This is a genomic window from Prosthecobacter sp., from assembly GCF_044222345.1.
Taxonomy (GTDB): Bacteria; Verrucomicrobiota; Verrucomicrobiia; order Verrucomicrobiales; family Verrucomicrobiaceae; genus Prosthecobacter.
This window is the reverse complement of record NZ_JBGANL010000003.1, coordinates 57,672-170,703: the sequence shown is the minus strand read 5'-3', so window position 1 is coordinate 170,703 and position 113,032 is coordinate 57,672. Positions and strand designations below refer to the sequence as shown.

Here is a 113,032-nt window from a genome sequence, read left to right as displayed (position 1 = left end):
AAGGCGCGAGGCGAGACGCTCCGCCGCGACGCGCAGCATGCGATCAGCCTGACCGGCTTCGAGTTCGGCACCCTCATGCTTGATGGCGCTGATGCGTGCGCCGACGGTGAGCAAGTTCATGAGAAAGTCCTCAGCCTCGACCGGATCGTCCGTGCGATGAGTGTCCAGACGATGGTTGTGCTGTGGATGGATGACGTATTCGATGTCAAATTTAGCAATCATGGCGGTGGTGGGTTGATGGTTGAATTGAACTTACGGCCTTATGATGACATGCGGCATGCCGGCCTGCACAGCCTGAGGTGGTGTTTTTGGTTCCGTTTTTGTGCGGTGAAGGACGGGAAGGAAGCGGCTCAAGTGGCAACGGGGGGCCTGACGACGAGCAGCGAGCAAGGCAGCCGTGTCAGCAAACGTTCTGCCGTCGATCCCATGAGCATGTAGCGCAGATTGGTGCGGCCGATGCCGCCGACGATGATCAAGTCTGCCTTTACCTCCTCGGCATGGGCGGCGATGCCGTTGCCGTAATTCAATGATTCTCGAAGCACCTCACTGGCATTGATGCCCTGAGCGGCTTCACTGACAAATTCATGGAGCTCCCGGCGCAGGCCCTGCATGAGGGTCTGGCGTTCCGCAGGAGTGAATGTGACGGTGGGATGGCCGATGCCCACCAATGCATCTCCGGTGGCGCCATAAGGGGTGGCGATCAGGGGCTCCTGCCACACATGGAGGAAATCCACGCTGGCCGAGTCTTTGATGGCGATGCGGCGAGCGGCCGCCATCACCTCTTTCGCTGTGTCTGAGAAGTCAATGCAGGCAACGACTCTCTGAAAGGCATGCGGGTGAGTCGAGCGCACCAGCAGCACACGAGAAGGAGACTTGCGGGCAAGCTTGCAGGACACGGAGCCTGCGCCGGCGGGAGTCTGGCCGGCACCTTCGATCCCGGCGACCAGCAGGTCCACGTTCAAAGTGCGGACGTGCTCAAGGATTTCATGCAGCGGGGTGCCGATGGCAATGGTGACCTCCACAGCGGCGGGCACCTCCGACTGGGCCAGCCAGGCATGGAGCGCAGTCCGGGCGCCTTCCGTTGCCGAAGCGGCCTGGCTCTCATAGGCGGATTCACGGCTGGCGGCCAAGGTGGCGACGGATGAGGAGTCAACCACATGCAGCACGTGCAATCTGGCCCCCTGCAGACGGGCGATCCGTGACGCCTGCTCAAGTGCGGCGCGAGATCCTGTGGAAAAATCGATGGCGACGAGGATGGTTTTAAGCGTGCTCATGGTGTGGGCGGGATGAATGTGTCATGCATGTAAACGCAATGTGCCGGGCTGATAAACGGGCTCTTTACGTCATATCATTGCGAATTCTGTGCGGATATTGATCTTACGTTTCATTTCTTAGAAGCCTTCATGGAGCCATGGATGCCAACCTGCGATGAAATGATAAGGATCGCAATCATCCATTGCAGGCGTCAGGTTCCGGGGATCATTTACACCTTCAACCCATGAGTGAAAAAATCGACACCCTGCTCGACAAGATGCGAGCGCTGGAATCGGAAATCCTGCGCGAGCTGCAAAAGAAGGAGCTGGAATTTTTCTACGAGGTGCGCCAGGGCCGGATCCGCTTTACAGAGGAGGCGCACGCGCGGCACAAGCTGCTGGTGAAGCGGTTCGCGGCGTATGTGCGGGACTCACGCTTCATGATCATTCTCACGACGCCGGTGATCTGGGCCTGCTTCATTCCCATCGCCCTGATGGACGTGTGCATGATCGTGTACCAGGCCATCTGCTTTCCAATCTATGGCATCCCGAAGGTGAAGCGCAGCGACTACATCAAGCTGGACCGCAAGCATCTGGCCTACCTGAACTGGGCGGAGAAATTCAACTGCGAGTACTGCGGCTATGCCAACGGGGTGCTGGCCTGCGCCACGGAGATCGCCGCGCGCACGGAGCAGTACTGGTGCCCGATCAAGCACGCGCTGCGCATGAAGTCCATGCACAGCCGCTACCGGCATTTCTTCGACTACGGCGATGCCGAGCACTACCGGCAGCACATAGAAACGGTGCGGCGTTCCTTTGAGGACATTCCCAAGAGTGATGAGCCGGAGACGCCCCCACCGCCAGCGCATGATCCGCCCGGCAATGACCAAACCGCGAGCAGCCGCCCATACGTAACCATGATAGAATAAGCACACTGCCATGAAAACGAAACCAACAGCCACACCCGCAACCACAGAAGCCAAGGCCAAGCCCCTCCCACGCAAGCTGGGGGCCAACCACAGCGAGACCGCCAGCCGGCCCCGCAAGCATGACAACAACTTCAAACAATCCAAGGATCTGCGCGAAGACCGTGGCGTCCGCCAGTTGAAGGCCAGCCCGAAGGCACAGTCCGCACGTGGCGGACGCTGAGGTGCAGCAAGCATTTTTCACGGATGACTCAGCCGCCGTGTGGGGAGGCGTGAAGGATGCGTGCCATGAATGCGCTGAGCCTCGAAGGAGGGACGGTGACCTGTGGCGGGATTCACATGGGTGACATCCTGGCCCTGCCGCATGGCGATCTCCGGAACGGAGCACCGCCTCTGCTCCATGGCCAATCTCACCCGCAGGAATGGGAATGGCGATGAATTCTCCACTTGCTCGCGGCAAGCATTCCTGTGCGGATGAGGCGGCAAAGCTTTCCGCCGGAGGCCGCCAACGAAGACCGGTCCTGCCACGCGCGGGCGACCTCAGCGGGGCTGCCGTGCTGGCGCCATGAACCAAGAATCCGCATGAACTCCGATGCCACACAACGTCTGCTGGATTTTCTATCCAACGCCGGTTCCTACCCGCACCGCCCGCCGCAGGTCACGCGGGTGCAGACGCATGCTTCATGGGTCTTCATCGCGCCGCCCTTCGTTTACAAAATCAAGAAGCCGGTGAACCTGGGCTTTCTCGATTTTTCCACGCTCGAACTTCGGCATGCCGACTGCCTGCGTGAGGTGGCGCTGAACCGGCGCCTCGCTGAGGATGTTTATCTGGGGATCGAGCCCATCTGCGAGCATGCAGGCAACCTGCATTTCGGCGGATCTGGAGTCATCGTCGAGTGGGCAGTGAAGATGCGGCAGATGGACCCGCGCTATTTTTTGCCGGAGCTCATGAAGACTCAGAAAGTGGGGAGTGGTGAAATGGACCGCATCGTGGCAAAGCTCCAGCGCTTTTACGCCACGCAGCCACCGCTGCCGCCGGGCGAGGTGAATGCGGCCACTGAGCGTCTGCGGCAGTGCACCGAGGACAACTTCAAGACTTGCGCGTCATTCGTCGGCCAAAGCCTCTCGCAGTGCGCGCTGGATGCGATCGTGCATTATACCCGCGGGTTCTTCGCAAGGCATGGCGCCCTGCTCGATTCACGCCTGCACGACGGCTGGATCCGCGACTGCCACGGCGACCTGCATCTTGAGCACATCCATCTCTCTCCGGAGTCAGTGTGCATCTATGACTGCATTGAGTTCAATACTGACCTCCGCTGCATCGACGTGGCCTGTGACATCGCGTTTCTCGCCATGGATCTTGATTTCAATGGCCGCCCCGATCTGGCGCGCCACATTGCAGAGCGATTCGCGCTCTTGCTGGATGACCACGGAATGAAACCGCTGATGGACTTTTACAAGTGCTACCGTGCCTGTGTGCGTGGCAAGGTGGAGAGCCTGCATGCCCATGCTGAGACCGTGGAGGAAGGTGAGAAGGAATCGAGCCTGCAACTGGCGCGGCGCTATTTTCGGCTCGCGCTGCAGTACGCGCTGGGCGGCTCCAAGCCATGCGTCTTTGTCTTTATGGGCAAGGTGGCCTCAGGCAAGTCGGCGCTGGCCGAAGCTCTGGGGCGGGAGACAGGCTGGCCGGTGCTGTCTTCCGACCGTGAGCGCAAGAGACTGGCGGGCAAGCCATTGAATCATCGCGGCAGCGAGGAGGAGCGTGCCGCGCTGTATGCGCCCGCCATGACGAGTGAAACCTATTTGCTGCTGTTTGAGCAGGCGCTCGCCACCCTGCGTGAAGGGCGCAGCGTGATCCTCGATGCGACGTTTTCCAAACGCGAGCACCGCGCTGCGCTGCAGGAACGCATGGCTGCGGAGGGCTGTGACGTGCGATGGATCGAAGCCCATGCCAGCGAGGCGGTGGTGCGCAAGCGGCTGCTGCAGCGTGATGGGGACCCTGAAGTGGTGTCCGATGCACGGCTGGAAGACTGGAAGCGGCTGAGCGCCGGCTACGAGCCGCCTGATGAACTGCCGCCGGAGGGGAGGCGGTACATTTTGACCGATGGCAAAACTGGACAGGTATTTGGCAAGCTGCTGAAGGGACTGGTGGATCTGGAGCCACACAAGAACGGGAGATTTTAATGCATCGCCGTCCGTGGATGTGCATACCAGGTGAGGCTGGGATGTATTACCAAGCCTTATAAAGGCTTATCGGTGATGGTGGCAGATCTTGATGCCCTGAGGGTAGATGTAGCCGATGCGGTCCGGCAGGCAGGGCGGCCCTGCCGCGTTTTTCACACCGGCCATCCGAAGGAGGACACAAGTCATCAGCCCTGTTATTAAAAATCAAATTCCATCTAAAAATTTCATGCTTCTTTATACCACATCAAGCAGCTTCAGGGAGGTGCTAACGCTCGCGGCACAGAAGAATAGCCAGTGGTCACTAAATCCATAATTAGTCATTTAATTTAACTTATTATGAACATCCACCAATTGACACTCACTATTTTTCATCTTCTTTGACATAATTGTAAGCCTTACACCTAACATAGGAGACCATTATGCGAAATTTGATCGAAGGCCCTGTTCTGGCGGTCCGAGCCATTGGCGGGCTGCATGTCGTAACTTTGGCGTGGGACTTTGTCGAAGGCCAAGATGCCAAAAAAAACAGACTGCTGGGCTTTGCCATTGAGCGCTCTGAAATCGCCAAAGGTGAGGTGATCGAGCGCTATTTCCTACGGGGGATCAAACGCTTCAAGTTTAAGGACGAAGGTGCGCCTGCAGCTTCGCCCATGCCTACCTCCGAGCACCCCATCCAGTCGTTCCAGTGGGGCGACTATACTGCGAAACCGGCAACGACCTACCGCTACCGGGTCATCCCTGCGTATGGCGTGCCCAAGCTGCTGGAGCTAGACGAAGCCTCGGCAACCACGGTCGAAATCAACACAGAGGCGGAAGAGGGGCCTAGAGGAGGACAAGGAAATGCCCGGCATGACGTCTATTTCAACCGTGGAGTCGCCGGCTCCCAGGCATACGCCCGCAAGTTCGGGAAAAACAAGCCCGACGAAAACGACCCAAAATCCGAACAAATGAAATGGCTTTCGCGCGGTCTTTTTGAAGCGCTCACCGGTTTCATCAAAATCGCCGCAGGCGAGGATGCTGCCGACTACAAGCTCAGGGCCATGCTTTATGAGTTCCGCTATCTGCCGGTGGGGCAGGCGTTCGCAGCGGCCAAAAAGCAAGGGGCGGACGTGGCGATTCGCTATGAAGCTCAGAGCTATCTTGAGGAGAATGAGGCGATGATCGCCGAGGCGAGGATCAAAGGCATCTGCAAGCCGCAGAAATCAAGGGCCGGCATCCGGCACAACAAGTTCATTGTGCTGATCCACAAGGACAAGCCCGTGGCGGTTTGGACAGGCTCCACCAACATCTCCGCTGGAGGTATTTTCGGACATTCGAATGTCGGGCATATTGTATGGGATGACGACATCGCCAGACTCTACCTCGAATACTGGCAACGGCTAGCTGAGCCTGATGTGACGCGCGGCCGGCTGGTAGCCGCAAACCTCAAAGCAGAGGCCACTCCTGCGCCAGAGTCTGCGCCGCCTGCCGGACGCATGCTGACGCTCTTCAGTCCGCGCGATGACAAAGAGGAGGTGCCTACCCTGCACTGGTATGCAGATGTGATGCGCTCGGCCAAACGGATGATGTGCATGACCTTTGCCTTCAATCTGGACGAGATCTTCGAAGAGATCCTGGAGAGCAAAGATGAGACGCTTCGCTACGCCGTTTTCGACAAGACGCTCGACGAAGGCATTGTGGCCCAGATTGACGCGGCGGAAAACAATGTGATCGCCTCAGGAGAAAAGCTGGAAAAAGGCGACATGGTGAATTTCCTTGGAGAGCCGCTGACTGGTTTTAACAAAAACCGTTACATTCACGACAAGTTCATCCTCGTGGACCCTCTCGGAGAGGATCCCATCGTCGTGACCGGTTCTGCCAATTTTAGCAAACCTTCTCAGGCGACCAATGACGAGAACATGCTGGTCATTCGTGGGAATGAACGGGTCGCAGACATCTACTTTGGTGAATTCATGCGCATCTTTGACCACTTGTATACCCGCTACATCGTCGCACGAATGAAGGCCGCAGGAACAAACAATCCTGATGCCGGATACCTCAAAGAGAAGACGAACGAATGGCTCCCCCCCCATTTCACGAACATCCGCAAATCCCTGCGTCGAAACTACTTCATGGGACGATAAACCCGCCCCGTGCCCTCCCGGGTGTTCTGCCGACGGAACATGCCGAGGGCTTCGAAGGGCACGGAGACGCCTTGGCGGAGGACGAGGCAGCTGAGTTTGGCGGCATTTTTGAGGACGCTTTTTGCGACTCCGATCAAGCCGAGCGGGGCCACCTTGATGTCGTCAAACGGGCCCTGCACCTGCATCTCCATGAAGGCGACGCTGATGGGCGCGATGATGACCCCGACAACGCCGCGCACGTTGGCGCGGCCATGGCCTTCCACGGTGCGCTTGTTCAGATTCACGGTGCCACGGGCGGTGACGACGATGGACTGCCCGAGCACCTTCATGGACTCCACCATGGCGACGCCCTTCGTCATGATGAACCGGGCGCGCACCTCCTCGGTGCCATGCAGGCGCTCGTGATGGAGGATTTTGGGGAAGATCTGATAAGCCTGATCCAGCAGGGGGACGTGGACGATGGGCGCATCGATGAGATCCAGCGTGCCGTTGCCGGTGGAGTTGCTGGGGTCATCGCCAATGACGCCGCGACAGGTGAGCGTCATCTGCGCATTCTCCAGCTTGGCGTTGAGCTTTCCCACCCAGGGCGAGAGGGTGTCCAGGTGCAGGGACTGCAGCGCGACATCGGCATCGCTGAGTTTTTTGCCATCGTAGATGGCGGTGAGCGCGAAGCTGCCGCCGAGCATGCGCCCCTTCAAATCATGGAAATGCCAGGCGCGGTGATCGTACGAGACTCCGCCCTGAAGGTGCTCAATGACCAGCGGATGCTCGCGCACGGTGACCACGAGGTCTGCGGCGCTGCGGATGCGCATGGAGCCCAGCGTCCACTACGGCGGATGGGCCCCGGATTTGAAAACAAAATCCTCGGCGATGATGTCTGGAAAGGCGGGGACCTTCACGTCCTTCGGCAGGCCTGCTGCGAGCACGGGGATGTTGAGCGCGAGCTCCAGCAGATTGGCATCGCCGCTGAGGCGGGAGATGGTCAGCGCTCGGTCTTGCCCACGCGCTGGCCTTTGAAGGTGTCTTTGCGCCCGGCGGTGTCGATGAGCGTGCCGGAGAGCAGCAGCGGCTGGTCCTGCCAGCCTGCGAGGGTGGCGTCCACGGCGGCAGTGCCTTTCTCGAAGGCGATCTGGGAGGAGAGCTTTAAGTCTGATTGGGAGATCCGGGCATCCTCCTCCGCCTTCTTCATGGGCACGCCGTGCAGCTCCAGCTTGGGGCCGCTGCCGTGCAGGGTGGCGGTCCACTGCGCAGCGTCGGGGCGGAGATCGACTGTGAAGCCGCCGGTGATGGCGAAGGTGCCGCCGCCGGGCTTGAAGCCCAGCATGTTCATCACGGCGCGCACGGGTTTCAGCCGCAGCTTGATGGCCTCCGTCTGGCGCGGTTTGTCGGGGCTGGCTTTGGCAGTGAGGATCTCCCCGGTCACGGCGATGGACACCGATCCATTGCGGGTGTCGAGCTGCGCGATCTCGATCTTGTCATTATGCACGGAGAGATCCGTGGTCACGTGCTCAAACTTCACCGGCCCGTCCACATCATGCAGGGTGAGGGTGCCGTCCGTGATGTGCCAGCGCGTGACAGCTTTGCGCGTCTGCCACACCTCGCGCCACAGGATGTCCACATGCAGGGCGCTGATTTCGATCAAAGGCTCATTGTCCGGCAGGCCGCGCAGCGCCGCGTTGTTCAGGGTGATCCCGCCGAAGAGGGACCATGACTCGCTGCTGCTGGTGAGGTTCAGCCCCCGCTCCGTCAAACGCTGCCGCAGGGTGGACTGCGCAGTGCTGACCAGCCAGTGGTAAGCGCCGAACAAGACCACCCCGAGAACCGCCGTGACGATGAGCGCCATGCGGAGCCTGCGGTGGGAGGAAAGGACTTTGGCTTGAGACATCGGATGGGGGTGAAGGGCTGCCGCTGGAGGCGTTGCGGCCCGGATTGAGGCAGGAGGTTCAGTGCGGCGTATCTCGTCACAGCTATCGTTGCGGATGGCGGCGGCGGTTCTGTCATTTGTAGGCGCTGCGCTGTGGCCATGCCATGCTGTGGGGTGTGGCCACGAAGTAACAGCGAATCATTAGGAAACGTGACAGCAGGCAGGGAGTTTAATCCTTGCGTGGATCTGGGAGATCCCCATAATAGCCAGATGAGAATGATCGTTATCTTGCTGGCGCTGGGCATGTGGGCCGTCCCTTCGGCGTGGGCAGCAGAGCCAAAGCCAAAGATTCAAGTGGGCCCGATCTCCAAGGGCAGGACTTTGCCTGAGACGAGGCGCATCAACGGAGTGTTTGCCCCGTCGAAACCAACCATCGAATTCAGCGTGACGCTCACGGAGAGCATGCCGATGAAGAACATTATGGGCATGATTTACTTTTTCGATGCCAACAACAATCTGGTCCACCAAACGGGTGAGACCCCGGAGATGGACCGAACCAAGATCGATGAGGAGTCCGCCAAAAAGCTGGAACGCATGAAGCGTGAAAACCCAAAGGCCACGAGCTTTGTGGTCGTAGTTGAGGGACCGACCACGGCGAAGGCAGGAAAGAAATACTACTACCGTCATGTGATACAGGAGCAAGATCCCAAGTGGACCCACGTCGTGGTCGTGGTCGGCGGCAGTAGCGGTGACTGCACCGCGCGAGTCTTTCCGAAGTTTGACCCCAAGCTTTTGAATTTTCCCGGCAAAGCCAAGATCACTCGTTGGTTTGAGTCCTAGTTCAGAGACGCAGCAGCGCAGCGACAAGTCTCATCAGTCCCTGCGCGGCGTTGCCCAAGACTGAGTCCGGCGGCCCGTCAGGCCACGATGTCAGAGGTGAATGGCGGATGGCGCGCTGTAGCCATGCTCATGCAGAGCATGCGGGTGGCCGCTCATTGCGCCTCCACTTATCCCCCGCGTTTCTTCCGCCCCCCGATCTTCGTGCCGCTGGCGATGATCTGCTCATGCAGGCGCTGCAGGCAGGCTTTCCAGGTGGCTTTGTCGAGGGGGATGTAGCGCTCCGTGCCATCGGGGAAGACCTTGGTTTCGAAGATGTTGCTCGGCTGCTGGATGATCTCGTCGTAGAGGCCGTGGATGAAGAAGGTGCGGGTGTCCGCGCCGTCTGGCCAGGGACTGGGCTGGCCCTCCGCCTCCTGGATGGCAGCCGCAATCGCGGAGAGAATTTCCACGGGATTCAAAACGATGCCGATGGTCTTGCCGCCTTCGAGGTAGTCGGCCATGACGATGCTGATCCGCCCGAGGACCGCTGCCGCCTGAGTGGTGTCTGCTTTGCCTTTTCCCGCAATGAGCTTCTTCAGTTCGCCCTCGGTAAGAATAGGGCGCGCAGATGCAGGCGCACGCGCAGATGCAGGCGCACGCGCAGATGCAGGCGCACGCGCAGATGCAGGCGCACGCGCAGACGAGGAAGCGAACGCCGCGGGTGCTTCCGCAGGGTGGGTGTTCTGGATCTCGCGTCGAGGGGCACGCATGGGGAAAGTTTATAGCATGCTTAGAACTTCATGGCGAAAAAGGACGGCCTCTCATTTTTTTGGCAGATCGCCATGATTGGCGGAGGGTATCCTCTTGTCCTGCGGGTGTGGATGGAGCGAGTGCGCTGGGCGCGGCGGGAGCGTGAGAGATCAGGCCGATCGTTTCCAAATCCGATTTCGCCAGACGTGCTGGCCAAAGTTCAGGGAAGCCCCCTTGAAACCGATGCACTCTCTTGGACTTCAAGAAAGTGGAGGCGAGGGGAGTTGAACCCCTGTCCGAATCACCGTTGCCCGTAGCGTCTCCATGCTCAGTCTCATCTTTGGTCTCGGTGGGAGGCGGCTTGAGACAGCCTACTCTTCACCCAGCGTCCTGTTTGATCTCGTTTGTGACCCGGTCGCCCGGCCAACAAACCAGCCTGGTAGTGGCATCGTTCAGGCTACCAGACATTGCCTGAAGGATGTCGCAGTGCTTAAGCTGCGAGTGCTAGCTCGTTAGAGTTTGCATTTGTGTTTTTGATCCGGTGTTTAACGAGGCCAACGAATCATCCTCGGCATGCAGCTCCGAACTAAGACGACCCGTCGAAACCAGTACGCCCCCGTTTTGGAGAGGACTTAGAATACCCCATGCCGGGGCGGGGTCAAGCTCGATACTGGATGCTAGATCCTAGATCATGGGACGCTCTCAAGGTACCGAATTCGACTTCGCTTGTAAAACACCGCCAATCCAGCATCCAGATTCCCGCGCTCGACATTCCGCATTCACCATTCATTTTCCCCGCCCCCATGCCCGCCCTGAAGATCCACGACACCCTGACCCGCACTGATCGCGAAACCACGCCGCTGGATGGCAAGACGCTGCGCTTTTACTGCTGCGGTCCCACGGTCTACGGTCCGGCGCACATCGGCAACTTCCGCACCTTCGTGGCGCAGGATGTGATGCGCCGCGTGGTGGAGGCCTCCGGCACGCCCACCCTGCACGTGCGCAATATCACGGATGTGGACGACAAAACGATTCGCGACTCCCAAAAGGCGGGGCAGACGCTCATCGACTTCACTCAGGGTTGGACGCAGAAGTTTCACGCCGACTGCGCCGCGCTGAACCTCCTGCCCCCGCACATTGAGCCCAGCGCCGTGGCGCACATCCCGCAGCAGGTGGCGATGATCGAGAAGCTCGTCTCCGGCGGGCATGCCTACGCCGCCGCCGATGGCAGCGTGTACTTCCGCGTGTCCTCCTTCAAAGACTACGGCAGACTCAGCCACCTGGAAGATCGCGAGCTGCGCCTGGGTGCCAGCGAGGCCGCCAGCGCCACCGACAGCGACGAGTACACGAAGGATTCCCTCACCGACTTTGCCCTCTGGAAGGCGCGCAAGCCGGAGGACGGCGAGAACTTCTGGCCCAGCCCCTGGGGCGAAGGCCGCCCCGGCTGGCACCTGGAATGCAGCGCCATGATTCTGGAATACCTCGGCGAGGATTTCGATCTGCACAGCGGCGGCGTGGATTTGATCTTCCCGCATCACGAAAATGAGATCGCCCAGAGCTGCTGCAGCACGCACGGGCACTTCGCGCATCACTGGATGCACGTGGCCCACCTGATGGTGGACGGCGGCAAGATGAGCAAGAGCATCGGTAATCTCTACACGCTGGCGGATCTGGCCGCGCGTGGCTACACGCCTGCGGAGGTGCGCTACGTGTTGATCTCCGGACACTACCGCGCGCCGCTGAATTTCACCATGCACAGCCTGGACTCCGCACGCCAGGCGCTGCAAAAACTGGCGAAGGCGGACAAGGCACTGGCCGCCCTCTCCCCTGCCCTGCCCGAGGCGAAATCGGCAGGTCCTTTCGAAGACGCCTGGACCACGCTGCTCAATGACCTCAACGTCCCCGGAGCCATGGGCGGCATCTTTGGCGTGCTCAACAAGCTCAAGCCCGCCGCGCTGTCTGCGGAGGAAGCGGCAGCGGCGCGCAACGGCCTGCACTTTATGCTCAGCGCGATGGGCATCGTGCTGCCCCCCGTGGCCGAAGACGCCGTGGCCGATGTGCCCGCCGACATTCAGGCCAAGGCGCAGCAGCGCTGGGACGCCAAGCAGGCGAAGGATTGGGCCGCCGCAGACACGCTGAGAAAAGAACTCGAAGCCGCCGGCTGGCTGATCAAGGACAGCAAGGAAGGCTTTACGGTGGTGCCGAAGTGATGGGAGGAGAGGGATCATCCTGATCCCTCAACGCTCACGCATAGACCAGAGACTACGCATCTCTGCAAACCCGGGTCTCGTGTGGGCATCAAGTTGAAGCCGCCGCAGCGCCCCCGGAGCGCGGACTTCAGTCCGCAGCAGTTCGTCTGCACACAGCCGGGTGGAGCTGGGTTTGGCGCTGCGAAAGCACCTGTACGCTTGGCACGAATGAGCAAAGATCTTCGGTTTGGAGCGGGTGTGGCGTGGGATAAGAACCCCGCGTGTCAGCAGAGTGCTGCGGACTGAAGTCCGCGCTCCCTTCCGGAGGCATCCGCAAACCCGCGTTTCGTGTGGGGATCAAGATGATCCCCCTCCGCCCCCCTTTCTCTAACTCGTTTTGTTTTGCTTTTTTCGGCAGGGCCGGGGAAAAAGCTGCGTTTATCTGCTCTCTCATTCCATCCTCCCTCCCAACCATGAAACGCACCGCCGCCCTGCTCCTCGCCGCACTCTCGCTCTCCACCCTGCATGCGGAGGACTGGCAGCCGGAGGCGGGCTTCACCTCCCTCTTCAATGGCAAGGACCTCACCGGCTGGTGCTTCCGCGAAAAGACCAAGAAGGACGATCCGAATCCCGGCGCCATCACCGCAAAGCACGACGGCAAGACCGAGGCGAAGGATGCGGGCCAGTACTTCGTGAAGGACGGCATCTTCACCGTGAACTTCCCCACCGAGATGGACAAGCTCACGGGGCAGATCTACACCGTGGCGGAGTTTCCGACGAACTTCGTGCTCAAGCTCGAATTCCGCGCCGGGGTGAATGCGGACAGCGGCATCTTTGTGCGCAAGCCGCAGCTCCAGTGCCGCGACTACCTCGTCGCCGGTCCCTTCACCGACCTGAAGGCCTACAAGCCGCAGGAGTGGAACCAGATCGAAGTGACCGTGAAAGACGGCGTCACGGTCTGCACCTGCAACGGCGAAGTCCTCCCCGCCGTGATGCCCATGCCCCCGACAGGCCCCATCGGTCTCGAAGGTGACCGCGGCGTGATGGAGTACCGGCATATCCAGCTCAAGGAGCTGAAGTAGGAGGTTTGAACTGCGCGGGGATTCCCAGTCATTGTGAAATCGTCAGAAAGCGAATCCCCTCTCCCCGCCCACCGCATCAGTGCTCCACGATTCCTTCGGGGAGAGGTCGGGTGAGGGGCGGGGTAAAGGTAGGTGTTCGCTGCTGGAAATAAGTTCCCGAGCCGGGTGTCATCACACATATTGGTTCATGAGCTTGCCATTTCCCGAATTGAAGTTTCTCGACTCCGGCAGCCAGGCTTCGGCGGAAGAACTGGGAAGCCTCATTGCCTCCAGCACTCAGGGCATGGCTGGCGCAACATAGCGGCGCGATGCTGGACAGAGACAATTACTTCCTGCCCATGGAGAACATGGATGGCCTGCCCTGCAGCGTAGGAGTGGAGTATATGATGTCCTTGGTAGAGATGGGGGAAACGCTGGACATCCTCGAACCTGCCTTTCCTCCAAAATTCGTGCCTTTTGCAAACGATGGCGATGGCAACTATCTGCTGATGTCCCCAGACGGAGGCATTCATTTCTGGGACTACGACTGCCGCGTCGATCCTGCCCACACAGGGGCTGTGGATGAATGCACGCTCAAGATTGCCGACTCTCTGCCAGCCTTTCTCTCCATGCTCGGCCCGGGCCCGTTGACAGAGGAGGAGTGATGCAGCCGTGCCTGAAGCGCAGGCGTTTCCCCTTTGGCTGTCTGCGCTCGCCACCCGCATTCCGCTTGAGTTTCGCCACCGTGCCGCCATCAGGTGGGCGCAAGATGCGCGCCTGCGTGGCGTAGCTTTCATACCCCCCCTTTTGCTTCCAGAATGAAAAACCTCTATCGCCGCCAATTCCTCCGCGATCTCGGCATCTCCGCCAGTGCGCTGCCGTTCCTTGCCGGGCTGCCCAGCCTGACCGGTGCGCCAACGCCGCAGCGCAAGCAGAGGCTCATCATCATGTTCTCGCCAAATGGCACGCTGCCGAATGAGTTCTGGCCGGACCAGGAGGGGGCGGATTTCAGCTTCAAATCCATCCTCAAGCCGCTGGAGCCCTTCAAAAAGCAGATGCTCGTGCTGCACGGCATCGCCAACAAGGTGAAGGGCGATGGCGACAGCCACATGCGCGGCATGAGCTGCCTGCTCACCTGCGACGAACTGCTCAAAGGCAACATCATGGGCGGCGGTGGCAATCCCGCAGGCTGGGCCAGCAATATCTCCATCGACCAGGAGCTGAAAAACTTCCTGCAAAGCCGCGCGGAAACGAAGACGCGCTTTGGCTCGCTGGAGTTTGGCGTGGCCGTGCCGGAGCGCGCGGACCCCTGGACTTTGAAAAAGGTGTCCTCCAAGCTAAGCGCACGCGACAAGGCGCTGCTGGACCAGCACATGACGCTGGTGCGCAGCATGGAGCAGGATCTGGCCGATGCCGACAAGCAGGGCAAGCTGATCCACCCCGTGCCGCAGGTGGACCCCAGCATCGAGCTGGTGAACGACAACACCCCTCAAATCAGCCGCATCCAGATCGACCTGCTGGTCAACTCCCTGGCCAATGACATGGCGCGCATCGGCACGCTGCAGTACATGCGCAGCGTGGGCATGGCGCAGATGCGCTGGCTCGGCATCCAGGAGGGCCACCACTCGCTCTCGCACGATCCGGATGACAAGAAGGACAGCTACGAAAAGCTGATGAAGATCAACACGTGGTTTGCCGGTGAGTTTGCCTACCTGGCCAAGCGGCTGCGGGAAACACCCGAAGCCACCGGCGGCGGCAGCATGCTGGACAACACCCTGCTCGTCTGGACCAATGAACTCGGCAAGGGCAACAGCCACACGCTCGACAACATCCCTTACATCATGATCGGCGGCGGCTGCGGGTTCAAAATGGGCCGCAGCCTGAAGTTTGACAAAGCCGCCCACAACCGTCTCTGGATGTCCGTGGCCCAGGGCATGGGGCACAACCTGCAGACCTTTGGCAAGAAGGAGCTCTGCGAAGGCGGCGCGCTGGCGCTGAGCTAAGGCCGTGTGTCTTGCAGAAGAGGGATCATCTTGATCCCTCACGCTCACGCAACGTCCTGCCCCCCCCCAGCGCCCTCGGCACATCCCAGCGCCTAGGAGCGCGGACTTCAGTCCGCAGCACACCGCTCCGCGCAGACCTCTTGTCCAACCCTGCGCACCTCCACATCCAGCGCCGCCGTCCTTTCGCCTCCGCCAACACTTCCCAGCGCCACCGTGTTTGCGGAACTCAAGACCCAGCTCCACCTGCCACGAGTCCGCAACCTTCTGCGGACTAAAGTCCGCGCTCCACAAGCGCTTTGGCCTGCCATCGTGGCGAGTTTTGCGATTGGTCATCCCAGAAAGCACGGTTTACACTCGCTCTCGCCGCCTCAGCGGAGAGCGTAGACCCGCCAGAATCCCCCTTCCCCGCCCGTCCGGCGTGCCATGGGCCTCGAACCGGCGCTTGCAAAGCACGCCAAACTCGCCAAGGAAACACGCTCTTATGCCAGCCACCCCAGTTATCAATCTCCGCAAGGGACACGCCGTCCGTTACAACAACGACGTTTGCGTCGTCACCGACACCGAACTCAAGACGCCACCGCGCATGGCCTCGTTCGTGCAGATGTCCGTCCGCAGCATCACCATCGGCAAGATGTACAACCTGCGCATGACTTCCAATGAGTCGCTCGAGTCCGTGAACCTCGTCAAAGACAACCACGAATTCAGCTACAAGGACGGCGACGGCTACCACTTCATCCACCCTGAAACGTTTGAAGACGTGCTCATCGGTGAAGACAAGCTGGACGCCAAGACCCGCGGCTACCTCATCGAAGGCCAGAAGTACCTCGTCGTCTTCGCGGATGACGTCGTCGCCGGCATCGAACTTCCTGCGAACATCATCATGACCATCACCGACAGCCCTGCCGGTGTGAAGGGCGACTCCGCCAACAACGTGTACAAGGAAGCCACCACGGAGTCCGGCATGCGCGTGCAGGTCCCCCTCTTCATCGGCCCTGGCGACAAGATCAGCGTGAAGACCGAAGACGGCACCTACCTGGGCCGCTCGAACTGAGTTTGAGCTGAGTTCATTGAATTGCAAAACGCCTGAGTGTGAAAACGCTCAGGCGTTTTTGTTTTTTGGGAATATAGGCCGGGTGTTTGGCGAATATCGCCACCTCAACCACGCGTAGAACTTTGCGCCGAACCGCTCGACTGCGAGAACGCCCCTACGCCACAGAGCTCGCGACACGCTCACAGACGGGAGGGCTGTCGCCACACTCGTCCTACGATTCAGCCTCCAGCGTCGGGCTTGAGGCTCTGTCCGGGAGCAGGGCTAATCGCGCTTGAGCTTGCCATCGATTTTATCCCTGCTGCCTCCGATGTAACCTTCATCTTTGTCGAGGAATTTGAAAAACCAGGTCTCGACAACACCGGAGTCGTTCTTCTGACCGCTGGCCTCCACCAAATCAGGTCCGGCCACCTTCCAGAGACGATGGCTTTTTTGTCAGAGCCCAGCTGCCGGGAGCCTGATCCGTCCTTTTTGAACTCAAACACGGTGCCGAGGGACGTGCGCCATGATTTGCCGACAAAGAGCTTTTCCAGAGGCGGCCTGCCAGGCTGCGCAGGCGTACCCGAGGTGTCCTTGATGGCCCTGCCGGTGATACGCTCGATCTCCTCCTTCACCTCGATGGCTTCCGCAAGCTGACCAGCCTTGGTGCGCTGCTCCAAAAGCTTCAGCAACTCCTTTTCATACGTGGCATTGAGCGGTGCCAGGGCGCGGCTGGTGGCTTCCTGGTACGATTGCTTCAAGCGTTCAAGATCCGCATCGGCAGCAGTGACCATCGCGCCGTGCGTCAGGAACAGCATTCCCAGAAAAACCGTTTTGTGGTGCATATTCCTTTTGATTACAACAGAGCCATTCTTTACCACAAGGCAAAATTTGTAGCGCATGCCTGACAAAATTCTGTCCGTGAGCGGGCTGAGACGGGCACCTCGAAATCTGAGGAATCAGGATGATCCCTCTCCGCCATCAAACGCCAGCGCGGCCATCTCGCGGTAATACGAGGACGTTTGCAGCAGCTCCTCATGTGTGCCGCGGGCGAGGATGCGGCCGAGGTGCAGGACGTAGATGAGGTCTGCCTCCACGATGGTGCTGAGGCGGTGGGCGATGATGAGGCTGGTGCGATTGGCGCGGAGTTTGGCGAGCGCGGCCTGGATGAGCTGCTCGGATTTCACATCGACGGCGGAGGTTGCTTCATCGAGGAGGAGGATGGGGGCGTCTTTGAGGAAGGCGCGGGCGAGGGCGAGGCGCTGGCGCTCGCCGCCGCTGAGGAGGACGCCGCGCTCGCCGACTTCGGCATCGAGGCCTTCGGGGATGCGCTGCACGAAGTCTTCGGCGCAGGCGTCGCGCAGGGCGGCCCAGAGTTCGTCATCGGTGGCACCGGGTTTGCCGATGAGGAGGTTGTCACGTACGGTGCCTGCGAAGAGGAAGGCCTCCTGCGTGACGTAGGCGAGGGACTGGCGCAGGAAACGCTTGCTGAGGTTTTGGATGGGCACGCCGTCGAGCGTGATGGCACCGCTCTGCGGATCGTAGAAGCGGGTGAGAAGTTGGAAGAGCGTGCTTTTGCCGGAACCGGTGGCGCCGACGATGGCGATGGTTTGATGTCGCGCGGCGCGCAGCGAGATCTCATGCAGCACGGGCTTGTCGGCGCGGTAGCTGAAGGTGACGGCGCTGAATTCGACCTCCCCACGGATGGAGTCGAGCGACCGCCCGGCATCGAGGTCTTCCTCGGTTTCATTGTCGAGGATGGCAAAGACTCGCTTGGCGGCGGAGAGGCCGTTGAGCAGGGTTTGATTCACGCCGTGCAGCCGGGCGATGGGTTCGTAGAGGAAGCCGACGAGCAGCAGAAAATCCATCAACTGGCCGGGTGTCATGCTGCCCTGCACGCACCACCAGGACCCGGCCATGAGCAGAAGAACGAGTCCGCCGTTTCCAAGCAGCGTCATGGAGGGCGCGTAGAAGGCCCAAGCGGCCATGAGGCGTGTCTGCTTGTCTTTGAGGCGATGGCTGGCGGTGAGAAACTTTCCCTGCCGCATCTCCTCCGCAGTGAAGCTCTTGATCTGGCGGATGCCGGTGATGGTGTCGTGCAGCGTGGCATTGAGCGCGCTGGTGGCCTCACGTGCGGCGGTGGCGCGCGGGGAGACCCAGTGCGAGTAGATCCACCCCCCAGCGGCAATGAACGGCGTGGGGGCCAGGACAATGAGCGCGAGCTTCGCATCCGCCACCAGCATGACGATGGCGGTGATAAGGATCTGCAGAACCGCAGTGCTGCCCTGCTCGATGCCTTCGAGGATGACGCGCTGCGTGGCCGGCACGTCGTCGGCCAGCTTGGTGAGGATATCGCCGGTGCTTTGATGATCAAACCAGTGCAGCGGCAGCAGCTCGATCTTGCGGTGCAACTGGCTGCGCAGATCGGTGATCATGCGCTGCTCAAAGGTGCAGTTCACCCGGGTGCGGAAGTAGAAGAGGCCCTCCCGCAGCGCAAAGGCCAGCAGCGCCAGTCCGCCGGCACGCCAGATGAGATCGCTGCGCTTCTGCGGGATGATTTCATCCATGAACCAGCGCACCACGCCGGGAAACACAAAGATGAGCGAGGTGCCCGCCACGGCCAGCGCGAACTGCCACGCGGCGATGCGCCAGTGCCCGCGTGCAAACACGAGCAGGCGGCGCAGCGCGGCGCTGTTGGTCATCGGCTCGGGCTTGTCGTCCATGGGTGTGTGGCTAGACGAGCGAGCACGGCGCCAGATTCAAACCGAATGTGGGAGGGCCTTGCGCTTGCGAACGCTGCATGGCACTGCCCTACGCCCAGCGCTCAGGAGCGCGGACTTCAGTCCGCAGCTCTCCGCCGCGCACAGAGCGCTTCTCCCCCACAATGCGCCCCCACACCCAGCCTTATCTCGCTTTCGCTATCACCATCGCACCCCCAACGCCACGGTGCTTGCGTCGCTCAAGACCCAGTGCCATCCGCTTCGTGCAAAGACCTTCTGCGGACTAAAGTCCGCGCTCCAAAGCCTTCTTCGCGGCGCAGCACTGGCCTCGCTCCACGGTCCTTGGGCAGGCAGACACAAAAAAGCTCCGGCCCTTGCGGCACCGGAGCTGATTTGAAAAGCTCGAAGCGCAACTCACCCCACCAGATGCACCTGCGGCATTGGCACCACAAACTTGCCACCGCGTGCCAGGAAGTCGGTCTCACGCTTGAGGAACTCAGGCATGAAGTGCCATGGCAGCACGAGGTAGTAGTCGGGCTTGGCGGCGCGGGATTCCTCTTCGGAGATGATCTTGATCTGGGTGCCGATGGTGTAGCTGCCCCACTTGACCGGATTGCGGTCGGCGATGGCAGTCACGAGGTCATTCGTCACATTGCAGAACTGCAGCGTGGTGCTGCCCTTGGTGGAGGCGCCGTAGCCGTGCACCACTTTGCCCTCGGCCTTGGCCTTCTGCAGGAAGGCGGTGAGGTCGGTGCGGATGCGCTCGATGTTGTCGCGGAAGAGGGCGTAGGGGGCGTCGGAATCCAGCGCCATTTCGAACTCGCGGACGCGCAGATCCTGCACGCGGGCGGCGGCTTCAGCGGAAGGCTTGACCTGTCCGGCATTGGCCACCACAAGGCGGAAGCTGCCACCGTTCACATCGTTGAGATGCACGTCGATGACTTCGAGGCCGTGATCACCGAAGAGGCGCTCCAGCACGGCGAGGGAGTAGTATTCCAAGTGCTCATGGCAGATGGTGTCGAAGCTGTTAATGTCCAGCATCGCAGGCAGGTAGCTCTGCTCCAGAATCCAGATGCCGTCCGTGGCGAGCACATCGGCGATGTCCTGCACAAAAGCGTGCGGGTTTTCCAAATCATAGAACATGGAGATGCTGGTCACCACGCGGGCTTTCTCCGTGGCATGCACGCTCTTGAAAGCGCGGGCGGAGAAGAAATCATTCACCACCGTGAAGCCCTTGGCGCGGGCCTTGAGGGCCACGTCCGATGGGTCAATGCCGATGTGGCGCAGCCCCTGGGTTTTGTAGCTGGAAAGGAGGGTGCCGTCGTTGCAGCCGATGTCGAGCACGATGTCCTTGGCCTTCAGCGTGACGGTCTGCTCGACGAGCTGGGTGATGCCCGAGAGGTTGTCGATCATGGACTGGTTGATGCCAGACTCATAGTAATAGCGATGATACAGAACCTTCGGCGGCACCGAGTGGCGCATCTGCACCAGACCGCAGGCGTTTTCATCCTGCGAAGGATCGCAGCGCACGAGATCAAGAGGCACTTTGCGCTTGATGAGCGCACTGCCATCCGCGCTGGCAAGCACACCGCCAATGAATTGATCCCCAAGGCTGACGACCGGAGTGAGGCTGCGGGAGCCGCAAATACGGCAGGTGTTGCGGGTGATGAGGACGGGGCGGAAAGCTTGGATGGCCATGGGTTCAATTGGCATTGTTGTGCTGGTGTGTCCAGCTAGACTTGATGGGCAGGTTCAGACGCGGGCGGTGGCGCGGTTTTCAAGAAACCACTGGTAGGTGCGGGCCACGCCTTCGCGGAAGTCGGTGCTGGCCTTCCAGCCGAGTTTTGCCATGCGGCTGACATCCAGCAGGCGGCGCGGATTGCCGTCCGGCTGCGTGGTGTCCCACAGGATCTCGCCGGTGTAGCCGATGATGGTTTTGATGGCTTCTGCGGCATCGCGGATGCTGATCTCGGCACCGGTGCCGATGTTGATGATCTCAGGGCTGCTGTAGTTCTCCAGCAGGAAGGCGCAGGCGGAGGCCAGATCGTCCACAAAGAGGAACTCGCGCGTCGGCTTGCCACTGCCCCAGAGGGTGACGGTGGGCTTGTTGTGCAGCTTGGCCTCGTGAAAACGGCGGATCAGCGAGGGCAGCACGTGCGAGTGTTCGGGGTCAAAGTTGTCAAAGGGGCCGTACAGATTCGCCGGCATGCCGCAGATAAAATCACGGCCATACTGGTGCCGGTAGCCCTGGCAGAGCTTGATGCCCGCGATCTTGGCGACGCCGTATGGCGCATTGGTCTCCTCCATGGGGCCGGTCATGAGGCTGTCTTCACGGATGGGCATCTCCACGACCTTCGGGTAAATGCAGGTGCTGCCAAGGAAGAGCAGCTTCTTCGTGTCAAAGCGGTGCGCCGCAGAGAGCACGCTGTTTTGGATCTGCAGATTGTTGAGCAGGAAATCCACCGGCTGGGTGTAGCTGGCCTTGATGCCGCCCACGGTGGCCGCCGCGAGGATGACCTGGTCCGGCCGCTCTGCCGCAAAGAAGGCGTCCGTGGCATGCGGATCGCGCAGATCCAGCTCGGCCTTGGTGCGGGTGATGATCTGCCATTCGGGCTTGCCGGCGTAATGGCGCAGCAGCGCGCGTCCGACGAGACCCTGATGACCGGTGATGAAAAGTTTGCCGCCTGAGGAAGACATGCCTGCATGCCTAGCGGATGCGCCTGCGGTGTCCAGCAAAGCTTCATTTCCCAGCGACAATGACGGAGCGGCCTGATCTCCGACCGGCGCTACCATGGCATGACATATGGCACCATTGTGAAGCAGTTTTGCCGGTGGTCAGTCGTGGCTGATTTTCCTCGGCCGCCACTCTCTTGAAGAGAGTGGCGACCCCTACGAGAATCGAACTCGTGTCGCATCCGTGAAAGGGATGTGTCCTAACCGCTAGACGAAGGGGTCGTTTGCTCGGATTGAGCGGGCCGGGATATTGCTTTCAAAGCAGAATTGCGCAAGAGAAAATTCATCATTCGTGAAATTCATTTTTCCGTCCCCCCTCATTCACCTCTCCGCAGGTCGCCAATCACTCATCGTTGTTCGCTCTTATCCGCGTAAACAAACACCGATGGCCCCGCCCGAAAGAGCGCCGTTGAGTGAGGTCTGCGGTTGCAGCGCAATTTCCATTCGGCGACAGGATTGATCGAGTCCGCCGCGAACGGATGGAGAGATGGTCGCCATGCCCTGTGAACAACGGTTCAGTCCGGCGAAAACGGTGAAAAAGTCTTGAACTCCAAGGCAAAATACTTAACCTCAATTAAATAACGCAAATGCTGAGGTATTTGTTTATAATTACTAGATTTTTCACACAGGCTTGCTATTCTTTCACCTGAATCAGGTCGCTTCATCCGCCGATGAGTTTTTCGTTACGAGGTTTGTTCCAGCGCGGAGTCGGTTCTAAAGAACCGGCTCAAGGCGCTGAGCACTCCGTGGCGGAAACACCTCTTCAGAGAGTGACTGGCTCGGGCACAAACAGCCTCTCATCCATGCAAGCGTCTCCCCCTTTACAGTTTTCATCAGGTGCTTCCCCTTTTCAGGTCGGGGGCAGTCCCCTTTTTAAAACAGCTGGTAACGAACCTATTGCAGCCCCGCACATCAATTCAGCCACAGGGATGTCACCGTTCAGCGTCATTGGAGCAACTCCCACGAATTCACCTCTGACCGTAGGGGATGTGATCAATCAGCTTCCCGCCGAAGTCGTGCGCATGGGGGCGCTGCCTGCGGAGCAGCCGCTTTCCCTGCCACCTGCCCTGCTGGAAAACGCATTGCGCAGCGGTCAGGCCGCACTGCCAGTCTTTGAATTGTATCGCGTCTGCCCGGCGCTTTTCCAGGTGCCCATCTCCCCTCAAGATCCACGTCTTGTAGCACTGCCTGCGGCAAAGCTGCCGGGGCTGATCGCGCAGGCCCGCGAAGGACACGGGGCGGCCCCGGCTGCTGCCGCCGCCGCGCCAGCACCGTTTTCTTTCGGCCAGCCTGCATCGTCCGTCGGCTCCCCATTCCCGATGAGCCAACCGGCCGCAGAGCCGGCGCAGCAGCCACCGGGGTCTCCTTTGTCATTTGGCGCGAGTACCCATGGCTCCCCTTTCGGCATGCCGCAGCAGCCCGCAGCACCGGCGCCCGCCGCCAGCAGCGGATCTCCTTTCTCGATGGGTGGTGGCACGAATGGCTCGCCCTTCGGAATGCCGCAGCAATCCACAGCAGCGGAGCACTCCCCACTGCCGGGATCTCCCTTCTCGATGGGGACCAGCACGAACGGTTCCCCCTTCGGCACATCGCAACAACCTGCGGCACCTGCCCCCGCCCCATCATCAGGATCTCCTTTCTCGATGGGGGCCAGCTCGAATAGCTCGCCCTTCGGCACATCGCAACCACATGCGGCACCTGCCCCGGCTACACCACCGGGGTCTCCCTTCTCGATGGGAGCCAGCACGAACGGTTCCCCTTTCGGCACATCGCAACCACATGCGGCACCTGCCCCCACCCCATCATCAGGATCTCCCTTCTCGATGGGGGCCAGCTCGAACGGTTCCCCTTTCGGCACGTCGCAACCACATGCGGCACCTGCCCCGGCCTCATCAGGATCACCCTTTTTGTTAGGGGGCAGCCTGAATGGTTCGCCCTTCGGCAGTCCGCAGCAGCCTGCTCCATCCTCCTCAGCTTTCGCTCCGGCACCGGCGGAAAGTTGGTCAGCTGCGACTCCTGCCGGAGCAAATTCCGGGGCATCCATTTCCACTTTGTTCACACCAGCAGCGCAGCAACGTGCCGCCGTGCCTTCGGATGTGGCCCCTGCTCCTGCAATGCCCTTTGGCTCCTCTTTCCTCTCTGCGATGAAGGATGCATCACCAGCGGCAGAATCACCTGCGCCGAGCGTCTTCGCTTCTCAGCCGCAATCACCCGCGCCCAACGCCTTTGCTTCGCAGCCACCCTCAGCAGCACCCGGCCATGCCCCTGGCTCATCAGGCATGGTGAAATTAGGATTCGCTGCCGTTCTTAGCGGTTACAGTGTTGAAGAACTGGGATTCAATCCGACCACACTACCGGCGTGGATCAGCACCAGCGTTCAGGGCAGCGTGCTGCATGAACAGATCTCCTCCGGCAACGTTGTTGTGGAACTCGGCCTGCTCATTGATGGCATTTCCGATCTCGGTTTCCGCAACACCCTCACCAACGCGAAGCGTGATTTCAAGATCAAGCTGCCGCAGAACGAGGTGTTTCATTCGCTCACCAACATGTCGGCGGCACCTGCGGCACCCACCTCCTTTGGTAGTTCCAGCCCGGCAACGCCCCCCACCCGACTTTCGGTGCAGCCGAATCCTGCGCAGCAGCCAGTTCAGAATTTGCAGCCCATGTTCGGGGCTTCTTCCATACCTGGCCCCGCAGAACAGAAGCCGCCAACACCGATGTTCGCCGCGGCATTGGCTCCATTTACCCAAAGCCAGCCTGCGGCAGGTACTGCGCCGGTGTCAGCCTTTGGCTCTCCTCAGCCATCCGGTGGTCCAGCGCCATTTGGATTTTCTTCTCCCTCAGCATCCGCCGAATCTGCGCCGCCTCCAGTTCCAGCAGCATTCGCCCCCGCCCCGGCACAGCCAACGGCATCTTTTTCCCCGCAACCTCAGCAACCCCTTGCCGGAGCGTTTCACACACTCGGTGCATCCCCCTCGTCACCTGGGGCTCAATCAGCGGCTCCGCCGAATGCACCTCTGCTCGGAACGGCGAAACCGTTCGATCCTTTCGCCTCTTCCTCCACAGGTCCGCTGTCAGGCAAAGGGCCTGCGGAATCAGGGTTTAGCAGCGCCCAGTTGCTGGGTCAGGCTCCCGCGCCACAACATTCCGCCTCTGCTTTTGCACCCGCGCCCGAGGTCAAGCCAGTTCCCAGCTTGTTTGCCGCCCCGGCCCCTGCTCTCTTCCAGCCCACACCTTCCTTCGCTCCAGCCTTGGAAGAAATTCCTTCTTTCTCCACGCCTGCGTCTCCTGCGCCACAGCCTGCCCCACGTGGATTGTTCAGCACCTCATCGCTGAATGTACCGCTGTTTTCAGAGACAGCGGCACCGCAGTCCAAGCCAGAGTCTAAATTCGCTCCGGCCACACCCGCAGCGTTCAAACCACCTGCAGCGCAGGCCACGCCGTCCGCTGCACCTCCGGCTAAAATGGCCGAGGTCAAGCATTCCTTCCTCGGTCTTTCCCCGCTCGATACCCAGACGGATCAGCTCCTGCTACGCGCGCTGCTGGGCACCGAGGAGAAACTGACCGCGCCACGAGTCGTCGAACTGCTGGCCCTGCAGCCGGGTCTGAGCGCCTGCGTCTGCCTGCACGGCTCCCAGGTGCTCAGCCATGCGGATTTATCCAAGATTGATGCCGTGGAATTCCAGCGCCAGGCGCCGGACATCGCCCGTCAGTTGCGCGGTCTTGCTCCGCTCATTGGCATTGAAGGTGCTGAAACCTTCACGCTCAATGCGGGCGGTCGTTTGCTCACGTTCTGCTTTCCAGGAGACTCCATCATCGGCGTGCTGCATGATGACGAACCCTCCACCGGCATGCGCGACAAGATCACTCTCATCGCCCGCGAACTCGCCCGCATGCTGGACTAAAAGCCCGGCATTCAGCGACAGGCTGCGGCATTCATTCCATTCCATTCGTCATTCCCCTCTGCCATGCCCAGCATCAATCACGACGACCGCACCGTCAGCTTCAAGATCGTCTATTGCGGCACTCCGCTCAGCGGAAAAACGTCCAATCTCCAGCAGATCCACGCCAAGCTGGACCCGAATGGCTGCAGCGACCTAGTCTCGCTGTCGACCGCCCAGGACCGGACCCTCTTCTTCGACTTCCTCGCAGTGGAGGCGGATGCCCTTCCCGGTTACAAGACCACCTTTCATCTCTACACTGTCCCCGGGCAGATCACCTACAATGCCACGCTGCAGCTCGTGCTGAGGCAGGCCGACGGTGTGGTCTTTGTGGCGGATTCCCAGATGGACCGCCAGCGTGACAACCTGCACTCTCTGCAAAGCCTGGAAGCCAACCTGCGCATGAACGGCAGCGCGCTGGATCGGCTGCCCATCGTCATTCAATACAACAAGCGTGACCTGCCCAATGCTGCGCCGGTGGAGTACCTGGAATACCTCTTCAACAACCGGCCCACGCCTTTTCTCAGCTTCGAGTCGGACGCCCGCAGCGGTCGCAACGTGCTGGCCACGCTGAATGCCATCTCCCAGGCCGTGCTGCATCAGTTCCGCCTGCGCACTGCACCTGAGGACAGCACCTCGACCACGCCGCATGAGCTTCCCACCCATGCCCTCGCCGCGTAAAACCGCCTTGTGATTTGACCATGGAACTCACCGCCCTTGCCTCCATTCCTGAAGTCATTCAGATCGCCATTGCTGATGACGCCGGGCGTTTGCTCGATTGCGCGGGTGATGGCGAGCCACCCACGACCGCCATCCTGGTGCTGGCGCATGCCACCTTGTCTGCGGCCTCCGAACTGGGCCGCCGCTCTGGCAGCGGCGACTGTCTGGAAATCGTCCAGCAGCACGACGGCGGCGTGATTTACCTCCACGGCCTGCCGCAGCGCCGCATGCTGCTCGCCCGCTGTCAAAGCACTGACATCATCCCTCTCATCCGCACCGCCTGTGAGAGGCTGGCAAAGCCCATCACGACCCGCATCCGGCCCGTTTCTGCGCCTGCATTGAATCTGGCGGATGCGTTGCATGCAGAGCCTGACTGGTAACAAGGAATTGGCGGCTCCCGTCTCGGCCCGGACTTTCCAAGGCCGGATTTTTCGTCGATACGATCCTCCTGCCGTGAGTTCCGTGTATTCCATCCTCGCCCTTTGCCTGCTTCTCTGTGCCATCCCCGCGCAGGCCTTGGAGCGCTTCGATTTCTCCGCGCCGCTGATGTTCACCACCTTCCGCATCTCCGTGCATGCGGATACGAAAGCAGAAGCAGAAGCGGCCGCCGACGCCGCCTTTAAGCGCATCGCCGCGCTCAACGCCGTCTTCTCCGACTACGAGCCCAACAGCGAGCTCATGCAGCTCTGCAACACCGGCCCCAGCAAGCCCTTCAAAGCCAGCGCCGATCTCTTAGACGTCGTCTCACGCGCCCTTGAACTTTCCCGCCTCACGGAAGGGGCCTTCGACATCACCTGCGGCAATCTCTCCCACCTCTGGCGCCGCACCAAACGCACCCACAAACTCCCGCCCGCCGACCGGCTGCAGCAGGCGCTCGCCGCCACCGACTGGCGTGCCGTGCAGCTGGATGCCAAAGCGCAAACCCTCACGCTCCTGAAGTCCGGCATGCTGCTCGATCTCGGCGGCATCGCCAAGGGTTACGCCGCGGATGCCGGACTGAAGGTGCTGCGTGAGCGCGGCCTCACGCGCGCCCTCGTCATGGCAGGGGGAGACATCGCCATCGGCGATCCGCCACCCGGGGAGGATGCGTGGGACATCAAGCTGCGGCAGTTCACCCATGCCACGCCTGAAGAAGACTTGGTGACGGTGCACCTCCACAACTGCGGCGTCTCGACCTCCGGGGATCTCTACCAGTTCACCGAGATCGACGGCAAACGCTACTCCCACATCGTTTCCCCCAAAACCGGCATGGGGCTCAGGGAGCGCATCGCCTGCTCAGTCATTGCACCCGACTGCACCACCAGCGATGCGCTGGCCACGGCCATGTGCGTGCTGGGCCGGGAGCGTGGAGAGAAAGCGGCGGCGCAGGTGAAGGGTGTGACCACGCGGTTTGCGGAGCAGGCACGCTGAGATGAACCGCTGAGGCCACAATAAGGGTGCTTTCCCATTGCCGCGCCCCGGCATCCGAACATCCTCCAGCATGACCTCCTCCGGCCTGCGCAAAAGTCTCGATGTGGTGGCTGCCATCGAAGCGGCCAAAGGAACGATCGTGCTGCTGGCGGGTTTTGGGCTGCTGGGCCTGCTGCACCGGGATCTGCACGTTTGGAGCAGCGAGATCGTGGAACATCTGCATCTCAATCCAGCCCGGAAGTATCCCCACATCTTCATTGATCTGATGTCCTCCCTCAATGACCGCCGCCTGTGGCTGATGGCCGGCATGGCGCTGCTCTATTCCACCATTCGTTTTGCGGAGGCCTACGGGCTGTGGAAGCAAAAAATCTGGGCCGAATGGCTGGCCCTGGTGGGCGGCTGCATCTACCTGCCTCCCGAGGCTTATGCGATCTATCAGAAAGCCACCGTCATCCATGTGTCCGCTCTGGTGGTCAATCTGGTGATCGTGCTGCTGGTGGCCAAGGTCCTGCTGCAAAAGCGTAAAACAAAGCAGACACAATAAGCGGGCAGCCCTCCTTATTATTGAAGGAAAGCCGTCTTTCTTGCGAATGTTTTACATCGTTCTGACACATCTTCTTCAAGATGTGGGAATCTCACACCAGACAACGAGAGCGGAGCAAGACCGCCAGTCTCAATTTTCAGATAGTGGTTCCTGCATGGCTGTTGGTACGCACTTCAAAGAACCGGGGTGGATCGAGTGATCCACCCCGTTTTTTTGCGCTTTCTCACTCAAATTCAAAAAGATAAGGGATTCCGCTTGCTAGCAAATCACCAGCACACACCTGTGCAGCCTGTCGCGCCGTGCGCCACATTCCAACCCATGAAAAACACCCTCATCGCCGCCATCCTCTTGCTCACCCTTTTCCCTGCCCTGGCTCCTGCCGGCACGGTCAAACTTCCGGAGGACAAGCCGGCGATGACTGTGAGCATTCCTGACTCCTGGGAGCCTGAGGAATCGGATGACGGCATCCTCGCTGAATCCCCTGACAATGTGGCCACGATCTACCTCGAAGTGGTGGCCGACGAGAAGCAGATGGACAGCGTGATCGAAGAAAGCCTCAAATGGCTGACCGAAGATCATGAAGTGAAGGTGGCCGCCGACACCAAGGAAACGAAAGATTTTGAAGACTCCGGCCGCAAGTGGAGCCGAATCTCCTGGAGTGGCGAAAGCAAGGAGTGGGGCCCGGCCGTGATCGGCTTCCTCTTCACCGAAGTGGGAGACGGCAAGGTGCTGACCATCACCTACTGGATCTCCAAGAAAGACAGCGAGAAGAGCCTGGAAACCCTGGGCAAGATCTTCTCCAGCGTGAAGTCCGTTCCTTAACCCGGCACTGAATTCCTCAAGGCGCGTCCGATCCTTCGGGCGCGCCTTTTTTCTTGCCCTCGCAACCCGCGTTCTGATAAGCAGGCCTTCTCTCATGAGCAAAGAATTTGGCAATACATGGAAGGAAGTCCGGGGCGCGCTGATCGCCGGTCTGATCATTGGGCTGGTGATCGCTGCGGCGGTGGGCGGCATGAACTACCATCAGGGCAGGCCGCTGGATCTGAAAATGCTGATGGTGCTCTTTCTGAGCATCGCTCTGGTGATTCCCCTGTTTGTGCTGCCAACCCTGCTCTTTTCCATTCGCATCGAAGACGGCATCATCTCCCACTGGCTCTGCCGCCGCAGGAAGCTCGCTGAAGGCCGCGTGGAAGATCTGACGAAAGTGGAAATTGCCGTGGGCAGCGGTGCGAAGTTTTACTTTGCCAGCCAGAAACCCATCTCCTTCATGGGGGCTGATCTGATGATCCTGCAGGCGATGTGCCTGCACATCATGGAACTGCGTCCGGACTTTGATCACTTCGTCTTCGGCCCCCGTGCCGCGATGATTCTCAAGACCGTGAAGCTGTTTCAGGCGAAGCAACAAGGCTCATAAGTACTTTGCACCTCACACAGCGCGCTGCCGACGAAACTCTCCCGGCGTCATGCCCGCGCGCTTCCGAAAGGCCTCGGCCATGTACTGCGGATGCGTGAAGCCGCAACGGACGGCGATGGCATCGAGCGTGAGATCGGTCTGGGTGAGCAGTTTCTCCACCGCTCCAAAGCGGATGCGGTTGATCTCCTCCCCGGGACTTCGACCAATAAGCGCCTTCATGCGGCGTTCCAGCACACTGCGTGAGAGCGCCGTCTCACGTGCAACCCGAGTCACATCAATCTGCTCCGTGGCATGCTGGCGGATGAAGCGCAGCGCGGCGGAGATGCGCGGATCTTCCACGGCGACGATGTCGCTGGACTGGCGCACGACGATGTCTCCCGGAGCCAGCAAATGCTTTTCAGCGGGCTTGGGGACGCGCTCTTTGGACATCCACTCATCGAGAATGCGTGCGGCTTCATACCCCACGGCCTGCCCGCGCAGGCGCACGCTGGAAAGCGGTGGGGATGCGGTGTCGCAGAGCATGTTGTCATTTTCCGCTCCGACCACCGCCACCTCCTCCGGGACGGCGATGCCTGCCCGCCGCGCGGCATCCAGCAGCCAGAAGCCGAGCTGGTCGTTCACGGCAAAGACGCCCACGGGCTTCTCCAAAGACGTGAGCCATTCGGACAAAGCGCGCTGGTGCTCGTCCCAGCGCAGGCGGCGGCTGGATTTGAACACGGCGCAGTCGAAGCCATGAGCACGCAGCGTTTGCACAAAGAACTCGCAGCGCTCCTCGAAGAAGGCCTCGGCGGTGTCCAGGTAGCAGGCGAAGCGCTGGAAACCTCGATTGCGCAGATGCTCAGCCACCCGCGTGCCGACGATGCGGTTGTCCATTCCCACGAAGGGAAACGAATGCGGCAGCACCGTGGTGCGGAGCTCGATCACGGGCAGCTTCGTGGCCTTGAGCTGGCGCAGCATCGCGGCATCGACGGTACGGGAGAGAATGCCGTCTCCGGGCCAGTCTTTGAGCCAGTCAGGGAAACGGCTGTGCAGATCGCGCGGCTCCAGATACAGCGACCAGGGGCCGTGCTCCGCCACATAACGCCGGATGCCGCGCACGATGTCACGCCCATAGGACCGCGAGGTATCGACGAGAACGGCGACCTGCGGGATGCGGGCGGGGTTGGAACGAGGAGCCTTTGGCATGACAGGATGCAAACCGGAATCCGTGGCAGGACGCAAGCGGGAATCGAGAGAACCCGTGGCAGATTATTTTTGTAACGAAACCGCGCCTGTGAGGTTATCTCCCCAACATGAGATTTTCCCGCCTCTCAGCCTCTCCTGCCATGCTGATCAAAGTGATCAGCACCGTAGTTGTGACCGCCAGCCTCGCAGCTTCATCAAAGCTGCCGCCGAACGAGGTGAAAATCACCACGGATGACAACTATCGCCGCATCCAGGCCAATGGCATTCCCGATCACACGCCTGGCCAGTTCCCCAACCGGCACAATCCGAATGTGATCGCGCCGCAGAGCTACGACTACAAGGTGCCGCTGCATCCGAAGCTCGCGGAAAAGCCGGTGCCTTTTCACATGCAGCCCTTCGGCATCGCGGTGAACGGCGTCGTGTTTGATCCCTTTGCCGCTGAGTGGTGGCAGGGCAATCCGGCGAGCGGCTGGCAATACGAGCCTCATGGCGGAGCGATTGATCTCGGGCTTGATTCCAGCAATGCGCATGTGCAGCCCAACGGGGCCTATCACTACCATGGCATCCCCAATGGCATGATCGAAAAGATCGCAGGCGACAAGCCGCAGGTGGTGCTCGTCGGCTGGGCGGCGGATGGTTTCCCCATTTATGGCCCCTGGGGCTACAGCACGGCGCAGGATGGCGACAGCGCTTTGAAGAAGCTTGATTCCAGCTATGCCATCAAGGCAGGCACCCGCCCCGCAGGCTCTCCCGGCGGCAAGTATGACGGAGCCTTTGTGCAGGACTATGAATACATCGAAGGCAGCGGCGACCTGGATGCCAGCAACGGCCGCTTTGGAGTGACTCCCGAATTTCCCAAGGGCACCTACTATTACGTGCTCACGAATGAGTATCCCTACGTGCCACGCCAGTTTGCCGGCACGCCGGATGCCAGTTTCGCACGGCGTGGCCCACCCGGCGGCGGTTTCGGTCCGCCCGGACGCGGCAGGCGTGGTGGCCCGGGAGGCCGCCCCGGCATGCGCCCACCTCCCGGTTTCGGCCCGCCCCCGTTTTGATCTCGTCAGGCGGTTGCATGCGTGAGGGTCACAGGCGATGTGCAAGAAATGACCGACCACCCGCTGCTGCGCCGACTGCCCAAATCCACCGACTGCTCCAATGACGAGTTGCTGGCGGGATTTCTCGACTATGTGGCGGAGAAAAAGCTGGAACTCTACCCCGCGCAGGAGGAGGCGATTCTGGAGTTGTTTGATGATCGCAATGTGATCCTCAACACCCCCACCGGCTCGGGCAAATCGCTGGTGGCACTGGCCATGCACTTCCGCTCCCTGGCCAAGGGGCGGCGCTCCGTTTACACCTGCCCGATCAAGGCGCTGGTGAATGAGAAATTTCTGGCGCTGTGCCGAGACTTTGGCCCTGACAACGTGGGCATGGCGACGGGTGATGCCACGGTGAACCGCAGCGCGCCCATCCTCTGCTGCACAGCGGAGATCCTGTCCAACTACGCGCTGCGAGATGGCGGCAAGGCTCCCTTCCGCGAGGTGATCATGGACGAGTTTCACTACTACTCGGACCGTGAGCGCGGCGTGGCCTGGCAGGTGCCGCTTCTGACGATGAGCGACTCGCGCTTTCTGCTGATGTCCGCCACGATGGGTGGCTCCGACTTTTTCAAAGAGAAGCTCACCAACCTGACCAAGGCGGAGACTACCGTGGTGGCCGCCTATGAGCGCCCCGTGCCGCTGGAGTTCAGCTACGCGCAGACGTCCGTGGATGTGACGCTGCAGGATCTCGTGGCGGCCAACAAAGCGCCGGTCTATCTGGTGCACTTCACGCAGAACGAAGCCGCGCAGGCAGCGCAGGATTTGATGAGCCTGAACTTCAGCACCACGGCAGAAAAGGCAGCGATCAAGGAGGCGCTGCAAGGCGCGAAGTTCACCAGTCCCTATGGCAAGGAAGTGAAGAAGTATCTCAGCCATGGCATCGGCATTCATCATGCCGGCCTGCTGCCCAAGTATCGTGTGCTGGTGGAGAAGCTGGCGCAGCGCGGATTGCTGAAGGTCATCAGCGGCACTGACACTCTGGGCGTCGGCGTGAATGTACCCATCCGCACCGTGCTGCTAACGCGCCTGAGCAAGTATGGCGGCGAGAAGGTGGCGACGCTGAGCGCGCGCGATTTCCACCAGATCACCGGGCGTGCCGGACGTCGTGGGTATGACGACGTGGGCTACGTCGTCTGCCAGGCTCCGGAGCACGTGGTGGAGAATGCGAAGATGGAGGCCAAGGCCGCCGGCGATGTGAAGAAGATGCGCAAGATGGTGAAGAAGAAGCCCCCCGAGGGTTTTGTAGGCTGGAATGAAGACACCTTCAAAAAGCTGCAAACCGCCGCGCCCGAGCCGCTGGCCTCGCGTTTTCAAGTTTCGCATGGCATGCTGCTGCAGGTGCTCAGCCGCAAGGGCGATGCCTGTGCCGCAATGCGCCAGCTCATTGCCGACTCGCATGAAACCACCAATGCCAAGAAGCAGCACGAGAAGCGCGCGTGGCAGTTGTTCCGCGCGCTCGTGCAGCGCAAGATCATCGAGATCATCCCCACCGCGCAGCGACCCGAGGACGGCACCAAGCTGCGGCTCAATGTGGAGCTGCAGGAGGATTTCTCGCTGAACTACACGCTCTCGCTCTACCTCATCGACACGCTCGCGCTCATTGATCCCGCCTCGCCCACGTATGCGGCGGATGTCATGACGCTGTGCGAATCCATCCTCGAAAATCCGGACATCATCCTGCGCCGTCAGCTCGATCAGGTGAAGGACGAGGCCATGGTGGCGATGAAGAACGAAGGCGTGCCGTTTGAAGAACGCATCGCCAAGCTCGAAGAACTCGAATACCCGAAACCCTGCCGCGACTTCATCTACAGCACCTTCAACGCCTTCAGCGACGCGCATCCATGGATTGGCCAGGAGAACATCCGCCCCAAGAGCATCGCCCGCGAGATGTTCGAGAACTTCCGCACCTTCAGCGACTACATCAACGACTACGACCTGCACCGCGCCGAAGGCGTGCTGCTGCGGCATCTCTCCGGCGTGCACAAGGTGCTGGCACAGACCGTGCCTGAGAACTTCAAAACCGAGCCCGTGCAGGAAATGGAGGCATGGATCGCCGGGGTACTGCGCGGCACGGATTCCAGCCTGCTGGATGAATGGGAGCGCATGCGCGACCCTAACTTCAAGCCTGATGAACAGGAGGAAAAGCCCGCCGAAGCCCCGGACATCACGCGCAACAAACGCGAATTCACCGCGCTCATTCGCACCGAGATCTTCCGCTTCCTGCGCCCTCTTTCCGTGGAAAACTACGCCGCGGCAGTCAGCACCGTCAGCGGAGCATGGACCGCTGATTCATTGGCCGCCCTCATGGAACCGTATTACACCGAGCATGAGCGCATCCGCCTCGACAATGAAGCCCGCAACGGCCGCCACACCTACGTGGAACCGAGTGAGGACAATGCCTCCTGGCGCGTCTGCCAGGTGCTGATTGATCCGGAAGAACTCAACGACTGGCAGGCAGAGTTTACTGTCGATCTGGCGCAGGCACGGGAGAACGGAAAGCCTGCGTTGGTGCTGACGAAGATCAGAAAGATTGAGTGATAAGTGATGTGGGCACTCTTGCCCGCAATTCGAGCAACCTAGGACGTTCGTTGCAGGCAAGAGTGCCCGCATCACTTGGGACTACTTTTCCACCCGCACCGCCGAGTGCTTGTAACTCGGCTGGCGGCTATGCGGATCAAACGAAGCATGCGTGAGCTGATTCACCCGGTTGTCATGCATGGGCAGAAACACCTCACCAGGGGAGACACAGTTCGTCAGGCGTGCCTTGGCGGTGAGTTCAGCGCGCTTCGAAATCACACGCACGTGCATGCCATCACGGATGCCGAGCCGGGTCGCATCCAGCGGATTCAGATCCAGCATGAGCTCTTCAGGAATCATCTTCGCCAGCACGGCAGACTTCCCGGTGCGTGTCTCCGTATGCCACTGCGCGCTGGTGCCGCGCCCGGTGATGAGAATCAACGGATACTCGTTGCTGCGCTGTTCCGACGCGGCCTCCGGCGCATCAAAGACAAACTTCGCCCTCTTGTCCGGGTTGAAAAACTGGCCGTCCTCAAACAACCGCCTCTCCTTCCAGCTTGAAGCTTCAAACTTGGAGCTTTGAGCTCTGGGAAGCGGCCACTGCACACCGCCGGATTTACGCAGCATCTCATGCCCATTGATGCCCGTGATGTCACAGGGCTGGTCTTCCGTGCAGCGCTGCAGCACGCGAAAGACCGCCTCCGGGCTGCTCCAGCCACGAAACAAATCATCACAGCCCCAATAATGGGCGATGAGGCGAAAGATGTGGAAATCCGCCAGCGCCTGCCCCGGCGCACGATAGACTTTGGGACTGTAGCCGATGCGGCGCTCACTGTTGATGAAGCAGCCCTCTTTTTCCCCCCAGCCTGCGGCTGGCAGCACCAGATGCGCACGCTTCGCCGTTTCAGTCGTGCAGTACATGTCCTGCACCACCACGAAGTCCAGCTTGTCGAGAATGCGGTTGATCTCGTTTTGATCAATCCACGAGTGGCTGGGATTGGTGGCCACAAACCACAGCGCCTTCACCTTGCCTTCGTCAGCCGCCTTGAGGATCTGATCATACGCCAGGCTTGGCCGGTCAGGAATGCGCTCCAAGGGAATGCCAGCAGCCGCGGCGACTTTCTCGCGATGCCGTGGATTGCGAAAATCATGCCCTCCCAGCAGGCTTGTGGTGTTGGAGAACAGGCGTGAGCCCATGGCATTGCACTGGCCCGTGATCGAATTGGCCCCGGTGCCGGGCTTGCCTATGTTCCCCGTCATCAAGGCCAGATTGATGATCGCCTGCGCAGTGCGAGTGGCTTGATGCCCTTGGTTCACTCCCATCGTCCACCAGAATGAAACACGCGGTGTTCCGGAGATGATGGTCTGGGCAAAATGAACGAGGCGATGCACGCTAATGCCCGTCTCCTGCGAGACGCGCGCCGGATGGAAGTCCGAGAGAAAGCTCTGGAAGTCCTCGAATCTGCTGGTGTGCTGCTCCACGAAGGAAGTGTCCACGCCGCCGTCGCGGATGATGAGATGGGCGAGTCCGTAGAGCAGCGTGAGATCGCTTTTGGGTTTGATGGCATAATGCTGAGTGGCGGCCATGGCTGTCTCCGTGGTGCGGGGATCAACGACGATGATCTCCGGCTGGCGTTTGTTCCGCAGCACGCGCTGCCACATGATGGGATGCGCGATGCACGGGTTTGCCCCGATGAAGACGAGCACATCGCTTTCTTCAAAGTCGGCATACGTGAACGGCGGCGCATCAAAGCCAAAGCTCTCCTTGTAGGCGGTAACAGCAGTGGCCATGCACTGGCGCGTGTTGCCATCTCCATGGATCATGCCCATGCCAAACTTTGCCAGAGCGCCGAGAAAGGCCATCTCCTCAAACATGATCTGACCGGTGCTGAGAAACGCAGCCGCTTCGGGCCCATGCTGATCGAGAATCCCGCGCATCTTGTCGCAGAAGTAGCGAAGAGCCGTGTCCCAATCGACCTCCTTGCCATGCAGCAGAGGCATTTTGGCACGATCCGGCGAGTCCAGCACACTCAGCGCCTCCCAGCCCTTGGGACAGGCGGCACCGAGGTTGACCGGATAGTCGGGGTCCGGTGTGAGATTGACCGCTGCACCGTCCTTCAGGTGGACTTTAAGCCCGCAGCCGGTGGAGCAAAAGCCACAGATCGCGGTTGTCGTCGCATCCGGCAGCAGATGGGATGGCACCTGCCCCAGACCAAATCTGGCGGGCTCACGCACAAGATCGGCCGTGAGCGGACCGTCCCATTCGCGCAGAGTCATGGCAGGCAGTTTTTTCATGGTCAGTTCCCCGGCATTTTAGAGCCTGCCGCAGCGGTAAAAAAATAAAGGCGTTCGATCAACTGGCTGCCAAAGGTCAGCAGCAGCGACAAGCTCAACATCCAAAGCGCCGAGGCCCCGGCGGCGATCATGACAGGGATCAGCAAACCGGTGGCGATAAGCAGCAGCCCCCGTGCCTCGATTTGCTTCGAGAGATGTTTCTGCAACACGCGCGCTGATTTGTGCCAGGCGCAGTTCTCATCAGCCAATGCCCGCCGGTATCCCGAAATTTCCCAGAGCGACAAAACCCACCGACACAGCAGAGTGGACGCTATGGCCCATCCGGCATGAGTCATGCCGCACCAGCTCCAAATGACAGCGCACATGGAGGAACCCAGCAGCAGCATGGTGCCGAGGAACTTGACCGTCACATTCGTCAGAGACCAGAACGGCCTGCGCGTGTCCACATAGACCATCACCGAGCACCACACGGCGACCGCGGCCGCCGCCGCAGTCCCCGCCACCGCCAGCCGCATCCACTCCATGCTGCCCAGCCACCAAGTTGCAAAGATGGCCTGACCGCCCACGGGCAATGCTCCGAAGGCCATGATCTCGCGTGAGAGCCAGGATTTGCGCCAGCCAAGAAAGGCTCTCCAGGCCTTCAGTGGCTGCCCGAGGTGCAGCGTGCTCAAAGCCACCCCCGCCAAACCCACACCGAGGGCTGCTCCGCTGGTCAAGGCGGCCTGTTGCAAGGTCATCAAATTCATCCACATGGCGATGGCGCAGCCTATGAAACCACCGGCACTCATTTGTGTGAGCACGAGCATCCATGAGAGCGGATCATGCCCATGATCCAGATCCAGCCGCCCGGCATCCGCAGGTCTGGCGGTTGCGGGCACAGGCTGGGAGGAAACGTAGGTCGTCGTGGGCCGCGTGTAGCTGGAATCAAACGCACCCGTGATGATGCTGCCACGATCTGGCACGGCATCGAGTTTCACGACCTTGATTTGAATGGCTTCATTGGGGCAGGACTGGACGCAGGCAGGTGCCTCACCTTCCGCGAGGCGGCCCTGGCACATGTCGCATTTCCGCACGATGCCGCGCTTCAGATTGAACTTTGGCACCTCATACGGGCACTTCAAAATGCAATAGCTGCAGCCGATGCACTGGTCATCCAGATGCCTCACGATGCCTGTGACGGCGTCCTTGTCATAGGCCAGCACCGGGCAGCCTTCCGCACAGGCGGGCTCCGCGCAGTGATGGCAGGCGGTGGTGACGGTTTGCAGATACGGCTGCTTCCGTGTGCCAACGAGCAGGCCCATGTCGCGCCAGCTTTCGCCGTCATCAAGTCCGTTCAGGGAATGACAGGCCGCCACGCAGGCTTTGCAGCCGGTGCAGGCGTCCAGGTTGACCTCAAACGCATACTGCTCCCCGGGATTCGGTTTGCTCAGAGGAATGAGATGCGTGAAGCGCTCGCGCACTGATCTGGCATCGTATTCGTCGGAGAAGAGAGCGACAGGCGTGCGCAGCGTCTGCTGATCGCGGAGCGCCGCGTCGATGATGCTGACGGCAGAGCCGCCAGCTGAGATCGAACGCTCCAGGTCGCAAATCATGACTCAGAGCTGAACACCTCCTGCAGCTGACCCACCGTGTGCCGATTGCAGAAGGCATGAAAAGTTTCTTCAGCGGCACGCTTGTCCAGATAGCCTTTGAGCATCGCCTCCAGGGTGGAGCCGAGAGATTCAAAAGCCACGCCGCTGAAGATCTGACGGCCAATCTTGCGATTCTCACCAAACCCACCGCCCACGGTGATGTGGTACCCCTCCCCGCTTTCGGATTTCACCTTGGTGCCGAGCAGGCCGATGTCCCCCATGAAATGCTGGGCGCAGGAGTGGGCGCAGCCGGTGAAGTGAATGTTCACGGGCTTGTCGAGCTTCACGCGCTTGTCGAGATACTCCATCATCGCAATGGCGTGCCCCTTGGTGTCGCTGGCAGCGAACTTGCAGTACTTGTTGCCGGTGCAGGCCACAAAGCCGCTCTTGAGATTCGACTGCTCACTTGGAAAGCCCAGCTTCTTCAAGGACTTTGCCACAGTGGCGGCATAGGCCGTCTGCACGTTCGGAATGATGAAGTTCTGCCAGACGGTGAGCCGGATTTCTCCTGAGCCATAGCTGTCCGCCAGATCCGCAATGCGATCGAGCTGCTTCGCAGTCATTTGACCGACAGGAACGCTGGCACCGATGTAAACCAGGCCGTCCTGCTTCTGTGGAAACGTGCCGACATGTGAATGGCCCTGCTGGGAAAACTCCCGCTTCGCCTGGCACGGCGCCGTGGGCGCAAGACGGGTGAGTTTGAACTTCAGAAGTTTCTCAGCTTCGACCAGCACACCATCCAATCCTTTGTCCTCAATGACATACTTGAAGCGTGCCTTCTTGCGGTTCGTCCGATCACCGAACTGGATGAAGACCCGCAGCAGCGCGACCATGACGTCATTGAGCTGCTCGGGCTTTACGATGACACCCCAGTCACTGGCAAAAGTCTGATGCCCGGTGACACCGCCGAGAGCGATGCGGAAATACACACCGGGCTCGATGCCTTCACTGTTCTCACCGATCTTCACCGCGCTGGCACCGATGTCGTTGGTGTCTTCCACCGCCGAGATGAGTCCACCGCCGTCATAGGCGATGTTGAACTTGCGCGGCAGATCGTAAAACTCCTTGGAGGCGATGATGAGAGTGGCGAGTTCATTGACCAGCGGACGCACATCGATGAGCTCATACGGATCATAGCCCGCGCATGGGTTCATGGTGATGTTGCGGATGTTGTCCGCACCCGCACCTTTGGAGTGCAGGCCGCAGCCCTGGATGCGGCGCAGCACTTCGGGACAGTTTTTCGGCTCGATGAGGCGAATCTGAAAATTGTTCCGCGTGGTGATCTGAATGTACCCTGTGGTGAGCTCCCGGGCGATGGCGGCCAGTTCGCGCAATTGGTAGCTCTTCACGATGCCGCCGGGAATGCGCAGCCGGCACATGTAGCCGTCCTTCACGGGATTGAGCCAGAAGAGACCATTCCACTTGTAGCGAAATACCGACTCCGGCTCGGGCTTGGAATTCCACCGGGCATCCATGACGAGCTGCTCGATGGCATCAAAGGGATGCAGTTCCCGCTTGATGCGCTCCTCCTTGGTCAGGTCGTCCAAGGCTGCTCCGGAAGACGCAGCTGCGGGCGCAGGTGCGAGGTCGCCAAAGGAGACTCCGCCCGCGGCAATGCCGGCAAAAAATCCTTCGAGGTAGCGCTTCTGCTCGCTGGAAAAATCGGTGTTCACCGGCAGTGCGGCTGGAGGTGGTTCAATAGACATCGCGCGCATAGCGTTTCTCCTTTTTCATTTGGTTGACGTAGGCGGCGGCCTCCTCGGCCGTTTTGCCACCAGCGGTTTGGATGATGCTGTGCAGCGCATCATCGACATCTTTGGCCATGCGTTTGGCATCACCACACACATAGAAGTGAGCGCCCTCCTCCAGCCATTGCCAGAGTTCCGCGGCGGCCTGCAGCATGCGGGTCTGCACGTAGATCTTTTCTTCCTGATCGCGGCTGAATGCGGTGTCCAGCCGTGTGAGGTGCCCTCTTTGCACCCAGTCAATGATCTGGTCGTGGTAGAGGAAGTCGCTGGCGCGCTTTTGATCGCCAAAGAACAGCCAGTTTTTTCCCGAAGCCTGCGTTGCCTCGCGCTCTTCGAGGAAGGCACGGAATGGCGCGATGCCGGTGCCCGGCCCGACCATGATGACGGGTCTCGTGAGATCTGCCGGCAGACGGAAATGATTGGCCGCGTGGAAGTAGATGCCCGTGGTCTCCTCGAGTGGCAGACGATCCGCAAGGAAGGTGGAAGCCACGCCTTTGTGAGCCACGCCATCGGTGCTGTAGCGGACCGCCGCGATGCAGAGATGGACTTCATTCTCATGCTTCTTAATGCTGGATGCGATGGAGTAGAGGCGAGGCTGCAGCTTGCGCAGATTTTCCACGAACACCGCGAGCGACAGACTGGCTTCCTCGCTCTTTCCATAGAGGCTTCTCACTTCGTAGTGCTTGATGAGCGCCTCCCTCAGCGGAGCACTGCCGCCGTCAGGAAGCGCCACCACCGCCTGCGGATCAAAGGCGTGCGCAGCGATGACCGCATCAACCACTTCCGGGCAGTTTTGCACAAATACGCCCAGCGCATCTCCGACCTCATAGGTCAGGTCGCTGCCCGCGAGCGAGAATGCAATGTGCCGGGTGTCTTTGCTGCTGCCTCGACTATTCAGAGGCACGTTGGCAATGAGCTTGGCTGGGAACGGCCTCTTTTTGCTGTAGCCTGCGTCCGCCTCCTCTGCGTCCGCCTCCTCTGCGTCCGCCTCCTCTGCGGGCGCAACGAATGCGGCCGATGCCGCTGCCGAATCTCCGCTCAAGACCGTGAAAGCATTGGTGCTCCATTTCTTCGCCAGCTCGTCAAACTCCACATCACAATCGACGCGGTCCACAATGCGCTTCGCTCCCAGTTCGGCGAGGCGTGTGTCGAGCTTCTTGCCAGCCAGGCAGAAAGTATCCCCGTAATTTTTATCCCCCAGAGCGAGAATGCTGTATTGCACGCCATCCAGCTTCGGGCTGCTGCCATTTTGATTGAGGCTGTCCCAGAAAGACACGGCGTTGTCTGGCATGTCCCCCTCCCCCCAGGTGCTGGTGATGAGAAGGACGTTTTGCTCTTTGATGAGATCGGCGGGTTGCAGCGAGTCGAGGCCCGCAGCGCGCGCTGCGAAGCCCCGACCCGATGCTTCCCTGGCCAGCCGCTTGGCCAAACTTTCCGCATTGCCGCTCTGGCTGCCGAAGGCGATGAGGAGCGGGGTGGCCGCCTTTTGCGGCGAAGACACGGCGGCTGCGGAGCCGCGATTGAGAACACCGGCGAGGAAGCCATTGAGCCAGGCTCGCTGCTCGGTGGAGAAGGGTGCGTTGTCAGGAATGACGGGGACTGAGTTCATGTTAGCGGCGGTGGGGGGAATTGAAGGGCGTCACTTCTGGGACAGGAGCCTGAAAGCCAGCCAGATCGTGGTGAGCAAAAAGACAAAAAAGCCGGTCTTGTAGAAGGCGACGGGGTTGCGCTCGATCAGCGGTGTGTCCGCTTCATAGAAAGGCTGCACGCGATCAGGATGACTGAGGTCATGCGCCAGCTCGGAGTAGTGCTGGTAGCGACGCGCGGGCTTGATGGCGATGGCACGGTGAATGACGGCCTCCAGCCATGATGGGATGTTCGGATTGATCTTGGACAGCCGCTTCGCCGGATGGAAAACAGGCGTCTGGAAGCGCTCGATCTGACCGTAGGGCAGCCTGCCCGTGAGCGCCTGATACAGCGTGACGCCGATGGCAAAGATCTCAGTGCGCTCGCTGATGGGGACATTTTGAAAACGCTCCGGCGCGAGGTAGCTGGCGGTGCCGGCACGTGACGAGACGGAGAAGATGGCGGCAGCGCTGCCGAGATCGACAAGCTTGAAGGTGAGACGCGTGTAATCACCGATGCAGAGGATGTTCTCCGGCTTGATGTCGCCATGGGCGAGTTCCAGGCGCAGAAGCGTCTGTGCGGCTTCCGCGAGAAACTTCCCCAGCGCGATCGCAGAGTCCACTGAGAGCATGCGCTCACGCAGCACGGCGGCAAGGCTGGGCGCATCCGCAAACTCCATGAGATAGTAGCGCATGGTCTGCCCCGGCGGCTCGTATGAGCGGACGAAGTGCGCGGACTGGGCACGGGTGGCGTTCCATGTCTCGTGCGTGAAGGCTTCGAGATGCTGCGGACTGTCAACCGCCTCCACCGGCGCAAATTTCATGACGACACGATGGCCGTCCTTTTCCGCCAGCCACACGCGGCTGGTGCCATGAAACGAGCGCATGAGTTCATACCCGTCGATCACGTCCCCCTTTTTCAAAACTGCCGGAATGGTGAGAGCGCGTGCATTCATGGCGTGAAGTCTGCCGGTTTGATGGATGTCCAGGACCAGGGCGCTCATGTCATCCAGCGTTTCATCCTTCGCCTTCTGGCGCGCAGTCTGCACGATGCCCCGGGCGGAGCTGTGGCGAGAGAGCGCCAGGGCGATTTCATCCATGGACACATGGTTGGACACACCGTCAGAACAGAGAAAAGCCACGTCACCATCCTGCAGTGTGAGCGTGAAGCAGGAGGGCTCGATCTCCGCGCTCATGCCGAGCGCACGCGTGAGAATGTGGGAGCGCGCCGTTTCCACGTGTGTGGTGGAGAGCGTGTTCAGCTTTCCCTCGCGCCAGAGACAGATCGAGGAGTCTCCTAGATTGATGCCGTGCAGCGTGTCTCCCTCGATCACCACTGCGGCCAGCGTGGCCACCATTTCTGTGCGTTCATAGCGCACCTGCGACTCCTGATACAGCGCCAGGTTGAGGATACGGGCAAAGGTGGTGAGCGCCTGCTGGGGCGACCAGGTGCGCGGACGTGCGCTGTAATGCTCAATGAGAGAGCTCACTGCGCGCTGCGCGGCCTCGCGCGCAGGTTCGCCGCTGCCCGCGCCATCGCTAAGCACGGCGATGACCGTTTGATCCCACGAGCGCACGGCAAAGGCATCGGAAGAAGGAATCCCCTCTTCTCTGGCCATGCCGTGACTGGTGGTGAGTACTTTCATCGCTTCGGAAAACAAAGTGCGGATTAAATGCGTGCCTCAGCCAGAGCGCCCCAGGTGGTGCGCCAGCGGAGCTTGACGAAATTGAGGCCAATGAGGGCCAGAATGCACAGCGCGGAAAATGCGAGCAAACCTGCGAGATAGCTGCCCGTGAGCCCTTTGGAGTAGCCCAATGAACTGGCGAGCATGAAGCCGCCCAGTCCACCACCGCAGCCCACGAGGCCGGTCATCACACCGATGTCCCTGGCAAAGCGCTGCGGGAGCAGCTGAAATACGGAACCATTGGCCATGCCGAAGGCGCAGGAAGCCAGGAAGAAACCAAAGGCGCAGAGCCCGATCGTTCCCGCACAAGCCGCCAGCACCAGGGCCAGTGCCGCCACAAGGAAAAAGACATGCAGGGCACGAATGCCACCGAGGCGGTCAGCCAGAGCCCCGCCCACCGGTCTTCCCAGAGCGCCCACCAGCGTGCATAGAGCCGCCCAGGTGCCGGCTTCGACAGGCATGAGATGAAACTCAGAGGTGAAGTAGATGATGAGCGATGCGGCCAGTCCGGAAAAACCGCCGAAGCTGATGGTGTAGAAGAAGCAGAACCAGTGCGCGTCTTTTTCCTTCAGCAGATTCACATAATCCTTGAGCGTCTTCTTCTTCACCTTCACCTGCGCCTCTTTGGAGAAGACGATGTAGATGACGAGCACCAGGACCAGCGGGATGAGCGCCAGGCCAAAAACGGTATTCCAGCCATAGATGACGGCCAGCCGAGGCGCCAGGATCGCATCAATGACCACGCCGACATTCCCCGCACCCGCGAGGCCCAGCACCAGCCCCTGCATGTGAGGCGGGTACCAGCGGCCAGCCTGAGGCAGCGCCACGGCAAAGCTGGCGCCTGCAACCCCCAGCACCACGCCCAGCATGAGCGTGTGGGAAAACTGGTGCAAGCCTGTGAGCCACGCCGTGGTCATGCCTGCGATGACGATGAGCTGCGCCATGATGCCCGTGTTCTTGGCTCCGATGCGGTCCACCAGCATGCCGAGGAAAATACGAATGAATGCGCCCGAGAGGTAGGGCACCGCCACCATCAGCCCCTTCTCCTGAGGAGTGAGGCCGAGGGAGGCCCCGATCTGCGCCCCGAGGGCGCCCAGGATGGTCCAGACCATGAAACTGACATCAAAGTACAGAAACGAGGTTAAGAGCGTGGGCCAGTGTCCGGAGGTTTTGAGGTCGGCTAGTTTCATGAAGGGGCGTGTGGAAGTTCTGCTCTCTCCATGAGCTTTCCCCGTGCCAAGTGCGCTAAAGCAATCCACCAACGTCTTGAATGTTTTTTATATAATTGATGAATTTCGTTCATGTATAAAACCCCAGACGCCTGCCGCATTTGATAGAGGAGCCGCGGCAGGCGGCGGGTCGGGCAGATCAAAAGTCGATCTGCACCTGCACGTAACCGAACTGGGCGTTGCTCGCCGCACCAGTCTGCCGCAGGTAATCACCTGCGATGAAGTAGCTGTACCCCGTCAGGAAAGCGACGTGTGGGTTGAGCTTGTAGTTAAGGGTAATGTCAAACTCCTGGCCGCGAAAGCTGCTGGCATTGTTGGCGGCGGCGCTGAGCGGCCGCACTTTGGTGCTGCCATTGGCACGATACCAGGCGTCTGCGTTGCTGGCATTCCAGTAGAGGTGGTAGTCCAGCATGACTTTCAGCTTGGGTGTTGGCATGAAGCTGAAGTTGACCTGGGGATTGTGCACGTTCATCCACGCCGTGGTGTCCATGTAGCCGTAGAACATGTGGTTCGTGGGAAAGAGGTTCTGGAAGGTGCCCACCTTGCCATCGCTTGGATCACCATCACCGCTGGCATAATTGTATTGCAGGCCAAAGCGTGGCTTCCAGGAATGCTTGAGCCAGTTGTAACCGGCGCCCCAGTGACCCGCATAGGCGGTGAGAGAGCGCCCGCCGACCTTGCCAGTCTGGAAGGCCATCTCCGTGTCATAGTCGAAGCCGTGCATCTTTTTGGGATCACCCTTCCACAGAGTGCCGAGGGTGACGAAGCTGGTCGAGCCAATGGGCGCGCCAAAGCTGGCCTGGCCATCGTCGCGATAGTGGAAGGCGTAGAAGTCGGTGGTGGTGTTGAAGGGGACGAAGAGCGTGCTGAGATACAGGCCGCTGATGAAGGCATTGCGATGATCCGCTTGATCCAGGAGGTCCGACTTGTTCCATTTGTTATTGGCGAAACCCACCGGGCTGGCGGTGAAGGCATCCAGCGACCACTTTGTGTCGGTGTAGCGGAACCGGAACGCATCAAAGGTGCGCGCCTGGTTCGCCCACTCCAGCGGACCGATCAGGCGCTGATCCCCGAAGGAGAGGAACTGGCGGCCAAGAACGGCGCTGAACCCTTTTTTGAGATTCCCGAGCTGGATGTAAGCCTTGAGCACATCGAAAACGTCATCGCCCTCGGCACCGTTCACGCCAATCTGGCGCGCCCGGCTTCCGCCGATTTCCCGCACGTCCTGCCCCTGCACGTAGAGCTTGATCCACGGGTTCAAATCATACCCGAGCCCGAGACGGAAGCGCTGGAGCAGCCAGGCGGCATCCTGCGGGCTGTTGATCGCGCTGTTGAAGTCAAAGTTGTTGTCTCTGACTTCATAGCGCATTTTTTCCTGCACATCGACAGTCAGCTTTCCCATCTTCATGGGTGCGTAGGTGGGAGGCGGAGGCGCCAGCGTAAAGCCTGGCACAGGGGCCGGTGCAGGCGAGGTGGATTTAGGAGCGGGAGTTTGGGCGAATGCCAGCGAGGTAGTCGCCAGCAAAAGCGGGAGTAGCCTTTTCATGGGGTGTGGTGGGTGGGTGTGTTGTTGATTCGGCTAAGCGGCGGCTGCAGGGAAATTGGGGGCATGGGTGGCCAGTTCGGCGGCCATGTCTGGAGAAGGAACAAACTTGGGATCACGGCTGGGGCGGATGTGTGACTTGTCGTTGAGAAAGGTGATCAGCCGCTCGCGCAGTTCATAGTAACGCGAGTCTTCCATGATCTGTTTGCGGTTGCGAGGACGCTCGAAAGGAATCTGCAAAATATCACCTACTTCGGCCTCAGGACCGTCCGTCATCATCACGACGCGATCAGAGAGAAAGATGGCTTCATCCACATCATGCGTGACCATGAGAGTGGTGATGCGGTTGCGACGCCACAGTTCGAGCAGAACCTCCTGCAGTTCATACCTCGTGAGTGAATCCAGCATGCCAAAGGGCTCGTCGAGAAGAAGCATCTTCGGCTGCAGGACAAATGCACGGGCAATACCCACGCGCTGACGCATTCCCTGGGAAAGCTCACCGGGATATTTATGCATCGCATCGCCAAGCCCTACGATGGTGAGGTAGTACTCCACCATTTGACGCCGCTCTTCCTTGCTGGCGGTATAATAGACCTGGCTTGCACCGAGCATGACGTTTTCAAAAGCCGTCATCCACGGCAGCAGGCAGGGGGATTGAAACACGATGCCACGATCCGGGCCCGGTCCACTTGCCTCACGTCCCGCAAGAATCATGTTGCCCTGGCTGAGATCACTCAAACCGGCGACCATCATGAGCACGGTGCTTTTGCCACAGCCGCTGTGGCCGATGAGTGTGGCAAACTCGCCCTCCTTCAATTTGAGATTGAAGTTTTTGACGATGGTTGCCGGCCCTTTCGGAGTGTCATATGTCTTCCACAGACGATCCAGTTCCAGCATGGGAGAAGAGGAGCTCACGCGGCCACCTCCACTTCTTCACGCTTGTTGTCAGAGCGGCGCTTCGGCCCGGTGCGGTTGAGAAACTGCAGCGAGTTCACGGTGGTGAGATCTTCAGGCAGAATGTCTGGCAGGCTGAGTTTCACGCTCGTCTTCGGCTTCATACGCCCCTTGGCGTCCAGCAGGGTATTGATGAGCTCGGTCCGCAGCCTTTTGAATTTGGGATCGTGGTTGAGCGTCTTGCGGTCACGTGGTCGATCAAGATCAACCATGATCGGTTCCCCGAGTGTGGCGGGGGCTGTGGGCAGCAGCGGGATGACACGGTCCGCAAGCAGCAGGGCCTCATCAGGATCATTCGTGATCCACAGCACCGTGGTGAGATTCTGGCGCCAGATCTCGCTGATCTCATCCTGAATCGTGGCACGAGTGAGCGCATCCAGGGCGCTCAACGGCTCGTCCAGCAGCAGCACCTTGGGATTCATGGACAGGGTGCGGGCCACAGCCACGCGCTGCCGCATGCCTCCAGAGAGTTCCTTGGGCAGCTTGTGCGCTGCAGGCTTCAGCTTCACCATTTCGATGTACTTCCACACATGCTCTTTGCGCTGCGCAGCAGTCCAGTCTTTGAAGACCTCATCCACGGCCAGCGCGATATTTTCCTCCACCGTCAGCCAGGGCAGCAGGGAGTAGTTTTGAAAGACCAGGCCCCGGTCTGGCCCCGGCCCGGTGATGGCCTCACCGGAGATCTTGGCCACGCCTGCGTCAGGCTTCACCAGACCTGAGATCAGATTGATCAGCGTGCTTTTGCCAGATCCGGAGTATCCGACGATGACGACGAACTCCCCTTCTTCCATGGCGAGATTGATGTCCTTGAGAACTTCCGTGCGACTTCCTGGAAGGCCGAAGCCTTTGGCGGCGCCTTTGATTTCGATAAGCGGCATATCTGGATCAGGGTTGAGGTTAAGCGGTTTTGAAGCGCGATTCGATGACGCTCATCAGACGGTCCAGCACATAGCCGACAACACCAATGGTGAGGATACAGAGGATGATGTGGGCGTAGCTGTTGGCGTTGTATTGCTGCCAGAGAAAGCCGCCTACACCTGGCCTGCCGGTCAGCATCTCCACAGCAACAATGACGAGCCATGCGATGCCGAGACTCAGCCGAAAGCCGGTGAACATGTAGGGCAGCGTGGCGGGCACGAGAACCTTCCACAGCGTTTTGCTCTTCGAAAGCTTGAGCACTTTGGCCACATTCAGGTAATCCTGCGGCACAGCGCGCACGCCGACAGCCGTATTCATGACCGTGGGCCACATGGCGCAGATGGCGATGGTGAAGAGCGCGGCGGCGTCTGAAGCACCGAAAGTGGTGCGGCCGTCCCCATTCACGATTTTCACACCGCTGAAGAGGATCATGCCCAAGGGCAGCCATGCCAGCGGTGAAACTGGGCGCAGCACCTGAATGATGGGGTCAAAGGCGGTGGTAAACTTCTTCGACAGACCGAGGAAGAAGCCGATGGGGGTGCCGATGAGGAGGGCGATGAAGTATCCCTCCGCCACCAGCACCAGAGACATCCACGTAAACCGCAAGATGCCCTGATCCAGCTCTCCACGCTTCGCAAAGGGCTCCGTAACGTAGAGCTTGCTCGCCGTCCACGTCTCGACCGGAGTCGGGAGATCGGCGGAGAGTCCTTCACGTTTCGTGACTTTGATTTTGTCGCCAAAATCATCCACCTTTTCAAGGGTGACGGATTTTCCGGCGATCGCATACCACAGAAGAACACAAACTAATATTGCGCTCAACGGCAGAAGGATGGAATCGAGTTTGAAGCGTTGGATCAGGTGCATAATGCGGCCATGCGGTTTGAGGGTTAGGCTTTGAGCGTTTTGACAGCGAAGGACGCAGCGTAGGCTTCGAGGTCGGCCTTGGGGTCGAAGGTGACGCCGTCGAAGAGGGTTTCGGGCTTTTCATCGACACCGCCGTGGACGTAGCCGATCTCCTTCATGGCCTCCTCGTAGATGTCTGAGCGCATGACCTGCCTGGCCACGCCTTCATAGTCGGGAGCGCCTGCGGTGAAGCCCCACCGGCGGAGCTGCGTGAGCCACCACTTGGCGTATTTAGCCTGCGGGTAGTTGCAGTTGCGATCGCTGAAGATCATGTAGTTAGGATCTTTGATCTTGCGGCCGTCGCCCATGTTGTACTTGCCTTGGAGGCGACCGAGGATGGTTTCCGGCGGGCAGTTGATGTAGGTGGCTGCGCTGACGATGCCGGCCTGCTCTTCGCGGTTTTCCATTTTGTCGAGCCAGACGCTGGCCTCATGCAGTGCTTTGAGGACGGCTTTCACAGTCTTCGGATTCTTCGCGGCGAATTCCTCGGTGAAGGCGCAGACTTTTTCGGGGTGATCTTTCCAGATGCCCTGAGTGGCGATGGAGGTGTAGCCGATTTCTTCGGCGATGGTTTTGGCGTTCCAGGGTTCGCCCACACAGAAGCCGTCCATCTTGCCGACCTTCATGTTCGCGACCATCTGCGGAGGTGGCACGGTGATGAGGGAGACATCCGCGCCCGCACCTGCGGCGTCGCCGGGATTGATGCCACCGGCAGCGAGATAATAGCGCATCCACATGGCGTGAGTTCCTGGCGGGAAGGTCATCGCAAAGGAGAGCGGATTGCCCTTGGCCTTGGCTTCATCCACGAAGGGCTTCAGCGCCTTGGGGTCATCAGCCACTTTGCCTTTGAAGGTGTTGGAAAGGGTGATGGCCTGACCATTACGGTTGATGATCCACGGCACGATCATCGGCTTCTTCGGCGCACCGCCGAGTCCCATGGTGCTGGCGATGGGCATGCCGAGGAGCATGTGGGTGGCCTGGATATCGCCATTTGTGAGGGAGTCCCGGATGGCGGCCCAACTGGCGCCTTTGCTGACGACGGAATTCACACCGTATTTTTTGAAGAGGCCTTTTTCATGAGCCACCACGATGCTGGAGCAGTCGGTCAGGGCGATCATGCCGAACTTCATGTCGGGTGATTCCGGAGAGTCATCGGCGTAGGCGGAGCCGACCCAGCCCTGAGGAAGGCCAGAGAAGAGAGCGCCGAGACCGGCAGTGGCACCGGTGCGCAAGATGGAACGACGAGTGAGTGGAGAGGTGGGATTCATGCTTGAACGAGTGTGGAGCGTTTGTTGGATTTGGCGTTTGTGTTTGCGGCGGCTTTAGCTTTGGGAAGTTGGGGTTCGGCAGTCCACGCTTCGCGCAAAGCAGTGGCGGCCTCCGTGTATTGACTGGTGGTCAGCAGACCATGGGCGATGAACTGATCGAGCAGCCAGCGACCGCGCTCACTCACGGGCGAGTTGGTGTCACGCCGGTGAAAAATGTGGAAATCCGTCACGGCCACGGATTTGTCGAAGCCGAGATCCAGAGGCCCAACCAGCGAGCGTTTTAGAATTTTCTCAGAGCCGGAAAAATAACCGCTGTCGGCAAGCACGTGGGCGACTTCAGGCCGATTTTCCCTGGCGTCGCAGAATTCGCAGGCCTCTTTCAGAGCATTGATGATGGCCTGAGACTCTCCGGCATGCGCACCGACAAAGCGCTCGGTGGTGAGCAGAACCTTTTCAGGATGCCCAGGCGCAAGCTGTTCGCTTGTGGCAGCGATCCAGCCGATGCCTTGCTCCACGGCATAAGAATTCCAAGGCTCACCGACGCAGTAACCATCAATGAGACCCGCCGCCAGACTGGAAGCCATCTGCGTCGGCGGCAGCGCCACGATGCGCACATCCTTTTCAATATCAATACCACCTGCCTGCAGCCACTGGCGCAGGAGAAAATTGTGGGAGGAGTAGCGTGACACCATGCCAAAAGTGAAGCGGCGGCTGAAGGCGCTGCGGATGAGCTTTTTCAAACTGGCGGCATCACGCACGCCGCGGTTCCACAGATCCCGGCTGAGGGTGATGGCATTACCATGCAAATTGAACACGAAGGGCGCCACCACCGGGCAGGGCGGACCGCTGATCCCCAGGCGCATCGCCAACGCCAGGCCGGCAATGGCGTGCACGGCATCGAGCTGGCCATAGAGCAGCTTCTCACGGATGGTGGCCCAGCCAACCTCACAGCTCAGCTCGACATGCACCCCGTGTTTGCGGAACAAGTCCATCTTCCTGGCCACCAACAGCGGAGCGCAGTCAACGAGAGGAATGAAGCCAATGCGGACCGGCTTGACGACCCCGGCAAGAGTGGATTTTGAAACTGTGGAAAGCTGCTTCATGCCCGGACATATCAGCATCAGACGAGCCAGCCGCGATAAATTCGCCAGAAACAATGCGCAATGTTATTCAATTGATGTATGAATGGCATTCATGGAACAAGCCATCGACACCCGACAGCTGCGCGCCTTCGTCCGCCTGGCACGCAGCGGCAGCTTCACGCAGGCCGGACGCGAACTGCACCTCACGCAGAGCGCTGTCAGCCACGCCATCAAGTCCCTGGAGACAGATCTCGGCAGCCGGCTGTTTCACCGTCAGGGCAAGCACGTGCACCTCACGCATGCAGGGCGCGAACTGCTGCCCCATGCAGAAACGATTCTACAGTCGATGAGCCACGCACGGGCGGTGCTGGGAACGCTGGACCAAATGCCGCGTGGCAAATTGAAAATCGGCTGCACCACGGCGGCAGCGCAGTTCATTCTGCCCACGGTGCTGCGCGAGTTCAAAGAGTCTTTCCCGCTGTATGAAATCAAGGTCACGTGTGGTGAAACCCCGGACACGATCGAGCGGCTGGTGAGCAATGAGATCGACCTCGCGGTCAGCCTGCGTCCGCTTGATGTTTCACGCATGAACTGCCACGCCATCTTTGATGACGAACTGGAGTTTCTCGTCTCTCCACTGCACCGCTGGGCTCAAACACGGCCCAAGCTGAAGGATGCGGCGAACGAGACCTTCATTGTGGCGAGCCGCAACAGCCTGAACTTCTCGATGATTCAGGAGTACTTTCTCAAGAACGGCGTGCGTCTGAGCTCGTTCATCGAGCTGGGAAGCTCCGAGGCCACGGTGGAACTGGCCAAGCTGGGCATCGGCGTGGCGATAGCCGCACGCTGGATTGCGCGCACCGAAATCGAAGCCGGACAGTTGATCGCGCTGCCGCTGCCGAAAGCCAAACTCAAACGCCGCTGGATTGTCTCCACCCTCAAGAACCGCCCGCTAAACCTGCCCGAGCGCACGTTCATCGGTCTTTGCGAGGAAGTGGGTCGGCGGATGAGCAACGACCATCTGTGAAAGCGCCGAGCAGACATTGAGCAATCCCCGCCTAAGCTCCACAGCCTGCGCCGCCAGTTCACGCTGCTCACGCTCATATTGAACACGGCCTTCCGCCGTTTCGATTTTTACCGGTTCGTAGCCGAGAGAGCTCAGGTCATAAGGGCTTGCGCGCATGTCGAGATCGCGCCCCTTGAGCGCCAGTTCAAAACACTCGCCAATCAAATCGGAGCCGGTCCAGGGCCAGAGCTTGGAAGACCATTTGTACAAATCCATGTTTGCATGCAGGCAGGCCGCCTGTTCGAGATCATGGCGTGAGTCGAGCGAGGGCTGCAGGACATTCAATGGCCGCGCATCCGGCGTAAAAAAACGAAACGCATCATAGTGTGAGCAGCACACAGGAAGGGACTCCACGAAGGCGGCGAGTTCATCCGGCGGCAGCCGCAGTTCATAGCCCTGGTGCCGCACCTGCTGCACCGACTGATGGTACACCATGGCCCACTCATGCAGCCCGAAGCAGGTGAACCTCCCTGCCCTGCCGAGGATGCGCGTGCAAAGCATGGCCACCCAGGCGGCGAATTCGCGCTCCCGCTGCATGAAGCGCCTCGCATCCACATGCAGCAGTCCCTTTTCACAAACGAACCGTTCGCTTTGCAACCAAGGGTACGCTTCGAGATCAGCACTGGTGACTTCCAGGCCCACGCCGTATGGCGGCACCCACTGATTGAGCTTCGCCGGCGCAAAGCTGTAGTAGGTGAAGAGAAAATCATGCACTGGATGTTTCGCATTGCGGCTGCGGCGGTCCACGAAGGCATCCGCGTGCGCAGAGACTCGCATCTCATGCTCATGCTTGCGCTGCAGCCATTCTTCCCTGCCCCAGACGATCATGGCACCAGCAGGGTCGCGAGTCCGAGGAAGGTGCCCATGCTGATCACATCCGTGGCGGTGGTGAGGAAGATGCTGGACGCAGTGGCTGGATCAGCGCCAAATTTCCTCAGCAGCAGTGGAATCAAAGCCCCGCTCAAACCGCTGACAACGCAGCTGAAAGTCATCGCCACCCAGACCACAAACGCCAGCATGAGAGCGTTGGGATTGTGATTCATGCGTGCATAGATCCCCATGCCGAGGCCTGCGGAGATACCCACGAGCATGCCGTTGTACAAACCGAGCAGCCCCTCCTTGATCACGAGCCGGCGTTCATCTCCCGGTTTCAGATCTCCCAAAGTCATGCCGCGCAAAGTCACCGCAAGCGCCTGGCATCCCGTATTGCCGGACTGCCCGGCCAGCACCGGCAGAAACGCGGCCAGCAGCACGAGGCGGCCCAGCGTCCCCTCAAACACCCCGACTACTGTCGCAGCGATGAAGCAGGTGACGAGATTGATCTGGAGCCACGGATGGCGGAAACGCAGGCTGCGCAGCAGCGGTGTGGAAAGCCGCTCCTCCTTTTCCACACCCACCATCGAGCCGACCTGAGCACTGATTTCGATCGCCCGCGCTTCGAACAAGGTCTGCCCGCGCACCAGGCCCAGCAGGATGCCGTCCTGGCTGCAGACAGGATAGACGGGATAGTGCTTGTTCACGACCAGCTTCATCGCCTCGGTAAGCTCCATATCAGGGTCGAGCTTGAAGGGGTTCCTCACCATCACGTCCTCAAGTCTGGCGTCCGGCTCGGCAAGCATGAGATCGCGCATCACCAGCAGGCCGAGCAGGCGGCCCTGTTCATCCGTGATGTAGCCGTAGGTGATAAAGGCCTTTTTCGCGAGCTTGCGCACTTCTTCAATGGTGTCGCGCGCGCTTGCGTCAGGGCGGAAGACTGCCACCGGCTCCTCCATCAACCAGCCGACACTGTCTTCAGGGTGTTCGCGGTTGCTGGCCCACTGCTTTGCCTGTCGCAGCGGGACAAACGTCATGGCGGCAGTGCGCGGCTCTTCCTGCATTTCCTCAAGCACGTGCTGAGCAACCATGGGGTTCAGCTGCTGCAGCACCTTGGCGGCGTCCTCGCCCGAGGCTTTCTCCAGCAGATCAGCGGCGTCATGCGCACCGCTTTGGGACACGGCGTCGAGCAGGGATTCAGAAGATGATTTCATACTGCGAAGAGAGCGTAACCGAACCGCGGGCGCTTGTCATCGCCTACGCGAAAAAAACCTCGCGCAGGACGTACAGACGAGCACATTCAGCCCATGTCCCTGTATGACCGCGACTACATGCGTGAAGGACCGCCACGTTCCGTTGCCGGAATGGTGCGGGAGTTTACAGCATTCCACGTCATCCTGGGGATCAATATCGCGGTATTCGTCATGCAGTTCGTGCTTGAGACCGGCTGGGTGACGGAACCACGGACGGGGGAGATGTACATGCCGCTGGGCGGCGTAAGCGTGCACGAACTGATGCGTGGCAATTTCTGGACACTGTTCACCTACATGTTTGTGCATGGCAGTGTGATGCACTTTGCCCTGAACATGATGATGCTGTGGTTTGCAGGGCGCGGGGTGCAGCAGCGATTTGGCAGCCGCCATTTCACCCGGATCTATCTTTTGTCCGGTGTCGTGGGGGCAGTTACGGAGATGGCGGTGAATGGCTTGGTGCTAGGCGACGTAAGAACACCGCTCGTGGGCGCCTCGGCGGCGGTTTTTGGTCTTCTCATGGCGCTGGCGGTGGTGATGCCGGATGAAAAAATCACGGCTTTCATCTACTTCATCATTCCCGTGCAGCTACGCCTCTGGACACTGGCGAAGGGTCTGTTCATCATCCAGCTGGTCTTTGGTCTGGCAGGCATCCTGTTCCATATCCTGCCTGAAGGCATGCAGATCGCCTACTTTGCCCATCTCGGCGGTGCTGCAGTGGGCTGGTTTTATGCACGCAGTCTCGGATATGGCGGCAGACCACTTACCTACGCCAGCCAGTGGCAGCCGGCCCAGTACCAGCAGCCGCGCAAACCCGCCATGGCACGCACACGTGCACGGCCGACAAACGAACTCGACATCGACACGGCACCCCTGACCACAAAGCGGCAGCCGGACTCCGTGGAAGCCTGGATGGAGGAGGTGGTGAATCCTCTGCTGGATAAAATGAACTTGTACGGCAAAAACAGCCTCACGTCGGAGGAACTGCTGACCTTGGAACGTGCCAGCCGGGAAGTGGATCGCCGCAGACAGGCCAAAGGGAGCTGAAACAGCACCGCATCACATGCTTTCCACACGTTCCTCACGCCTGGCCGCCTTGCTCTTGCTGGCCTTGCTGCTTGGCTGGACCGTACGCTCCTGCCGCAAAGGAAAAACAACCAGCCTTCCGCCGCCAGCCCCCGCCACAGCAGTACCGACTCACGAACCGCCGCCCAGCAGCTTTCCTGATGAGTGATCGCTTTCAGCCATCTTTTTCTCTTCTGAATTCGTAACTGTCTTCCCATGTCCATCGCCACCCGCAAAGGAGACCAAGGCCAGACTGATCTGCTGTTTGGCTGCCGTCTCGCCAAATCCCATCCTCGAGTCCATGCACTTGGTGCGGTGGATGAATTGAATGCCGCCCTCGGTCCCTTGCGCATTGCTGCTGTGCGCGAGGAGACGCAACAAATTGTACCCAAGGTGCAGCGCTGGCTCATTGAGCTGATGGGAGAGCTGGCCACACCGCCCGGCGATGAAAGCCGCTACGCAGCCAGCCATCCCGACCGCATTTCCACCCCCAACGTCGACTGGCTGGATGAGTGGGTGGCAAAGCTGGAGGCTGGTGGCGCGCTCAAGTTCAAAGGCTGGGCGCTACCCGGTGAAGCCGGTGTGATGAGCGGTGCCTATGCCGATCTCGCCCGAGTGGCCTGTCGCCGAGCCGAGCGCAATGTCATCGACCTGCAAGGCACGGCCGATCATGTGCCCAATGAGGAACTCATCCGCTTCCTCAACCGTCTGTCAGATGTGCTGTGGCTGCTGGCACGATGGGAGGAACAAATGGCCTCTCCATCCTGAGGATGTAGAGACTTCTGACAACTTTGAATCAGCATGCTCAGCCAGGCTGCTGGCAGGCAAAAAAAACGGAGTGATGCATGGCATCACTCCGTGGCGGAACAGTCTGCTGCTTCAGCTCATTTCGGCGCGTCAGCCGCAGGCTTGGCGGGTTCGGCGGGTTTATCCGTCGCTGGCGGTGCGGGTTTCTCCCCCGTGACGGGATTGGCGTCAGGAGCCGGGGCCGGTTTGATCTCGGGTTTCGGAGCGGCCGGCAGTGGAACGGCAGGAGTTGTCGTGCTGATAGGGGGGGAGGGATTCGCCGCGGGAGCGGCAGAGCTGCCGGGACCGGCTGGAGGCTGGACCATGTTCAGGCCGGGAATCATCTTCTTGATATCAGGCAGCCCAGACGGACTGGCATTGCCATCTGCGGCAGGAGGCGGCTGCTTCGCCGGTGAAGGCGCGGCGAGGATTTCAGACTTCTTTTTCAACAGGCTGCTGACGGTGTATTCCGTGACCTCATAGACCCAGCCTTCGAATCTCTTCTCGTTGGCCAGCTTCTCTTCCAGCTTCTTCTTTTCTTCGGCGAAAGCTTCGTCGTTTTTCTTTTTGTCTTCGGGTTTTTCGTCCTTCACGGCGGCGCGCTCCTTGGGAAGGTCGGCAGTGACACTCATGGTGAGGTAGTATTTGTCCCCCTCGCCCTGCCCGGCCTGTTTCACCGTCTGGATGTTGTAGGTGAAGCCGTCAAAGGTGACGAGCTTTGCCTTCACTGCGTCCTTCATGGTGGCTGCGGCTTTATCTTTGCTGAGCACGTCATTGAAGGTGGAGCTGGAGAGCAGGGAGCCCAGCGAGACCTTGCCAGCGTCGAGGCTTTCACCAGGGCCGGCGCCATCGAGAGTGAAATCTGCCTTGTCATCTGCACGGGAGGCCTTCCATGAGTCAGCCGGTTTTGCAGCGGTGACTTCGACCGACTTCAACCTCTGCACATCAAAAAAGCCTTTCGCCAGCCAGGCGTCTGGCTTGGTCACCAGATCTGGCAGCTGGTCATTGATCTCCCAGATGGTCTCCTCCCCTGGCACACGCACAAAGCGTGGGCCCTTGGGGCCGCCAAACATCTGCATCTGGTCGTTGTTGGACCCGCCCGAGCTATTCACCTGCCCGCCCAGCACCAAGGAGTGCATCAGCTTGTCCTTGTCGTCGAACAGCTCCACGAGTGTTCCACCGCCGCTGGCACTGCCTGGAGCATTCACTCCCACCTTGCCCCACGAGTCCTTGCCGATGCGCCGCCCATCCTTCACCTTTTCATACTTGAGGCTCAGCAGCGCGGTCTGGAGCTTCTCTTTCTCCACCGGATATCCCGCACGTTCAAGGACGACCCAGGTATCGTTCTGGACAGCGAGGGTAGTCTCAGACTTGTCCTCCTTAATTCGGATTTTTTTGATGCCGTTGATGTCGAATTCCGGGAACAACAGCTCCCGCAGCTTCACGTTCATGACGGAACGATTCAGACGCGAGTTGCGCTTGTTGGACTGAAAATAGGCGGTGCCAACGATGGCAACGAGCAGAACCAAAAGGATGACGATCTTCTTCATGGCGTTGAGGAAAAGAACAGGTGCTTACGAGTTTTGAATGAAAATCAGGCCGCCGCTGTGCGGGTGCGGCGTTGCATGGCGAAAACAAGGCCCACCACGCCCACCAAAAGAGGCACGACGAGGACATTGAGGGTCTTGATCAGGGTCTTGCGGAACTCCACCTCCTTGTTGACCTCTTTACGGATGTTCCGAACCTCCTTGTCGATGGTCTTCGAATTTTTCTCCATCTCCTTGATGTTGTTCATGGTGCCCTGGTCCACGATCAAGGCACCTTTCTTCAAGTCGAGCTGAGGCCGGGCTTTGCTGAGTTTTTCCGCCAGTTCCTGACGTTCCTTCTCCAGCTCGATCAGCTGCGGGCGGTATTTTTCTTCGACCGTCTCACGCATCTCCTTCAGCTTGATGAAGGGGCGGACCGGGGACTTGCGATTGCGGACCTGAATAAGGTCGCCACCGCCGACGAGCACTTCAATGGCATTGAGCAGCATGGGCAGGTTGCCGCCATTGGTGACGAGGCCGACTCCGAGATCCCCCTGCTTCAGACAGAAGGCGTCATAGAGCATGTCCGCATCAGAGAAGAGGATGACATTGCGTTCGCTGTCTTTGGACTCTTTGAGTGAGTTGTCCGCTTTCTTTTCCGGGGTCTTCGCTGCTGCCGCGGCTGCGCCGGGAGCGCTGGCATCCTGCTCAGGCCCGCCAGTCTCTTTGGATCCAGCAGCCGCCGCAGGCTTGCCATCAGGGAAAGCCGTCTTGAATTTGCCGGCGATGCGCACACCGAGCACCTGCTTTTTACCACTGGCGGTAAAGTTCACCATGGGTTCACGACGCAGCTTGTCAGCCGCAGCTGTGTCGATGAGTTCCGAAGCCTCCGAACTGCTGGCGAGGGTGATCACATCAAGCCCTTCCTTGCGCTCGATGTTCAAGGCACCGGCGTTGATGAGGGTGAAGGCCTGCAGGCCGGAAGTCACACGGTCGTCTTGATTGATGGCTTTGCCGGGGAGCTGCAGAGCCGTCGGCATGAGGCGTCCTTGCAGGTTGCCTTTGTAGTTCATGTCCACCAGAACCATGTCTTTCTGGTAGCTGATCCCCCAGGCCTTGAACAGATTCGGCAGGTCGGAGGAAGTGGTGATCATGTTGCCCGGCTGGCCGGTCATCGGATTGGGCTGGCTGCTCATGGCCTGAGCGAGCAGGCTCTGCGGATCCACAAAGGCGACCACGTTGCCGCCGCCGAGGAGGTACTGGTCGATGGCAAATTCAGCCGTCTTGGTGACATCTGCAGGATGCACCACAAGGAGGACGGTGATGTCGCCGTCGATTTTATCAGTCGTCATCGGCACCTCGCGCACCTCATAGTCAGCACGAAGCTGCTGGACGATGGCCCAGGCTTCAGGTCCGCGCTGCTGCTGGAAGGGCATGGAAGGCACCCCGCCGATGGGCATGGCGCTCATGAGACCGATGACCGTCTTCGTGGGCTTGATGACTTTAGCGATGGCACGGGACACATCGTATTCGAATGCCGTGGCATCCTCTGGATTGAGGAAAGGCAGGACTTCCTTGCGGTCGAGACACTGGACGGTGAGTCCCAGATAAATCTGGTCGCCTTCCTGATTGACCTGCATGCCACGGATTTCATCATCCTTGGCCTTGTCTTCATCATCCGTGTCCGGATTCGGATGGACGACCTCCAGGGAAACGCTGCCGTTGCTCTGCTTTTCATATTCCAGCAGCAGGTCCTCGATGGAACGTGCGTGAGGCTTGAGGATGTTCGGCATCACCCGGTCATCGTTCGTGGCATAGAATTTGATCGTCACCGGCTCGTCGACGTTGATCCTGCTGAGAATGTTCTTTGTCCCCTGCGAGAGGGTAAACAAACCGTCCTCGGTGAGATCGAGGCGGAGATTGCCAAATCCAACGCCGCCAACGAGGAAGTTGAGGGCAAAAATGACAGCAATGATCAACAGTGTGGTGACGCCGGCTGCGGCGTTCTTGTTGGTAGCACTCATGATGAGAAAAAAGGTTGGATGAAAAGGAAAGCTCGGCGGGAAATCAAGCGCGCTTGGAGCGGAGCCCCAGGTCCGTCACCAGCAGCGCCACAACGATGACTGAAAGGAAGTAGAGCACATCACGCAGAACGAAGATGCCCTTGGTCATTTCAAAAAAGTGATCCATGAAGCTGAAGTAGCTGATGAATCGCACGATTCCTTCCATCCCATTCGGGACAGCGTTCACGACCGTCTGTGTCAGACCAGGATCGCCGATGAGGGCGATGACCAGACAGAAGGCGACGCTGATGATGAAACACACGACCTGACTGCGCGTGAAGGCGCTGATGGCAGAGGTCACCGCCAGGCAGGCCATGGCATAGAGGTAGCTGGCCACATAACCGCTGATGATAGGGCCACTGTCAGGGTCACCCAGATAGGACACGGTCCCAACGATCAAAAAGGTCAGGGCCAGACCAATGAGCCAGATCACTGCCGCCGCCAGAAACTTGCCCACAATGGCCTGCCATGGGGAGACAGGCATCGTCATGAGCAGTTCAATGGTTCCCAGACGGTGCTCCTCCGACCAGAGGCGCATGCCTACGGCAGGAGCCAGCACCGTGTAAATCCACGGATGCCAGACAAAGAAACGGGTGGCCAGTGAAACGTCGTCACTGTCCAGCAGCCGGGAGAAAAAGAAGGTGAAGCCATTCGTCGCCAGCAGGAAGATGACGACGATGACGTAAAACACGGGAGAGTTGAAGTAGGCCATAAACTCCCGCTTAAAGACGGCCAGAGTGTTTTGGATTGCTCGATTGCTCATGCGTTGGTCGGATTGGGGGTGAAAAAACTAAAGGATCTCAGGCTGCTTTTTTGGCAACTGCGTCAGATTTGGTGATGCTGCGGAATACCTCGTCGAGCGAGTTCGCTCCGGGAACGAGCTTCTTCAGGCTCTCTGGTGTGCCGTCGGCCACCACCTTGCCACGATCAATGATGATGGCGCGGGAGCAGGCGGCTTCGACTTCTTCCAGGATGTGGGTGGAAAAGATGATCGCCTTGTCCTTGCCCATGCGCTTGATCATGCTGCGCACTTCATGCTTCTGATTCGGGTCGAGGCCGTCGGTGGGTTCGTCGAGAATGAGCACATCCGGGTCATGAATAATGCTCTGTGCGAAGCAGGTGCGGTGGCGGTAGCCTTTGGACAGCGTGTCCACGCTCTGATTGCGCACGCTGTCGAGAAAGCACATGTCGAGGACACGGTCGATGGCCTTGGTGCGCGCCGAGCCATGCAGGCCGCGCAGTTCGGCGCAGAAGCCGAGGAAACTGGCAACCGTCATGTCGGAATAAAGCGGTGCATTTTCAGGGAGATACCCGAGGCGTTGCTTGGCCAGCTCAGGATCTTCAAGCATGTCGATCCCGCAAAGATTCACGCTGCCGCTGGTGGGACGGAAATAGCCGGTGACCATGCGCATGGTGGTGGACTTGCCGGCACCATTTGGTCCGAGAAAGCCCAGCACTTCCCCTTTTTCCACGGAGAAGGAGACATCATCGACAGCCACTTTGGTGCCGAACACCTTGATGAGGTTCTTAACTTGGATCATAACGTCGTTGGATCGGTTGGTTGGGAAAACGGAACGCCACAGGGAGGCGGTTCTGGTTGTTCGCCCCCTCCGGACGTTCAATCGCGGAGTGCTGCTTTAGGAGGTACAAGGGGCTTTTCAACTGAATTTTCTTGGGTTGAGGGATGCCTTCAACACCAAATTTTACAATCAGGTTGCAGAATAAATTTCAACGTGACGGCGCATCCAGCACACCTACATTCAACACCCCAGTCGCGAATCCTCATGCTTTGGAACCAAAACATTGATCCCACCAAAGATCTCACGCACAAACCATTCGTTTTGTGGCGGCCTTTCATTGCCGCCTGGGAGTGGCTGGTGCCTCCGACGGTGGCGCACCGGGACCGGCAGTCGCCGCTGGCGCGCTGGATCGCGGCCATTGTGATCCTGAGCATCTGCACCACCCTGCTTATCCTCGGCATCATCTATGCGCGGCCGCTGAAAAACTCATACAAGAACATGCGCGCTACAAGCATGGTGAAAGAAGCGCGGCAGATGATGGAAAACGGCCAGGGCGTCAATGCGGTGATGAAAGCCCAGGAAGCCTACACGAAAGCCCCCGAGAGCGAGGAGGCCATCCGGCTGAACTTTGAGTATTTCACGCTCATGAAGCGTGACACAGCTCTGTACTTTTATGACAAGCTGAAGAACCTTGACGTTCTGACCCCAGCCGATGAGCAGCTCCATGTGCGCAGCCTCCTCAATCTGGGAAAGCCGAAGGAAGCCTCCCAGGCGCTGGAGCAATTGATGCGAGTGGAGAAGCCCAGTGAAGCGCTGATAAAGCTGGCCGAAGAAGTCTGGGGTCAGCGTGAACAGAACAAACCGCTGCTCAATGTGCTGCGCAGCTACACTCTGGCACATCCAGATGACAAAGAAGGTGCCCTGCGATTCGCCAAGGTACAGCTAGCCTCCGGAAATTCGACCGAAGCGGGACTCGGCATGGAATCACTCTGGAAGCTGGCCTCCGAAGATGACGCGATCGGGCTGCAAACCCTGGAGTACATCGACAGCCTGCCTAGTTTGACTCCTGAAGACATCACACGGTTGATCGAACGACTCAAAAAGCATCCCAAGGCGGACGATATTCACTACGTACATGCATTGAAGCGCGAAGTTCAGCAGTCGCCGGGGCATAAAAAAGAAATCGTCATGGCAGCCACAGCCAGGTACCGGGACAAAAAACGTGACGAATTGCTGCCTTTCATACGCTGGCTGGTGGAAGAAGGAGAATTCCGCCAGGTGCTGTCCGTCCTGCCTGAGAACGAAGCCAAAGCCCATCCGCGCCTGCTGGAAAACTATCTCAACGCGCTCACGATGCTGCAGCGTTTTGATGACTTGGAGCGCCTCGTCAACGATCCCAAGGTCGCAGAAATACTCGATCCCACGACGGTGGCGATGTTTCGTGCACACCTGGCTTACATTCTGAAAAAGCCTGCTGAAGAACTGCGATCCAAACTGATTACCGCCAAGGACGCTGCCCAGTTCAATGGACGATATGATGCCCTGCTGCAAATCGCCAGGTATGGCGAGGAACGCGGCCATTTTGACATTGCCGAGGATGCCTACCGCCTTGCCATCAAGGCGGCGAAGCGCGCCTCAGCCTCGCCCCGCATCGAGCGAGATGCCTTCACCGGCCTGATCAAAGCGTGCCTGGCCAACCGCAGCACTGAATCTCTGATCCAAGCCTCTCAGGAGGCAGTGACACGCTGGCCGGACGACACCAATTTCGTCGAGACCTATCTCTATGTCAGCCTGCTGGCTGGCAGAAACATCGAGCTCGCCCTGCGCAATGCAGTCAACTTGCTCAAAATTCAGCCTGCGGACAATCAGCGCAAGCTCACCGTAGCCCTGGCTCGCTGGCGGCTGAGAGACACTCAGCAGGCAGTACAAAATCTACAATACATTGATCTCAATCCGCTCACTGAGGGACAGCGGGCCGTTTTTGCAGCCATCGCAAACAGCGGTGGATTTCATGACGAAGCACTGGGTGTGATCAAGGCCATCAATCCCAAGGCCAGCATGCTGCCGGAAGAACAGCGCTGTTTTGAGAGCGTTTTAGTCAAAAAGTAAGGGGCCTGCGTACATCAGCAGATGTCAGGATGCTCCATGGTTGGAAGCTGAAGCATTGTGCACAACTCGAAATCCCCGGGGTGCAGGACCGATGAAACTGACAGCAAGAAAAAAGGCCGCCTGCGAAATGCAAGGCGGCCTATATAACCCAACTGGCGGAGCGGACGGGGCTCGAACCCGCGACCTCCAACGTGACAGGCTGGCGTTCTAACCAACTGAACTACCGCTCCTTTGCCGTTTGGGGTCGCGATAGTAAACGCTCATCGCATGCTGGCAAACGGAAACTTACATTGTGGTGTAAAAAATCATCACGGCACCTCTTCGCCTGAGCCGGTGTAATACCAGCCGATGACCTTGCCATTGAGCACCAATGCCTGCGCTTCGGTTGGTTGCAGCCCAAACACCGTCTTCACATTGCAGCCTACTTTCACCGCCCAGCCTGGCTTGCCTTGAACCACGGTGGGCTGCGGGTCCTGCCAGCTGGTGACATTCTCCGGCTTGATTTCGGTGATCTGCCCGCGCTTCATGCTGGCGATCAGCAGTGGATAACCGCTGGTGGAATCTCTAACCGGCTTGCCGTCAGCTTCCACTTCACTGCTGGAAGGGCTGGAATCAGCCGCTGACGTCTCGGGCTGGCTCTGGCGTTTGTTCGCGGCAATGGCCTTGAGTTCCTCCGCACGTGTGATCTTCCACTTTTCATAGGACTCATTGAGCTGCGCCTTCAAGTCAGTGCCATCAATGGGCAATTGCGCACGTGCCGGCGAAGAGGCGGTCGGCGCAAGGGTGAGCACCCCGTTCTCCGCAGCCAATGCATAGGCCTTGCCTCCTGCGGCAATCTTGCTCGATCCCACGCTCATTTTGAACATCGCGTCCTGCACCAGCTTCACCTCACGAGGAAAGGCAGATGCGGGAATCTTCAACCAGTTGCCGGTCAAGGCTTCGATGGGTTCAAACTTCGGGCCTGATGAAGCCGCTGCAGCCACTGGCGCAGGGGCTTTTTCCAGCGGTTTCTCCACCTCAACAGGTTTCGCAGGAACAGGGGTGCTTTCCTTGACAATCACAACGGGTTTCTCCTCTTCAGCAGGCCTTGCAGTCACAGTCTTCGGCCTCACGGGTGGATTGAGACTTTTGAAGACGAGCTTCTTGCCGGGAGGTGCTCCGAAATAGTCGTATGCCAGGAAGGCACCGCCAATGATGAGGATTGTATAAAATAAAGATTTCATGGTAGGGTTTATAGATAAATACTCACGCGCTTTCACGTGATACAGCGATTGAGTACTTCAATTTCTTGGTAACGCAGTTACATTTTTCTGTAAACTTTGCGTCAAAAGACTCATAGACCGGAAGCTTGCGGGTGGAATGGGCTGCGCTACATAGCCCTTATGCCCCAAACCAACCTGCTCCTTGGAGTTAACATCGATCATGTCGTGACTTTACGTCAGGCACGTTACCGCGCCATGCCGGATTCTCCCAATGCGGAGCCTTCAGTGCTGTCTGCCGCACAGGCGGCGGAGGCGGCGGGTGCTGATTCGATCACCGTTCATTTGCGGGCTGACCGCCGCCACATTCAGGACGCAGACGTGTATTTGCTCCGCAAAAGCATCGGTACCAAGCTGAATCTGGAAATGGGCAACACCCAGGAAATTTTGGACATCGCGCTTCAGGTTCGCCCAGACTTCGTCTGCATGGTGCCGGAAAACCGCGAGGAGGTCACGACCGAAGGCGGGCTCGATGTGGCCGGTCAGCGCGAGGCGCTTCGCCGCACCGTGAAAGCGCTCAGCGACAACGGCACCCGCGTCAGCATGTTTGTTGATCCGGACCTCGAACAGATTCGAGCCAGTGCAGAAATCGGCGCGGCCATGATTGAACTCCACACCGGCACCTTTGCGAATCACACCGGCGCGGAACGTGCCGCCGAGGTCGAGCGCCTCTGCGCCGCAGCGGAGCTAGGCCACGCCCTTGGTCTCCAGATTAATGCCGGACATGGCCTGACCACGGAAAACCTCCCTTCCCTCTGGCCCGTGCCTCACCTCGCGGAACTGAACATCGGCCATCACCTTGTTTCACGCGCCGTTTTCATCGGCCTGCATGGTGCGGTGCGTGAAATGCTCGCCGTCATGGCGACCTATCGCAATTGATCCCATGAAAGCCACCGGCATCGGCATCGATCTCGTGGAAGTGTCCCGCATCCGCGAGATGCTGGAGAGGCACGGCCAGCGCTTCAAAGAGCGCACCTTCACCGCTGGCGAAATAGCCTACTGTGACGCCTGCGCCGAGCCCGCCATGAATTATGCCGCACGCTTTGCCGCCAAAGAAGCGGTGGCCAAAGCGCTTGGCACCGGCATTTGGGCGGAAGGCGTGAACTGGACCGACATCGAAGTCGTGCGTGCGGACAATGGCAAACCTTCCATCCTCCTGCACGGCGCTGCCGGACAGCATGCCGGTGAAGCCACCTGCCTCGTCAGCCTCACCCATACACGCGAGCTGGCCATGGCGCAGGTGCTGCTGGCGTGAGCTTTTACTTTTCAGGCCCCACCCCAGCCGCTACAGTCGGCCTCCACTCACATGCGACGCGCGATCTATCCGGGCAGCTTTGACCCCATCACCAACGGCCACCTCGACGTCTTGCAGCGTGCAGCCGGAATTTTTGACAATCTCATCATTGCCGTCGCCCGCGACAATGCCAAAGAGAGCCTCTTCACCGTCGAAGAACGTGTCGAACTCATCCGCAACGCCGCCGCCGAGATTCCTGGCATCGAGGTCATGCCTTTCGACGGTCTGCTGGTGAATTTCGCCCGCAAGCATCAGGCCTGCGCCCTCGTCCGTGGCCTGCGTGCGGTGTCGGACTTTGAATTCGAGTTCCAACTTGCCCTCATGAATCGTAAGTTAGAGCCGAACCTCGAAACACTCTTCCTCATGCCCCGCGAAGAATACACCTACATCAGCAGTCGGCTGGTGAAGGAAATCTGTCGGCTCGGCGGCCACATCGAGCAGTTTGTACCGCCCAACGTCGTCGACGCCCTCCGCCGCAAACTTCATAAGGCCTGATTCCCCCCTTCCCCCCCCATGCACCGTCCCTTTTTCATTGACCTTCGCTCCCTGCCCGATGGCGGCAAGGACATCTCCGGGCAGGAGCTGCCGGCGTTCTTTGACCTCGACCCCAAAGACTCGATCCAGGCCGTTTCCCCGTTGAAATACGATCTCCACGTCGAGCGTGACGGCAGCGAGCTCCTCATCAGCGGTCGGCTGGAAGCCACTTTCAGCCTGGAATGCGGTGCCTGCATGGAACGCTTCGACTACCATGTCGATCTGGCCGACTACAATTCCGAAGTCGAGATTGCAAAGGATGAAACGATCAACTTGACGGATACCGTACGGGAAGATACTCTGCTTGCCCTTCCGAGCTACCCACGCTGCGATGCTGGCAATGTCCATCCTCGTCAGTGTCCCGCCGAAGGCAGGTTTGAACCGGAGTTGGAAACAACTCCAGACGAGCCTCAAAGTGCGGGTCCGGGTGTATGGGAAGCTTTGAACAAGTTAAATTAGAAGAACAGACCCCACCTCGATACTCTCATGGCCAATCCGAAGCGCAGACAATCCAAGAGCCGCCAACGCATGCGTCAAGGCGCAAACCGCTGGAAGGCACCCACCCTCAAGAGCTGCCCAGAATGTGGCACCTCAGTCCCCGGCCACGTTGCCTGCCCTTCCTGCGGTTACTACCGTGGTCGTCAGGTGATCAGCAAGGTCGCTGGCGAAGCCTGATCCCTTCTCGTTAATCTATTTCCAACCCCGCCGAGTTTCACTCGGTGGGGTTTTTTTGTTTGTTCTCAACTGGCAGCTTTCACAGGCTGCCAAGGACTCAGACATCACAAACCATCGCGGCGTGGCGCAGGGCCAGAATCGGATCGTCCCAAGTGGGGATGAATTCGTGGGCGACGAAGTCGTGGTAGCCGATCTCCAGCAGCGCCTGCATGACGGCGGGGTAATTGATCTCCTGGTGCTCGTCGAGCTCGCAGCGGCCGGGATTTCCAGCCGTGTGGATGTGGCCGATGTAATCCTTGTGAATACGCAGGCGGCGAATGATGTCACCGTTCATGATGCTGACGTGGTAGATGTCGAAGAGCAGCTTGAAATTGGGGCTGCCGACCTGCTTGATAAGATCGACGCAGAAGTCCACGTCATCGCCGAAGTAGCCGGGGTGCCCCTTCATCGGATGGGAGCTGTCACGTGAGTTCAGGTGCTCCAAAACCAGCGTGATGCCTTTCTTTTCAGCAAGCGGCAGCACCTGCTTCCAGACATCAAGACATGAATGGATGGCCTTGTCGCGGTCCATTCCCTCAAACTTCATGCCCGTGAAGGTGATGACCTTTTTGCTGCCGACATCGGCGGCGAGGTTGATGGAAGCGGTCAACTTGGTGACCACCTCATCGCGGAATTCGGGATTGCATGGGCCTTTGGCGAAGCCGTGGCTGCCGACGAGGGAGATGTCGAGACCGAGCGCCTTCACATCGGGGTAGTATTTGCTGTCGATGCCCTCCATGCCGACGAGTCCGATGTCTTTGCAGTGCCTGGCCAGGACCATCGTGTCCATGGGTTTGAAGCACCAGCCCATGACGGTGTGCTTGATGCCGTGGTTTTTGATGACGTAGGCAGGATCAGCCGCAGCTTTATCGATGGATTGAGCACTGAGACGTGAAGCAGCAGTGGCAGCAAGAGCTGAGGCGAAGAAATGGCGGCGGTTCATGGTTGTAGAAGTCAAACGGTGCCAGGATCACTTTCCTATGCAGAAGGTGGAGAAGATGACATCCAGGATGCGCTCGACATCGACCTGGCCAATGACGTCGCCTAAAGCTTGGAGCGCCTCACGAATCTCGAGGGCAATGAATTCGGGAGCCTCATTTTGTTCCAAAGCTGCCCTGGCGGCCAGGAGACGCTCGGCACAGCGTTCGAAGGCAGCCTTGTGCCGTGCATTAATGGCGATGGGATGATCCGCAGCGAGCGGCCCGGCCGTGGCAATGACATCACGGATGGCGTCGCGCAGCGGTTCGATGCCGTCACCGGAAAGACAGGAGAGCGGGATGGCCCCGGACTCGCCGCTCCAATCGGCATGAATGCCCAGATCGCTTTTGTTGAGAATGAGAATGCGGCGGCGGGCAATTTCGGGCGAGAGGGCCAGCCGGGACTCACCTGCTGCACGACTGCCATCAACCACTTCAATCACAAGGTCGGCGCGCTCCAATTCACGCTCAGTACGCTGAATGCCAACGCGCTCGATGTCATCACCAGCCTCACGCAGACCTGCGGTATCCACAAGGCGCAGCGGAATGCCATGGACCTGGATGATTTCCTCAATGGTGTCACGGGTCGTTCCCGCCGTGGGACTGACGATGGCACGCTCAAACCCGAGCAGGACATTCAGCAGGCTGCTTTTTCCGACATTGGGAGCGCCTGAGATCACCGTCCGCGCGCCATGGCGCAGGATGCGCCCCTGCTCGGACGTGGCGATGAGTTTTTGCGCGCGCCCAAGAACGGCATCGATACGACGCAGCAGATCGGCCCCCGTTTCAGGCGAGATGTCTTCTTCGGGAAAATCGATGTAGGCCTCGACATGGGCGAGCACGGGAATGATGTCCTGCTGCATGGCTGCAGCTTCGCGACCGATGGCACCGCCCAATTGCTCATTGGCAGCACGGAGCGCGAGCGTGCTTTGTGCATGGATCAAATCCATCACCGCCTCGGCCTGCGTAAGGTCCATTTTGCCATTCAAAAAGGCACGCTGGGTAAACTCACCCGGATCAGCAGCTCTTACCCCGCACGCAAGCCAGCGCTCCAGAACACGCTGGGTGACGAGAACGCCACCGTGGCCGTGGAATTCGATGACGTCTTCACCCGTGTAACTTGCCGGCCCCTTGAAGTAGAGCAGCAACCCATGATCCAGCGCACCTCCCTTCTCGTCCACGATCGGAACAAGATGCGCCATCCTGGGCATAACCTTTGCAGGCAACCGGGCGACCCGGGCAGCGATTTGCAGCGCCTGTGGGCCGGATACGCGCACCACACTGATGGCAGCCTCTCCCAAGGCAGTGGAAATGGCGGCGATGGTGTCGTTGATCATTGTCGATGGTGAGGGGTGCGCGGCAGAAGTTCAAGAAGCGTTCCAGGAAGTTGCAACAAAAGACTTCTTCAGTGCTGAAGTCTTGATCCCTGATTGGGCAACGGTTATGCTGACGGCTTTCCAACTAGAATTACCAGTCACGCATGTTTGAACCTGCCATTCAATACACCGCCATGGGCCCATGGGCGCCGCGGCATGTTTCATGGGTGGAAATGGCCTGTTATTTTTGCGGTGCCCTGGTGATTGCCGCACTGGGCACCTGGTGGATACTGAATCGCGGTGGGCGAATCGGGCTGGATGAACCAGACACCCGTCGCAAACTGCATGAGAAGGCGATCTCACGGCTTGGTGGTGCCCCCATTTTCCTGGCGGTGGGTGTGGCCTCGCTGGTGGCAGGCTATATTGGCGGACTTGGCTGGACTCGCTGGCTGCCAGTGGCGGTGTGCAATGCTTTGATTTTCAGTGTGGGCTTTGTGGACGACCTGAAACCACTCGGTGCAAGAGTGAAGTTGATTGGCCAGATCGGCACGGCGTTGATTTTGTATTCCTTGGGGGTTTCTATCGACAATCTCAGCAATCCGTTCGGAGAGGGAGCTGTTGCTCTGGGATGGTGGAGCCTGCCACTGACACTGCTCTGGCTGGTGAGCATTCCAAACATCGTCAATCTAATCGATGGTATGGACGGTCTGGCGGGAGGTTTCGGCCTATTCTTAAGCCTGACCCTGGCGTTCCTAGGCTACTACAGCGGCCAGCCGGATGTCCTGGTTGTCTCGCTCGCAATGGCAGGCGCACTGGCGGGATTCCTGATCTTCAACCTCCCTCCAGCCAAGATTTTTTTGGGTGATGGCGGAGCTTATTTGATCGGTTTTTTCATCGCCTCAGTCTCCCTGTTCACATCGAACAAAGGATCGATCATCGGCGCGCTGCTGGTCATCGTTATAGCCCTGGGGGTGCCCATTTTGGACACGCTGTTTGCCATCATTCGAAGGGCTATCCGGGGAGTTCCCATTTTCAACGCGGATGCTGAACACATCCATCATCGGTTGATTCTTCTTGGTTACAGCAAGGGGGGGGCGCTTGCCGCCATGTACGCCGTCTGCCTGGCTCTGAGCTTGGTGGGATTGAGCATTCTGATGATCAAGGGCAGCGCTCTGCCAGTGGTCGGCGCCCTTTTATTTTTGCTCGCCCTGGGTGCTGCCCGCTATCTGGGATACATTCGAAGCTGGTCCAATTTCCGCGCTCAGATCAACGAGACGATGGAGCGGCGCAGACAGCGGGAATTTTTTCGTGCCTACGGGCGCGTGCTGGATTTTGAAGTGGAGCGGTGCACAGACCTGCCAAGCTTTGCCACATTGTTTCAGCACGGGCTGAAACGCATGGGCTTGAGCATGCATCCTCAGACCGGCAGTCAGCCAGAAATTTTGGTTCTGGGCGGGGGCTGGCATTTTACCATCCATCGTCCTATGGATGACACCGATCTCGCTGAATGGCATCTACGTCTTGATGTGCTGCTGCCTGCACTCGAACGCTGTCTGGAGAAATGGAAGTCTCTGCCGTCCAGCAATCAAATCGAATCTGCGATCCCGCCCCATCTTCCGCTTTCAATCACGGCATGAAAAACGAGTCCGACCAGTTTGAAGAGCCAGTGCAACAGATTCCCATGCTTGCCGGGGATGAAGCTGAAGTGGTGGATTCAACAGCTCTGAAGGGCGACTTTCAGGAAGATGACTTTGAGGACGACGGCACCACGGCTCAGGAGCGGACCTACGATGTCCCCGGTCCCGCATGGCAAGGCTATTTTTTTGCCGCACTGCCCGTTGTGGCCTGCCTGCTCGGTGCGGGGCGCGAGGCTTGGTCCAAAGGAGGCATCACCCTCCTTCTGGCCTTGGTTTTGATCTGCTTTGCGCCCAAGCGCAAACTACCGCCGATGGCGTTGTTCGGCCTGCTGGGGGCCGCCCTCTCTCCGTTGCTTTCCTTTCTGCCGGCAAACTGGTTGTTCAAGGCTCCTGCATGGCAGACCTCCTTGGTCCAGGACTGGGACATCCATCTGTCCAAAACCCTGACTCCTCAGGCCGCCGTAACGATGGAGGCATGGCTCTTTTTTGCCACCTGCCTTGCGTGGCTGGCGTGGTGTCTGACCCGGGGGTTTTCAGACCTCCAACGTCGGGCGATGATCCAAACCCTCACCTTGGGTGGAATCCTGCTTTGTTTCCTCTCCATCCTAGAAGGAATGAAGTCGATCACCATTCCCTGGTGGCCGCGCAATCCCTTGGAATGGGGAGATTCCTTTGGCCCCTTTGCCAATCGCAATCACATCAGCAGCCTCGCAGCCATGACGTGCGTGCTCTGTGCGGCAACAGGCTTTGATGCGCATCGGCGTAAATCACGTTTGTGGATCCCGTGTTTGCTGGGGTTCATCCCTCCCGTCATCTGCCTTTACATGAACAGCTCGCGTGCCGGCCTGATTTTGCTGTTTCTTGGCATGACAGCCTGGTTTGGCACCATTGCCATGCGGCGTGGTTTTTTTCAGAAACTGGCCGTTTCCACATCTCTCATCTTCATTATTTCTACATTGCTGGTCATGTCCGGAGGGAATGTCTCCAAACGGCTAACAGAAGGAGGCCTTGTAGATTTTGTTTCAGACAGCAGTCGCGGCTCCCTGTTTGTTGAAAGCCTCAAGATGTCCCTGGATTCCCCCTGGACAGGCATCGGCCTGGGAAATTTTGATGCTTTGTTCCCACAATTTTCCGGCATGTCCGAGCACATACGCCGCATCATCCATCCTGAGAGTGACCTGCTCTGGCTCCTGGCTGAGGGCGGATTGCTAACACTGCTGCCCGCCCTGCTGGTGCTGTTTTGGATCTTTTTGTCCACCGGCCCCTGGTATGGCAAAAAAAAGAAGCGCAAATCAGGCATGCAGGATCGTCGTCTCCGCAATGCCGCCGCCATTGTCTTCGGTCTGGGCGCCATCCATGGCCTGGTTGATGTCCCCAATCATGGCCTCGGTTATGCCCTCTTCATGGCCCTGCTTGCGGGAATCGCGATTCGACCACGCAGACTGCCCAACCAAGCCGGCATGCCTCAACGCCTGGTCTTCCGTCTTGGGGGAATCCTGCTGCTGGCGCTTGGTGCAGCTTGGACGGCCATAGGGCTGGGACATCCGGTTTTGCCGGGCACCAGCGCGGCAAATGCATTGCGAAGCCGGGCGGGTAAACTGGCAGACTCCGGCTCTCCTGCAGGCGCACTGCCGCTCATGGATCAAGCCATTGCGATGGCCCCCATGGATTTTCGTTACTACTACGAAAGGGCCTGTCTGCGCCTTCGTCTCGGCCAGCCGAAAGAAGAGGCTTTGCTGGATTTTTCCCGCTCACGCGCGCTTGATCCGACTTACGCTTTGACCTGTTACACAGAAGGGGTGTTCTGGCTCGATTTCGACCCTCAGTATGCAGTCGTCGGCTGGCGCGAATTCCTGCGCCGCTATCCGGAGGCAGCACCCGGTGACTATGGCTACTACCGCCAAATGCTCAATTACTCCCACCAGCATCCCGAACTGCGTGAGCCGCTCTGGACACTGGCCACAACCTCGGAGTTGAAATTCGAGTTCCTGAGGAGTGTGCAGACCCGGGATGAATTTGACCGCTGTTTGAAAAGTCTGCTGGTTCAACAACCTGACCTGAGAGGTTTGGATTCAGCGCATCGGAAAAACCTTTTCAGCATGTGGTATCAGCATGGCAATCAAGAGGCGCTCATCACGGCGTTGGAAACCAACCGCAAATGGCAGGAGGACGGCTGGCGCACTCTCGCGGAACACTACGCTCGCAATTCCGATTTCCAGCGCGCGTGTCAGACAGCCATCCCCTATCTCACCTCGGTCGTTCGCACCTCACCAGGAACCAGCACCAACATCGCCGCCTTGGAGCGTGCCCTGCTTTACAACCCCACCGATGTCAGAAGTGGCATCGATTTATTCCAGGCGCAGAAGACCCAGGGCGACATCGACGGAGCGCTGCGCACTCTGGAAAAAGTGGCCGCATTCCCCAATGCCCCTGCGTACGTCCGCCAGGAAATTGCCACCCTGTACATGATGAAACAGGATTTCCGCCGCGCCTGGGAAAACCTGCGTGAGGCGATGCAAAAAGCATAGCATGGGCAGAGTGAAGGCGTTGGATAAAATCTGCTTCATTTTGGGGCGGATTGCGCAACTTGCCGAACTCGATGCATCGAACGCATTGCCTTTGTCCACGAGCCCGTTATTCTGTTAACTATGCCCGCCACCGACATCGAGCCACATATCGAACCGGCAACCATCGAAGACCTGCCTCAATTGGTGGAACTGCTTCTCGCCTTGTTCAGTGAAGAAGAGGATTTCAAGCCGGACCGCTCCAAGCAGGAGCACGGCCTGCGCCTCATTTTGGAGCAGCCCAACCGCGGCCGCATCTTTGTGCTGCGCACGGAACACAAGGTCATCGGCATGATCAACCTGCTCTTCACCATCAGCACGGCGGAAGGTGGTCTGGTCCTCATCATGGAGGATGTCATTGTGCATCCGCAGCACCGTCGTCAGGGATATGGCGGACGCCTGCTGGATCATGCCATCGAATTCGCACGGGAAAAACACTTCCGCCGCATCACCCTGCTGACTGACCGCATCAGTGCCGACTCGCAGTCCTTCTTTCAGCAACACGGGTTCCAGTTTTCCAAGATGATCCCGATGCGCCTCGTCTTTAACGAACCCTAAACCGGCTGCTCGTTATGCATGCGTTTCTCGCCTTCCTCCCTCGGCCCGAAGGCGGCACGATCAAGGTTTCACGTGAGTGGGTGGAGGCCTCAGACTGGTTTGTTCTTTTCACCCTGGGCACACTGCTGTTTCTGCTGGGCGCATTTGCCATATGGGCCTGGCTCATTTGGCGGCGCACCACAAAGCCGGAGCCGCATATCAAGCTGCTCATGGAATTGGAGGAAGAATCCGCAGTCGAAGCCCGCACCACCATGCCAGAGGTAGAGCCTGAAATGCGGGCACCTTGGGAGCAGCCCCCCGACTGGTGGAGGAAAGAGGCCCCTTAGACACGGCATGAGCAAGGAGCGTTCTCTTTTTCATGGCTGGCGTGCGCGCACCCACCACCTCACGCGCAATCGTCGCTTTCTGCTGCGCACCGCCGCCAGCATCACCGCCACAGGCATGATCATCGCCTGTGTGATCGTGATCGGCAGTGTCCGCCAGGGAGCGCCCCAGCAGAGTCAAGCCGAACTCTCCGCCTTGAGCCGACTGCATGAAGAGTTTCACCGCCTGCGGCATGAAACCAGCCCGCAGCCGCGCCAGCTGGCCCTCTGGCTGCGCATGCTTCTCGCCCAACTCCCTCAGATCGTGGAGGAAAACGAAGAAGCGGTGTTTCCAATGTTCACTCAGACAGGAAAACTTGGCGCCTATGAGGTGAATCAACTCATCCAGCAGCATGCCACCACGGATGCCCCAGCTGGTTTGTTCCGGGGTTTTCTTGCCGCAGCCCTCGCCGGAGATCCGGCAGCACAGCAGCAGCTCGAGCAAAATGCCGGGGCATTGCCGCCTGAAATGCTCGCCGCAGAGCTGCTGGGCAGCGTTCAAAAGCGCCGGAACAACATCCCGGCGGCCATGGAGGCTTTTTACACCGAGGGCCTTCACTTTGCGGATGCCACCACCTCGCGTGAAGAAGCACTTCACCTGGCTGTGACACTGCATGACATTAAGTTCCTGCGCGCCATCGCCGCCCAGCCCGGCTGGATCGAGCATTGCCCCCCGCTGCTCCAGCACCATGCAGGCTCTCTTCTGGGCGACATCTGGATGCAATGGCATGGTCTCATTCGTCACCGCCTCGATGAAATCCCCTATGGCATGCTCGGCCTCGCTTTCTTCGTTGCCGCCCTGTGGTACTTCATCCTGGTGCAGCACAGTGACCACGAACGCTGGCGCTGGGCGCGTCCCATCGTCGCCCTCATGGCTGGAGTGGCCAGCGTGTGGCCCACGCTCACCATCCTCGCCTATCAGGAGTTTCATCAGGGCATGTCCGCTGCAGCGCCCTTTCCTCATGATTTGATCTACTACATCGTGGGAGTCGGACTGCGTGAGGAAGGCTGCAAGCTGCTGCTCTTTGCACTGTTCCTGCCATGGTTGATGTGGCGTCGCACTCCGGGTCTGGCACTGCTCACGGGTGCTTTTGTTGGGCTGGGTTTTTCGCTGGAGGAAAACATCGGCTACTACCAGAATTTTGGCGGCAGCATCGCCTGGACGCGATTCCTCTCCGCCAACTTCCTGCATATCTCGCTCACCGGCATCTGCTCACACAGCCTCTACCGCATGCTGCTCACCCGCTTCGCTCGTGCTGATGAATTCATCGCCACCTTCCTGCTGGCAGTCATAGCTCACGGTGCCTACGACTACCTCTCTCCCGGGAAGCTTGACGACAACGGCTGGTTGTCCGTCATTGTGCTCATTCTCTGCGCCGCACGCTTCATCGACCTCCTCGGTGAGGAAACCCGTCCTGTGCATCTCACCATCGCACCACGGGCTGTCTTCACTTTTGGGTCCGCCATTTTGATCGCCATCTCCCTCATCCTTGGCGCATGGACCACGCATACCATGGCGGGCGTCGCCAAGGCGGGTCAGGAATGCCTCAGCATGGTCCCGATTGCACTGCTGTATTGGCGGAAGTTTGAGAATGCGTGAAACCTCGCAGGACAGGGTTGTGCTTTGCACTTCGTCATGATTCGCGCATGCTGCGCCATGACTTGGTTTGAACACAATTTCTGGGCGGTGGCGCTGGCGATTGCGTCGATCTCCGGTTCCGTTATTGCGCTGATCCATCTGCTTCTGTGGCACCGCGACTACCGTTCCGCTGCATTTTGGACGGCACTGGTGGTCTTCGCACCGCTGATCGGGCCGCTGCTGTACCTTTTGCTGGGCATCAATATTCTGCGCCGCAGCGGCCGGCGCTACCGCAGCGGCATCAATGAACCCTGGCACGATCCGGTGCCGGATCATCCCCTGCCCATCACTGCCACTGAAAGCTGTACCATGCAGGAGCACCAGCAGCTGGCACGCACGCTGGACCGCATTTCACGCTTCAGCCACATGCAGGGAAACCACCTGGAAATCCTGCGCAATGGTGACGAGGCGATGCCACGCATGCTGGAGGCGATCCGTAGTGCGCGGCAAAGCATCACGCTTGCCAGCTACATATTTGAGGCCAGCGGCATTGGCGCAGACTTCGTGACCGAGCTCTCGCTGGCAGTGAAGCGGGGCGTGCAGGCGCGTGTCATGGTGGATGATGCAGGTACACGCTACTCCTGGCCGCCCGTGGTTGAGGCCCTGACACAGGCCGGAGTGACAGCATGCCGATTCATGCCCAGCCGTATGGTCCTGCGTCTCATCACGATGAACCTGCGCAATCATCGCAAGATCATGGTGGTTGACGGTAAGACGGCCTTCACCGGTGGAATGAATATCCGCGAGGGAAACATGATCGCCCGCAAGCCGAAACACGCAGTGCATGATCTGCACTTTGCAGTCACCGGCCCATGCGTGGCGCAAATCCAGCGTGTGTTTGCTGAAGACTGGGCCTTTTGCACCGGAGAAATCCTGGAGGGGCCTGCGTGGTTCCCAGAACTGGAAGCCACGGGCAGCACGACCGCCATCGGCATCGTCGATGGCCCCGACGAGGACATGGAGGTGATGCCAGCGGCATTCTTTGCCGCACTCAATGCCGCACGCGAGGAGGTGAAGATCATCACCCCCTACTTTCTTCCCAATCCAGTCCTCATGGCGGCGCTGCGTCTGTGTGCTGTGCGCGGCGTGAAGGTGACGATCCTAACTCCAGCAGAGAACAACATCCCGTTTGTAGGATGGGCCGCGCAGACCTTGTATCCCGACCTGCTGTCGATAGGCTGCCGTATCTTTGAATCCCCGCCCCCTTTTGATCACTCCAAATTGTTCATTATCGACGGCGTCTGGTCATTCCTTGGTTCCACCAACTGGGATCCCCGCAGCCTGCGTCTGAACTTTGAATTCAACCTCGCCTGCCATGACGCTGAACTCTGCCGGCGGCTCGCTGCGGAGATGGATGCCAAACTGGCCCTCAGCCGTGAAATCACATGCGAGATGCTGGAAAATGCGCCGGTATTGCACCGCTTGCGCAACGGCATTGCGCGTCTCTTCATTCCTGCACTCTAAGAACTTTTGAATCTTTTGGCAAAACCAACCGTATCTAGGAACGTTGTACTCTACAGCCTCCATGATACCTCCCGGGTTTTCACCATGCCTTTCCTGCTCCAGTCGCTGCTGCGGCAGGGGAAAAATCGTCTTTGCCGGGAATAAACCCACAGGCTGCAGCATCTCACTTGCACCCACAATGTGCTCATACTCCTGAACCTTTGCCCCGGCAGACGGGGCCGCTGCCGCGCACAGCCCAACGCGCACCACTTAACTCAACCCATCCAGATCCAATCATGAAGAAACTCATCGCACTCGTCTTCGCCCTCGTCGCCTCCGCCGGTTTCGCCGCCGAGTTCCCGGACATCAGCATTGCCGATCTCAAGAAGGCCATCGCTGAGAAGAAGGTCACCGTCATCGACGTGAATGGCGCCGCCTCCTACAAGGCCGGCCATGTGCCAACCGCCATCGACTTCGCAACTCAGGGCTCCAGCCTCGCCAGCTCCCTGCCTGCTGACAAGGGTGCACTCGTCGTCGCCTATTGCGGTGGTCCGGCCTGCAGCGCCTACAAGGCCGCAGCCAATGCCGCCAGCCAGCTCGGCTACACCAACGTCAAGCACCTCTCCGCCGGCATCTCCGGCTGGAAGGCCGCCAAAGAGCCTCTGGAGAAGTAATACTTCAAGAGACTCCACCCACCGGGTGTGCGGGAACCATTCCTGCCACCCGGTTTTTTTGTGCCCGCAGCCAGAAAGCCAGAATGCTCAGACCGGAGACCAGGCCTCCATGGCAAGGCTAGCCGCACCGAGGGCACCTGCGTTATCACCCAGCTTCGAAGGCACGACTTTCAGCCCTCCTTCGCGCAAAGCAGGCATCAGTGCGCATGCGGTATCTGCAATGGATTGGCAAAAACGCTCGCCCAGCATCGTCAGGGGCCCGTGAAGTATGAAGACTCCGGTGTCGATGATCATGTGCAGCAAGCCGATCACGCGTGCGTAGTCGGCACACACGGCATCCCATTCCGGCCCTGCCGAATCAGCAACAGCCGCAAGACCAGCTCGCAGATCTTCGGGCAGCTTTGCACGCTCATCCACTCCAGCCAGCCGCCGCCACGTCGAGGGGGCGCTCAGCGCATGATGCAATTCTTTGCCGTCACCCAGCCCGGCCATCAATGGCCAAGGCCAGCGCCCAATTTCCCCGGCGACATGATGGGATCCTTCGATCAATCTGCCGTCCTGAACCATGGCAACGCCAAAACCACTCCGCGGCCCGAGGATCACATAATCATTCAAACCATGTCCTAAACCGAACCAACGCTCCGCCAGTGCAATCGCCCTCAGGTTGTTCTGCAAAATGACAGGGACTTTCAATTTGGATCCGATCTTATCAGCCACCGGCACCTGATTCCAATCAGGGATGAATGCATAGTACAACCCCAGGCCTGCATGCGCATCCACAAGGCCGGGAACGCCCAGACCTACCGAGAGCAGCGGCCCATGCATCATCTCGGCCATCTTTGTCACGCAGGAGAGAATCGACTTGAGCACCTGATCTGCCATCACATCTGCTGGCAGCGGCAGTTCGACCGTCATCTTCAGGCTGCCGGAAAAATCCACTCCCACGGCCTGAATACGCTGGGCATTGAATTCCAAGCCAGCGAACCAGCCCGCCTCCGCTTGCGTGCTCAAAATGCGCCTGGGGCGGCCCATCGGTCCTTGGTTCAAGCCCGATTCATTCAGATATTTTTCGGCGATCAAATGATCTACATACAATCCGGTCGTCGAAGGCGATATTCCCAATGCCTTCGCCAGAGTCGTGCGCGAGGTCGCACGCCCACTGCGGATCTGCAGCACAGCAGCCCCGAGCGTTTCACGTTGGACAATTGGGTTTTTTCGCATTCGAATAAAAAGCCTGTTGATCTCTTACTGTCCGGCAGGATCAATACACTCCCGTCAAAAATCTTCTCATGAGTGATTTACCCATTCGCACCCCTGATCGCAAGTGTGAAGTCGCTTGGTTTTCGGCTCTCTGTTCAGACGACTACGAATTCCTCGGCATCCCAGATGGCTCCATCCGCTCCAATTTCGAGCATTGCAGCGATATTGTGAAAAAAGCCGACACTCTCGGCTATCAGAATATTCTGCTGCCCTCAGGCTGGATCGCCGGGCAGGACGCTCTGGCCTTTGCTGCCGCCATGGCTCCTCTGACGTCGCAGATCAATCAACTTGTCGCCCTGCGCATGGGTGAAGTCTGGCCCCCCATGCTCGCACGGGCGCTCGCCACCGTCGATCACATCGCCAAAGGCCGTCTGTGCATCAACATCATCTCCTCAGACATGCCCGGCATGAAGGAGAGCAATGAAGTCCGCTACGCCCGTGCTGGAGAAATCATTCAGATCCTGAAGGGGTTATGGCGCACCGACGGCCCGTTTGAATGGAAAGGCGACTTCTACAACATCAGCCTGCCCACCACCGAGCCCGCCAAGCCCTACCAGCAAAACGGCGGCCCCCTGCTCTACTTTGGTGGCATCTCGCCTGCTGCGCAGGATTTGTGCGCCAAGCACTGCGACGTTTTCCTCATGTGGCCGGAGACGGAAGACCGCATCGCCGAAACCATGCGCGTCATGTCCGAAAAAGCCGCCTCTTACGGGCGCAAGATCGACTTCGGCTTCCGTGCGCATGTCATCGTGCGCGAAACCGAAGCCGAAGCCCGTGCCGCCGCCGACCGCCTCATCTCCAAACTCACGGCTGAAAAAGGTGCCGAAATCAAAGCACGCTCTCAGGACAGCCAGAGCGCCGGCGTGAAACGTCAGGATGAACTCCGTGCGCAGAGCACCGACCTTTACCTTGAACCCCATCTGTGGAGCGGCATCGGCCTCGCACGCAGCGGCTGCGCCAGCGCCATCGTGGGTGATCCGGATCAAGTGCTCGCCAAGCTCAACCGCTACATGGACATGGGCATGCGTGCCTTCATTCTCAGCGGCTATCCGCATCTCGAAGAATGTGATCTCTTTGCCAGACACGTCCTGCCTCACCTCCCCTCCTGCCGCCTGAATGAAGTGCAGGGCAGGCGCGTTCCAGATCCCGTCACCCCGCTCACCACCGCACCACGTCACTGACATGTCTTCGCCTGTTCGTTTCGCCCTCGCCGGCTTCGGTGCCTGGGGCAAATTCCATGCCCAATCCATCGCAGGCCATCCCGACGCCCGACTCGTCGCCATCACTGCACCTTCAGAAGCTTCGCGGGAGGAAGCCCGCAAACTCTACCCCGAGGCGCTGATCTTTGTGGACAGCCTCGAAATGATCGCTCAGTCCGAGTTCGACATCATCGACATCGTCACCCCCAGCCACACGCACCGCGAGATCGCCCTCGCCGCCATGGCCAAAGGCAAACACGTGCTGCTGGAGAAGCCCATGGCCATCACCCTCGATGATTGCAAAGCCATCGTCGCCGCAGCTCGGGAACACGCCGTTCATCTCGCCGTCGGTCACGAACTCCGCCTCTCCAGCCAGTGGGGCCGCATCAAAGAAATCATCGACTCAGGCACCATCGGCGATCCTCAATACGTCCTCGTCGAACTCTCCCGCAAACCCTACCGCCAGGGCGCGAGCGGCTGGCGTTATGATCAGAGTCGTGTCGGCAGCTGGGTCCTCGAAGAGCCCATCCATTTCTTCGACCTCGCCCGCTGGTACCTCGAAAGCAACGGAGATCCCGTGGAACTCCACGCCTACGCGAACTCCCGCGATCCGCAGCGCCCCACGTTGTTCGACAACTTCAGCGCCATGTTCAAATACGCCAACGGCAGCTACGCCGTGGTGTCGCAAACACTCGCTGCCTTCGAGCACCATCAAACCGTCAAAGTCAGCGGCACCAAAGGCGCCCTGTGGGCCGCATGGAGCGGTGCCCTTGATCGCACCCTCGAACCCGACTACTTCCTCAAAGTCTTCGACGGCGAAAACCTTGAAACCGTGAAGCTCGAAAAGCACAGCGGTGAAGTCTTCGAACTCCGCGAAGAAATCGCCCAGTGCATCGACATGGTCCGCACCGGCAAAAAACCCATCGCCACCGGTCTTGACGGGCTCTGGTCCGCCGGCCTCTGTCTCGTCGCCGAAGAATCCATCCGCCAGAACAAGCCGCTGCCAGTGGGTGAGTTGCTGAAGTTTTAGGAGGCTAGATTGAGGGGGCTTGGTCGTTCTCCATCCCCATGAAAACCTCGCTCCTTCTCACCCTCCTTTGCCTCACCACGTCCATCGTTCATGCGGACGATCTGATGCCGCCGATCACTCAGGGGCAGCGTGTCGCCACCTGCGGGCATAGCTTTCATGTCTTCACCTACAAGCAGGTCGATGAGATCGCGAAGGCAGCCGGCCTTGATCATCAACTGGTCGGACTATCGAGCATCGGCGGCTCCACAGTGCAGAAGCATTGGGACGTTCCTGAAGAAAAAAGCGCCGTGAAGCAGGTGTTGAAAACAGGAAAAGCAGACGTGCTCACCCTGTCTCCCATCTGGCTCCCGGATGACGCCATCGAGCAGTTCGTCAAACTCGGCATCGAGCACAATCCCGCGCTGCGCATTCTCGTTCAGGAATACTGGATGCCGAATGACGAATACAAGCCCGTCTACCCGCTGGAAGCCAACAAGAAGAAGGTGGACCACAACGCCACCGACCTCGCCAAGCTCCGCGATGCGACCATGCGCTACGCCAAGGACATCGAAGACCTCGTGCGCGGCATGAATCAGCGCTTGGGCAAAGACTCCGTTGTCGTCGTCCCGGTGGGCATGGCCGCCGTCACCCTCCGCGAAAAAATCATCCAAGGCGAAGCGCCCGGTTTGAAAACCCAGGCCGAACTCTTCCGCGACAACTGGGGCCACGCGCTGGCGCCGCTTCAGATCCTTTCCAGCTACTGCCACTTCGCCGTCATCTACCGCCGCAGCCCCGCAGGCCTGCCGGTGCCGAATGCCTTCAAAGCCCTCAAAGACATGAGCGATGAAGACAAAGCGAAGCTCAACAAGCTGCTGCAGGAAATCGCCTGGGATACCGTCACTCATCATCCCCTCACCGGCCTGATAAAGCCCGTCGCTGCCAAATAGTGCCGCCCACAGTGCTTTTGACAGCACACCTCCTTTCGCGGCGTTATGCAAAGTCTGCATGAAAATCCCCTCCCTGCTGCTTGCCTCCGCGTTCCTCGCCTCTCATCTCACCGCCGCCGACTGGCCGGCCTGGCGTGGCCCCACGATGGATGGCCATGCGGCAACCGGACAAAAGCTTCCGCTAAAATGGAATGAAGGCGAAAACGTCCTGTGGAAAGCCGAGGTGCGCGGTCGCGGACATGGCTCACCAACTGTCGTGGCAGACCAGGTCTATCTTGCCACAGCCGACATGGAGACCGAAGAACAGCTCGTGCTCTGCTATGACCGCGCCACAGGAAAAAAGAAGTGGGAGGCGGTGGTGCATCGCGGCAACCTCAACACCAAAGGCCATAAAATCTCCTCTCAAGCCTCGTCCGATGTAGTGAGCGATGGCGAGCGCCTGTTCGTCAACTTCCTCAACAACGGCACCATCTTCACCACCGCGCTCGATTTCTCCGGCAAGCAGCTCTGGCAGCGCCGTGTGTGCGACTTTCAGGTGCATCAGGGCTTTGGCTCCTCGCCGGTTGTTTATCAGTCAGTCGTGCTCGTGTCCGCAGATCATCGCGGCGGCGGCAAGATGTCCGGCCTCAACAAACTCACCGGTGAGATCATCTGGCAGCAGGACCGCCCGCCCGTGGCCAATTACGCCTCCCCCGCAGTCATCATGGCCGCAGGCAAAACGCAGGCTGTGCTGGCAGGCTGCAACAAGGTGGAAAGCTTTGATCCTCTCACCGGAAAAAAACTCTGGAGCATTGACGGCAGCACCGAGGAGACCGTCGTTACGGCGGTGACCGATGGCAGCCGCATCTTCCTCGGCGGTGGTTATCCCAAAAGTCATACGATGGCCGTTGAGGCCGATGGCTCCGGCAAAATCGCCTGGGAAAATATCACCCGCACCTACGTGCCTTCCATGATCGTGAAGAGCGGCCATGTCTTTGCCGTGGGAGATGGTGGCCGCGCTGCGTGCTGGAAATCCGCCACCGGCGAAGAGCTATGGTCGGAGAAAGTGGACCGCGAATTCTACGGCTCTCCCGTCATGGCCGATTCGCGCATCTATGTGACGAGCAAAGGCGGCGTCACCTCCGTCTTCGAAGCCACGCCGGAGAAGTTCACCCTGCTGTCGCAAAATCAGCTTGGAGACGAATCCTTCAGTACTCCTGCCATCTGCGACAACCGCCTCTACCTCCGCTCCGCCAAGACTGGCCCCGCTCGCCAGGAATATCTGTGGTGCGTAGGCGAGCCAGGAAAGTGATCACCTGACAAGCACGGCAAAAAAGTTTGTCTTTCGTCATTATAACACTACATACCGACCGGTTTGTATGTCAAAAAAAGCCGCCAGCACCAAGCGTGAACGTGATCCTGCCGCCACCCGGCAGCGATTAATCGACGCCACCGTGCGCCTCATGCTGCAGCAGGGTTTCTCCGCCACTTCGGTCGATCAGATCTGCAAAGAGGCGGGCATGACGAAGGGCGGCTTTTTCCATCACTTCGAAAACAAGGAAGCCCTCGGCATCGCTGCCATCGAATGGTGGGGCCGCATGGGCACAGCCCTCTATGCCGAAGCCTGGAAGGACTCCACGCTCGATCCCCTGGAACAACTGCACCGCATGTTTGACATCATGGTCGGCTTCTCGAGGCGCAATGACGATGCCGTCGTCTGCATGGTGGGCATGATGTCCCAGGAGATGTCCGCCACAAATCCGGCGTTTCAGGCAGCATGCGAGAGGGAACTCAATCTCTGGACCGAAAACGTTGCCAAGCTCCTCACCGCCGCCAGGAAACGGCACAAGCCAAAGACCCGATTTGATCCGATTCAAGTGGCGTGGTTCCTCAACAGCCTCTGGCAGGGCTCCATGGTCATCGGCAAAACCTGCCGCTCTCAGAAACTGATTCGTCACAATCTCAAACTCGCCCGCGACTATGTGGACGGCCTGTTTCAGGCGAATTAACCCCAGTGGATGACTCTCTATAAACAAACCGGCGATGCCTGACGCACCTTCCAGCACCCAGTTTGCCACGAATCACTTCTTTCGGCATGAGTCAGCGCGTCTTGTCGCCACGTTGGTGGGCCAGTTTGGTGCGCAGCGGCTCCAGTGGGTGGAAGATGTCGTGCAGGAGGCCCTCGTGCGCGCGCTGCAGACGTGGCCGTATCGAGGTGTACCTGACAATCCCGCCGCTTGGCTGACCCAAACCGCACGCCATCTGGCGCTGGATCAACTGCGGCGCGAACAGCGCTGGAACGAACGTGAGGACGGCATCTCCACAGAGCAGGCACGCTGGATGGCTGTACCACTGGAAGCAGCACCGGATGATGCAAACCTGCAAGATGACACCCTGCGGCTGATGTTTGTCTGCTGCCACCCGCAGCTGTCCGCCGAGGCCCAGATCGCCCTCGCACTGCGAACTCTCTGCGGCCTCAGCCCAGCGGAGATCGCGGCGGCATTCGTCACCAGCGAGGCAGCCATTTCTAAGCGGCTCGTGCGCGCAAGGCAGCACATCCGTGAGCTGAAGCTGCCCTTTGAACTGCCTGAGGTACACGATCTGCCGCAGCGCCTGGATGCCGTGCTGGCCTCCCTCTACCTGCTTTTTAACGAAGGCTACAAAGCCAGCAGTGGCGAGCACCTCGTGCGCTCCGACCTCTGCCATGAGGCGATCCGTCTCACCGAACTGCTGGCCACCCATCAGCATACCGGCCTGCCGCAGTGCCACGCCTTGCTGGCGCTCATGCTGCTGAGTGCCGCACGCCTGCCTGCCCGCACCGATGAGGCAGGCGAAATTCTGCGACTGCATGAACAGGACCGCAGCCTCTGGGATCCATCCCTCATCCAGCGCGGCCTGCAGCATCTGCAGCTTTCCGCCCGTGGAGACACCCTCACGGAGTATCATCTAGAAGCGGGCATCGCAGCATGCCACAGCACGGCTGCCAGTCACGGAACCACGGACTGGCCACGCATTCTCTCGCTGTATGATCAGCTAGTGCTGCTTACATCCTCCTCCGTGGTGGCCCTGAATCGAGCGATCGCCGTAGGACGCGTTCATGGCGCACAGAGCGGACTGGAGGCGCTGACTGCTGTGCAGGGCCTGGATGCCTATCTTCACCTTCACGCAGCTCGTGGTACGTTTGCCTCTGAACTCGGCCAGACTCAGGCTGCCGCCGCCCATTATCACAAAGCGCTGGCGCTAGCGGCCCTGCCCTCTGAGCGCAGCTTTTTTGAGCGCCTGATCTCCGAATGCGAAACCGCCGCGCCAATCAAATAGGACCCGCTCAAAAAAATCTTTGTTCCGATGTCCTTTTTCGTCCGGGCCGTTCGTCGTCCTTTTGAACCCGACACAATTCCCACACAAAACACCCCGCATTCCCGCCATGAACACTGAGACTCCCCTCCATGACTACCTCGTCATCTCGCGCGGACACTGGGACCAAGACAAGACGAAGGAGCAGATCGACACGGCCATCACGGAATTCTACGCCTGGCTCAACCGCCACATCGAGGCAGGCAGGATGCGCCCCGGCAGCCGGCTCGGCACAGACCGCGTCAGCGTCTCCAAAGCGGGCGTCACCACCGATGGCCCCTTCGGTGAGGCCAAGGAAGTCGTGGGCGGCTACTGGTTCGTCAGCGCAGGCAGCCTGCGTGAAGCCGCCGACCTGCTGTCCCGCAGCCCCACCCTTCCCTGCGGCCTGCACTATGAAGTCCGTCCGCTTGATCCCGAACGCTGCACCGCCTCTGACATCACCAACGAAACCCCGCCCGCATGAATCCCCAAAACCCAACCGATGAATACCTGCTGCTCATTCGAGGCACTCACTGGAACCACGGCATGTCCCCCTCTGAACTCCAGCATGTCATGACTGACTTCTATGCCTGGGTGGACAGCCTTGGCAAAGCAGGCATCCATCGCGGTGCACAGCCCTTGATGGAGGAGGGCAGGCTGGTCTCCGGTCCCAGAGGAGGCACCGTGACCGATGGCGTCTTTGCCGAGTCCAAGGAAGCCATCGCCGGGTATTTCCGCATCGCGGTGGGCAGCATGGATGAAGCCGTACGCATCGCCCAGGAATGCCCCATCCTCCAATACGGAGCCACCATTGAAGTCCGCCCCATTGCCGACCTCTGCCGCCCCATGGCCGAAGTCAAATCCGCCTCCCAGCACTGACACTGCATTCATCATTCAACCACCATGAGCACACTCGCATACCCATCCTTCAGTCCTTACATCACGGTCCATGATGCCACTCAGGCCATCGCTTTTTATCACGCGGCCTTTGGCGCCACCGAGCGCTTTCGCCTCGCCGATGAATCGTCCGGCAAAATCGGCCACGCCGAACTCGATCTCCAAGGCAGCCTCCTCATGCTCTCTGATGAAAACCCCGCATGGAACAAGTCCCCCCAGACACTCGGCGGCACCCCGGTGAAATTCTGCCTCATGGTTGAAAACGCCGATGCCGCCATTGCGAAAGCCATCGCCGCTGGTGCCACCCCGCTCATGCCCGCAGGAGATCAGTTCTACGGCTTCCGCAGCGGCTCCGTGCGCGATCCCTTCGGACACGAATGGATGCTTCAGCACGAAATCGAAAAAGTATCTCCCGAAGAGATGCAGAAGCGCTGGAGCGCCATGCTCGGAAAATGCCAGCCCTCCAAGGAGGCCGCCCAGTAATCCGCTTTCAAAATCCAACTCACCACGCACACGCCATGATCAAAAAAATCCTCCTCGGCCTCGTTCTCCTCATCGCAATCATCTGCGTCACCGCCTCTTTCCAGTCCGATGACATGAGCGTCACCCGCTCCGCCACCACCACCGCCAGCCCTGAGGCGGCTTTCAAAATCGTGAACGATTTCCGCCAGTGGGACTCGTGGTCCCCTTGGTCCAAGCTTGACCCCGGCATGAAGAAGTCCCTCGAAGGTCCGCCCGAAGGCGTGGGTGCCATCTACAAGTGGTCCGGCAACAATGAAGTGGGCGAAGGCAGCACCACCTTGGTGGAGAGCAAGCCGAATGAAAAAGTCGGCATGAAGCTGGCCTTTGTGCGCCCCTTCGCCGGCACCAGCGATGTCCAGTTCACCTTCACCCCTGAAGGCACCGGCACCAAGATCACCTGGGCCATGCAGAGCAAGAAACCCTTCATCGGCAAAATCATGGGCATGTTCATGGACTGCGAAAAAATGTGCGGCGACCAGTTTCTCGCGGGTCTCGCCAACTTGAAGAAAATCGCCGAAGCCGCTCCGAAGGCCTGATCTGTCACTTCAATACTTCAGCGCCATGCTCGACGCGCCATCAGCACCTCTGACCACCACGGCTCAGCCCGCCGCAGTGATTCACATCACCGTGCCACGGAATCACATTCAGGAAGTGATGGGGCCCGCCATTCAGGAAGTCATCGGGGCCGCCCAAGCTCAGAACATAGGGCCAAAAGGCCCCGTCTTTGCGCACCACTTCGGGATGAAGCCCGGCATCTTCAATTTTGAAGTGGGTGTGCCCGTGTCCGGCGCAGTGCAGCCGGTGGGGCGCGTGAAGCCCGGGGTAATCCCCGGCACCACCCTCGTGCGCACCGTTTACACCGGCCCGTATGAAGGACTCGGCCAGGCCTGGGGCGACTTCCAGGACATCGTCGAATCTCAGGGGCACAAGCTCGGGCCGAATCTTTGGGAGCGCTATCTCTCCGGCCCCGAAAGAGGTGGAGACTCCTCCACCTTCCGCACCGAACTCAATCAAACCATCATCGTCTCATGAATCCCCATCCCATCGTCTCCCAAGAAGAATGGCTGGAGGCGCGCCGTGCGCTGCTGGCCAAGGAAAAAGCCCAGATGCAAGCCAGTGACGAAGTGGCACGCCTGCGTCGCGAGCTGCCCTGGGTAAAAATCACCAAGCCCTACGTCTTTGACACTCCCACCGGCCGGGCATCGCTCGCCGATCTGTTCGACGGCCGCAGCCAGTTGTTCCTCTATCACTTCATGTTTGGTCCGGACTGGGAAGAAGGCTGCACCGGCTGCTCCTTCCTCTGCGATCACGTGGACGGCGCACGCCAGCACTTCGAACATCATGATCTCTCGTTCGTGGCCGTGTCTCGCGGTCCCATCGACAAACTGGAGGCCTACCGCAAACGCATGGGCTGGAAGTTTCGCTGGGTGTCCGCTGCGCATACCGACTTCAACCAGGACTTCCACGTCTCCTTTCCGCCGGAGAGCGTGAAGGACGGCAAGATCACCTACAATTTCACCACGCAAGATTACAGTGCAGATTCAGAAGAGCTCCCCGGCTTCAGCGTCTTCTTCAAGGACGAAGACGGGCAGGTCTATCACACCTACTCCTCCTTCAGCCGTGGCGGCGAAGCCCTGATCGGCGCTTATCAGTTCATTGACCAGACGCCCAAAGGCCGCATGGAAAACGTGAATGGGAATCTCATGGACTGGGTGAAACGCCACGACCGCTATGAAAACGACGGACGCAGCACCGGCAAAGAAAGCTGCGGCTGCGGCGCTACTGCCAACGCCGCATGAATACCACAGCCTGCCATTGCTCCATCGGGATCTTCAGCCTGCTTTTCTGCGTCATTTGTCTCGTCCGCCACATCTGTCGGCATCGTCATTCGCGAATCTCATAACATCCAGCGCACCATGCCACTTCCCGCCCCCATCGAATCCCCGCTTTCCGAACGCGAACTCGTTCTCGTTCGTGAAACCGACATCCCCGCGGCCAAACTCTATGCGGGCTGGACGCAGCCCGATCTCGTCGTTCAATGGTTCACTCCCAAGCCTTGGACCACCACCGCCTGCGAGATTGATCTGCGCCCCGGCGGCACTTGCAAAACCACCATGCGCAGCCCTGAAGGCCAGGAGTTTCCCAATGTCGGCGTTTATCTCGAAGTCGTGCCAAACGAAAAAATCGTCTTCACCGACGGTTATCTGCCAAACTGGGAGCCCAACCCCAATCTCTTCTTCACTGCCATCCTTACCTGGGAAACTCTGCCCAGCGGCAAAACACGCTACACCGCCCGCGCCCGCCACTGGACCAAGGAAGCCTTTGAAAAGCACGCCGCCATGGGCTTCACGGATGGCTGGGGCAAAGCGTTCGATCAGCTCGTCGAACTCATGAGCAAGTAACACTTCACACTGCTGCACCACCATGGCCCGCGTCAGCACTTACCTCAATTTCCCCCGCAGCACCGAAGAAGCCTTTGCCTTCTACAAGTCGGTTTTTAAAACCGAGTATGTCGGTCACATCGCCCGCTTTGGCGATATTCCCGCCAGCCCTGACTGTCCGCCTCCCGCCAAAGCCGACAAGAACCTCATCATGCACATCGCCCTCCCCACCCTGGGTGATCACCTCCTCATGGGCACCGATTCCCCGGAGTCGATGGGCTTTGACTGCAAGCCGGGCAACAACGTGCACATCAACCTCGAACCCGACACTCGCGAAGAAGCCGACCATCTTTTCACCGCTCTCTCCGCAGGCGGCAAAGTCGAGATGCCCATCCAGGACATGTTCTGGGGGTCCTACTTCGGCTCCTTCTCCGACAAGTTCGGCATCCACTGGATGATCAACTGCACTCAACCCAAAGCCTGACCACCCTTATGTCCCAGTCCTACATTCAGCCCTATCTCTTCTTCGGCGGCCGCTGCGAGGAAGCCCTCGAATTTTACAAATCCGCCATCGGTGCCGAAGTGCAGATGCTCCTGCACTACAGCGACAGCCCCGACCCCATGCCACCCGACACCCTGCCTGAGGGCTATGAAAGCAAAGTCATGCATGCCAGCTTCAAGGTCGGGGGCAGCGTGATTCTGGCCTCCGACGGTTGTGGTGGTGAGGAGAGCAAGGGCTTTCGCGGCTTCTCGCTCTCGCTCGCTCTGCCTACGGAAGCCGAGACGGAGCGTGCCTTCCAAGCCCTGGCTGAAGGAGGCGCCATCAACATGCCTCTGGGCAAGACCTTCTGGTCCTCACGCTTCGGCATGCTGCAGGACAAGTTTGGCATGGGCTGGATGGTCACCGTGGCTCCCGCCGCAGATGCCAGGCCTGCTTAAATTCCCACGTCCATCCCATGCAAAAAATCAGCCCTTTTCTGTGGTTCCATGACAAGGCCGAGGAGGCCGTGGACTTTTACATCTCCGTTTTCAAAGACGGCAAAATCCTGCGCAAAACCCGCTACGCGGAGGTGCCCCAGGAAGAGAGGCCACCATGCCCGCCTGCGGGCACGGTGATGACGGTGGAGTTTGAGCTCTTCGGCCAGCATTACACCGCTCTGAATGGCGGCCCCATATTCACCTTCAATGAATCCATTTCCTTCGTGGTCTCCTGCGAGACCCAGGAGGAGCTGGATGGTTACTGGGATGCCCTCCTGGCCGATGGCGGCACGCCTGTGCAATGCGGCTGGCTGAAGGACAAATTTGGCGTCTCCTGGCAAGTCGTTCCCACAATGCTGACGGACAGCGTTGCTTCGTCTGATCCCGCCGTGTGCTCACGCGTCACCCAGGCCATGCTGAAGATGGTCAAGCTCGACATCGCCGCCCTCCAGCAGGCGGCGCAGTCCCATTCAACGATTCATTCTCAAGATCCAGCCTCCGAGATCATCAGCACGCGTGTTTTCGATGTGAGTCGAGACAGGCTTTTCGCCGCCTTCAGCGATCCCTCACAACTCGCCCAATGGTGGGGCCCCAAGGGCTTCACCAACACCTTCGATGAGTTCGACTTCCGTCCTGGTGGCGACTGGAAATTCACCATGCACGGCCCCGATGGCAAGGACTACGCCAATCATGCCCGCTTCATCGAAATCGTGCCTGCCGAGCGCATCGTTTATGAACACATCACCCCTCACTTCCGCATGACCATCACGCTCGCCGACGCCGGAACTGGCACGCACATGATCTGGTGCATGGGCTTCGAAAGCGCTGAGGTCTGCGAGCGCTTCAAGCCGATCTGTGTCCCGGCCAATGAAGAAAATTTCGACCGCCTCACAGCCTTCCTCGGCTAAGCCCGCCACATGTTTGTCATTCCCACTCTGCTCTTATGAAATACGCACCGCTCGTCACCTCCATCGTTCTCGGACTTCTGTTTGTGATGTCCTCCGTCGTTGTCCTGTTCAATCTCGTGCCCATGCCTGAGATCACCAAGGACACGCCACCCTATCACTTCATGGCCGCTTTTGGTCCCACCGGTTACATGAAGTTCGTGAAGGTGTTTGAGCTGCTCGGCGGCATTCTTGTGATGGTTCCCAAGACACGAAACCTCGGCCTGCTCTGCCTCGGCCCCATCCTTGTAAACATCCTCGCCTATCATGGTTTCGTCATGCAGGGCGTAGGCCTGCTCAATCCCATGCTCATCGTCATCTGTCTGCTCGCCGTCTTTCTGCTCTGGGCCGAACGCAAGGCCTGGGCTGCATTGGTTCATTGAGCGGCCCACAAGTGATGCGGTCACTTCTGCCCGCAGGATGGGCGTTCCCGGACATCCGTTGCAGGCAGGAGTAACGAACCGATGAAAGGTTGATCTGGCAGGGACGGTTCACATCTGCGTCCCACCCAAGCGCCATGACCAACCGCCGCACCTTCCTTGCCACCACTGCACTGACTGCCGCCACGCATGCGTTTGCGGCGCCGAAAGACAACGACATCAAGATCGCCCTCATCGGCTGCGGAGGGCGCGGCACCGGAGCCTGCAATCAAGCGCTGAGCGCGGGCTCCACCATCAAGCTCGTCGCTGTGGTCGATCCCCTGGAAGGAAAGGCGCAGGCCGCGCTGGATATTCTCAAGGCCAAGCATGAGGGCCAGGTCGATGTGCCGCCGGATCAGGTCTTCACCAACTTCGAAGACTACACCAAGGCCTTCGCACTCGCCGACGTCGTGCTCATCACCACGCCTCCCGGCCCGCGTCCCTTTCTCTTTGAGCAGGCTGTGAAGGCCGGGAAGCACGTCTTCATGGAGAAACCCGTCGCGGTGGATGCCCCTGGCGTACGCCGCGTGCTCGCCGCCTCGGAGGAGGCCAGGAAGAAAAATCTCAATGTCTGCGTGGGCTTTCAGCGCCGTTACCAGCCCAGCTACATCGACATGATCGACCGCATTCATGCCGGTGAGATCGGCGACCTTGTCGTGGGCCGTGTGTATTGGAACGGCACCTCACGCCCCGGTTTCGTGCGCGAGCCCGGTGAAAGCGAGATGCACTACCAGATCCGCAACTGGTACTTCTTCACCTGGATGAGCGGGGATCACATCCTGGAGCAGCACTGCCACAATCTGGACGTGGCAAACTGGGTGATGAAAGGCGTCATGCCCATCAAAGCTGTGGGCCAGGGCGGACGGCAGGTGCGCCGAGCCCGGGAAAACGGCACCATCTTCGACCACCATACCGTCGAATTCGAATACGCGAGCGGCATGCGCATCCTCAGCCAGTGCTGCCAGATCGGCGGCAAATGCGCACGGGATGTGAGCGAACATTTCCACGGCACCAAGGGCGTGGCCGATCTTGCCAACGGCGGCAAATTCCTCATCAACGGCCAGCCCCCAGGCGGCAAGCGTGTGCGCAACAAGGAGGACCCCTATCAACTCGAACACGATGCGCTGTTCGAAAACATCCGCACCGGCAAAGTCCGCAACGACGCCGACTACGCGGCACACAGCACGCTGATGGGTGTCATGGGTCGCATGGCCAGCTACACCGGTCAGGTCATCACCTGGGAGCAGGCCTTGAATTCACAGGAAACACTCGTGCCAGACAACATCACCTGGGCCACCGAACCACCCGTGAAGCCGGATGCGGATGGCTGGTACCCGGTGGCCATTCCTGGGACAACGATGCCTGTTTAAACGGTGACATCACCCATCAGACCATGCGCAGCCCGGGCCTGCAGGCACTTGTCATCACCCATCTCCACACTGCGGCACGGCGTCGTGCACTGCTCATAGATCCGGCATGAAACACACGCCCCACCTGACCCGCGAGATTCACACAGCGCACCAGCTTCGCTTCCGTGCCACGAAAACACACCTGCCACGGACTTACCTGCACCAGCAGGTCTTCATCCAGACCACGCTGCACCGCCTCCTGCCAGTAGAATGAGACGCGGTACTGCGCGCAGCAGGCCCCGCAGCTCTGACAGGGTGAAGGTTCATGGCAGGAGTCCCTCCCACAACACTTTTCCGTATTTCAGCTTCGACATTTCTTCCGCCTTCAGATTGACTCATTCCCTTAATCATGTCCTCCGCGTGCCCCAAATGGTATTCCACCGTCACCCGCTACCAGTGGCTGGTGTTGCTCGTCGCTTCACTCGGCTGGGTCTTTGATGCCTTTGAAGGACAGATCTACAATCTGACGCGGGCAGACATGCTGCCGGAACTGCTGCATGTGAAAGCAGATGATCCACTCGTCAAAGTATGGGGAGAGCGCTTTCTCGGCATCTTCCTGCTCGGCGGCACCTTTGGCGGACTGCTCTTCAGCTCACTGGCTGACAAATGGGGGCGCAATCCCGTGATGGCGCTGACGATCCTGTTCTACTCGGTGTTCTCCGGCATCACCGCCTTTGCCGGTGAAATCTGGGAAGTGGGTGTCCTGCGATTCCTAGTAGCCATGGGCGTGGGCGGCGAATGGGCCGTGGGCGCAGCGCTGGTGGCCGAAGTCTTTCCCAAAGAAGCACGCGAACGCGCCGGCGGCATCTTCCACGCGACCAGTGTGGCAGGCCTGTGGCTCGCGGCCGCAGCCGGTCTCTGGGTCGGCACGCAATGGCGCACCGCCTACATGCTCGGCGTCGTCCCTGCGCTGCTTGTGCTGTGGGTGAGGCTTAGCATCAAGGAGCCTGATGCATGGAAGGAGGCGCGGCAGTCCAAGCCGAAACGAATGGGCAGTTTCAGCGAACTGCTGGGCACTCCGCGCTGGCGCTCACGCGCGGTCTTCGGCGCATTGCTCGCCATGGTTGGCCTCGCCACCTTCTGGGGCGTGGTGGTCGCAGGCCAGGACATTGCCGCCGATTTCCTCAAGCGTACAGGCGATCCCGACTGGGCCAGCAAATCCAAGATCGCCTTTGGTTTCATTCAAACCGCAGGCGCAGGCGCAGGCATGCTGGCCTTTGGGCCGCTAAGCGCACGCTGGGGCTGCAAGAAGACCTTTGTCATCATGCACCTCGCCGCACTGGCCATGACTCCCATCGTCTGCTGGCTTCCCTCCTATATCGGCAGCTACACGCTGCTTCTCGTGCTGCTGCCGGTGTTCGGCTTCTTTGCCCAGGGCATCCATGCAGGCTATGCAGCGTTTTTCCCCGCGCTGTTTCCCACCCATCTGCGCGCCACGGGTTCCGGCTTCTGTTTCAACACGGGTCGCCTGCTCGCAGCCCCCGTGCTCATCTGGCTCAGTGCCTGGATGAAATCCACGATGGACCTGCGCACCGCCATCACCTGTCTCGGTGGCTTTTTCCTGCTTGGCCTGCTTTTCCTTTCTTGCCTGCCGGAGACACAGGGGGAAGATCTGCCGGAGTAAGCATTCGCATCGCCATGTGAAATGACCGTGATGTGCCCAGCCAAGGTCATGTGTGCCAGTCGCGGCCCCAGCCGCTCAAGCCATTATTCTTTGCCCTTTGCCGCCTTGTTCGAGCTCCACTCCATCGTTCCCAGCGCATGAATCGCCGCAAGGAATTCAGGGTCTTTCGCATCTTCGGCAACGATGCTGATCGTGCTGAGAACATCCGGCACGGGTGCCACGAAAGCTGTTGAGATCACTTTGGCTTTGCTAGCTTGAGCGGGCTCGTCAGCGGGAGAGGTGTCGGTGTTTTCAGCGTGGCACCCAACGCCCTGCTTGAGCTTGATTTCCTGCATCTGCCCCTCCCCTTCCACCGAACCGGCTGCGGCAAACCGCTGTGCCGTTTGCTGGATGTCGTTCAGGGTCTTGTAGCGCACCTCGCTGTTGAAAAAGGTCATCTTCCAACTCTTATGGGGGTCAGTGATGGAAAAAAACGACAGCGTATGCTGCTCCCCGGTTCCGATGCCTTGGGTCACACAATGGTTTCCGGCACGCCATGCCGCAGGAACATCCATCTGAACCCGTCCCATGCTGCCCAAAACAAACTGCTGCCCGGGCCCCTTGAATCTGGAAAACGTGCAGTAGAAGAGAGACTCCGCCAGTGTCTTCAGCATCTTCTTGTCGTCGTCCGTCGGTGAGATGACTGATGCGTGTACATCCACCCATTTGCCCAGCAACTCGAAGTAGCAGTTGATGTGTGCCAGGGTGGATTCCTCCCCCAGGCTCTCACCCTTGGTCACAGACTCAACACATTCGCACATGGGGGTGCTCCATTGCTTGACGCTGTCCTTCTGAATCATCGGGTTCTCGCAGGACTGCTTCCAGAAGTGATCGCGGCAGGCTTTGCTGTCCCCGCCCTTGCCGGCCGGCGCTCCCACAAAAGCGGATACATTGAACCGCCCCGCATTGCCCCGGTAGGTCAGCCCATCGGCCTGATACTCCTGGCTTTCCACCGCAAGCACCGGCCCCTCAAACTTAATCTGCCAGCCCTGCCCCACCACGGGGATGGTCAGGACTTCGGCATGCAGGACTGCGCTACCAAGCACACTGACCAGCAGCCCTGTGATGACACGCCTCATGTCTTCGAAAACCTTGGGGGATTGATCACACCATCGCAGGAGCAAAGCCATCCTTCTGCCTCTTCTTCAGCTTGCCCATGCGGACGAATTCCACATCCGCCGCCACCACCTTGTACTCAGGACAAAGGGTGTCGCCATCGCAGCCCTGGCCGGTGACATTGTTCACCATGGCTTCAGGGAAGTGGAAGGTGGTGTAAAGAACGCCGGGCTTCACCTCATCGGTGACGCGGGCTTCCAACTCCACCTCACCGCGCGCGCTGGAAAGCCGCGTGATGTCACCCGTGCGGATGCCTTTGCGCTTCGCGTCCTCGGGATTGATGGAGAGCAGGTCCTGCGTCACGATTTCGCTGTTGCCCGTGCGGCGCGTCATGGTGCCGCAGTTGTAGTGCTCCAAAATACGTCCCGTCGTGAGGATGAAGGGAAACTCCTGACCATTCGTCTTCAGCTCGTTGGACTCCACCCATGGGAAAAAATGGAAGTGGCCTTTGCCACGGGAGAACTGCTCCTGATGCATGATCTGTGTGTCCACGCCGCCTTCTTTGACCGGCCACTGCTTGCCATTGCTGCCCAGGTTTTCCCAGGTGGCGCCTTTGAAGAAGGGCACAATCTGCGCGATCTCCGCCAGCACGCCATCCGGGGTGTAGTCAGCCTGCGGGAAGCCAAAGCGCTGCAGGATTTCGCACATGATCTGGCCGTCCGGCTTGGTGCCGGGGAGAGGCTTCACGGCGGCGTTCACACGCTGCATACGGCGCTCGGCATTGGTGAAGGTACCGCTCTTTTCCAAGAAGGAAGAAGCAGGCAGAATCACATCGGCATACTTCGCCGTTTCGGTCATGAAAATTTCCTGCACCACAAGGAACTCGAGGCTCTCCATCGCATGGCGCACATGGTGCGCATCCGGATCAGTCTGCACCACATCTTCCCCCATCAGCCAGAGGGCCTTCAGCCTGCCTTCAACTGCAGCGTCGAACATCTGCGGAATTTTCCAGCCGGGTTCGCTCGGGCTCGGCACACCGTAGAAATCGGCGTAGCGCTTCTGCACCTCCACGTCGGCCATCTCGAAATAACCGGCACCTTGGTGCGGCTGGCAGCCCATGTCCGCAGCACCCTGCACGTTGTTCTGGCCGCGCAGCGGATTCACACCGACGCCCGGACGACCAATATTTCCGGTCATCATCGCGAGGTTCGAAATAAGCATGACGGTCTTCGCGCCCTGCTCATGCTCGGTGACACCGAGTCCATGAAAGCTCATCGCAGCCTCGGCGGAGGCGTATTCGATGGCGGCGGCGCGCACGAGTTCCAAACTCACGCCGGTGATTTTTTCCAGCGCCGGCAGGTCCAGCACACGCAGGCCGTTCTCAAACTCATCCCAGTTCTCACAGCGCTTCTTCACGAACTCGGTCTTCACCAGACCCGCATCGAGGATGCAGCGGGCAAACATGTTCAGCAGCGCCACATTCGTGCCGGGGCGCAGTTGCAGGTGATGCTTCGCATACGGCACCAGCTCGATCTTGCGCGGATCGATCACGATCAGCGGCGTGCCCTTCATGATGTGCTGCTTCAAGCGAGCCCCCGTCACAGGGTGGCCCTCCGTCGGATTCGCACCGATGACCATCACGCAGCGCGTGTGCTCGATGTCCTCATACGAGTTCGTGGCCGCACCCGTGCCAAAGCTCTTCTGCATGCCCCACGCTGTGGGCGAATGGCAGACACGGGCGCAGCAGTCGATGTTGTTCGTGCCCATGACGCCACGAATGAACTTCTGCATGAGGTAGTTTTCCTCATTGGTGCAGCGTGCAGAGGAAATCCCCGCCACCGCCTGCCCTCCATGATCGTTCTTGATGCGCGTCAGATTGGCAAAGATATGATCGTAAGCCTCATTCCACGTCGCCTCCTTGAACTGGCCGTCCGGCTGCTTGATCAGCGGAGTGCGCAGGCGGTCCTTGTGGTTGTAGAATTTGAAGGCATAGCGCCCCTTCAGGCAGGTGTGCGCATGGTTCACTTCAGCATCCACCGGAGCCTGAATGCTCAGCACCTGATCACCCTTCGTCGCCACGTTCAGATTGCAGCCCACACCACAGTAGGTGCAGATGGTGCGCGTCTTCTTCGTCGCCTCGATGGACTTGGAAAAGAACACATCGCTGATCGCCGAAGTCGGGCAGGCCTGGGAGCACGCGCCGCACGAGACGCACTCGGAGTCCGCAAACGATTCATCCAGCCCCTTGATGATCTTCGCATTGAAACCGCGCCCATGCATGGAGAGCACATGCTGCCCCTGGATTTCGTCACACGCACGCACGCAGCGCGAGCAGTTGATGCACTTCGAAAGCTCGGACGTCATGTAGGCGTGCGAATGATCCTTCTTGCGGTCCAGATGATTCGCCCCCGCAGGATAGCGCACCCCACGGATGCCCACCTTTGCCGCCACGGTTTGCAGTTCGCAGTTCCCGCTCACCTCACAGGTCAGGCAGTCCAGCGGATGGTCCGTCAGCACCAGCTCCACGATGTTCTTGCGCAGCTTCCGCACCTTCGGCGATTCCGTGAAAACATGCATGCCCGCCGTCAAAGGCGTGTGGCAGGAGGCCACCACACGGCGCGGCCCGTCCGCCTGCAGCGCGACTTCCACCGAGCACACACGGCAGGCACCATACGGCTCCAGCTGCGGAGCATCACACAGCGTCGGCACATGCCCGCGCCCGCGATGACGGTCGATAAAGTTTAAGAGCGTGTCGCCTTCATTGAACTGACAGGCATCGCCATCAATGAAAGCGGTGAGAGTGGAGAGATCCTTGACCATAACAGGGGTGGTTTTGGGATGAAGACTAGGCTTTGAAATAAGGACTGAGTTCGGCACCAAAATGCTCCATGGCATTCTTGATGGGCAGCGGCACACCGCCACCGAGAGCACATAAGGAAGTCTGCTCCATCGTTTCGAGCAAATCCGTGATCAACTCGCGGTCGATCTTGTAGCTGCTGTCGCTGCGCGCTTTGGCAATGAGCTCCTTGCCACGCGTGCTGCCCAGACGGCAGGGGAAGCATTTGCCGCAGCTCTCGTCGGCGGTGAACTGGAAGAGATGCTGGATGTATTCGATCATCGGCATCGACTCTGGAATGCTGACGACGCCGGCATGGCCTTTCATGAACCCCTCATACTTGAACGACTCGAAATCGATTGTGAGTTTGCCGACGTGGCTCATCGGCACGATGCCGCCGAGCGGCCCGCCAATTTGAAGAGCCTTGACCTTCGTTTTAAAGCCGCCTGCCAGGTCGATCACCGTCTGCAACGGCGTGCCCATGGCAACCTCATAAATCCCGGGTCTTACGAAATGGGAATCCAGCGAGAGCAGCTTCGGCCCGGTGGACTTCGGTGTGCCAATCTGCGCGTACCCTTTGCCGCCCAGCGTGAGAATCGCGTGGATGTTCGCCAGAGTCTCAACGTTGTTAACGATCGTCGGCTTGCGGAAAAGACCTTCAATCGTTGGAAACGGCGGCCGCGTGCGCACTTCCGGGCGCTGGCCTTCGAGGCTCGCCAAAAGAGCGGTTTCTTCACCGCAGATGTAGGCGCCCGCACCTTTGATGGACTTCAGCATGAAGTTGAAGCCGCTGCCCAGGATGTTCTTCCCCAGCAGCCCCGCAGCACGCAGGTCTTCGATGGCTTCATTGATGATCGTGACCGAATCCGGATACTCAGCGCGAATGTAAAGGATGCCGTTATCCGCACCCGCAAACCAACCCGCCACCATCATGCCCAGCAGCACGCTGTGCGGCTGCTTCTCCATGAGGTATTTGTCGATGTAGGCGCCCGGATCTCCTTCGTCCGCATTGCAGACGATGTATTTGTCCTTGCCTTCAGCAGCGCGGCAGGAGGACCATTTGAAATGCAGCGGGAAACCCGCACCACCTCGGCCACGCAATCCGCTCTCCTTCAGTTCCACGCCCAGCGCGTCACGATCCCCGCCCGCGATGAGCTTTTTGAACGGCTCGTAGTAGGCGTCAATCCCAGGAAACTCAGCCGTGAGCTGAGGCGGCTGGAGATGCGACACCACCACATAGCGATCTTCCGCATCCCCCTTCCCTGTCTTCACGAGTTCAGCCAGCGCCTCATCGCTCTGGCCTGAGTAATTTTTACCCTGATACTGCAGCGCCCCGCCCTCATGGCAGCGGCCCAGGCAGCAGATGTGCCCGATCTCCTCCGGTTTAAAATGCGTCTCCAGCGTGTGGTGCAGCTTGTCCTGCGTTCCCGCGCACAGGCAGGCGCTGCCGTTGCAGACAAACACCTTCTTGCCCTCATTCTCCTTTTTCAGGAAATCGTAGAAGGACACCGCACCAAGCGTGAGCGCATCCCCAAACAGGTGGTCCTGCCCCATCTGATGCACGATGTCGTTTTTCTCTGCGGTCCCCGCCTTGGCGGCGGCATCGACCATGCGTTCAAAGACGTTTTTTTCGACACCTTTGCGGAAAGAGAGGGCACTGAGATTTTTAGACATGCGGTTGTTCGGGAAGATTAACGACCAAAACCTGCGAATGCATGCTCAAAAATTGAGATTAAACCGCTTCCACGATGATCTTTTCGCCTCGGATCTCCCGCACGCGTACAAGGGTGCCGCTTTGCACGTAGCCCCCTTCCACCATCGCCTCGATAAGCCGTCCGCCGATGTCGATAGTCCCGTAGGGCCGCAGGGCGCTCCGGGCGGTGCCGCTGTCTCCCACTTGCGCCCGGATGGCGTCCCGCATCGCCGGGGCATCATTCAAGGTCCCACCGGCGGAAGTTTGCAGGATTAGAGAGCGAAACGGACGCAGGTCCGGGAGCCAGATACACACCAGCGTGATGATCACCGCCGCCCCCGTCACTCCGAGCGCAAAATTGCGGAACCCGGTGGCATACGCAGCAAGGTTAAAACTGCCCGCGCTGGCACCACTCGGCGGCAGCACCTCCCAGCCGGACATCGCATACACCAGCGCCACCATCACACAGATAAAGCCCGCAATCCCCGGCAGAATCGTCCCAGGTGCCGCCAGCAGTTCCACGCCTATCAAAACGATGCCCGCCACAAAAATAGCCGCCACGACCATCGTCTCCTGCCCGGCCAGACTCCCGGCCACGTAGTGCCCAAAGAAAAACAGCGCAAACGCCGCCACCGAAACGAAACCCGGCAGACCAAAACCGGGCGTCTGCATTTCCAGATACCCCCCCGCGAGGCCAATCAGGATCAAAATCGCCGCATAGCGTGTGACCCAAATGGCGATCATTTCAAAGCCCGTGGGCTCGGCGGTGATGACCTCCCCCTTCAGGGATTCAAGCTGCTTGATCTCCTCGATCGATTTGACAATCCCCTTGGCCAGCAGGGGCTTGCCATCGATCTGCATCGTCGCCTGCGCGGAATCCAGCGTCACGATCTCCCCTTTCGGAATGATCACCTGCCCGTTGATGCTGAGACCTCGGTCCATGTCGATCATCCCTTCGATGATGCGGACATCGTGCCCCTTCTCACGCACCACCGTGCGAGCCATCCCCATGAAGGCGGAGTTATTCTTCGCACGCTCCGCCTGGGCCAGCGGCGTGCCATCACCTGAAACTGGAGTGGAGGCGCCGATGGCGCTGGCAGGCGCCATGTAGATGGTGTTTGTCGCCATCGCGATCATGGCCCCGGCGGAGATGGCCCGGGTGTTCACAAAGGCAAAGCTGCGCGCCTTGAGATTCTGCAGGTCCTGCATCATCAGGCTGATCGTATCCCAGGCCAGACCACCCGGCGTGTCGAGTTCAAAGATCACCGCCTCCGCGCCATCGTTGTTGCAGCGGGTGAGCGTGCGCTTCATGAACTCAAAGCGCGCTGGCAGGATCAGATCATCCTGCCCCACGGGAATGACGACGACTTTGCCCGCATAGCTTTGGCTGTTGGTAAAGGCTGGGGCTTCACTATTCTTCGTCCTGGCTTCCGCCTCAGGCGCAGGCTTGGCTGCCACCGCTTTTTTGAGAATCTGGTCATACCAGACTCCGTTGAGGATGACCAGCTTCCCCTTGGGCTCGGCGGCTTTCGCCAGAGCCTCCACGTCAGAAATGATCGCACGTGCCAGCAGCGGCTTGCCATCCACGGCCTGCACGGCGGTGTCGGCGTCCAGCAGCAGCAGCTCTCCTTTATCCGCCAGCTTCAGGGTGCCCAGCACCAACCCCTTGTCACGATCCACAAAGGCATCCGCGATCTCCGGGCGGTGCCCCTTGAGTTTGCACAGGCTGCGCGCCCCTGCCTTCAGCACGGCCAAAGACTCCGCCAGCAGCGTGTCCTGCGCTTTCTGCGAAAGCTCTTCCCCCGTCTGCACCTTGGGCGGAGCCGCGCCGATGCGGGAACCGGGAGCCATCCATATCTCATCACAGGCCAGCGCCAGCAAAGCCCCACCACCGATGGCCGAAGTGTTCACATAAGCCTTCGTTTTAATCTTCAAGCGCGCAACCTCCTCCGCCAGAGACAGCGCAGCCTGGGCATGACTCTGCGTGACGTTGATGTCGAGGATCAGCCCCGCCGCCCCTTGTTTGATGGCTTCATCCATCCACTGCCGCAGCTCGCGCCAGCGACGCACGTCCTCGATGTCTGAATCGGTGATACCCACGCGGGCCATCTGCCCGGTCAGTGATGCTCCGAAGCCTGTGGCAGAAAGCACCGTCAGGCTGGCCAGCAGAAGAAGACGTAGGATTTGCATGCTCAAGACTACGAGGATGTCGTCCGCACCGCAACCAGCACTGCGTCAGCCTTTTTTGCCGAACAGCAGCCGCCAGACATACATCAGAATCAGCGCCCCGCCCACCGCTGTGGCGATGCCTTTGATGCTGAATTCGCCCACGACGCCCCATTGGAAAAGGCTCCCCACCTTGCCGCCGATGATGCTGCCTATGATTCCCAGCAGCACTGTGGTGATGGGGTTCATGCCCTGCCTGCCGGGCATGATGAGTTTTGCCAGAATGCCAGCGACCAGCCCGAGCGCCGACCAGATAAGAAGTCCTTGGAGTGTCATAAGGCCGCCATGCTACGGAGTCACTCCCTGTCCCGTCAATTCCATTCCTACTCCTTCTTTGCAACCAGCCGCCATGCTTTCCAGCCACCCTTCAGCACAAAGGCGTTCTCAATGGGCAGTGTCTGCTTGAGACGTTCGAGAATCTTGCGGCTGGCATCGCACTTCACAGCATTGCAGTAGATAATGATGGGCTTGGTGTTGGTCTGCAGCGTGTCCAGCAAACCAAAGAGCTGCTCCTCAAAATGCTGCTCGTTCAGCAGCACCGCACCCGGAATGTGCCCGGCGTCATACTGCTCCTGGATGCGGGCGTCGATCCACAGCACCCTGCCCTGCCAGCGCTCTTGAATGACCTGCATGGAGACCTCGTCATTCCGCAGCGGCTCCTCCACCAGATACAGCGCCGGGGCACGCGGGTGCCACTCACGGGTGGCCCAGGCCGCCGTGGCGGCGAGCAGGATGAGAAACGTGGTCTGACGAAGCATGGAGAACATACAGCAGCAGATCAGGGCTTGGTCTCTGCCGTGGCGGCAGCAGGCTGCGCCTCCGGCTTCCGGGTGATCGTGAAAAAGGCGAGCTGATACCGGTATTTGGCGATGGTGCTGTTGGTCTCAATCTTGAGCGCCCCCATCGTGACCTCTTCGGTGGATTTGGGCTTCACTGTGATGAGATACTCCCGCCCTTCCTTGATCTCCTTCCAGTCGAACTCCACATTTTCACGGGTCGCGGTGATCTTGAGGATCTTCATCGGCTCGTTGCCCACGAATTTGACCTGGCAGGCCTTGGGTACCGGAGCATCACCAATCGACCACTGGAGATTCTTGGGCTTGATGTCCACGACCGCAGGCACATCAAGGATGAAGTTGATCTGCCAGTCAGGCTGCTTCGGGTCGTCGGTATTGACCGTGACAAATTTCTCATGCCTTCCCACAAAAGTGGAAACCTTGAACGAAGCGTGGCCGGCCCCCACCTCACCCGGTTTGTACTCAGCCTTGTCGAGTTCAGCGCTCAGACAGCTGCAGGCGCTTTCAAGACCGAGGATCTTGACCGTCTTGTCGCCCTTGTTGCGGAACTTGAAAGTAGTCTCCACCTCCTCGTCCTCCGGCTTCGGCTTCAGCTCGATCGCAGGCACGTCGAGAGACAGCTCGGCATGCACCGAAGCGGCAAGCGCAAACAGGAGAAGGGTAAGTCGGGCGGCTGGCATCGTGAAATATAGCACATCCCGCCCCCCCGAATGCAAGGCATCTTGACGCGCCCGGGCAGCCGCGCACTCTGCCCGCCTATGCGCTTCGCGATTTGCAACGAGACCTACCAGAACTGGACCTTTGAAAAAATGTGTGAAGACGCCGCAGCAGCGGGGTATCACGCCATCGAACTGGCCCCCTTCACCCTGAAGGAAGATCCCCGCGAACTAACCGTGGAGGAGGCCCTCACCCTCTGCGCCAAAGCCAAATCCTTCGGCCTGGAAATCCTCGGCCTCCACTGGCTCCTGACCAAGCCCTCCTGGTTTCACATCACCACGCCCGACGCCCTCCAGCGCAAGGAAACCGCCAAGTTTGGCCGCCACCTCGCTCAATTCTGCGGTGCCACCGGCGGTCGCATCATGGTCTGGGGCAGCCCCAAGGCCCGCAACATCCTGCCGGAATGGAACTACGAAGACGCCTTCAAACGCGCCGCCGACTGCGTTCGTGAAGTGGCGGAAGAATGTGGCAAATACGGCGTCGTCATCGCCATGGAGCCCCTGGGCCGCAAGGAAACCAACTTCCTCAACACCGCCGAAGAGACCATCCGCCTCTGCAAACTGGTGGACCACCCCTCCTGCAAGCTGCACCTCGATGTAAAGGCCATGAGCGATGAATCCAAACCCATCCCGGACATCATCCGCGACAGCAAGGAGTGGACCGTCCACTTCCACACCAACGATCCTAACCTTCGCGGCCCCGGCCAGGGCGAGGTCAAATACGAACCCATCATCGCCGCCCTGCGCGAGACCAACTACGACGGTTACCTCTCGGTCGAAGTCTTCGATTACACCCCCGATGCGCCAACCATTGCCCGCCAGAGCATTCAATACCTGAAGCAGGTGATGGGCCTCTAATCAAAGTACGATGGGCCCTCATGCCCGTCGATCAGCGCGCTCTTTGCAACCAGCGCCAGCATCAAAAAAGCGGGATGGCCGAAAAGCCATCCCGCTCTGTGATTGGTTGAAATCAAACTCCGCGACTACGCTGGATCCTTCGGTTTGTCAGGAGCCGGAGCGGGAGCCTCAGGTGCCTTCGGCGCATCGCCTTCGGCGGGTGGACGACGGAAGCCGCCTTCACCGGGAGGAGGACCGCCAGGGCCACGACCTTCACCGGGACGATTCATGCCGGGACCACCCTGGCCACCACGGAACATCTCGCGCATTTTTTCCATGGCCTTGAGGTACTCCTCTTCGGAGACGCTGCCGTTGCCATCGGTATCCATGCGCTTGAAGTTTTCCTTCGGGTCACCAAACATGCCGCGGCCACGGCCGCCTTCACCACCCGGGCGCATGCCCTGGCCCTGACCTTGCGGCGGTCCACCGGGAGATCCTCCGGGGGGGCCACCCTCGCCGCCAGGCGGACGACGGAAACCGCCGCCCTCACCGCCGGGAGGACCACCGCCTTCGGGACGGCGCATGCCCTGGCCACCCTGTCCTTGGCCGCCACGTCCTCCGGACTGCGCCATCTTGGCGACTTCTTCTTTATCCACAAAACCATCGCTGTTGGCATCCATGTGGCCAAAGCGGTCTTCACTCCCCTTCTTGCTCATGTTGATGAACTCATCTTTGCTGATCTTGCCATCGTTGTCGGTATCAGCACTCTTGATGAATGCGGCGATGCGTTCAGAAGGATCGCCACCACCGGGACCACCTTGAGGGCCGCCAGGAGGGCGACCACCCTGGGGTCCGCCAGGAGGCGGAGCACCGTCTGGCGGAGGTCCTTTGGGTGCGTCTTGAGCGGTGGAGAGGCAGGTCAGGCTCAAGATGCTGAACCCGTAGAGAAGTGTTTTTTTGAGTTTCATGTCGTGCGTGTGTTTGGTTAGTAAAGCACGACGGCTCAAACAGACTCCTGCTGGATTGGTTGCAAAGTTTGCGGAAAAAACTTCACGCCAGTTCCGCCAGCAGCGCCTGGTTCAGTCGCACACCCGCCACGAAATTTTCGATGGGAAAGTTCTCATTCGGCGCATGGGCCTGACAGTCCGGCAGCGCCAGTCCCAGCAGCAGTGTGTCCGCATTCAGCACGTCTTTAAACGCCTGCACAATGGGAATGCTTCCACCTTCACGAATGAGCGCGGTCTTGTCGCCAAACACCTTTTTCAAAGCGCGTTGCGCAGCGGTGCCCAGCGCCGAATGCGGGTCCATCAAATAAGGCATGCCGGTATGGCCGGGCGTGATCTCCAGCCGCACCCCCTTGGGCAGATGCGCCCGCAAATGCTCTGCCGCACGCTGCAGCACAAGGTCCGGATGCTGGTCCGGCACCAGCCGGAAAGACAGCTTCACAAAGGCTTCACGCCCGATCACCGTCTTCGATCCCTCCCCCTGATAACCACCGCCGATGCCGTTCACCTCCGCCGTGGGTCGTGCCCAGCGGCGCTCACGTTCCGTGTAGCCCGGCTCGCCAAACAACGCCGGAGATCCGGTCAGCTCCAGCATCTCCGCATCACCATCCCCAAGCTCCGCCCAGGCCTTGCGCTCCCACTCGGCGATGGGACGCACCCCATCGTAAAACCCATCAATCATCACCCGCCCTTCCGCATCGTGCAGCGTCGCCGTCAGGCGTGCAGCGGCCGTGACTGGATTGGCAATCGCCCCGCCAAAAATACCGCTGTGCAGATCAATCGATGGTCCATAAATCTTGGCCTCCATGCACGCGATCCCGCGCAGCCCATACGTGAAAGTCCCCACGCCCGGAGCCACCATTCCCGTGTCCGAAATCGCCACCACATCACACTTCAGCATCTCCCGATGCTGCTCCAAAAACGGCTTCAAATTCGGACTTCCGATCTCTTCCTCACCTTCAAACAGCAGCGTCAGGTTCACCGGCAGATCCGCATGCTTCTCCAGCGTTTCCGCCACCCCCTGCATGTGCGCCATGAGCTGCCCTTTGTTGTCCGTGGCCCCCCGGCAAAAAATGCGCCCGTCCCGGATCGTCGGCTCAAACGCGGGTGACTCCCACTCCCCTAGCGGCTCCGCCGGCTGCACATCGTAATGCCCATACAGCAGCACCGTGCGGCGTCCGGCGATGTGCTTGTTCTTCGCCACCAGCACCGGATGCCCCGGCGTTTCGTGCAGATCTCCCGCCAGCCCCATTTCACGTACCTTGCTCAGCAGCCATTCCGCACAGGCACGTGTGTCGGCACGCCGGGTGGAGTCCGTGGAGACAGAGGGAAAGCGAAGGCAGGTGAGAAGGTTGTCGAGGCCGGGAGGGTTCATAAAAAAGAATGAGGAATGAATAGCGAAACTCCAAGGATGAAAGCGACATGGAGTTCGCGGTCAACGGTCAAGCACGCTCATGAGTCGAGCCTCGATCTGCCCCCCCCTCACTTCAACTTCTTCACCTCGATCTCATCCACACTCCCCTTGCCGCCATAAAGATTCAGCAGCAGCCCCGCTTTCTCTCCCTGGGTCAGCTCCGTCTTAAGCTCCAGAACCACCTGGTTATTCACCAGCACGGTGATCTTTTCGCCCTTCGACTCAAACGCCACCCGCTGCCATTCGGTGGGTTCAATGCGCGTGTTCGCAGACTTCAGAACCTTCTGATTTTCCACATCACGCACCACCACCGTCCCCTTCGGGGTCACGGCCACATTGATCTTCCGCTGCGCCCCAGGTCGATCCCCCGGAGCATAGAAACCCAAGGCAATCCAGCTGCAGGCCCAGGGCTTCACCAGCAGCTGCACTGAGACATCCGTCGCCGGCGCCTCAAACGCCCGCCAGATCACCGCCCCTTTGCCCGCCGCCTGATCCATGAGCAGCGCGCCATCAGCGATCTCAAATTTCGCCGCCTCCGCACCTTTGGCATACACCCACTTTTCATCCAGCTTCTCCGCCTTGAAGTCATCCGCGAAGACGACCTCCCCCTTCAAACGCATCGCCTTCGGTTTCTTGTCCGCCGCCTGCAGCGTGGCAGCCAGGGCGAAACAAAGAAGCGCGATGCGTTTCATGAGGGCTTCAAAAGGTGATCAATGCTTCACTTCCACATCGCAAGACAGTTCTTTCGGCGGCCAGAAGGCGGCAAGCAGAAGCAGTGTTGCAGCCAGAGCCAGGCCAGTTGGCCAAAGAAACAACTCACGATATTTGACGGTGCCATCCGCAGCAGTCAGGCTGCCCTGAAGAGGGATAAATATCCATTTGGCCGCCAGATCTCCAAGCCCCAGCACCAGCAGGTTAAATAGTCCCTGCGCACTTGCTCGCACATCCTTGGGAAAGGCGGCATCAATAAAGATGTAAAGCGTGGCAAAGAAGAAAGCATAGCAGATGCCATGGAGGACTTGCACGGCGATGATCATCACCTGGCTCTCCGGCATGAAGGCAAAAATGCCAAATCGCGCCGCGTGTCCCAAGATGCCCAAGGTCATGGTGGTCTTCCATCCAAGCCGTGCCAACACAGCCCCCAAAACCGCCATGGTCAAAATTTCTGCAATCTGCCCGATGCTCATCACAGGCATGATCCACTCCGGCTTGATACCCACCATCTTGCTGCCCAAAAACCCGCCAGCCATCAAAAAGTAGCCGTTGTGGATGGTTGAGTCGATGAAGGTGACAATGAACAGCACCAGCAGATACGGCTTGCCGAGAAACTTGAAGGCACTGAGCCAGGCCAGTTTGCTTTCACCCACGGCCGCTGGTTTTGGCGGAGTATGCGGCAGGCTCAGACTGAAGAAGGCCAGCACCAGCGATGAGACACCGGAAACGAGAAAGATGTTCCGGCTGGCGCTCACTGCTTCAATGCCTGACTTGCCCTGCAAGATGAAATACAACGGCCACGCAGCGAGAATCCAGCCGACAGTCCCACCCATGCGAACCAGACCAAACTCCTTCTGCGCATTTTTCAGATGGGTGAAAGCCAGCGAATTCGCCACCGAAATCGTCGGCACATAGAAAAGCGAATGCAGCAGCATCAGGCCAAAAAAGGTCGGAAAATCCTTCACCCAGTACATTGCCAGGATCGCAAGACCACCGACCAAGTGGCTAAACGACATAAACTTTTCAGCAGCAAAACTACGATCTGCGAACTGGTTGCTGAAAAAGATTCCAATGACGGAAGCGATGGCAAACGCAGTCCCCACCAGTGCCACCTGCGTATCAGTAAAGTTGAGACCGTCCTTTCCCATGTAGCCCCAAATAAGCGGCAGCCATGCTCCCCAAATGAAAAATTCGAGGATCATCATGACAAACAGCTTCTTGGCGGCGGGTGACTTCATAAGTGGCCGCGAGGCTAGGGAGACCGCCACATCTTGGCAAGGACAAAACCACTCCCGGCTTGAGCCGGTGAAAACCCGGTGATATTAAAGAGGGATATGGTCCGTAAAATCGTCCGCTATCCAGAACCCGTGCTCCGTGCCAAATGCCGCCCCGTGACTGAAGTCACGCCCGAAATCCGCGCCCTGGCCGCCGACATGCTGGAAACGATGCGCGAGGCCAATGGCGTCGGCCTCGCCGCCCCGCAGGTCGCCGTGGATGTGCAGCTCGCCGTCATCGACGTCTCCCACAACCCCGACTGCATCACCTTCATGAAGATCAACGGCGAGAAAGTCGAAATGCCCCAGCACATGCCTATTGTGCTCATGAATCCCCAGCTCGATCTCGGCAGTGCCAAGGAGATCGGCGAAGAGGGCTGCCTCAGCTTCCCCCGCCTCCGGGGCGACATCCGCCGCTCCAGCCAGATCAAAGTCTCCTACACCGACCTCGACGGCAAAACCGTCACCGTGGAAACCGACGGCCTGCTCGCCCGCGCCTTCCAGCACGAGATCGACCACCTCAACGGCATCCTCTTCATCGACCGCCTGAATGCCGTCGCCAAAGTCAGCATCAAGCGCAAACTCGCCCGCCTCATGCAGGAGTGGGAAGAGGACGACGAATAAGAGTCAGGGGAGGGCGCCTGCGTCAGGATCAAACCCGCCCGGTGCGATGGGACGCCCTCCGCAGCCCCCCTTTTTTCAGCGCAGCCTCGCCTTTTCCACCCGCCGCACCTCCAGCGTCAACCCCTGCCCGCTCTCAAACGGCTTCACCTCCGCCGTGATCTGCACCACAGGATAGCGCGCGGTATTAAGACCGTAGGCACGATAGGCGGCGGCGAAAATCTCACACTCGACGATGCCTGTGCGGTCGCAGATCGAGATGAACTTCATCGGTTGCCCGTTCTGCTGCACATGCGAGCGCGTAACGACGATCAGACCACAGACCGTGACACGCTGATTCGGGTAGCGGTGCAGTTCAGCAATGGGGCAATACGTACGCCAGTCCACCTCAGGAAAGCGATCCAGCGGATGGCCGCTGATCGTGTAGCCAAACAGCTCGGCTTCATCGTGAAGCTTCTGCAGCAGCGTCGGCTCCTCGCGGCAGGTAGCGCGCAAAACCGCCGGCTCACTGTTTCGAAACAACCAGTCCGCACCGGCGGCACTGTCGCTGGCCGCGTGCAGGCAATGCCAGAACTGCCCCGTACGCGTGTCCCCCAGCCGGTCAAAAGCTCCGGCTCGGATGAGATTTAAAATCTCGGCGCCCGCAGGCCGCACCCGCTGGCAAAAATCCCTCACGCTCACAAAGGGAGAACGCCCAAGCTCAATGCGCCAGCGCTCCAGCATGGCCGCGCTGAGGTCTTTGATGCACCGCAGCGGCACGCGGATGGCCTTGCCCACGGACGGCGCAGGAGTACCGTGCTCGACACTCACCGGCTCAACCCCAAACGACTCACTCAGCACATTCACACACGGCGAAAGGAATCCAATGCCAAGCCGGCGGCACTCCAGGGTGTAAACCAGCGCTGAGTAGAATCCTTTCCCATTCGTCAGCACGGCCGCCATGAACTCGGCAGCGTGATAATATTTGGCGTAGGCTCCTTGATACGCCTCGACCGCATAGGCGGTGCTATGCGCACGGCAGAAGGCATACCCCTCGAACCTCGCCAAAAGCTCCCAGACCTTGCCGATGGTCCCCTCCTCCCGCGCCAGCGCCCGCGCTGCAGCGATGAATTCCACCCGAATTTCTGCTATCTTGGCCGCGTCCTGCTTCACCAGCGCACGGCGCAGCACGTCCGCCCGGCCCGGTGCCAGCCCCGCAAAGGCCTCGCAAATCTGCAAAACGTGCTCTTCATAGGCGATCACGCCGAAAGTGGATCTCAGCACCGGGGCCAGGCTTTCGTGGAGGTAATCCACCTTTTCCAGCCCCTGTGCCCGTCGCGCAAACTGAGCTTTTTTGAGGCCATTGGCCGCACCAGGGCGAATCACGGACACGATGGCCACCAGTCGGTCGATGTCCCGCACATCGGCCATGCAGGAAAGGCCGATCATGGCGGGACTCTCGATGTGATGCACGCCCCGCGCATTGCCGCTGGCGATCATCTGCCAAATGCCCGGATCACTCCACGGCTCCACTTCCACCTCCCGGGGCGGCTCCTCCGAGCCACCCGCCGCACCGACTTCCAGCGCCAAAAGATCCAAAGCCTGATCCTGAGATCGGAGCGTGATCTGAGTGTCTCTGAGCACCGCCAGTCCCCCCTGCGCCAAAATATCCAGCTTGATCAGCCCCACGGCCTCCACCGCATCCATATCAAAGTGCGTGGTCGGCCACCCCTTGCCACTGATGAAGGTGGGCGTTAGATCCCGAATCGGATCGCGGGACAGCACCACCCCGCAGGGGTGCATTTTTGCATACCGGGGCAGTCCATCCATCATTCCGGCCATGAGCAGGGCGGTGCGTATTGGCTCCTCCTGCCAGGCCGAAGGATCACACTCACGCGAAAGCGCCACCGCATCCGCCGCATGCCGCGCATCGGTCCATGGCATGTGCTCGGTCAGCCGCCGGATCTCGTTCTCGGCCACTCCCAGCACCTTGGCCACATCCCCAAAAGCGGAGCGAGCCTGGAAAGTATTGAACCCTCCAACGATGGCCGCATGCTCAGATCCGTAACGATTCAGCAGTAACTTCACCACATCATCTTTGCGGTCATGCGCAAAGTCGATGTCAATATCCGGCAGCTTTTGCAGCGCCATGCGGTCGCGGTTCAAGAAGCGTTTGAAGTAAAGATCGAACCGAACCGGACAAACATTACTAACGCCCAAAGCGTAACATACTAACGAGTCCGCCGCACTGCCTCGTGTGATCCAGCCGATGCCGAGTTGTTCACACTCCTGCAGCAACTGCCAGACCATGAGGAAGTACTCTTCGTACCCCACCTCGGCAATAATCGAAAGCTCTTCCATCAGCTGCGCTTCATGCTGCCTCCACCGCTTCCCA

104 protein-coding genes, 2 tRNA genes and 1 other RNA gene (2 of these 107 only partly in view) are annotated in these 113,032 nt (G+C 59.4%); 57 read left to right on the top strand and 50 right to left on the bottom strand.

The genetic code is table 11. The features are described 5' to 3' along the window. Both ACILSL_RS03415 and ACILSL_RS03410 read right to left on the bottom strand, forming a co-directional pair. Positions 1 to 222: the 5' portion of a hypothetical protein gene (locus ACILSL_RS03415; RefSeq protein ID WP_395730594.1), read on the bottom strand. The gene continues 63 nt to the left of window position 1, outside the view; the window shows 222 of its 285 coding nt (coding positions 1-222); its start codon is at positions 220 to 222; its stop codon lies beyond the left edge, outside the window. A 128-nt stretch (positions 223 to 350) separates the two neighbouring features. After that, a complete protein-coding gene (locus ACILSL_RS03410) occupies positions 351 to 1,274 on the bottom strand; it encodes a universal stress protein (protein WP_395730593.1) in 924 nt (307 codons plus the stop codon). A gap of 224 nt (positions 1,275 to 1,498) precedes the next feature. Here ACILSL_RS03410 and ACILSL_RS03405 point away from each other — a divergent pair, with 224 nt between their 5' ends. From ACILSL_RS03405 to ACILSL_RS03390, 4 genes are all read left to right on the top strand, one after another. Then, positions 1,499 to 2,182, top strand: coding sequence for a hypothetical protein (locus tag ACILSL_RS03405; protein WP_395730592.1), 684 nt, complete (start codon positions 1,499 to 1,501; stop codon positions 2,180 to 2,182). A 10-nt stretch (positions 2,183 to 2,192) separates the two neighbouring features. Beyond that, positions 2,193 to 2,402 carry a hypothetical protein gene (locus tag ACILSL_RS03400; RefSeq protein WP_395730591.1) on the top strand — a complete coding sequence of 70 codons (210 nt, stop codon included), beginning with the start codon at positions 2,193 to 2,195 and terminating at the stop codon, positions 2,400 to 2,402. Positions 2,403 to 2,761: 359 nt separating this feature from the next. Beyond that, entirely contained in the window at positions 2,762 to 4,363 is a 1,602-nt protein-coding gene (locus ACILSL_RS03395; RefSeq protein WP_395730590.1) for an AAA family ATPase, read from the top strand. Positions 4,364 to 4,782: 419 nt separating this feature from the next. Then, positions 4,783 to 6,486, top strand: coding sequence for a phospholipase D-like domain-containing protein (locus ACILSL_RS03390; protein WP_395730589.1), 1,704 nt, complete (start codon positions 4,783 to 4,785; stop codon positions 6,484 to 6,486). Here ACILSL_RS03390 and ACILSL_RS03385 read toward each other — a convergent pair. Together ACILSL_RS03385 and ACILSL_RS03380 are read right to left on the bottom strand one after the other, a co-directional pair. Continuing rightward, positions 6,468 to 7,298 carry an AsmA-like C-terminal region-containing protein gene (locus ACILSL_RS03385; protein ID WP_395730588.1) on the bottom strand — a complete coding sequence of 277 codons (831 nt, stop codon included), beginning with the start codon at positions 7,296 to 7,298 and terminating at the stop codon, positions 6,468 to 6,470. The genes ACILSL_RS03390 and ACILSL_RS03385 overlap by 19 nt on opposite strands. A gap of 170 nt (positions 7,299 to 7,468) precedes the next feature. Continuing rightward, a complete protein-coding gene (locus ACILSL_RS03380; protein ID WP_395730587.1) occupies positions 7,469 to 8,371 on the bottom strand; it encodes a hypothetical protein in 903 nt (300 codons plus the stop codon). Positions 8,372 to 8,626: 255 nt separating this feature from the next. Between ACILSL_RS03380 and ACILSL_RS03375 the strand changes: the two genes are divergently transcribed. Next, positions 8,627 to 9,190 (top strand): hypothetical protein, encoded by a 564-nt coding sequence (locus ACILSL_RS03375; RefSeq protein WP_395730586.1) that lies wholly within the window; start codon positions 8,627 to 8,629, stop codon positions 9,188 to 9,190. Positions 9,191 to 9,357: 167 nt separating this feature from the next. Here the strand turns inward: ACILSL_RS03375 and ACILSL_RS03370 are convergent, their stop codons facing one another. Next, positions 9,358 to 9,939: a hypothetical protein gene (locus ACILSL_RS03370; RefSeq protein ID WP_395730585.1), complete on the bottom strand. Its 582-nt coding sequence runs from the start codon at positions 9,937 to 9,939 to the stop codon at positions 9,358 to 9,360. Positions 9,940 to 10,185: 246 nt separating this feature from the next. Next, positions 10,186 to 10,537: a transfer-messenger RNA gene (ssrA, locus tag ACILSL_RS03365) on the bottom strand. A 185-nt stretch (positions 10,538 to 10,722) separates the two neighbouring features. Here ssrA and cysS point away from each other — a divergent pair. From cysS to ACILSL_RS03340, 5 genes are all read left to right on the top strand, one after another. After that, positions 10,723 to 12,129: a cysteine--tRNA ligase gene (gene cysS, locus ACILSL_RS03360; RefSeq protein WP_395730584.1), complete on the top strand. Its 1,407-nt coding sequence runs from the start codon at positions 10,723 to 10,725 to the stop codon at positions 12,127 to 12,129. A 452-nt stretch (positions 12,130 to 12,581) separates the two neighbouring features. Continuing rightward, a complete protein-coding gene (locus ACILSL_RS03355) occupies positions 12,582 to 13,190 on the top strand; it encodes a DUF1080 domain-containing protein (RefSeq protein WP_395730583.1) in 609 nt (202 codons plus the stop codon). A gap of 263 nt (positions 13,191 to 13,453) precedes the next feature. Next, positions 13,454 to 13,834 carry an SMI1/KNR4 family protein gene (locus ACILSL_RS03350; protein WP_395730582.1) on the top strand — a complete coding sequence of 127 codons (381 nt, stop codon included), beginning with the start codon at positions 13,454 to 13,456 and terminating at the stop codon, positions 13,832 to 13,834. A 153-nt stretch (positions 13,835 to 13,987) separates the two neighbouring features. Beyond that, positions 13,988 to 15,172, top strand: a complete 1,185-nt coding sequence (locus ACILSL_RS03345) for a DUF1552 domain-containing protein (protein ID WP_395730581.1) — start codon at positions 13,988 to 13,990, stop codon at positions 15,170 to 15,172. Positions 15,173 to 15,653: 481 nt separating this feature from the next. Beyond that, positions 15,654 to 16,223: an elongation factor P gene (locus ACILSL_RS03340; RefSeq protein WP_395730580.1), complete on the top strand. Its 570-nt coding sequence runs from the start codon at positions 15,654 to 15,656 to the stop codon at positions 16,221 to 16,223. A gap of 218 nt (positions 16,224 to 16,441) precedes the next feature. Here ACILSL_RS03340 and ACILSL_RS03335 read toward each other — a convergent pair whose 3' ends face one another. From ACILSL_RS03335 to ACILSL_RS03300, 8 genes are all read right to left on the bottom strand, one after another. Next, entirely contained in the window at positions 16,442 to 17,101 is a 660-nt protein-coding gene (locus tag ACILSL_RS03335) for a hypothetical protein (protein WP_395730579.1), read from the bottom strand. Between the two features lie 57 nt (positions 17,102 to 17,158). Beyond that, a complete protein-coding gene (locus tag ACILSL_RS03330) occupies positions 17,159 to 18,922 on the bottom strand; it encodes an ABC transporter ATP-binding protein (protein WP_395730578.1) in 1,764 nt (587 codons plus the stop codon). A 411-nt stretch (positions 18,923 to 19,333) separates the two neighbouring features. Further along, entirely contained in the window at positions 19,334 to 20,617 is a 1,284-nt protein-coding gene (locus ACILSL_RS03325; protein WP_395730577.1) for a class I SAM-dependent methyltransferase, read from the bottom strand. Between the two features lie 54 nt (positions 20,618 to 20,671). Further along, positions 20,672 to 21,616, bottom strand: a complete 945-nt coding sequence (locus tag ACILSL_RS03320; RefSeq protein ID WP_395730576.1) for a GDP-L-fucose synthase family protein — start codon at positions 21,614 to 21,616, stop codon at positions 20,672 to 20,674. Positions 21,617 to 21,799: 183 nt separating this feature from the next. Further along, a tRNA-Glu gene (locus ACILSL_RS03315) sits at positions 21,800 to 21,874 on the bottom strand. 940 nt (positions 21,875 to 22,814) lie between these two features. Continuing rightward, complete coding sequence (locus ACILSL_RS03310) at positions 22,815 to 23,510, bottom strand: hypothetical protein (RefSeq protein WP_395730575.1); 696 nt, start codon at positions 23,508 to 23,510, stop codon at positions 22,815 to 22,817. 493 nt (positions 23,511 to 24,003) lie between these two features. Then, positions 24,004 to 24,186 carry a hypothetical protein gene (locus ACILSL_RS03305; protein WP_395730574.1) on the bottom strand — a complete coding sequence of 61 codons (183 nt, stop codon included), beginning with the start codon at positions 24,184 to 24,186 and terminating at the stop codon, positions 24,004 to 24,006. Between the two features lie 208 nt (positions 24,187 to 24,394). Continuing rightward, the gene (locus ACILSL_RS03300; RefSeq protein WP_395730573.1) at positions 24,395 to 24,535 is read right to left on the bottom strand and encodes a hypothetical protein; all 141 of its coding nucleotides are present in this window, start codon (positions 24,533 to 24,535) and stop codon (positions 24,395 to 24,397) included. Between the two features lie 311 nt (positions 24,536 to 24,846). On the opposite strand from ACILSL_RS03300, the gene ACILSL_RS03295 reads away from it, so the two are divergent. From ACILSL_RS03295 to ACILSL_RS03265, 7 genes are all read left to right on the top strand, one after another. After that, on the top strand, positions 24,847 to 25,557 hold the full coding sequence (locus tag ACILSL_RS03295; RefSeq protein ID WP_395730572.1) for a hypothetical protein: 711 nt from the start codon (positions 24,847 to 24,849) through the stop codon (positions 25,555 to 25,557). A 63-nt stretch (positions 25,558 to 25,620) separates the two neighbouring features. After that, positions 25,621 to 26,274 (top strand): GTP-binding protein, encoded by a 654-nt coding sequence (locus tag ACILSL_RS03290; RefSeq protein ID WP_395730571.1) that lies wholly within the window; start codon positions 25,621 to 25,623, stop codon positions 26,272 to 26,274. Between the two features lie 20 nt (positions 26,275 to 26,294). Beyond that, positions 26,295 to 26,693, top strand: coding sequence for a hypothetical protein (locus ACILSL_RS03285; RefSeq protein WP_395730570.1), 399 nt, complete (start codon positions 26,295 to 26,297; stop codon positions 26,691 to 26,693). An 82-nt stretch (positions 26,694 to 26,775) separates the two neighbouring features. Then, positions 26,776 to 27,723 carry an FAD:protein FMN transferase gene (locus tag ACILSL_RS03280; protein WP_395730569.1) on the top strand — a complete coding sequence of 316 codons (948 nt, stop codon included), beginning with the start codon at positions 26,776 to 26,778 and terminating at the stop codon, positions 27,721 to 27,723. Between the two features lie 70 nt (positions 27,724 to 27,793). Continuing rightward, positions 27,794 to 28,267: a DUF2127 domain-containing protein gene (locus ACILSL_RS03275; RefSeq protein WP_395730568.1), complete on the top strand. Its 474-nt coding sequence runs from the start codon at positions 27,794 to 27,796 to the stop codon at positions 28,265 to 28,267. 318 nt (positions 28,268 to 28,585) lie between these two features. Continuing rightward, positions 28,586 to 29,089, top strand: coding sequence for a hypothetical protein (locus tag ACILSL_RS03270; protein ID WP_395730567.1), 504 nt, complete (start codon positions 28,586 to 28,588; stop codon positions 29,087 to 29,089). Positions 29,090 to 29,183: 94 nt separating this feature from the next. Next, positions 29,184 to 29,681: a hypothetical protein gene (locus tag ACILSL_RS03265; RefSeq protein WP_395730566.1), complete on the top strand. Its 498-nt coding sequence runs from the start codon at positions 29,184 to 29,186 to the stop codon at positions 29,679 to 29,681. A gap of 12 nt (positions 29,682 to 29,693) precedes the next feature. Here the strand turns inward: ACILSL_RS03265 and ACILSL_RS03260 are convergent, their stop codons facing one another. Continuing rightward, positions 29,694 to 30,866, bottom strand: a complete 1,173-nt coding sequence (locus tag ACILSL_RS03260) for a substrate-binding domain-containing protein (RefSeq protein ID WP_395730565.1) — start codon at positions 30,864 to 30,866, stop codon at positions 29,694 to 29,696. Between the two features lie 107 nt (positions 30,867 to 30,973). Between ACILSL_RS03260 and ACILSL_RS03255 the strand changes: the two genes are divergently transcribed. Then, the gene (locus tag ACILSL_RS03255) at positions 30,974 to 31,921 is read left to right on the top strand and encodes a YHYH protein (RefSeq protein WP_395730564.1); all 948 of its coding nucleotides are present in this window, start codon (positions 30,974 to 30,976) and stop codon (positions 31,919 to 31,921) included. 48 nt (positions 31,922 to 31,969) lie between these two features. Further along, a complete protein-coding gene (locus ACILSL_RS03250; protein WP_395730563.1) occupies positions 31,970 to 34,501 on the top strand; it encodes a DEAD/DEAH box helicase in 2,532 nt (843 codons plus the stop codon). Between the two features lie 81 nt (positions 34,502 to 34,582). On the opposite strand, the gene ACILSL_RS03245 is transcribed toward ACILSL_RS03250, so the two are convergent. The 12 genes from ACILSL_RS03245 to ACILSL_RS03190 form a co-directional block, all read right to left on the bottom strand. Continuing rightward, positions 34,583 to 36,775, bottom strand: a complete 2,193-nt coding sequence (locus ACILSL_RS03245; RefSeq protein WP_395730562.1) for a molybdopterin oxidoreductase family protein — start codon at positions 36,773 to 36,775, stop codon at positions 34,583 to 34,585. 2 nt (positions 36,776 to 36,777) lie between these two features. After that, positions 36,778 to 38,367 carry a DmsC/YnfH family molybdoenzyme membrane anchor subunit gene (locus ACILSL_RS03240; RefSeq protein ID WP_395730561.1) on the bottom strand — a complete coding sequence of 530 codons (1,590 nt, stop codon included), beginning with the start codon at positions 38,365 to 38,367 and terminating at the stop codon, positions 36,778 to 36,780. Beyond that, a complete protein-coding gene (locus ACILSL_RS03235; RefSeq protein ID WP_395730560.1) occupies positions 38,364 to 40,112 on the bottom strand; it encodes a NirA family protein in 1,749 nt (582 codons plus the stop codon). Before ACILSL_RS03235 ends, ACILSL_RS03240 begins: the two co-directional genes overlap by 4 nt. Further along, a complete protein-coding gene (locus tag ACILSL_RS03230; RefSeq protein WP_395730559.1) occupies positions 40,102 to 41,763 on the bottom strand; it encodes a sulfite reductase flavoprotein subunit alpha in 1,662 nt (553 codons plus the stop codon). The genes ACILSL_RS03235 and ACILSL_RS03230 overlap by 11 nt, the downstream gene beginning before the upstream one ends. Before the next feature lie 30 nt (positions 41,764 to 41,793). Further along, entirely contained in the window at positions 41,794 to 43,425 is a 1,632-nt protein-coding gene (locus tag ACILSL_RS03225) for a bifunctional protein-serine/threonine kinase/phosphatase (protein ID WP_395730558.1), read from the bottom strand. Between the two features lie 23 nt (positions 43,426 to 43,448). Next, positions 43,449 to 44,654, bottom strand: a complete 1,206-nt coding sequence (locus ACILSL_RS03220) for a nitrate/nitrite transporter (protein ID WP_395730557.1) — start codon at positions 44,652 to 44,654, stop codon at positions 43,449 to 43,451. Between the two features lie 178 nt (positions 44,655 to 44,832). Then, a complete protein-coding gene (locus ACILSL_RS03215; RefSeq protein ID WP_395730556.1) occupies positions 44,833 to 46,239 on the bottom strand; it encodes an alginate export family protein in 1,407 nt (468 codons plus the stop codon). 33 nt (positions 46,240 to 46,272) lie between these two features. Then, entirely contained in the window at positions 46,273 to 47,133 is an 861-nt protein-coding gene (locus ACILSL_RS03210) for an ABC transporter ATP-binding protein (RefSeq protein WP_395730663.1), read from the bottom strand. A 14-nt stretch (positions 47,134 to 47,147) separates the two neighbouring features. After that, complete coding sequence (locus ACILSL_RS03205) at positions 47,148 to 48,068, bottom strand: ABC transporter ATP-binding protein (protein ID WP_395730555.1); 921 nt, start codon at positions 48,066 to 48,068, stop codon at positions 47,148 to 47,150. Positions 48,069 to 48,087: 19 nt separating this feature from the next. Beyond that, positions 48,088 to 48,972, bottom strand: a complete 885-nt coding sequence (gene ntrB, locus ACILSL_RS03200) for a nitrate ABC transporter permease (protein ID WP_395730554.1) — start codon at positions 48,970 to 48,972, stop codon at positions 48,088 to 48,090. A 23-nt stretch (positions 48,973 to 48,995) separates the two neighbouring features. Next, the gene (locus ACILSL_RS03195; RefSeq protein ID WP_395730553.1) at positions 48,996 to 50,279 is read right to left on the bottom strand and encodes a CmpA/NrtA family ABC transporter substrate-binding protein; all 1,284 of its coding nucleotides are present in this window, start codon (positions 50,277 to 50,279) and stop codon (positions 48,996 to 48,998) included. Next, entirely contained in the window at positions 50,276 to 51,382 is a 1,107-nt protein-coding gene (locus ACILSL_RS03190; RefSeq protein ID WP_395730552.1) for a CmpA/NrtA family ABC transporter substrate-binding protein, read from the bottom strand. Before ACILSL_RS03190 ends, ACILSL_RS03195 begins: the two co-directional genes overlap by 4 nt. Before the next feature lie 91 nt (positions 51,383 to 51,473). Between ACILSL_RS03190 and ACILSL_RS03185 the strand changes: the two genes are divergently transcribed. Continuing rightward, the gene (locus ACILSL_RS03185; protein ID WP_395730551.1) at positions 51,474 to 52,388 is read left to right on the top strand and encodes a LysR family transcriptional regulator; all 915 of its coding nucleotides are present in this window, start codon (positions 51,474 to 51,476) and stop codon (positions 52,386 to 52,388) included. Here ACILSL_RS03185 and ACILSL_RS03180 read toward each other — a convergent pair. Together ACILSL_RS03180 and ACILSL_RS03175 are read right to left on the bottom strand one after the other, a co-directional pair. After that, complete coding sequence (locus ACILSL_RS03180) at positions 52,314 to 53,255, bottom strand: hypothetical protein (protein WP_395730550.1); 942 nt, start codon at positions 53,253 to 53,255, stop codon at positions 52,314 to 52,316. The genes ACILSL_RS03185 and ACILSL_RS03180 overlap by 75 nt on opposite strands. Beyond that, complete coding sequence (locus ACILSL_RS03175) at positions 53,252 to 54,454, bottom strand: magnesium transporter (protein ID WP_395730549.1); 1,203 nt, start codon at positions 54,452 to 54,454, stop codon at positions 53,252 to 53,254. The genes ACILSL_RS03180 and ACILSL_RS03175 overlap by 4 nt, the downstream gene beginning before the upstream one ends. 93 nt (positions 54,455 to 54,547) lie before the next feature. Between ACILSL_RS03175 and ACILSL_RS03170 the strand changes: the two genes are divergently transcribed. Both ACILSL_RS03170 and ACILSL_RS03165 read left to right on the top strand, forming a co-directional pair. Continuing rightward, the gene (locus ACILSL_RS03170) at positions 54,548 to 55,537 is read left to right on the top strand and encodes a rhomboid family intramembrane serine protease (protein ID WP_395730548.1); all 990 of its coding nucleotides are present in this window, start codon (positions 54,548 to 54,550) and stop codon (positions 55,535 to 55,537) included. Between the two features lie 234 nt (positions 55,538 to 55,771). After that, positions 55,772 to 56,323, top strand: coding sequence for a cob(I)yrinic acid a,c-diamide adenosyltransferase (locus ACILSL_RS03165; RefSeq protein ID WP_395730547.1), 552 nt, complete (start codon positions 55,772 to 55,774; stop codon positions 56,321 to 56,323). 116 nt (positions 56,324 to 56,439) lie between these two features. Here ACILSL_RS03165 and ACILSL_RS03160 read toward each other — a convergent pair whose 3' ends face one another. The 4 genes from ACILSL_RS03160 to ACILSL_RS03145 are packed head-to-tail and all read right to left on the bottom strand — an operon-like array spanning position 56,440 to position 61,471. Beyond that, complete coding sequence (locus ACILSL_RS03160; protein ID WP_395730546.1) at positions 56,440 to 57,891, bottom strand: hypothetical protein; 1,452 nt, start codon at positions 57,889 to 57,891, stop codon at positions 56,440 to 56,442. A 44-nt stretch (positions 57,892 to 57,935) separates the two neighbouring features. Continuing rightward, positions 57,936 to 59,891 (bottom strand): Gldg family protein, encoded by a 1,956-nt coding sequence (locus ACILSL_RS03155; RefSeq protein WP_395730545.1) that lies wholly within the window; start codon positions 59,889 to 59,891, stop codon positions 57,936 to 57,938. Between the two features lie 43 nt (positions 59,892 to 59,934). Then, a complete protein-coding gene (locus ACILSL_RS03150) occupies positions 59,935 to 60,693 on the bottom strand; it encodes an ABC transporter permease (protein WP_395730544.1) in 759 nt (252 codons plus the stop codon). A gap of 37 nt (positions 60,694 to 60,730) precedes the next feature. Further along, positions 60,731 to 61,471: an ABC transporter ATP-binding protein gene (locus ACILSL_RS03145; RefSeq protein ID WP_395730543.1), complete on the bottom strand. Its 741-nt coding sequence runs from the start codon at positions 61,469 to 61,471 to the stop codon at positions 60,731 to 60,733. Between the two features lie 243 nt (positions 61,472 to 61,714). On the opposite strand from ACILSL_RS03145, the gene ACILSL_RS03140 reads away from it, so the two are divergent. Next, complete coding sequence (locus ACILSL_RS03140; RefSeq protein ID WP_395730542.1) at positions 61,715 to 63,559, top strand: hypothetical protein; 1,845 nt, start codon at positions 61,715 to 61,717, stop codon at positions 63,557 to 63,559. 153 nt (positions 63,560 to 63,712) lie between these two features. Here ACILSL_RS03140 and ACILSL_RS03135 read toward each other — a convergent pair. Next, a tRNA-Asp gene (locus ACILSL_RS03135) sits at positions 63,713 to 63,789 on the bottom strand. Between the two features lie 78 nt (positions 63,790 to 63,867). Continuing rightward, positions 63,868 to 64,782: a hypothetical protein gene (locus ACILSL_RS03130; RefSeq protein WP_395730541.1), complete on the bottom strand. Its 915-nt coding sequence runs from the start codon at positions 64,780 to 64,782 to the stop codon at positions 63,868 to 63,870. Between the two features lie 159 nt (positions 64,783 to 64,941). Between ACILSL_RS03130 and ACILSL_RS03125 the strand changes: the two genes are divergently transcribed. From ACILSL_RS03125 to rpmF, 5 genes are read left to right on the top strand one after another with little or no spacing between them, the layout of a single operon-like run. Beyond that, complete coding sequence (locus tag ACILSL_RS03125; RefSeq protein WP_395730540.1) at positions 64,942 to 65,697, top strand: pyridoxine 5'-phosphate synthase; 756 nt, start codon at positions 64,942 to 64,944, stop codon at positions 65,695 to 65,697. Between the two features lie 4 nt (positions 65,698 to 65,701). Beyond that, positions 65,702 to 66,073: a holo-ACP synthase gene (acpS, locus tag ACILSL_RS03120; RefSeq protein WP_395730539.1), complete on the top strand. Its 372-nt coding sequence runs from the start codon at positions 65,702 to 65,704 to the stop codon at positions 66,071 to 66,073. 51 nt (positions 66,074 to 66,124) lie between these two features. After that, positions 66,125 to 66,607 carry a pantetheine-phosphate adenylyltransferase gene (gene coaD, locus ACILSL_RS03115; RefSeq protein ID WP_395730538.1) on the top strand — a complete coding sequence of 161 codons (483 nt, stop codon included), beginning with the start codon at positions 66,125 to 66,127 and terminating at the stop codon, positions 66,605 to 66,607. Between the two features lie 18 nt (positions 66,608 to 66,625). Continuing rightward, positions 66,626 to 67,105: a YceD family protein gene (locus ACILSL_RS03110; protein WP_395730537.1), complete on the top strand. Its 480-nt coding sequence runs from the start codon at positions 66,626 to 66,628 to the stop codon at positions 67,103 to 67,105. 27 nt (positions 67,106 to 67,132) lie between these two features. Continuing rightward, positions 67,133 to 67,321, top strand: coding sequence for a 50S ribosomal protein L32 (gene rpmF, locus ACILSL_RS03105; protein WP_300203639.1), 189 nt, complete (start codon positions 67,133 to 67,135; stop codon positions 67,319 to 67,321). 97 nt (positions 67,322 to 67,418) lie between these two features. On the opposite strand, the gene ACILSL_RS03100 is transcribed toward rpmF, so the two are convergent. Further along, positions 67,419 to 68,303 carry a TIM barrel protein gene (locus ACILSL_RS03100; RefSeq protein ID WP_395730536.1) on the bottom strand — a complete coding sequence of 295 codons (885 nt, stop codon included), beginning with the start codon at positions 68,301 to 68,303 and terminating at the stop codon, positions 67,419 to 67,421. Between the two features lie 27 nt (positions 68,304 to 68,330). Next, positions 68,331 to 69,674 carry a tRNA uridine-5-carboxymethylaminomethyl(34) synthesis GTPase MnmE gene (gene mnmE, locus ACILSL_RS03095; protein ID WP_395730535.1) on the bottom strand — a complete coding sequence of 448 codons (1,344 nt, stop codon included), beginning with the start codon at positions 69,672 to 69,674 and terminating at the stop codon, positions 68,331 to 68,333. Positions 69,675 to 69,817: 143 nt separating this feature from the next. Here mnmE and ACILSL_RS03090 point away from each other — a divergent pair, with 143 nt between their 5' ends. From ACILSL_RS03090 to ACILSL_RS03060, 7 genes are all read left to right on the top strand, one after another. Further along, the gene (locus ACILSL_RS03090) at positions 69,818 to 71,290 is read left to right on the top strand and encodes an MraY family glycosyltransferase (RefSeq protein ID WP_395730534.1); all 1,473 of its coding nucleotides are present in this window, start codon (positions 69,818 to 69,820) and stop codon (positions 71,288 to 71,290) included. Beyond that, positions 71,287 to 73,818 (top strand): O-antigen ligase family protein, encoded by a 2,532-nt coding sequence (locus ACILSL_RS03085; protein WP_395730533.1) that lies wholly within the window; start codon positions 71,287 to 71,289, stop codon positions 73,816 to 73,818. Before ACILSL_RS03090 ends, ACILSL_RS03085 begins: the two co-directional genes overlap by 4 nt. A 120-nt stretch (positions 73,819 to 73,938) precedes the next feature. Further along, a complete protein-coding gene (locus ACILSL_RS03080; protein WP_395730532.1) occupies positions 73,939 to 74,412 on the top strand; it encodes a GNAT family N-acetyltransferase in 474 nt (157 codons plus the stop codon). A 14-nt stretch (positions 74,413 to 74,426) separates the two neighbouring features. Then, entirely contained in the window at positions 74,427 to 74,738 is a 312-nt protein-coding gene (locus tag ACILSL_RS03075; RefSeq protein WP_395730531.1) for a hypothetical protein, read from the top strand. A gap of 7 nt (positions 74,739 to 74,745) precedes the next feature. Continuing rightward, positions 74,746 to 76,374 carry a PrsW family glutamic-type intramembrane protease gene (locus ACILSL_RS03070; protein WP_395730530.1) on the top strand — a complete coding sequence of 543 codons (1,629 nt, stop codon included), beginning with the start codon at positions 74,746 to 74,748 and terminating at the stop codon, positions 76,372 to 76,374. Between the two features lie 57 nt (positions 76,375 to 76,431). Further along, positions 76,432 to 77,877, top strand: coding sequence for a cardiolipin synthase (gene cls / locus ACILSL_RS03065; RefSeq protein WP_395730529.1), 1,446 nt, complete (start codon positions 76,432 to 76,434; stop codon positions 77,875 to 77,877). Between the two features lie 275 nt (positions 77,878 to 78,152). Further along, positions 78,153 to 78,530 carry a rhodanese-like domain-containing protein gene (locus tag ACILSL_RS03060; protein WP_395730528.1) on the top strand — a complete coding sequence of 126 codons (378 nt, stop codon included), beginning with the start codon at positions 78,153 to 78,155 and terminating at the stop codon, positions 78,528 to 78,530. An 87-nt stretch (positions 78,531 to 78,617) separates the two neighbouring features. Here ACILSL_RS03060 and ACILSL_RS03055 read toward each other — a convergent pair whose 3' ends face one another. Further along, complete coding sequence (locus tag ACILSL_RS03055) at positions 78,618 to 79,751, bottom strand: ROK family protein (protein WP_395730527.1); 1,134 nt, start codon at positions 79,749 to 79,751, stop codon at positions 78,618 to 78,620. A gap of 68 nt (positions 79,752 to 79,819) precedes the next feature. Between ACILSL_RS03055 and ACILSL_RS03050 the strand changes: the two genes are divergently transcribed. The 20 genes from ACILSL_RS03050 (at position 79,820) to ACILSL_RS02955 (ending at position 95,431) form a co-directional block, all read left to right on the top strand. Continuing rightward, a complete protein-coding gene (locus ACILSL_RS03050) occupies positions 79,820 to 80,971 on the top strand; it encodes an LLM class flavin-dependent oxidoreductase (protein ID WP_395730526.1) in 1,152 nt (383 codons plus the stop codon). A 1-nt stretch (position 80,972) separates the two neighbouring features. Beyond that, on the top strand, positions 80,973 to 82,019 hold the full coding sequence (locus ACILSL_RS03045) for a Gfo/Idh/MocA family protein (protein WP_395730525.1): 1,047 nt from the start codon (positions 80,973 to 80,975) through the stop codon (positions 82,017 to 82,019). A 38-nt stretch (positions 82,020 to 82,057) separates the two neighbouring features. Continuing rightward, positions 82,058 to 82,945, top strand: a complete 888-nt coding sequence (locus ACILSL_RS03040; protein ID WP_395730524.1) for a hypothetical protein — start codon at positions 82,058 to 82,060, stop codon at positions 82,943 to 82,945. Positions 82,946 to 83,003: 58 nt separating this feature from the next. Continuing rightward, complete coding sequence (locus ACILSL_RS03035) at positions 83,004 to 84,236, top strand: PQQ-binding-like beta-propeller repeat protein (RefSeq protein ID WP_395730523.1); 1,233 nt, start codon at positions 83,004 to 83,006, stop codon at positions 84,234 to 84,236. A 67-nt stretch (positions 84,237 to 84,303) separates the two neighbouring features. Continuing rightward, on the top strand, positions 84,304 to 84,933 hold the full coding sequence (locus ACILSL_RS03030; protein ID WP_395730522.1) for a TetR/AcrR family transcriptional regulator: 630 nt from the start codon (positions 84,304 to 84,306) through the stop codon (positions 84,931 to 84,933). Positions 84,934 to 84,967: 34 nt separating this feature from the next. Further along, entirely contained in the window at positions 84,968 to 86,242 is a 1,275-nt protein-coding gene (locus tag ACILSL_RS03025) for an RNA polymerase sigma factor (RefSeq protein ID WP_395730521.1), read from the top strand. Positions 86,243 to 86,348: 106 nt separating this feature from the next. Next, a complete protein-coding gene (locus ACILSL_RS03020) occupies positions 86,349 to 86,741 on the top strand; it encodes a YciI family protein (RefSeq protein ID WP_395730520.1) in 393 nt (130 codons plus the stop codon). Further along, positions 86,738 to 87,136: a YciI family protein gene (locus tag ACILSL_RS03015; protein ID WP_395730519.1), complete on the top strand. Its 399-nt coding sequence runs from the start codon at positions 86,738 to 86,740 to the stop codon at positions 87,134 to 87,136. Before ACILSL_RS03020 ends, ACILSL_RS03015 begins: the two co-directional genes overlap by 4 nt. A 24-nt stretch (positions 87,137 to 87,160) precedes the next feature. Continuing rightward, positions 87,161 to 87,637, top strand: a complete 477-nt coding sequence (locus tag ACILSL_RS03010; protein ID WP_395730518.1) for a VOC family protein — start codon at positions 87,161 to 87,163, stop codon at positions 87,635 to 87,637. Between the two features lie 35 nt (positions 87,638 to 87,672). Next, a complete protein-coding gene (locus tag ACILSL_RS03005) occupies positions 87,673 to 88,212 on the top strand; it encodes an SRPBCC family protein (RefSeq protein WP_395730517.1) in 540 nt (179 codons plus the stop codon). 25 nt (positions 88,213 to 88,237) lie between these two features. Continuing rightward, entirely contained in the window at positions 88,238 to 88,708 is a 471-nt protein-coding gene (locus ACILSL_RS03000; RefSeq protein WP_395730516.1) for a GyrI-like domain-containing protein, read from the top strand. Next, positions 88,705 to 89,475, top strand: coding sequence for a DUF899 domain-containing protein (locus ACILSL_RS02995; protein WP_395730515.1), 771 nt, complete (start codon positions 88,705 to 88,707; stop codon positions 89,473 to 89,475). The genes ACILSL_RS03000 and ACILSL_RS02995 overlap by 4 nt, the downstream gene beginning before the upstream one ends. 117 nt (positions 89,476 to 89,592) lie before the next feature. Further along, positions 89,593 to 90,078: an SRPBCC family protein gene (locus tag ACILSL_RS02990; RefSeq protein WP_395730514.1), complete on the top strand. Its 486-nt coding sequence runs from the start codon at positions 89,593 to 89,595 to the stop codon at positions 90,076 to 90,078. 22 nt (positions 90,079 to 90,100) lie between these two features. Beyond that, entirely contained in the window at positions 90,101 to 90,541 is a 441-nt protein-coding gene (locus tag ACILSL_RS02985) for a VOC family protein (RefSeq protein ID WP_395730513.1), read from the top strand. A gap of 8 nt (positions 90,542 to 90,549) precedes the next feature. After that, positions 90,550 to 90,996, top strand: coding sequence for a VOC family protein (locus ACILSL_RS02980; RefSeq protein WP_395730512.1), 447 nt, complete (start codon positions 90,550 to 90,552; stop codon positions 90,994 to 90,996). A gap of 17 nt (positions 90,997 to 91,013) precedes the next feature. Further along, positions 91,014 to 91,943 (top strand): VOC family protein, encoded by a 930-nt coding sequence (locus ACILSL_RS02975; protein WP_395730511.1) that lies wholly within the window; start codon positions 91,014 to 91,016, stop codon positions 91,941 to 91,943. A 35-nt stretch (positions 91,944 to 91,978) separates the two neighbouring features. Continuing rightward, positions 91,979 to 92,362 (top strand): hypothetical protein, encoded by a 384-nt coding sequence (locus ACILSL_RS02970; protein WP_395730510.1) that lies wholly within the window; start codon positions 91,979 to 91,981, stop codon positions 92,360 to 92,362. A gap of 134 nt (positions 92,363 to 92,496) precedes the next feature. After that, positions 92,497 to 93,768, top strand: coding sequence for a Gfo/Idh/MocA family protein (locus ACILSL_RS02965; protein WP_395730509.1), 1,272 nt, complete (start codon positions 92,497 to 92,499; stop codon positions 93,766 to 93,768). 106 nt (positions 93,769 to 93,874) lie between these two features. After that, positions 93,875 to 94,021, top strand: a complete 147-nt coding sequence (locus ACILSL_RS02960) for a hypothetical protein (protein ID WP_395730508.1) — start codon at positions 93,875 to 93,877, stop codon at positions 94,019 to 94,021. A gap of 135 nt (positions 94,022 to 94,156) precedes the next feature. Further along, positions 94,157 to 95,431 carry an MFS transporter gene (locus ACILSL_RS02955; protein WP_395730507.1) on the top strand — a complete coding sequence of 425 codons (1,275 nt, stop codon included), beginning with the start codon at positions 94,157 to 94,159 and terminating at the stop codon, positions 95,429 to 95,431. A gap of 83 nt (positions 95,432 to 95,514) precedes the next feature. Here ACILSL_RS02955 and ACILSL_RS02950 read toward each other — a convergent pair whose 3' ends face one another. Genes ACILSL_RS02950 through ACILSL_RS02920 form a run of 7 tightly spaced genes read right to left on the bottom strand, consistent with a single transcriptional unit; the run spans position 95,515 to position 104,758 of the window. Beyond that, positions 95,515 to 96,549: a hypothetical protein gene (locus tag ACILSL_RS02950; protein ID WP_395730506.1), complete on the bottom strand. Its 1,035-nt coding sequence runs from the start codon at positions 96,547 to 96,549 to the stop codon at positions 95,515 to 95,517. Between the two features lie 25 nt (positions 96,550 to 96,574). After that, positions 96,575 to 99,346, bottom strand: coding sequence for a formate dehydrogenase subunit alpha (gene fdhF / locus ACILSL_RS02945; RefSeq protein WP_395730505.1), 2,772 nt, complete (start codon positions 99,344 to 99,346; stop codon positions 96,575 to 96,577). A gap of 25 nt (positions 99,347 to 99,371) precedes the next feature. Then, positions 99,372 to 101,036 carry an NADH-ubiquinone oxidoreductase-F iron-sulfur binding region domain-containing protein gene (locus ACILSL_RS02940; RefSeq protein ID WP_395730504.1) on the bottom strand — a complete coding sequence of 555 codons (1,665 nt, stop codon included), beginning with the start codon at positions 101,034 to 101,036 and terminating at the stop codon, positions 99,372 to 99,374. 58 nt (positions 101,037 to 101,094) lie between these two features. Continuing rightward, complete coding sequence (locus ACILSL_RS02935) at positions 101,095 to 103,245, bottom strand: hypothetical protein (protein ID WP_395730503.1); 2,151 nt, start codon at positions 103,243 to 103,245, stop codon at positions 101,095 to 101,097. Between the two features lie 45 nt (positions 103,246 to 103,290). After that, positions 103,291 to 103,557 (bottom strand): GlsB/YeaQ/YmgE family stress response membrane protein, encoded by a 267-nt coding sequence (locus ACILSL_RS02930; protein ID WP_395730502.1) that lies wholly within the window; start codon positions 103,555 to 103,557, stop codon positions 103,291 to 103,293. A 47-nt stretch (positions 103,558 to 103,604) separates the two neighbouring features. Then, the gene (locus tag ACILSL_RS02925; protein WP_395730501.1) at positions 103,605 to 104,039 is read right to left on the bottom strand and encodes a rhodanese-like domain-containing protein; all 435 of its coding nucleotides are present in this window, start codon (positions 104,037 to 104,039) and stop codon (positions 103,605 to 103,607) included. Between the two features lie 20 nt (positions 104,040 to 104,059). Further along, positions 104,060 to 104,758 carry a DUF1573 domain-containing protein gene (locus ACILSL_RS02920; RefSeq protein WP_395730500.1) on the bottom strand — a complete coding sequence of 233 codons (699 nt, stop codon included), beginning with the start codon at positions 104,756 to 104,758 and terminating at the stop codon, positions 104,060 to 104,062. 78 nt (positions 104,759 to 104,836) lie between these two features. Between ACILSL_RS02920 and ACILSL_RS02915 the strand changes: the two genes are divergently transcribed. Then, positions 104,837 to 105,652 (top strand): sugar phosphate isomerase/epimerase family protein, encoded by an 816-nt coding sequence (locus ACILSL_RS02915; protein WP_395730499.1) that lies wholly within the window; start codon positions 104,837 to 104,839, stop codon positions 105,650 to 105,652. A 125-nt stretch (positions 105,653 to 105,777) separates the two neighbouring features. Here the strand turns inward: ACILSL_RS02915 and ACILSL_RS02910 are convergent, their stop codons facing one another. The 4 genes from ACILSL_RS02910 to ACILSL_RS02895 form a co-directional block, all read right to left on the bottom strand. Further along, positions 105,778 to 106,599: an EF-hand domain-containing protein gene (locus ACILSL_RS02910; protein ID WP_395730498.1), complete on the bottom strand. Its 822-nt coding sequence runs from the start codon at positions 106,597 to 106,599 to the stop codon at positions 105,778 to 105,780. 82 nt (positions 106,600 to 106,681) lie between these two features. Further along, positions 106,682 to 108,010: a dipeptidase gene (locus ACILSL_RS02905; protein WP_395730497.1), complete on the bottom strand. Its 1,329-nt coding sequence runs from the start codon at positions 108,008 to 108,010 to the stop codon at positions 106,682 to 106,684. A 107-nt stretch (positions 108,011 to 108,117) separates the two neighbouring features. Continuing rightward, the gene (locus ACILSL_RS02900) at positions 108,118 to 108,741 is read right to left on the bottom strand and encodes a family 16 glycoside hydrolase (protein WP_395730496.1); all 624 of its coding nucleotides are present in this window, start codon (positions 108,739 to 108,741) and stop codon (positions 108,118 to 108,120) included. Positions 108,742 to 108,759: 18 nt separating this feature from the next. Then, on the bottom strand, positions 108,760 to 110,001 hold the full coding sequence (locus ACILSL_RS02895) for a nucleoside permease (protein WP_395730495.1): 1,242 nt from the start codon (positions 109,999 to 110,001) through the stop codon (positions 108,760 to 108,762). Positions 110,002 to 110,097: 96 nt separating this feature from the next. Here ACILSL_RS02895 and def point away from each other — a divergent pair, with 96 nt between their 5' ends. Continuing rightward, positions 110,098 to 110,661 (top strand): peptide deformylase, encoded by a 564-nt coding sequence (gene def, locus ACILSL_RS02890; protein ID WP_395730494.1) that lies wholly within the window; start codon positions 110,098 to 110,100, stop codon positions 110,659 to 110,661. Between the two features lie 75 nt (positions 110,662 to 110,736). On the opposite strand, the gene dnaE is transcribed toward def, so the two are convergent. Then, positions 110,737 to 113,032: the 3' portion of a DNA polymerase III subunit alpha gene (dnaE, locus tag ACILSL_RS02885; RefSeq protein WP_395730493.1), read on the bottom strand. It continues 1,955 nt past the right edge of the window; 2,296 of the gene's 4,251 nt are visible here — the last part of the coding sequence; its start codon lies beyond the right edge, outside the window; its stop codon occupies positions 110,737 to 110,739.

What these genes read in the sequence shown, in the direction of transcription:
- ACILSL_RS03410 (WP_395730593.1), bottom strand. Translation starts at nt 1,274, where the DNA reads ATGAGCACGCTTAAAACCATCCTCGTCGCCATCGATTTTTCCACAGGA.
- ACILSL_RS03405 (WP_395730592.1), top strand. Translation starts at nt 1,499, where the DNA reads ATGAGTGAAAAAATCGACACCCTGCTCGACAAGATGCGAGCGCTGGAA.
- ACILSL_RS03400 (WP_395730591.1), top strand. Translation starts at nt 2,193, where the DNA reads ATGAAAACGAAACCAACAGCCACACCCGCAACCACAGAAGCCAAGGCC.
- ACILSL_RS03395 (WP_395730590.1), top strand. Translation starts at nt 2,762, where the DNA reads ATGAACTCCGATGCCACACAACGTCTGCTGGATTTTCTATCCAACGCC.
- ACILSL_RS03390 (WP_395730589.1), top strand. Translation starts at nt 4,783, where the DNA reads ATGCGAAATTTGATCGAAGGCCCTGTTCTGGCGGTCCGAGCCATTGGC.
- ACILSL_RS03385 (WP_395730588.1), bottom strand. Translation starts at nt 7,298, where the DNA reads ATGCGCATCCGCAGCGCCGCAGACCTCGTGGTCACCGTGCGCGAGCAT.
- ACILSL_RS03380 (WP_395730587.1), bottom strand. Translation starts at nt 8,371, where the DNA reads ATGTCTCAAGCCAAAGTCCTTTCCTCCCACCGCAGGCTCCGCATGGCG.
- ACILSL_RS03375 (WP_395730586.1), top strand. Translation starts at nt 8,627, where the DNA reads ATGATCGTTATCTTGCTGGCGCTGGGCATGTGGGCCGTCCCTTCGGCG.
- ACILSL_RS03370 (WP_395730585.1), bottom strand. Translation starts at nt 9,939, where the DNA reads ATGCGTGCCCCTCGACGCGAGATCCAGAACACCCACCCTGCGGAAGCA.
- cysS (WP_395730584.1), top strand. Translation starts at nt 10,723, where the DNA reads ATGCCCGCCCTGAAGATCCACGACACCCTGACCCGCACTGATCGCGAA.
- ACILSL_RS03355 (WP_395730583.1), top strand. Translation starts at nt 12,582, where the DNA reads ATGAAACGCACCGCCGCCCTGCTCCTCGCCGCACTCTCGCTCTCCACC.
- ACILSL_RS03345 (WP_395730581.1), top strand. Translation starts at nt 13,988, where the DNA reads ATGAAAAACCTCTATCGCCGCCAATTCCTCCGCGATCTCGGCATCTCC.
- ACILSL_RS03340 (WP_395730580.1), top strand. Translation starts at nt 15,654, where the DNA reads ATGCCAGCCACCCCAGTTATCAATCTCCGCAAGGGACACGCCGTCCGT.
- ACILSL_RS03335 (WP_395730579.1), bottom strand. Translation starts at nt 17,101, where the DNA reads ATGCGCTACAAATTTTGCCTTGTGGTAAAGAATGGCTCTGTTGTAATC.
- ACILSL_RS03330 (WP_395730578.1), bottom strand. Translation starts at nt 18,922, where the DNA reads ATGGACGACAAGCCCGAGCCGATGACCAACAGCGCCGCGCTGCGCCGC.
- ACILSL_RS03325 (WP_395730577.1), bottom strand. Translation starts at nt 20,617, where the DNA reads ATGGCCATCCAAGCTTTCCGCCCCGTCCTCATCACCCGCAACACCTGC.
- ACILSL_RS03320 (WP_395730576.1), bottom strand. Translation starts at nt 21,616, where the DNA reads ATGTCTTCCTCAGGCGGCAAACTTTTCATCACCGGTCATCAGGGTCTC.
- ACILSL_RS03305 (WP_395730574.1), bottom strand. Translation starts at nt 24,186, where the DNA reads ATGAAACACCTCGTTCTGCGGCAGCTTGATCTTGAAATCACGCTTCGC.
- ACILSL_RS03300 (WP_395730573.1), bottom strand. Translation starts at nt 24,535, where the DNA reads ATGCTGCTGGAACTGGAGGCGGCGCAGATTCGGCGGATGCTGAGGGAG.
- ACILSL_RS03290 (WP_395730571.1), top strand. Translation starts at nt 25,621, where the DNA reads ATGCCCAGCATCAATCACGACGACCGCACCGTCAGCTTCAAGATCGTC.
- ACILSL_RS03285 (WP_395730570.1), top strand. Translation starts at nt 26,295, where the DNA reads ATGGAACTCACCGCCCTTGCCTCCATTCCTGAAGTCATTCAGATCGCC.
- ACILSL_RS03275 (WP_395730568.1), top strand. Translation starts at nt 27,794, where the DNA reads ATGACCTCCTCCGGCCTGCGCAAAAGTCTCGATGTGGTGGCTGCCATC.
- ACILSL_RS03270 (WP_395730567.1), top strand. Translation starts at nt 28,586, where the DNA reads ATGAAAAACACCCTCATCGCCGCCATCCTCTTGCTCACCCTTTTCCCT.
- ACILSL_RS03265 (WP_395730566.1), top strand. Translation starts at nt 29,184, where the DNA reads ATGAGCAAAGAATTTGGCAATACATGGAAGGAAGTCCGGGGCGCGCTG.
- ACILSL_RS03260 (WP_395730565.1), bottom strand. Translation starts at nt 30,866, where the DNA reads ATGCCAAAGGCTCCTCGTTCCAACCCCGCCCGCATCCCGCAGGTCGCC.
- ACILSL_RS03255 (WP_395730564.1), top strand. Translation starts at nt 30,974, where the DNA reads ATGAGATTTTCCCGCCTCTCAGCCTCTCCTGCCATGCTGATCAAAGTG.
- ACILSL_RS03250 (WP_395730563.1), top strand. Translation starts at nt 31,970, where the DNA reads ATGACCGACCACCCGCTGCTGCGCCGACTGCCCAAATCCACCGACTGC.
- ACILSL_RS03245 (WP_395730562.1), bottom strand. Translation starts at nt 36,775, where the DNA reads ATGAAAAAACTGCCTGCCATGACTCTGCGCGAATGGGACGGTCCGCTC.
- ACILSL_RS03240 (WP_395730561.1), bottom strand. Translation starts at nt 38,367, where the DNA reads ATGATTTGCGACCTGGAGCGTTCGATCTCAGCTGGCGGCTCTGCCGTC.
- ACILSL_RS03235 (WP_395730560.1), bottom strand. Translation starts at nt 40,112, where the DNA reads ATGTCTATTGAACCACCTCCAGCCGCACTGCCGGTGAACACCGATTTT.
- ACILSL_RS03230 (WP_395730559.1), bottom strand. Translation starts at nt 41,763, where the DNA reads ATGAACTCAGTCCCCGTCATTCCTGACAACGCACCCTTCTCCACCGAG.
- ACILSL_RS03225 (WP_395730558.1), bottom strand. Translation starts at nt 43,425, where the DNA reads ATGAAAGTACTCACCACCAGTCACGGCATGGCCAGAGAAGAGGGGATT.
- ACILSL_RS03220 (WP_395730557.1), bottom strand. Translation starts at nt 44,654, where the DNA reads ATGAAACTAGCCGACCTCAAAACCTCCGGACACTGGCCCACGCTCTTA.
- ACILSL_RS03215 (WP_395730556.1), bottom strand. Translation starts at nt 46,239, where the DNA reads ATGAAAAGGCTACTCCCGCTTTTGCTGGCGACTACCTCGCTGGCATTC.
- ACILSL_RS03210 (WP_395730663.1), bottom strand. Translation starts at nt 47,133, where the DNA reads ATGCTGGAACTGGATCGTCTGTGGAAGACATATGACACTCCGAAAGGG.
- ACILSL_RS03205 (WP_395730555.1), bottom strand. Translation starts at nt 48,068, where the DNA reads ATGCCGCTTATCGAAATCAAAGGCGCCGCCAAAGGCTTCGGCCTTCCA.
- ntrB (WP_395730554.1), bottom strand. Translation starts at nt 48,972, where the DNA reads ATGCACCTGATCCAACGCTTCAAACTCGATTCCATCCTTCTGCCGTTG.
- ACILSL_RS03195 (WP_395730553.1), bottom strand. Translation starts at nt 50,279, where the DNA reads ATGAATCCCACCTCTCCACTCACTCGTCGTTCCATCTTGCGCACCGGT.
- ACILSL_RS03190 (WP_395730552.1), bottom strand. Translation starts at nt 51,382, where the DNA reads ATGAAGCAGCTTTCCACAGTTTCAAAATCCACTCTTGCCGGGGTCGTC.
- ACILSL_RS03185 (WP_395730551.1), top strand. Translation starts at nt 51,474, where the DNA reads ATGGAACAAGCCATCGACACCCGACAGCTGCGCGCCTTCGTCCGCCTG.
- ACILSL_RS03180 (WP_395730550.1), bottom strand. Translation starts at nt 53,255, where the DNA reads ATGATCGTCTGGGGCAGGGAAGAATGGCTGCAGCGCAAGCATGAGCAT.
- ACILSL_RS03175 (WP_395730549.1), bottom strand. Translation starts at nt 54,454, where the DNA reads ATGAAATCATCTTCTGAATCCCTGCTCGACGCCGTGTCCCAAAGCGGT.
- ACILSL_RS03170 (WP_395730548.1), top strand. Translation starts at nt 54,548, where the DNA reads ATGTCCCTGTATGACCGCGACTACATGCGTGAAGGACCGCCACGTTCC.
- ACILSL_RS03165 (WP_395730547.1), top strand. Translation starts at nt 55,772, where the DNA reads ATGTCCATCGCCACCCGCAAAGGAGACCAAGGCCAGACTGATCTGCTG.
- ACILSL_RS03160 (WP_395730546.1), bottom strand. Translation starts at nt 57,891, where the DNA reads ATGAAGAAGATCGTCATCCTTTTGGTTCTGCTCGTTGCCATCGTTGGC.
- ACILSL_RS03155 (WP_395730545.1), bottom strand. Translation starts at nt 59,891, where the DNA reads ATGAGTGCTACCAACAAGAACGCCGCAGCCGGCGTCACCACACTGTTG.
- ACILSL_RS03150 (WP_395730544.1), bottom strand. Translation starts at nt 60,693, where the DNA reads ATGAGCAATCGAGCAATCCAAAACACTCTGGCCGTCTTTAAGCGGGAG.
- ACILSL_RS03145 (WP_395730543.1), bottom strand. Translation starts at nt 61,471, where the DNA reads ATGATCCAAGTTAAGAACCTCATCAAGGTGTTCGGCACCAAAGTGGCT.
- ACILSL_RS03140 (WP_395730542.1), top strand. Translation starts at nt 61,715, where the DNA reads ATGCTTTGGAACCAAAACATTGATCCCACCAAAGATCTCACGCACAAA.
- ACILSL_RS03130 (WP_395730541.1), bottom strand. Translation starts at nt 64,782, where the DNA reads ATGAAATCTTTATTTTATACAATCCTCATCATTGGCGGTGCCTTCCTG.
- ACILSL_RS03125 (WP_395730540.1), top strand. Translation starts at nt 64,942, where the DNA reads ATGCCCCAAACCAACCTGCTCCTTGGAGTTAACATCGATCATGTCGTG.
- acpS (WP_395730539.1), top strand. Translation starts at nt 65,702, where the DNA reads ATGAAAGCCACCGGCATCGGCATCGATCTCGTGGAAGTGTCCCGCATC.
- coaD (WP_395730538.1), top strand. Translation starts at nt 66,125, where the DNA reads ATGCGACGCGCGATCTATCCGGGCAGCTTTGACCCCATCACCAACGGC.
- ACILSL_RS03110 (WP_395730537.1), top strand. Translation starts at nt 66,626, where the DNA reads ATGCACCGTCCCTTTTTCATTGACCTTCGCTCCCTGCCCGATGGCGGC.
- rpmF (WP_300203639.1), top strand. Translation starts at nt 67,133, where the DNA reads ATGGCCAATCCGAAGCGCAGACAATCCAAGAGCCGCCAACGCATGCGT.
- ACILSL_RS03100 (WP_395730536.1), bottom strand. Translation starts at nt 68,303, where the DNA reads ATGAACCGCCGCCATTTCTTCGCCTCAGCTCTTGCTGCCACTGCTGCT.
- mnmE (WP_395730535.1), bottom strand. Translation starts at nt 69,674, where the DNA reads ATGATCAACGACACCATCGCCGCCATTTCCACTGCCTTGGGAGAGGCT.
- ACILSL_RS03090 (WP_395730534.1), top strand. Translation starts at nt 69,818, where the DNA reads ATGTTTGAACCTGCCATTCAATACACCGCCATGGGCCCATGGGCGCCG.
- ACILSL_RS03085 (WP_395730533.1), top strand. Translation starts at nt 71,287, where the DNA reads ATGAAAAACGAGTCCGACCAGTTTGAAGAGCCAGTGCAACAGATTCCC.
- ACILSL_RS03080 (WP_395730532.1), top strand. Translation starts at nt 73,939, where the DNA reads ATGCCCGCCACCGACATCGAGCCACATATCGAACCGGCAACCATCGAA.
- ACILSL_RS03075 (WP_395730531.1), top strand. Translation starts at nt 74,427, where the DNA reads ATGCATGCGTTTCTCGCCTTCCTCCCTCGGCCCGAAGGCGGCACGATC.
- ACILSL_RS03070 (WP_395730530.1), top strand. Translation starts at nt 74,746, where the DNA reads ATGAGCAAGGAGCGTTCTCTTTTTCATGGCTGGCGTGCGCGCACCCAC.
- cls (WP_395730529.1), top strand. Translation starts at nt 76,432, where the DNA reads ATGACTTGGTTTGAACACAATTTCTGGGCGGTGGCGCTGGCGATTGCG.
- ACILSL_RS03060 (WP_395730528.1), top strand. Translation starts at nt 78,153, where the DNA reads ATGAAGAAACTCATCGCACTCGTCTTCGCCCTCGTCGCCTCCGCCGGT.
- ACILSL_RS03055 (WP_395730527.1), bottom strand. Translation starts at nt 79,751, where the DNA reads ATGCGAAAAAACCCAATTGTCCAACGTGAAACGCTCGGGGCTGCTGTG.
- ACILSL_RS03050 (WP_395730526.1), top strand. Translation starts at nt 79,820, where the DNA reads ATGAGTGATTTACCCATTCGCACCCCTGATCGCAAGTGTGAAGTCGCT.
- ACILSL_RS03045 (WP_395730525.1), top strand. Translation starts at nt 80,973, where the DNA reads ATGTCTTCGCCTGTTCGTTTCGCCCTCGCCGGCTTCGGTGCCTGGGGC.
- ACILSL_RS03040 (WP_395730524.1), top strand. Translation starts at nt 82,058, where the DNA reads ATGAAAACCTCGCTCCTTCTCACCCTCCTTTGCCTCACCACGTCCATC.
- ACILSL_RS03035 (WP_395730523.1), top strand. Translation starts at nt 83,004, where the DNA reads ATGAAAATCCCCTCCCTGCTGCTTGCCTCCGCGTTCCTCGCCTCTCAT.
- ACILSL_RS03030 (WP_395730522.1), top strand. Translation starts at nt 84,304, where the DNA reads ATGTCAAAAAAAGCCGCCAGCACCAAGCGTGAACGTGATCCTGCCGCC.
- ACILSL_RS03025 (WP_395730521.1), top strand. Translation starts at nt 84,968, where the DNA reads ATGCCTGACGCACCTTCCAGCACCCAGTTTGCCACGAATCACTTCTTT.
- ACILSL_RS03020 (WP_395730520.1), top strand. Translation starts at nt 86,349, where the DNA reads ATGAACACTGAGACTCCCCTCCATGACTACCTCGTCATCTCGCGCGGA.
- ACILSL_RS03015 (WP_395730519.1), top strand. Translation starts at nt 86,738, where the DNA reads ATGAATCCCCAAAACCCAACCGATGAATACCTGCTGCTCATTCGAGGC.
- ACILSL_RS03010 (WP_395730518.1), top strand. Translation starts at nt 87,161, where the DNA reads ATGAGCACACTCGCATACCCATCCTTCAGTCCTTACATCACGGTCCAT.
- ACILSL_RS03005 (WP_395730517.1), top strand. Translation starts at nt 87,673, where the DNA reads ATGATCAAAAAAATCCTCCTCGGCCTCGTTCTCCTCATCGCAATCATC.
- ACILSL_RS03000 (WP_395730516.1), top strand. Translation starts at nt 88,238, where the DNA reads ATGCTCGACGCGCCATCAGCACCTCTGACCACCACGGCTCAGCCCGCC.
- ACILSL_RS02995 (WP_395730515.1), top strand. Translation starts at nt 88,705, where the DNA reads ATGAATCCCCATCCCATCGTCTCCCAAGAAGAATGGCTGGAGGCGCGC.
- ACILSL_RS02990 (WP_395730514.1), top strand. Translation starts at nt 89,593, where the DNA reads ATGCCACTTCCCGCCCCCATCGAATCCCCGCTTTCCGAACGCGAACTC.
- ACILSL_RS02985 (WP_395730513.1), top strand. Translation starts at nt 90,101, where the DNA reads ATGGCCCGCGTCAGCACTTACCTCAATTTCCCCCGCAGCACCGAAGAA.
- ACILSL_RS02980 (WP_395730512.1), top strand. Translation starts at nt 90,550, where the DNA reads ATGTCCCAGTCCTACATTCAGCCCTATCTCTTCTTCGGCGGCCGCTGC.
- ACILSL_RS02975 (WP_395730511.1), top strand. Translation starts at nt 91,014, where the DNA reads ATGCAAAAAATCAGCCCTTTTCTGTGGTTCCATGACAAGGCCGAGGAG.
- ACILSL_RS02970 (WP_395730510.1), top strand. Translation starts at nt 91,979, where the DNA reads ATGAAATACGCACCGCTCGTCACCTCCATCGTTCTCGGACTTCTGTTT.
- ACILSL_RS02965 (WP_395730509.1), top strand. Translation starts at nt 92,497, where the DNA reads ATGACCAACCGCCGCACCTTCCTTGCCACCACTGCACTGACTGCCGCC.
- ACILSL_RS02960 (WP_395730508.1), top strand. Translation starts at nt 93,875, where the DNA reads ATGAAACACACGCCCCACCTGACCCGCGAGATTCACACAGCGCACCAG.
- ACILSL_RS02955 (WP_395730507.1), top strand. Translation starts at nt 94,157, where the DNA reads ATGTCCTCCGCGTGCCCCAAATGGTATTCCACCGTCACCCGCTACCAG.
- ACILSL_RS02950 (WP_395730506.1), bottom strand. Translation starts at nt 96,549, where the DNA reads ATGAGGCGTGTCATCACAGGGCTGCTGGTCAGTGTGCTTGGTAGCGCA.
- fdhF (WP_395730505.1), bottom strand. Translation starts at nt 99,346, where the DNA reads ATGGTCAAGGATCTCTCCACTCTCACCGCTTTCATTGATGGCGATGCC.
- ACILSL_RS02940 (WP_395730504.1), bottom strand. Translation starts at nt 101,036, where the DNA reads ATGTCTAAAAATCTCAGTGCCCTCTCTTTCCGCAAAGGTGTCGAAAAA.
- ACILSL_RS02935 (WP_395730503.1), bottom strand. Translation starts at nt 103,245, where the DNA reads ATGCAAATCCTACGTCTTCTTCTGCTGGCCAGCCTGACGGTGCTTTCT.
- ACILSL_RS02930 (WP_395730502.1), bottom strand. Translation starts at nt 103,557, where the DNA reads ATGACACTCCAAGGACTTCTTATCTGGTCGGCGCTCGGGCTGGTCGCT.
- ACILSL_RS02925 (WP_395730501.1), bottom strand. Translation starts at nt 104,039, where the DNA reads ATGCTTCGTCAGACCACGTTTCTCATCCTGCTCGCCGCCACGGCGGCC.
- ACILSL_RS02920 (WP_395730500.1), bottom strand. Translation starts at nt 104,758, where the DNA reads ATGCCAGCCGCCCGACTTACCCTTCTCCTGTTTGCGCTTGCCGCTTCG.
- ACILSL_RS02915 (WP_395730499.1), top strand. Translation starts at nt 104,837, where the DNA reads ATGCGCTTCGCGATTTGCAACGAGACCTACCAGAACTGGACCTTTGAA.
- ACILSL_RS02910 (WP_395730498.1), bottom strand. Translation starts at nt 106,599, where the DNA reads ATGAAACTCAAAAAAACACTTCTCTACGGGTTCAGCATCTTGAGCCTG.
- ACILSL_RS02905 (WP_395730497.1), bottom strand. Translation starts at nt 108,010, where the DNA reads ATGAACCCTCCCGGCCTCGACAACCTTCTCACCTGCCTTCGCTTTCCC.
- ACILSL_RS02900 (WP_395730496.1), bottom strand. Translation starts at nt 108,741, where the DNA reads ATGAAACGCATCGCGCTTCTTTGTTTCGCCCTGGCTGCCACGCTGCAG.
- ACILSL_RS02895 (WP_395730495.1), bottom strand. Translation starts at nt 110,001, where the DNA reads ATGAAGTCACCCGCCGCCAAGAAGCTGTTTGTCATGATGATCCTCGAA.
- def (WP_395730494.1), top strand. Translation starts at nt 110,098, where the DNA reads ATGGTCCGTAAAATCGTCCGCTATCCAGAACCCGTGCTCCGTGCCAAA.